At 35.7% G+C, this 115,343-nt stretch carries 94 protein-coding genes, 1 tRNA gene, 1 pseudogene and 2 riboswitches (1 of these 98 running past the window's edge); of the genes and pseudogenes, 25 read left to right on the top strand and 71 right to left on the bottom strand.

The genetic code is table 11. The annotated features are described in order from the left end of the window. Positions 1–211, bottom strand: the beginning of a protein-coding gene (locus EO244_RS12440; protein WP_129255002.1) for a ferritin-like domain-containing protein. It extends 245 nt beyond the left edge of the window; the window shows 211 of its 456 coding nt (coding positions 1–211); its start codon is at positions 209–211; the stop codon falls past the left edge of the window. Positions 212–424: 213 nt separating this feature from the next. Between EO244_RS12440 and EO244_RS12435 the strand changes: the two genes are divergently transcribed. From EO244_RS12435 to EO244_RS12420, 4 genes are all read left to right on the top strand, one after another. Further along, positions 425–1,327: a 1,4-dihydroxy-2-naphthoate polyprenyltransferase gene (locus EO244_RS12435; RefSeq protein WP_129255001.1), complete on the top strand. Its 903-nt coding sequence runs from the start codon at positions 425–427 to the stop codon at positions 1,325–1,327. Between the two features lie 21 nt (positions 1,328–1,348). Beyond that, a complete protein-coding gene (locus EO244_RS12430; protein WP_129255000.1) occupies positions 1,349–2,407 on the top strand; it encodes an o-succinylbenzoate synthase in 1,059 nt (352 codons plus the stop codon). Then, positions 2,388–3,461: an AMP-binding protein gene (locus EO244_RS12425; protein ID WP_129254999.1), complete on the top strand. Its 1,074-nt coding sequence runs from the start codon at positions 2,388–2,390 to the stop codon at positions 3,459–3,461. Before EO244_RS12430 ends, EO244_RS12425 begins: the two co-directional genes overlap by 20 nt. Before the next feature lie 238 nt (positions 3,462–3,699). Beyond that, positions 3,700–4,995, top strand: coding sequence for an OmpP1/FadL family transporter (locus EO244_RS12420; protein WP_129254998.1), 1,296 nt, complete (start codon positions 3,700–3,702; stop codon positions 4,993–4,995). 88 nt (positions 4,996–5,083) lie between these two features. On the opposite strand, the gene EO244_RS12415 is transcribed toward EO244_RS12420, so the two are convergent. Next, positions 5,084–5,677 (bottom strand): YceI family protein, encoded by a 594-nt coding sequence (locus EO244_RS12415; protein WP_129254997.1) that lies wholly within the window; start codon positions 5,675–5,677, stop codon positions 5,084–5,086. A 215-nt stretch (positions 5,678–5,892) separates the two neighbouring features. Here EO244_RS12415 and EO244_RS12410 point away from each other — a divergent pair. From EO244_RS12410 to EO244_RS12400, 3 genes are all read left to right on the top strand, one after another. After that, positions 5,893–5,966: transfer RNA gene (locus EO244_RS12410), tRNA-Arg, on the top strand. 177 nt (positions 5,967–6,143) lie between these two features. Further along, complete coding sequence (locus EO244_RS12405; RefSeq protein WP_129254996.1) at positions 6,144–6,701, top strand: 2'-5' RNA ligase family protein; 558 nt, start codon at positions 6,144–6,146, stop codon at positions 6,699–6,701. A 203-nt stretch (positions 6,702–6,904) separates the two neighbouring features. Then, positions 6,905–8,530: a S41 family peptidase gene (locus tag EO244_RS12400; protein WP_129254995.1), complete on the top strand. Its 1,626-nt coding sequence runs from the start codon at positions 6,905–6,907 to the stop codon at positions 8,528–8,530. Between the two features lie 255 nt (positions 8,531–8,785). Here EO244_RS12400 and EO244_RS12395 read toward each other — a convergent pair whose 3' ends face one another. Beyond that, positions 8,786–10,270, bottom strand: a complete 1,485-nt coding sequence (locus EO244_RS12395) for a Gfo/Idh/MocA family protein (RefSeq protein ID WP_129254994.1) — start codon at positions 10,268–10,270, stop codon at positions 8,786–8,788. A 418-nt stretch (positions 10,271–10,688) separates the two neighbouring features. Here EO244_RS12395 and EO244_RS12390 point away from each other — a divergent pair, with 418 nt between their 5' ends. After that, positions 10,689–11,729, top strand: coding sequence for an NAD(P)/FAD-dependent oxidoreductase (locus tag EO244_RS12390; protein ID WP_129254993.1), 1,041 nt, complete (start codon positions 10,689–10,691; stop codon positions 11,727–11,729). A gap of 72 nt (positions 11,730–11,801) precedes the next feature. Here the strand turns inward: EO244_RS12390 and EO244_RS12385 are convergent, their stop codons facing one another. Both EO244_RS12385 and EO244_RS12380 read right to left on the bottom strand, forming a co-directional pair. Next, on the bottom strand, positions 11,802–15,050 hold the full coding sequence (locus EO244_RS12385) for a S41 family peptidase (RefSeq protein WP_206734557.1): 3,249 nt from the start codon (positions 15,048–15,050) through the stop codon (positions 11,802–11,804). A gap of 147 nt (positions 15,051–15,197) precedes the next feature. Continuing rightward, complete coding sequence (locus tag EO244_RS12380; RefSeq protein ID WP_129254992.1) at positions 15,198–15,911, bottom strand: SDR family NAD(P)-dependent oxidoreductase; 714 nt, start codon at positions 15,909–15,911, stop codon at positions 15,198–15,200. 151 nt (positions 15,912–16,062) lie between these two features. Here EO244_RS12380 and EO244_RS12375 point away from each other — a divergent pair, with 151 nt between their 5' ends. Next, positions 16,063–16,650 (top strand): rubredoxin-like domain-containing protein, encoded by a 588-nt coding sequence (locus tag EO244_RS12375; RefSeq protein ID WP_129254991.1) that lies wholly within the window; start codon positions 16,063–16,065, stop codon positions 16,648–16,650. Positions 16,651–16,706: 56 nt separating this feature from the next. Here the strand turns inward: EO244_RS12375 and EO244_RS12370 are convergent, their stop codons facing one another. The 7 genes from EO244_RS12370 to EO244_RS12340 form a co-directional block, all read right to left on the bottom strand. After that, positions 16,707–17,168 (bottom strand): PaaI family thioesterase, encoded by a 462-nt coding sequence (locus EO244_RS12370; RefSeq protein WP_206734556.1) that lies wholly within the window; start codon positions 17,166–17,168, stop codon positions 16,707–16,709. 176 nt (positions 17,169–17,344) lie between these two features. After that, positions 17,345–18,160, bottom strand: a complete 816-nt coding sequence (locus EO244_RS12365; protein ID WP_129254989.1) for a ZIP family metal transporter — start codon at positions 18,158–18,160, stop codon at positions 17,345–17,347. Positions 18,161–18,439: 279 nt separating this feature from the next. Next, positions 18,440–20,278, bottom strand: a complete 1,839-nt coding sequence (locus tag EO244_RS12360; protein ID WP_129254988.1) for a sensor histidine kinase — start codon at positions 20,276–20,278, stop codon at positions 18,440–18,442. Positions 20,279–20,504: 226 nt separating this feature from the next. Beyond that, positions 20,505–21,140: a uracil-DNA glycosylase family protein gene (locus tag EO244_RS12355; RefSeq protein ID WP_129254987.1), complete on the bottom strand. Its 636-nt coding sequence runs from the start codon at positions 21,138–21,140 to the stop codon at positions 20,505–20,507. Between the two features lie 74 nt (positions 21,141–21,214). Next, the gene (locus EO244_RS12350; protein ID WP_129254986.1) at positions 21,215–22,069 is read right to left on the bottom strand and encodes a GNAT family N-acetyltransferase; all 855 of its coding nucleotides are present in this window, start codon (positions 22,067–22,069) and stop codon (positions 21,215–21,217) included. Between the two features lie 244 nt (positions 22,070–22,313). Next, positions 22,314–22,757 (bottom strand): DMT family transporter, encoded by a 444-nt coding sequence (locus EO244_RS12345; RefSeq protein ID WP_129254985.1) that lies wholly within the window; start codon positions 22,755–22,757, stop codon positions 22,314–22,316. A 180-nt stretch (positions 22,758–22,937) separates the two neighbouring features. Continuing rightward, positions 22,938–23,333, bottom strand: coding sequence for a hypothetical protein (locus tag EO244_RS12340; protein WP_129254984.1), 396 nt, complete (start codon positions 23,331–23,333; stop codon positions 22,938–22,940). Positions 23,334–23,723: 390 nt separating this feature from the next. On the opposite strand from EO244_RS12340, the gene EO244_RS12335 reads away from it, so the two are divergent. Then, positions 23,724–25,367 (top strand): AMP-binding protein, encoded by a 1,644-nt coding sequence (locus tag EO244_RS12335; protein WP_206734555.1) that lies wholly within the window; start codon positions 23,724–23,726, stop codon positions 25,365–25,367. 69 nt (positions 25,368–25,436) lie between these two features. On the opposite strand, the gene EO244_RS12330 is transcribed toward EO244_RS12335, so the two are convergent. The 10 genes from EO244_RS12330 to EO244_RS12285 form a co-directional block, all read right to left on the bottom strand. Then, positions 25,437–27,350: a S9 family peptidase gene (locus tag EO244_RS12330; protein ID WP_129254982.1), complete on the bottom strand. Its 1,914-nt coding sequence runs from the start codon at positions 27,348–27,350 to the stop codon at positions 25,437–25,439. 151 nt (positions 27,351–27,501) lie between these two features. Then, the gene (locus EO244_RS12325; RefSeq protein ID WP_241687982.1) at positions 27,502–27,954 is read right to left on the bottom strand and encodes a DsrE family protein; all 453 of its coding nucleotides are present in this window, start codon (positions 27,952–27,954) and stop codon (positions 27,502–27,504) included. A 37-nt stretch (positions 27,955–27,991) separates the two neighbouring features. Beyond that, on the bottom strand, positions 27,992–29,434 hold the full coding sequence (locus tag EO244_RS12320) for an NAD(P)(+) transhydrogenase (Re/Si-specific) subunit beta (protein WP_241687981.1): 1,443 nt from the start codon (positions 29,432–29,434) through the stop codon (positions 27,992–27,994). A gap of 6 nt (positions 29,435–29,440) precedes the next feature. After that, the gene (locus tag EO244_RS12315; RefSeq protein WP_129254981.1) at positions 29,441–29,755 is read right to left on the bottom strand and encodes an NAD(P) transhydrogenase subunit alpha; all 315 of its coding nucleotides are present in this window, start codon (positions 29,753–29,755) and stop codon (positions 29,441–29,443) included. Between the two features lie 10 nt (positions 29,756–29,765). Beyond that, positions 29,766–30,893: a Re/Si-specific NAD(P)(+) transhydrogenase subunit alpha gene (locus tag EO244_RS12310; protein ID WP_129254980.1), complete on the bottom strand. Its 1,128-nt coding sequence runs from the start codon at positions 30,891–30,893 to the stop codon at positions 29,766–29,768. Between the two features lie 358 nt (positions 30,894–31,251). Next, positions 31,252–32,889, bottom strand: a complete 1,638-nt coding sequence (locus EO244_RS12305; protein ID WP_129254979.1) for a dipeptidase — start codon at positions 32,887–32,889, stop codon at positions 31,252–31,254. Positions 32,890–33,063: 174 nt separating this feature from the next. Further along, positions 33,064–34,449, bottom strand: coding sequence for a cadherin-like domain-containing protein (locus EO244_RS12300; RefSeq protein WP_129254978.1), 1,386 nt, complete (start codon positions 34,447–34,449; stop codon positions 33,064–33,066). A gap of 12 nt (positions 34,450–34,461) precedes the next feature. Next, positions 34,462–36,489: a TonB-dependent receptor gene (locus tag EO244_RS12295; protein ID WP_129254977.1), complete on the bottom strand. Its 2,028-nt coding sequence runs from the start codon at positions 36,487–36,489 to the stop codon at positions 34,462–34,464. Positions 36,490–36,506: 17 nt separating this feature from the next. Further along, positions 36,507–36,711, bottom strand: a riboswitch (cobalamin riboswitch). 148 nt (positions 36,712–36,859) lie between these two features. Further along, the gene (locus EO244_RS12290) at positions 36,860–38,455 is read right to left on the bottom strand and encodes a hypothetical protein (RefSeq protein ID WP_129254976.1); all 1,596 of its coding nucleotides are present in this window, start codon (positions 38,453–38,455) and stop codon (positions 36,860–36,862) included. Between the two features lie 317 nt (positions 38,456–38,772). Further along, a complete protein-coding gene (locus EO244_RS12285) occupies positions 38,773–40,944 on the bottom strand; it encodes a TonB-dependent receptor plug domain-containing protein (protein WP_129254975.1) in 2,172 nt (723 codons plus the stop codon). 166 nt (positions 40,945–41,110) lie between these two features. Beyond that, a riboswitch (cobalamin riboswitch) is annotated at positions 41,111–41,315 on the bottom strand. A gap of 286 nt (positions 41,316–41,601) precedes the next feature. Between EO244_RS12285 and EO244_RS12280 the strand changes: the two genes are divergently transcribed. Beyond that, on the top strand, positions 41,602–42,990 hold the full coding sequence (locus EO244_RS12280; protein ID WP_129254974.1) for a metallophosphoesterase: 1,389 nt from the start codon (positions 41,602–41,604) through the stop codon (positions 42,988–42,990). 156 nt (positions 42,991–43,146) lie between these two features. Beyond that, the gene (locus tag EO244_RS12275; protein ID WP_129254973.1) at positions 43,147–43,761 is read left to right on the top strand and encodes a DNA-3-methyladenine glycosylase family protein; all 615 of its coding nucleotides are present in this window, start codon (positions 43,147–43,149) and stop codon (positions 43,759–43,761) included. Between the two features lie 71 nt (positions 43,762–43,832). On the opposite strand, the gene EO244_RS12270 is transcribed toward EO244_RS12275, so the two are convergent. From EO244_RS12270 to EO244_RS12255, 4 genes are all read right to left on the bottom strand, one after another. Further along, a complete protein-coding gene (locus EO244_RS12270; RefSeq protein WP_129254972.1) occupies positions 43,833–44,621 on the bottom strand; it encodes a PhzF family phenazine biosynthesis protein in 789 nt (262 codons plus the stop codon). Between the two features lie 11 nt (positions 44,622–44,632). Continuing rightward, positions 44,633–44,962 (bottom strand): 4a-hydroxytetrahydrobiopterin dehydratase, encoded by a 330-nt coding sequence (locus tag EO244_RS12265; RefSeq protein WP_129254971.1) that lies wholly within the window; start codon positions 44,960–44,962, stop codon positions 44,633–44,635. Then, complete coding sequence (locus EO244_RS12260) at positions 44,959–45,498, bottom strand: NADPH-dependent FMN reductase (RefSeq protein WP_129254970.1); 540 nt, start codon at positions 45,496–45,498, stop codon at positions 44,959–44,961. The genes EO244_RS12265 and EO244_RS12260 overlap by 4 nt, the downstream gene beginning before the upstream one ends. A gap of 127 nt (positions 45,499–45,625) precedes the next feature. Next, a complete protein-coding gene (locus EO244_RS12255) occupies positions 45,626–46,417 on the bottom strand; it encodes a hypothetical protein (RefSeq protein ID WP_129254969.1) in 792 nt (263 codons plus the stop codon). A gap of 333 nt (positions 46,418–46,750) precedes the next feature. Here EO244_RS12255 and EO244_RS12250 point away from each other — a divergent pair, with 333 nt between their 5' ends. The 3 genes from EO244_RS12250 (at position 46,751) to EO244_RS12240 (ending at position 50,385) form a co-directional block, all read left to right on the top strand. Next, on the top strand, positions 46,751–47,533 hold the full coding sequence (locus EO244_RS12250) for a polysaccharide biosynthesis/export family protein (protein WP_129254968.1): 783 nt from the start codon (positions 46,751–46,753) through the stop codon (positions 47,531–47,533). Positions 47,534–47,598: 65 nt separating this feature from the next. Beyond that, complete coding sequence (locus EO244_RS12245) at positions 47,599–49,977, top strand: GumC family protein (RefSeq protein WP_129254967.1); 2,379 nt, start codon at positions 47,599–47,601, stop codon at positions 49,975–49,977. A gap of 12 nt (positions 49,978–49,989) precedes the next feature. Beyond that, a complete protein-coding gene (locus tag EO244_RS12240) occupies positions 49,990–50,385 on the top strand; it encodes a BT0820 family HAD-type phosphatase (RefSeq protein WP_129254966.1) in 396 nt (131 codons plus the stop codon). Between the two features lie 353 nt (positions 50,386–50,738). On the opposite strand, the gene EO244_RS12235 is transcribed toward EO244_RS12240, so the two are convergent. From EO244_RS12235 to EO244_RS12175, 12 genes are all read right to left on the bottom strand, one after another. After that, positions 50,739–51,365 (bottom strand): hypothetical protein, encoded by a 627-nt coding sequence (locus EO244_RS12235; protein ID WP_129254965.1) that lies wholly within the window; start codon positions 51,363–51,365, stop codon positions 50,739–50,741. A gap of 369 nt (positions 51,366–51,734) precedes the next feature. Beyond that, positions 51,735–52,760, bottom strand: coding sequence for a UDP-glucose 4-epimerase GalE (gene galE / locus EO244_RS12230; RefSeq protein ID WP_129254964.1), 1,026 nt, complete (start codon positions 52,758–52,760; stop codon positions 51,735–51,737). 304 nt (positions 52,761–53,064) lie between these two features. After that, on the bottom strand, positions 53,065–54,447 hold the full coding sequence (gene rimK, locus EO244_RS12225) for a 30S ribosomal protein S6--L-glutamate ligase (RefSeq protein ID WP_241687980.1): 1,383 nt from the start codon (positions 54,445–54,447) through the stop codon (positions 53,065–53,067). Between the two features lie 501 nt (positions 54,448–54,948). Beyond that, entirely contained in the window at positions 54,949–56,076 is a 1,128-nt protein-coding gene (locus tag EO244_RS12220; RefSeq protein WP_129254962.1) for a DUF2971 domain-containing protein, read from the bottom strand. Positions 56,077–56,353: 277 nt separating this feature from the next. Then, positions 56,354–56,614, bottom strand: coding sequence for a DUF3781 domain-containing protein (locus EO244_RS12215; protein ID WP_129254961.1), 261 nt, complete (start codon positions 56,612–56,614; stop codon positions 56,354–56,356). Positions 56,615–56,835: 221 nt separating this feature from the next. Then, on the bottom strand, positions 56,836–57,825 hold the full coding sequence (locus EO244_RS12205) for a hypothetical protein (protein ID WP_129254960.1): 990 nt from the start codon (positions 57,823–57,825) through the stop codon (positions 56,836–56,838). A gap of 499 nt (positions 57,826–58,324) precedes the next feature. Next, entirely contained in the window at positions 58,325–58,933 is a 609-nt protein-coding gene (locus EO244_RS12200; RefSeq protein ID WP_129254959.1) for a hypothetical protein, read from the bottom strand. A gap of 162 nt (positions 58,934–59,095) precedes the next feature. Beyond that, positions 59,096–59,356 (bottom strand): DUF1543 domain-containing protein, encoded by a 261-nt coding sequence (locus EO244_RS12195; protein WP_129254958.1) that lies wholly within the window; start codon positions 59,354–59,356, stop codon positions 59,096–59,098. Between the two features lie 250 nt (positions 59,357–59,606). Further along, on the bottom strand, positions 59,607–59,816 hold the full coding sequence (locus EO244_RS12190) for a heavy-metal-associated domain-containing protein (RefSeq protein ID WP_129254957.1): 210 nt from the start codon (positions 59,814–59,816) through the stop codon (positions 59,607–59,609). Between the two features lie 11 nt (positions 59,817–59,827). Further along, positions 59,828–62,080 (bottom strand): heavy metal translocating P-type ATPase, encoded by a 2,253-nt coding sequence (locus EO244_RS12185; protein WP_129254956.1) that lies wholly within the window; start codon positions 62,078–62,080, stop codon positions 59,828–59,830. Positions 62,081–62,185: 105 nt separating this feature from the next. Continuing rightward, positions 62,186–62,746: a helix-turn-helix domain-containing protein gene (locus tag EO244_RS12180; RefSeq protein ID WP_129254955.1), complete on the bottom strand. Its 561-nt coding sequence runs from the start codon at positions 62,744–62,746 to the stop codon at positions 62,186–62,188. 140 nt (positions 62,747–62,886) lie between these two features. After that, entirely contained in the window at positions 62,887–63,255 is a 369-nt protein-coding gene (locus EO244_RS12175; protein WP_129254954.1) for a winged helix-turn-helix transcriptional regulator, read from the bottom strand. Positions 63,256–63,394: 139 nt separating this feature from the next. On the opposite strand from EO244_RS12175, the gene EO244_RS12170 reads away from it, so the two are divergent. The 4 genes from EO244_RS12170 to EO244_RS12155 all read left to right on the top strand — a co-directional run bounded on the left by EO244_RS12170 (position 63,395) and on the right by EO244_RS12155 (position 66,990). After that, positions 63,395–64,279 (top strand): SDR family oxidoreductase, encoded by an 885-nt coding sequence (locus tag EO244_RS12170; RefSeq protein WP_129254953.1) that lies wholly within the window; start codon positions 63,395–63,397, stop codon positions 64,277–64,279. A gap of 11 nt (positions 64,280–64,290) precedes the next feature. Beyond that, positions 64,291–64,716 carry a DoxX family protein gene (locus EO244_RS12165; protein ID WP_129254952.1) on the top strand — a complete coding sequence of 142 codons (426 nt, stop codon included), beginning with the start codon at positions 64,291–64,293 and terminating at the stop codon, positions 64,714–64,716. Between the two features lie 115 nt (positions 64,717–64,831). Beyond that, entirely contained in the window at positions 64,832–65,461 is a 630-nt protein-coding gene (locus EO244_RS12160) for a DsbA family protein (protein WP_206734554.1), read from the top strand. Between the two features lie 653 nt (positions 65,462–66,114). Then, positions 66,115–66,990 (top strand): YybH family protein, encoded by an 876-nt coding sequence (locus EO244_RS12155; RefSeq protein WP_129254951.1) that lies wholly within the window; start codon positions 66,115–66,117, stop codon positions 66,988–66,990. A gap of 274 nt (positions 66,991–67,264) precedes the next feature. Here the strand turns inward: EO244_RS12155 and EO244_RS12150 are convergent, their stop codons facing one another. The 17 genes from EO244_RS12150 to EO244_RS12070 form a co-directional block, all read right to left on the bottom strand. Beyond that, entirely contained in the window at positions 67,265–68,437 is a 1,173-nt protein-coding gene (locus EO244_RS12150) for a thioredoxin family protein (protein ID WP_129254950.1), read from the bottom strand. A gap of 143 nt (positions 68,438–68,580) precedes the next feature. Then, complete coding sequence (locus tag EO244_RS12145; protein ID WP_129254949.1) at positions 68,581–70,056, bottom strand: PKD-like family lipoprotein; 1,476 nt, start codon at positions 70,054–70,056, stop codon at positions 68,581–68,583. A gap of 98 nt (positions 70,057–70,154) precedes the next feature. Further along, on the bottom strand, positions 70,155–70,853 hold the full coding sequence (locus EO244_RS12140; protein ID WP_129254948.1) for a DUF4843 domain-containing protein: 699 nt from the start codon (positions 70,851–70,853) through the stop codon (positions 70,155–70,157). Positions 70,854–70,871: 18 nt separating this feature from the next. After that, the gene (locus EO244_RS12135; RefSeq protein WP_129254947.1) at positions 70,872–72,293 is read right to left on the bottom strand and encodes a RagB/SusD family nutrient uptake outer membrane protein; all 1,422 of its coding nucleotides are present in this window, start codon (positions 72,291–72,293) and stop codon (positions 70,872–70,874) included. Between the two features lie 11 nt (positions 72,294–72,304). Then, entirely contained in the window at positions 72,305–75,739 is a 3,435-nt protein-coding gene (locus tag EO244_RS12130; protein ID WP_129254946.1) for a SusC/RagA family TonB-linked outer membrane protein, read from the bottom strand. A 94-nt stretch (positions 75,740–75,833) separates the two neighbouring features. Further along, entirely contained in the window at positions 75,834–77,012 is a 1,179-nt protein-coding gene (locus EO244_RS12125; protein WP_129254945.1) for a FecR family protein, read from the bottom strand. A gap of 189 nt (positions 77,013–77,201) precedes the next feature. Continuing rightward, the gene (locus EO244_RS12120; RefSeq protein WP_129254944.1) at positions 77,202–77,813 is read right to left on the bottom strand and encodes an RNA polymerase sigma-70 factor; all 612 of its coding nucleotides are present in this window, start codon (positions 77,811–77,813) and stop codon (positions 77,202–77,204) included. A 203-nt stretch (positions 77,814–78,016) separates the two neighbouring features. After that, positions 78,017–79,228, bottom strand: a complete 1,212-nt coding sequence (locus EO244_RS12115) for a thioredoxin family protein (protein ID WP_129254943.1) — start codon at positions 79,226–79,228, stop codon at positions 78,017–78,019. Positions 79,229–79,279: 51 nt separating this feature from the next. Continuing rightward, complete coding sequence (locus EO244_RS12110) at positions 79,280–80,383, bottom strand: TlpA disulfide reductase family protein (RefSeq protein WP_129254942.1); 1,104 nt, start codon at positions 80,381–80,383, stop codon at positions 79,280–79,282. Positions 80,384–80,653: 270 nt separating this feature from the next. Beyond that, positions 80,654–82,099, bottom strand: coding sequence for a RagB/SusD family nutrient uptake outer membrane protein (locus EO244_RS12105; protein ID WP_129254941.1), 1,446 nt, complete (start codon positions 82,097–82,099; stop codon positions 80,654–80,656). A 12-nt stretch (positions 82,100–82,111) separates the two neighbouring features. Further along, on the bottom strand, positions 82,112–85,429 hold the full coding sequence (locus EO244_RS12100; protein ID WP_129254940.1) for a TonB-dependent receptor: 3,318 nt from the start codon (positions 85,427–85,429) through the stop codon (positions 82,112–82,114). A 129-nt stretch (positions 85,430–85,558) separates the two neighbouring features. Next, positions 85,559–86,749: a FecR family protein gene (locus EO244_RS12095; RefSeq protein WP_129254939.1), complete on the bottom strand. Its 1,191-nt coding sequence runs from the start codon at positions 86,747–86,749 to the stop codon at positions 85,559–85,561. A 160-nt stretch (positions 86,750–86,909) separates the two neighbouring features. Beyond that, complete coding sequence (locus EO244_RS12090) at positions 86,910–87,461, bottom strand: RNA polymerase sigma factor (protein WP_129254938.1); 552 nt, start codon at positions 87,459–87,461, stop codon at positions 86,910–86,912. Between the two features lie 223 nt (positions 87,462–87,684). Continuing rightward, positions 87,685–88,716: an L-threonine 3-dehydrogenase gene (gene tdh, locus EO244_RS12085; RefSeq protein WP_241687979.1), complete on the bottom strand. Its 1,032-nt coding sequence runs from the start codon at positions 88,714–88,716 to the stop codon at positions 87,685–87,687. A gap of 329 nt (positions 88,717–89,045) precedes the next feature. Beyond that, complete coding sequence (locus EO244_RS12080; RefSeq protein ID WP_129254937.1) at positions 89,046–90,215, bottom strand: thioredoxin family protein; 1,170 nt, start codon at positions 90,213–90,215, stop codon at positions 89,046–89,048. 372 nt (positions 90,216–90,587) lie between these two features. Next, complete coding sequence (locus EO244_RS12075) at positions 90,588–92,234, bottom strand: diflavin oxidoreductase (protein WP_129254936.1); 1,647 nt, start codon at positions 92,232–92,234, stop codon at positions 90,588–90,590. Between the two features lie 76 nt (positions 92,235–92,310). After that, positions 92,311–92,685 (bottom strand): VOC family protein, encoded by a 375-nt coding sequence (locus EO244_RS12070; RefSeq protein WP_129254935.1) that lies wholly within the window; start codon positions 92,683–92,685, stop codon positions 92,311–92,313. A 709-nt stretch (positions 92,686–93,394) separates the two neighbouring features. Between EO244_RS12070 and EO244_RS12065 the strand changes: the two genes are divergently transcribed. Beyond that, positions 93,395–94,453 (top strand): zinc metalloprotease, encoded by a 1,059-nt coding sequence (locus EO244_RS12065; protein WP_129254934.1) that lies wholly within the window; start codon positions 93,395–93,397, stop codon positions 94,451–94,453. 68 nt (positions 94,454–94,521) lie between these two features. On the opposite strand, the gene EO244_RS12060 is transcribed toward EO244_RS12065, so the two are convergent. The 5 genes from EO244_RS12060 to EO244_RS12040 all read right to left on the bottom strand — a co-directional run bounded on the left by EO244_RS12060 (position 94,522) and on the right by EO244_RS12040 (position 100,094). Next, positions 94,522–94,830: a heavy-metal-associated domain-containing protein gene (locus tag EO244_RS12060; RefSeq protein WP_206734553.1), complete on the bottom strand. Its 309-nt coding sequence runs from the start codon at positions 94,828–94,830 to the stop codon at positions 94,522–94,524. A 68-nt stretch (positions 94,831–94,898) separates the two neighbouring features. Continuing rightward, positions 94,899–97,118: a TonB-dependent receptor gene (locus tag EO244_RS12055; protein WP_129254933.1), complete on the bottom strand. Its 2,220-nt coding sequence runs from the start codon at positions 97,116–97,118 to the stop codon at positions 94,899–94,901. A gap of 147 nt (positions 97,119–97,265) precedes the next feature. Further along, positions 97,266–97,724 (bottom strand): hypothetical protein, encoded by a 459-nt coding sequence (locus EO244_RS12050; RefSeq protein ID WP_129254932.1) that lies wholly within the window; start codon positions 97,722–97,724, stop codon positions 97,266–97,268. 222 nt (positions 97,725–97,946) lie between these two features. Continuing rightward, positions 97,947–99,239 carry a spondin domain-containing protein gene (locus EO244_RS12045; RefSeq protein ID WP_129254931.1) on the bottom strand — a complete coding sequence of 431 codons (1,293 nt, stop codon included), beginning with the start codon at positions 99,237–99,239 and terminating at the stop codon, positions 97,947–97,949. Between the two features lie 186 nt (positions 99,240–99,425). Continuing rightward, positions 99,426–100,094, bottom strand: coding sequence for a Crp/Fnr family transcriptional regulator (locus EO244_RS12040; RefSeq protein ID WP_129254930.1), 669 nt, complete (start codon positions 100,092–100,094; stop codon positions 99,426–99,428). Positions 100,095–100,255: 161 nt separating this feature from the next. On the opposite strand from EO244_RS12040, the gene EO244_RS12035 reads away from it, so the two are divergent. Both EO244_RS12035 and EO244_RS12030 read left to right on the top strand, forming a co-directional pair. Next, positions 100,256–102,490, top strand: coding sequence for an alpha-L-rhamnosidase-related protein (locus EO244_RS12035; protein WP_129254929.1), 2,235 nt, complete (start codon positions 100,256–100,258; stop codon positions 102,488–102,490). Positions 102,491–102,511: 21 nt separating this feature from the next. Beyond that, positions 102,512–102,889, top strand: a complete 378-nt coding sequence (locus EO244_RS12030) for a VOC family protein (RefSeq protein WP_129254928.1) — start codon at positions 102,512–102,514, stop codon at positions 102,887–102,889. A gap of 42 nt (positions 102,890–102,931) precedes the next feature. Here the strand turns inward: EO244_RS12030 and EO244_RS12025 are convergent, their stop codons facing one another. Both EO244_RS12025 and EO244_RS12020 read right to left on the bottom strand, forming a co-directional pair. Continuing rightward, positions 102,932–104,101: an adenylate kinase gene (locus EO244_RS12025; protein WP_129254927.1), complete on the bottom strand. Its 1,170-nt coding sequence runs from the start codon at positions 104,099–104,101 to the stop codon at positions 102,932–102,934. Between the two features lie 166 nt (positions 104,102–104,267). Then, a complete protein-coding gene (locus EO244_RS12020) occupies positions 104,268–104,645 on the bottom strand; it encodes a DUF7670 domain-containing protein (protein WP_129254926.1) in 378 nt (125 codons plus the stop codon). Between the two features lie 247 nt (positions 104,646–104,892). On the opposite strand from EO244_RS12020, the gene EO244_RS12015 reads away from it, so the two are divergent. Further along, on the top strand, positions 104,893–105,294 hold the full coding sequence (locus EO244_RS12015) for a hypothetical protein (protein WP_129254925.1): 402 nt from the start codon (positions 104,893–104,895) through the stop codon (positions 105,292–105,294). Between the two features lie 42 nt (positions 105,295–105,336). Here the strand turns inward: EO244_RS12015 and EO244_RS12010 are convergent, their stop codons facing one another. Beyond that, positions 105,337–105,942, bottom strand: coding sequence for a trimeric intracellular cation channel family protein (locus tag EO244_RS12010; RefSeq protein WP_129254924.1), 606 nt, complete (start codon positions 105,940–105,942; stop codon positions 105,337–105,339). A 104-nt stretch (positions 105,943–106,046) separates the two neighbouring features. Next, positions 106,047–108,314 (bottom strand): NADP-dependent malic enzyme, encoded by a 2,268-nt coding sequence (locus tag EO244_RS17265; protein ID WP_129254923.1) that lies wholly within the window; start codon positions 108,312–108,314, stop codon positions 106,047–106,049. A 370-nt stretch (positions 108,315–108,684) separates the two neighbouring features. On the opposite strand from EO244_RS17265, the gene EO244_RS12000 reads away from it, so the two are divergent. Then, positions 108,685–109,314: a peroxiredoxin gene (locus EO244_RS12000; RefSeq protein ID WP_129254922.1), complete on the top strand. Its 630-nt coding sequence runs from the start codon at positions 108,685–108,687 to the stop codon at positions 109,312–109,314. Between the two features lie 174 nt (positions 109,315–109,488). Then, a complete protein-coding gene (locus tag EO244_RS11995; RefSeq protein ID WP_129254921.1) occupies positions 109,489–109,884 on the top strand; it encodes a desulfoferrodoxin family protein in 396 nt (131 codons plus the stop codon). Positions 109,885–110,035: 151 nt separating this feature from the next. On the opposite strand, the gene EO244_RS11990 is transcribed toward EO244_RS11995, so the two are convergent. From EO244_RS11990 to rfbA, 7 genes and pseudogenes are all read right to left on the bottom strand, one after another. Next, positions 110,036–110,389 carry a four helix bundle protein gene (locus EO244_RS11990; RefSeq protein WP_129254920.1) on the bottom strand — a complete coding sequence of 118 codons (354 nt, stop codon included), beginning with the start codon at positions 110,387–110,389 and terminating at the stop codon, positions 110,036–110,038. Positions 110,390–110,444: 55 nt separating this feature from the next. Beyond that, the gene (rfbB, locus tag EO244_RS11985; RefSeq protein WP_206734552.1) at positions 110,445–111,503 is read right to left on the bottom strand and encodes a dTDP-glucose 4,6-dehydratase; all 1,059 of its coding nucleotides are present in this window, start codon (positions 111,501–111,503) and stop codon (positions 110,445–110,447) included. Between the two features lie 133 nt (positions 111,504–111,636). Next, complete coding sequence (rfbD, locus tag EO244_RS11980) at positions 111,637–112,509, bottom strand: dTDP-4-dehydrorhamnose reductase (RefSeq protein ID WP_129254919.1); 873 nt, start codon at positions 112,507–112,509, stop codon at positions 111,637–111,639. 134 nt (positions 112,510–112,643) lie between these two features. Continuing rightward, positions 112,644–113,027: pseudogene (locus EO244_RS17115) on the bottom strand (GxxExxY protein). 50 nt (positions 113,028–113,077) lie between these two features. Continuing rightward, entirely contained in the window at positions 113,078–113,626 is a 549-nt protein-coding gene (rfbC, locus tag EO244_RS11970) for a dTDP-4-dehydrorhamnose 3,5-epimerase (protein ID WP_129254918.1), read from the bottom strand. A gap of 68 nt (positions 113,627–113,694) precedes the next feature. Continuing rightward, the gene (locus EO244_RS11965; protein WP_129254917.1) at positions 113,695–114,042 is read right to left on the bottom strand and encodes a four helix bundle protein; all 348 of its coding nucleotides are present in this window, start codon (positions 114,040–114,042) and stop codon (positions 113,695–113,697) included. A gap of 33 nt (positions 114,043–114,075) precedes the next feature. Further along, on the bottom strand, positions 114,076–114,957 hold the full coding sequence (rfbA, locus tag EO244_RS11960; RefSeq protein WP_129254916.1) for a glucose-1-phosphate thymidylyltransferase RfbA: 882 nt from the start codon (positions 114,955–114,957) through the stop codon (positions 114,076–114,078). Positions 114,958–115,343: the final 386 nt, after the last annotated feature.

Genomic DNA, 115,343 nt, shown 5'->3' with positions numbered 1-115,343 from the left:
GTATGCATTCTAAATCCAATAAAAAACCGATATCTTTCATGTTTTCTAATTGAAGCATACGAGCCGTTTTCTCAAGGGCTATACTTCGAAACAATTGTTTTACATTCTTCCTTTCCATTGTTTCGGCCAGTTCTGAATAAAATTGAATTTCATTCATCTCACTGTCAATCGCAAAGTCAATGATTTCTTTAAAATCTCTAAAAATTTTCATTGTAAATTATTTTTTTTTAATGTTAATCCTATTCAAACGAGAATGACCATTGTGTATAAAATAATTTGTGTATACGAAAAGTTACGAAATAATAAATCTTGGAACAAGAGCTTTTACACCAGACACTTAAGCTTTTCTTAAAAATTGATCTCAATAAAACTTAAGGCATTATTTTAAATTGGCTAAATTTGTGATTCAATAAATCACAGAACTATGAGTAAAACAAAAGCATGGATTCATGCCTTTAGGCTTAGAACACTTCCCTTAGCTCTATCCAGTATTATTCTGGGTAGTCTTATAGCGGCATCATATAATCAGTTCAATTCAATCATATTTATCCTGGCCATCACAACCACCCTTTTCCTGCAGATTCTTTCGAATTTAGCTAATGATCTGGGTGATTCAATTACAGGAGCTGATAATGCCAATCGTGTTGGCCCCGAAAGGGCTGTACAAAGCGGAGATATCAGTAAAAAGGAAATGAAAAATATGCTTTATATCTTCATAAGTCTTTCTTTAATAAGTGGTTCTTTTTTGATCTACGAAGCGGCTCAAATCATTAATCTACAAGAAGCTCTTATAATTTTTGCAATAGGTATTTTGGCAATTTTAGCCGCAATCAATTATACAATTGGCAAAAATCCATACGGATATATGGGCTTTGGCGATCTGTTTGTTTTCATCTTTTTTGGTTTGGTTGGTGTTCTAGGCTCCTATTTTCTGCATACTGGAAATCTTCACTGGGATATTTTCCTGCCTGCCAGCTCTATTGGTTTCTTAAGCACAGGTGTTCTCAACCTAAACAATATGAGGGACATCGAAAATGATGCCCAAACCGGAAAACGAACCTTAGTTGTAAAAATCGGCTCTAAAGCTGCCCGAAATTACCATCTTGTCATTCTTAGCCTGGCCATGCTGCTTGCTATCATCTATAGCATCGCGCATTACAAATCGATATTTCAATTTATCTATCTTCTGAGTTTCCCTCTTATTTTTTGTCATATGAACACAGTCATAAAAAATGATGAACCTCAGAAATTAGATCCTGAATTAAAAAAATTAGCAATATCTTGTTTCGTATTCAGTTTAACTTTTGGTATTGGAACTCTGTTGTAATCATATATTTATTCCCAAACGATGCTGGTATCCGACTTTCATTATTACCCTTTAGATTTCAAACGTCCAAGCGGCACATCCCGTGGCATTCTCACAAAAAAAGAAGCCTGGATTGTACGCATATGGGATGATAAAAATCCGAAAATTAAAGGGATTGGCGAATGTTCAATTATCAGGGGTTTAAGTCCTGATGACAGGGAAAACTACGCAGAAAAGATCCATGAAGTTTGCCAAAACATCAATCAGATAGAAAGCTATTTCAATGGAGAATTAATTGAATGGCCATCAATCTATTTTGGATTCGAAATGGCACTAAAAGATCTGTCAAACAACGGGGAACGGCTTTTGTTTGAATCAGATTTCACAAAAAATGAAGCCCAAATTCCAATAAATGGCTTGGTTTGGATGGGCGATAAAACTTACATGCAAAAACAGGTACAGGAAAAGATCAAAACTGGTTTCAATTGCATCAAACTAAAAATAGGAGCCATCAATTTTGATGAAGAACTCAGCATTATCAAATCAATCCGGGAACAATTCTCAGCTAAAGAAATTGAAATTCGCGTTGATGCCAATGGAGCCTTTCAGCCTGATGATGCCATAAATAAGCTGAAATCACTCGCAGAATTTGATATTCATTCTATAGAACAACCCATAAAAGCGGGCAACTGGGAGGCTATGGCAAAGCTTTGTCAGATAACGCCACTGCCTATTGCTCTGGATGAAGAATTAATCGGAGTTTACAGACTCGAAGACAAAATTGAATTAATACGACAAATACAACCTCAGTATATTATTTTAAAACCAAGTTTGGTGGGTGGTTTTAAAGGCAGTCAGGAATGGATTGATATTGCAGAAAAGAATGCAATTCCCTGGTGGGCCACCTCTGCCCTTGAATCTAATATAGGTTTAAATGCTATTGCACAATGGGTGTATACTCTCAATAATCCGATGCCGCAAGGTTTGGGGACAGGACAACTCTTCACCAACAATATTGAGTCGCCACTTGAAGTTAGCCAAGGCCACTTAATTTACAATCAATCAAAAAAATGGGATCTTAATGAACTGCTTGAAGCTTAATTTTAATCAACTCAACCGAACTCAGCTATTGGCTCTTTGTAACGAACAAATTCAAATTTGTAAAGCGCAATGGCAAAAGGATATTTATGCCTTTATCCTCGAGTGGTTTGATGAAAAGCTTCATGTACAAGCCCAAACTTCAGGATCAACCGGAGCGCCGAAACCAATCGATCTTGAAAAAGAAAAGATGATACAGTCTGCAAAAATGACGGGCGAATTCTTCAATTTTGAAAAAGGACAGACAGCACTTCTTTGTTTGTCTCCCCAATTTATTGCGGGGAAAATGATGCTTGTTCGTGCCATTATCTGGCAAATGCAACTGATCTGTATCGAGCCCGATGGACATCCTCTAAAAGAACTCAATCAGCCTATCGATTTTGCAGCAATGATTCCACTTCAGGTCCTAAACAGCATACATAATACAGATCAAATTCAACAAATAAAATCCATCTTAATTGGAGGCGGTGCAATTGATCAAAAATTAAACGAACAAATCCAAAAGCTCAACACACAATTTTATGCCAGCTTTGGAATGACCGAGACCCTTTCGCATATCGCAATAAAAACTTTAAACGGTTCTAACAAATCCAATACTTATAAAGCTCTGAAGGGGATTACATTGTCTGTAGACGAAAGAAATTGTCTTGAAATTGATGCTCCTAAACTGTTAAACAAAAGGATCACAACAAATGATATCGTAAAACTCATCTCCAATTCTGAATTTGAATGGATCGGAAGACATGACCATGTTATTAATTCAGGAGGACTAAAATTATTCCCCGAACAAATTGAAGAAAAGCTGATTCCTTTTATAGATGAGCCCTTCTTTCTTATTGGAATTCCAGATGAACACTTGGGCGAAAAAATGATTCTAATAATTGAATCAGAGAAGAAAAACGAAGAAGAAAAAAAGAAGATTCAGGCTAAAATAGATGCTTATTTAGAAAAATTTCAACGCCCACGCGATATTTTTTTCCTTTCAAAATTTGAACGTACTTTAACCAATAAGATTCAACGAAAAGCGAGTCTGACAAGACTTACAGAAAAGAATTAGTTGATCCAAATTAACAGTATTTTTTAGATCTGAAAATCCCTCTTATTTGTTCCAAATAAGTATTAGCCTGCTTTTTCAAAAAAATCAAACAACATTAACATTTGATAACTAATGTGTTACACTAAACCACATGAGTCTCTATATATACATATGTGATATATAACATATTTGCATAGGTTTATAGTTATTATTTTGCACATGTAATTGATAACAACAAATTTTCAAATAATATTGACCTATGAAAATGAAATCTAAATTTCTTATTTCAGCTTCCCTGCTTCTGGCTGGAATTATTTCAACACAATCAGCCAGCGCAACCGATGGCTATTTTAGCCTGGCTTACGGCACACAAAACAAAGGAATGGCTGGTGCTGGTATCGCCTGGTACAAAAACTCACTCATTAACGGCAACCCGGCTTCTTTAGTAAAACTCGGGAACCAGTATCAATTTGGAGTAAATATGTTTAACCCAAACCGTGAATACACTGTAACAGGGAATCCTTCTATGATGGATGGAACTTTTGGCCTAGCTCCAGGAACTGTTGAAAGTGACAGTAAAGTCTTTTTCATGCCTACTTTTGGTGCAAACTGGTTATTAAACGAAAAAAGCAGTTTCTCTATAGCTCTTTACGGTAATGGTGGTATGAATACAGATTATGCGCCTAAAAATGGTGTTGGAACATTCGGTATGCCAAATGCTGATACGGGTGTTGACTTGGGACAAATGTTCTTAAATTTAAGCTATGCTTACCAGGTAAGCGAAAAACATAGTTTTGGTGTCACAGCGATTGCAGCTTACCAATACTTTGAAGCTAAAGGCATAAGTTCATTTGGAATGATGTCAAGTGATGCTACAAAATTATCTGACAATGGTCATGATAATGCTTACGGTATTGGATTCAAATTGGGTTATTTAGGTCAATTATCTGAAAAACTAAGTGTTGGTGCAAGTTACCAGACTATGGTGTATATGAGTGAATTTGATGACTATGCCGGACTTTTCGCTGAGCAAGGTGATTTCAACATTCCATCAACCTGGACAGTTGGTTTAGCTTATCAAGCGAATGAAAACTGGGTATTTGCAGCTGATTTTAAGCGTATCAACTATACTGATATAGCATCAGTCTCAAACAGAATGTATCTACCACAACTAGCCAATGGTTCTCCAAATCCTCAATTCTCACCTCTGGGTACCGATAATGGTGCTGGTTTTGGATGGGAAGATATCAACGTTTACAAAATAGGTGCTGAATATTCAGGAATTGATACCTGGACCTTAAGAGCCGGTTATTCACATTGTGACGAACCCATTCAAAAATCAGAAGTTCTTTTTAATATCCTGGCTCCTGGAGTTATGTGCGATCACATCACTTTAGGTTGTTCAAAAGTGCTTAATGAAAAAGGAAATACCTTACACTTTGCTGCTGTATACGCTCCTGAATGTTCAGTAAAAGGTTCAAACAAGATGGATCCAGCTCAAACAATCGAAATTAAAATGAGTCAGATTGAATTAGAGATTGCTTATTCTTTCTAATCGATATTTAATTTGAGAAATTAATTCTCAATCCATAAAAAACGCCACATTCACATGTGGCGTTTTTTATACATCTCAGACTGAATATCTAAAACATCAAGTCAAACTTAAGTTCAAAGTCGTTATAAATGGTTCTATCACCCAAATTATCGAAGAATGAACCCGAACCATACTTAATACCAAACAGGGTACGATCAATTACCATCATACCGCTAACATGAAAAGAGTCGCCATGCTGATGAGAGTCAACTTCAAATTCCAAAGGTTTTGTAATCCCCTTGATACTGATCTCTCCTTTTACCAAGATTTTACCATTCTGTAATTTCTTACTATCCTTAACCATAAACTTTGATTCAGGAAAATTTACCACACCAAAAAAGTCATCAGACTTTAAATGCTTTTCAAGGTCACCACGGTATTTATCACTCGTAATATCAGTATTTTTAATACTGGTCATATCTATTACAAATTCTCCCCCCACAATTTTGGATCCTTCCATCTGTAAATTACCCGACTTAAATACCACTGTTCCATGATGCTCTCCTGTAACTTTTTTCCCTGTCCACTCAAGCTTGCTATCATTAATTTTTAAACTCATACTTTTTTGAGCATTCACATTGGTCGTTACAAATAAAGCACCCATTACAAATGCTAATCCTAATAGTACTCTTTTCGCTTTCATAGTATCTGAATTAATTATTTATATCCTTATTTAAACTAAATTTAAATATACCTCTATTTTAAAATATGAAAAAGTAATATTTGTTAAGCACTTGTTAATCTTTAATTAAGCATTCACATTAAACCATAAATAAAAGATTTTTTAAAAAACCTCTAAAAAAGCTTGTAATATAAATCTCAGAATGCCTATATTTGCAGGGTATTTGAGACAAAAACGGACGTGTAGCATAACTGGATAGTGCACCTCGTTACGGCCGAGGAGGTTGGGGGTTCGAATCCCTCCATGTTCACTTTAAGAAGAGATCTTTCATTAATTTGATTGATCTCTTTTTTATTACTCAAGATTTTGAGATGAGAACCTGAGCTTCGTAATACATTAATGAGTAAGAAGGATGCTGATATTAGAAATTGAAAAAAAATAACGAAATTTAATAGACCATATTTTCGCTAATTTCTGATCTAAGTATATGCCTAATCAACAACGAAATCTCTATTTCATTGCACTAGTGCCTCATAGTGCCCTTAGGGAACGAGTAGAGAATTTGAAAAAAGAAATGAAGGACAGCTTTAATGCCAAACACGCATTAAAATCACCAGCGCATATCACACTGCAAATGCCTTTTAGAAGCAGTACCCAGACGGAAACCAAACTAATTCAAACATTAGAGGAATTTGCAAGGCAACAAGATACTTTTGAAATCAACTTATCGGGTTTCGATTGTTTTGAGCCAAGAGTCATTTTTATAAAAATTTCTGACCACACTCCCATTCTATCTCTTCACGCGAAACTCATTCCTGATTTGGCTAATAAAATTGAGATCGGCGAAAAAGAAATCAGTCAAAACATTCATCCTCATATGACCATTGCCACAAGAGATTTAAGTACTCAAAACTTCAATAAAGCCTGGAGTAAGTTTAAGAACAGGGAATTTAAAGCCTCATTTCTGTGTAAAAGTCTATTCCTCCTAAAACATAATGGGAGTTTCTGGGATATTTATCAAGAGTTCCTCTTTAAGAAACAATAGTCTTTTTTTTAATATTTGATAATAAATCAAATGCACCATATCACACTTATAATCAACATGAAATATTTAAATAAACATTACAAGTAAATATTATCCCAAATTAAAATAGGGTAAACTTATCTGAACCCATCATTAATACTAAACACATTAATAATTCTTAGGTTAATGAATAAATCCCCAGACACTAACTCAAAAAATCCAAAATGAACAAAACTTTACTCGCTCTAATTTTTACTGTGATAGTATTTACAGGCTTTGCACAAAAAATATCGAAACAAAATCTGGAAAAAGACATCAAGCAAATGGCTAAAATTCTTGATGAAACTCATCCCGATCCATTTTCTGCTTATGGTAACAGAATTGAATTTTACAGAGAAGTCAATCATTTAATTACAGACCTTCCAGAAATGGGAATGGATACTCTGGAATTTTTCAAATATTTATCTCCCCTATTATCCAAGCTTGATGATGGACATACACAACTAAAGCCTACAAAATCTAAACTTTATAAACTAAAAGACTATATACTTCCTATTAAATTCAGCATTGCTGACGACTGTATTTTTGTGTCAGAAACCACTGAAGAATACAATAATCTTCTTGGCTATAAACTGACAAAAATAAACGGCGAAAGTGTGGAGGAATTCACAAAAAAATTAAAAAAAATAAAACCTCTTGAAAATAGATTTCACGAAACCTTGGTGGTGTCTGGTTACATCAAAAAATATGCCCTGATAAAAACTTATATCTCTGAAATTCAGTCAAAAATCAAATTTGAATTTAAAGATTCAGAAAATCAAAATCATCTCTGTGAACTAGAATACCTTAATCCCAAAGAAAAAGAGATAATTTGGATTAAAACCGACAAGCACAAAATATACAATGACTCAAAGATGATTGATTGGAAATTTGTTGATAAGGAAAAGAAAATAGCCTATCTGCAAATAGATCAAATGGCAACAAGAGAAGCCCTTGAACAATTCCCAGTAAAATCTCCTATTTTCCAAAGCTATGCAGATTACTGGTATAAAAAATTTGGCAAAGAGATGCCTGAAGTTAAACATGATATCTTAAAAAATATTCCATCCCTAACCGAAATGTCTTTTGAACTTTTAAAAGAGATGAAAAAGAATAATTCTAAGCACTTAGTCATAGATCTAAGAAAAAATGGAGGAGGAAATACCCAATGCTATCAACCCCTAATGTATATGATGTATGGCAACAAAATATTTAATGACACCGTAAGCCGTGAAGTGGTCACTAAAATTTCAAAACTTCTTTTAGACAGAAGTAAAACCACACTTGAGGAATATAATAAAAAAAATAAAAGCAATTACGAATTTGGAGACATGAAGTTTTGGTCCTCAAAAATTGCTCCAGAAAAACGGGATGAAGAAATATTGACATCAAAAAATTCCTTCTTCAACAATTTGAAAGAAGCAGAAACAAGCACTTATGAAATTGTTTCCGGACTAAATGAGAAACCCGTTTTTACACCAAAGGTTGTTATACTTGTATCACCAAACACTTTTAGTGCCGCCTACACCATGCTGTACAAGCTATTGCCCTACGGTGCTGTAACTGTTGGGGTCACACCTGGACAAGCAGGTAACACCTATATGGATGGCATTCGTTTTTCCCTAGATGAATCTGGTTTAAAAGGTGTAGTATCCAAATGCAGACAGGTTTACTTCCCCTATGATAAAGCCAAAGGGAAAGAGCTAACCCCTAACTACAAAATGCAATGGTCTGATTTCAAAAAATATAATTTTGACGCCAACGCAGAATTATTGTATACTTTAGATTTAATAAACTCCGGAGTTCTGTAAATAGCTTTCTTATGATTTTAATTGAGTGCTCTGCACGCACTTATAATTATCCCGAATAAAAACTAAAAAAATTACGTTCAAATCACAAAAACTCATCATATAAGTGGTGAGTTTTTTTCTTTACTTATGCATTAAGTTTAATTAACAAGAACTAAGACTTCTTCAAAACAAAAAAGCGAAAAACCCTATATCTTAAATTTGATAAAAATAAGATACAAAGCCCTTCGCCCTAAAAAAAATATATGTTTGTTGAGTTTAATGCACTTCCAGTTGGCCTTTTGAATCGGCCTTTTTAAGATTACGTACGCCTGTTGTTCCTCCTCCATTAAGAGTTAAATCAATTGGCTTATTGGTTTTCCATGCACCGCGTGTAAAGTCAGGAATCTCAATGGAATTCGATTTATTGGCAATAGACCACTCACTCAATGGAGTAATACAAGACCAGGCTGCAGCATCGTATACATCCATATCCATTGGTAAACCATTACGCAAACAGTCGATCAAACGCCAGTCCATTACGAAATCCATACCACCATGACCACCAACTTGTTTAGCCATTTCACCAACTCTACGGATAATCTCTGGTGTATACTTGTCTTCAAGCTCTTTGAATTTCGCATCATCAATCACATTGTGTCCGAAGGCAATATGCTGCTTCGGCCATTTTTGTGCAAAACACTTGGTTCCACTAAGCATATGAATTCGAGAATAAGGTCTTGGCGAACTGATATCATGCTGAATCATGATGGTGCGTCCTTTATTGGTACGGATCATTTGCATATCCATATTTCCTCTCATTTCCCAACCCACAAATTGCTTAAAAAACGGATCTTTTTCAGCCATTTCGGCAATACGATGTTTCAAAGTAAAATCCTCAGACATCATAGAGGTTAAATAATCCATTTTATCGCCACGATTAATATTCATAGCCTGACAAATTGGTCCCAAACCATGCGTTGGGTAAACATTGGCTTTACGTTTATTCTCGTGCAAACGCCACATTTTTGTGTAAGCTCCATCTGTCATTTTATTATCCTTTGGTTTATTGAAATGCCAATAATCCAAATCATGAATATAAGCCCCTTCACCATGAATTAAATCACCAAAAGCACCTTGCTGAGCCATACTAATGGTTAACATCTCAAAAAAATCGTAGCAACAATTTTCAAGAATAACACAGTGTTTTCGAGTACGCTCTGAGGTTTCCACCATCTGCCAGCATTCATCCATGGTTTTAGCAGTAGAAACCTCAACTGCCGCATGACTATCAGCTTCCATTGCTGCAATTGCAACTGGAACGTGCCATTCCCATGGTGTGGCAATATAGACCAAATCAACCAAGCCACTCTCACACAACTCTTTAAAACCTAAATCACCACCAACAAATTCCTTAGCTTTAGGTAATCCTGCATCTGAAAGAATTTTTTGCCCTCCATCAACTGCAGCTTGTCTGATATCACAAAGTGCCGTAACCTCAACGCCTTCGATATAAGTCATACGCTTTACAGCCCCTGAACCACGGTCGCCAATGCCTACGAATCCAACACGAACCGTATCGAGTTTTGGAGCTGCATAGCCACACATATTAAAACTCATAGATGGATTTCTTGAAGCTGCTGCTTTAATATAAGCCAGGTTACTTTCGTCTTTGGTGCTTGAGCAAGCTGCCATTGGCGCTGCTGCAAGCACCCCGGCTCCAAGAGCCAAATTGCCTAAAAATGATCTTCGGGTGGTTACCATAATTTTATATTTTAATCCTTTTATATTATTTATATAACTAGAAAAAACAGTAATTTCGTTTAAATAAGGCTTACAAATTCCAACAAACCTAAACTTATACTGTTTAATACATCTATATTACTAATTTTCTCCTTAAACATTGTATCAGGTTAAAAAATGATTTCCTTCTATAAAGATTAAGCTTTCATTAATCTTTCCCAATCACTTAACTTGATGCTCAAAGATATCCGCTAAAAGGATAAATAAAGGGTGACATTTTTTTCAAAAAGGATTAAAAAATGAGCAATAACAGCTTAAATTGTGTCATTTAAAGTTTATAAGCCTCTCCAATTCTCCATTCTAAATAAGCTTGTTGCAAATCAATCATTATTTTTCAAAATTCAGATTCCCTATATTTGAATAAACCAAGCACAAAAAAATGACCAAATATATTATTGTCGGCCAGGGTTTAGCAGGAACACTTTTGGCCTATCAAATGCATAAGCATAATATCCCGTTTAAAATCATTGTTGATCCCACACAAAAATCAGCATCAGAAGTTGCTGCAGGTCTCATCAACCCACTTGTCTTTAAACGTCTCACCAAAAGTTGGATGGTTGACATTCTTTTTCCAAAAATGTATGAAACCTATGCAGAAATTGAGGAGCTGCTTTCGATAAAATTCATCGAACAAAAAGAGATGATTAAACCCTTAGCGGAGCAAGATTTACCGATGTGGCAAAAAAGAATCGATCAGGGAAAAATGAATCATTATATCAATCGAATTGAAAAGGATTTAAAGTTAGAGGGTTTTAAACCTATCGAACATTATGGATCACTCATGCAAACAGGCTCATGTAATTTAAACATCATGATTCAAGCCATGCGCAACTTTCTTAGGCAACAGAATTATCTGATTAAGGATCACCTCAGAATTGAAGATGTGACATTTGGAGATAATATGGTGTATTGGAAAAATCTCTCGGCTGAAAAAATCATATTTTGCAGAGGGTATCAGGATGCTCAAAATGCACTTTTCCCAACAGATAGTTTTTACCTCACAAAAGGCGAATTAATCGAAATTGAAGCCAAGGCTTTGTGCCAAGACTATATTCTAAACAAAAATCTGTTTGTTTTACCCACAGGCAATCACCGTTTCAAGGTTGGAGCAACCTACCAATGGGATAATATTAATGAGGAAACCAGTGAAGAAGGGAAATCTGAATTGCTCACAAAGCTGAATAAACTTATTGACACAGACTATACGGTTCTCAACCATTGGGCTGGTGTCCGACCAACGGTAAAAGACAGGCGTCCCATTTTAGGCATACACCCTCAAAATAAAAACTTAGCCATTTTCAACGGACTGGGAACCAAAGGGGTGATGCTTGCCCCCTATTTCTCTGTACAAATGCTTAACTTATTAGAAGATCCGCAAGCCGAAATTGACGACAAAGTTAAACTCAATCGTTTCTTCTAAATCAGCCAATTTAAAAAGGCTGTTTCAAGATAAATCCTGAAACAGCCTTTCGTATTTTAATTTTAAGCAGAACTACTTCACGTCTTCCTCAACCCATTTCGATCGATTCGGATTAGCAGGTGCACTTATTTTCTTAGTTGGATTCTCTTTCAATTCCTTCAACAGCATTTCCACTGCTTTCTGAATAGAAGGATCAATTCCTTTAGCCACTTTATCGGGTTCGTCATAAACTTCAACGTCCGGATAAACACCAATACCTTCGATAATCCACTTCTGATTTTCATCGAAAATACCGAAACGAGGCACGGCGATATAACCACCGTCAACCAAACCAGCATTACCTGACATTCCAACCAAGCCACCCCAGGTTCGGGTTCCGATTAATTTTCCAAGACCTTTCTTTCTAAAATAGTAAGGGAAAGCATCTCCTCCCGAAGAAGAATAATGGTTAATCAACATGGCTTTAGGTCCGTCATGAGCAATACCTGGTGTTTGTGTTGGCTCCAATCCACGACGATGCCAGTACGAAAGCACATCTCGATCAAGCAAATCAGCCATATGGTCAGGAATAAATCCTCCACCGTTATAACGATCATCAATAATTAAGGCTTGTTTATCGTGATAAGCATACATCCCACGATGCAATTCACGATTCCCTTCTACAGCCGTATTAGGCACATGAATATAACCAATCTTTCCATCAGACAAACGGTCAACCATCTCACGACGTTCGTTCACCCAATTCAGATACAAAAGCTCCAATTCACTGGCTATAGGCTTAATTGTGTACGTTTTGGCTCCTTCGAAATTTGGTTTTGAATTCACAGTAATATCAACCATCTTATCAACCGTATTCTCAAGATATAAATAAGGATTCACATCCAAACTCAAATCATGCCCATTGATACTCAAAAGGTAGTCTCCTTCTTTCACGTTCACACCTTGTTCAGTTAATGGTGATTTGCGGTTTGGCGTCCAATTTTCGCCCTGATAGATCTTTGAGATGATATATTTACCAGCCTTAGTATCAGCTTTTAATTTAGCCCCCAATAAGCCGGTTTCAATTGGCTTCACTTTTTCAAAGTCGCCATAATTGTCATAAGCATGCCCCGTATTGGTTTCTGAAATAATCTCACCAATAATATAATCCAAATCCGCACGATGACTCACATAAGGCATCAAAAGATTGTAATTGGCTTTAATCTGATCCCAATCAACCCCTTGCATATTATCTACATAATAATAATCGCGGAAAATTCGCCAGCCATCGGTATAGATCTGATTCCATTCTTTCTTAGGATCAATCTTCATCTCCAAGCCATCCAAATTCAGCTGACCGTCTCCCACTTTCTGACCAGCATTCACATCGATAATACCATAAGTCGATCCGGAACGATACATGATTTTTTTGCCATTAGCCGAAAGAGAATAATCGGATACCTTATCCAAAATAATCTCATCCTTTTCCTTCTCAATGTCAAATCGATGCAAGCTTCCTTTATTGGAATATAGAATCCCGCCTTCAACAGCCGTTAGATCGTCATAATTTCCAGATGCCATTGGGAAAACAGAAATACGTTTTGAGATTCCCTCAAAATCAATCCCGACATTCAGCTTATCTTCTGTCTTCTTGTCTTTTTTAGGTTCTTCCTTTTTCACTTCTTCAACATCATTCTTCAATGCAAAAAGTTTAGCCCCATCTGCTTTTAGCGATAATGCAAAAATGCGTGTCGCCTTATTATACAGATAATTGAACTCGAAACTTGAGAAACTCAAATTAAAGTCACGATTCGACATAAAAAAGATGAATTGGCCATCAGCTGAGAAAACCGGAGCGTAATCGCTAAAAGTATCATCGGTCAATTGGTAATTCTTTCCGCTTGAAAGCTGGTAAACCCACACTGCAGACTGACCATTTTTACTCTCCTTTGAATAAGTAATCCATTCCGAATCAGGAGAAAAAGCATAATCGGTAATTTCATTGCGCTTAGCAATATCAACCACCTTCAGCTTTCCGCTTTCAATATCAAGATATTTCAGTTTCAGGTTTCGGTCAAAAAACAACAGGTATTTACTGTTGGCAGACCATTTCGCATCATACATCCAGGCAGAAGATCCTGATGTAATTTGTTTCGCTTTAGCCCCCTTTTTATTCTCAAGTAAATAGATTTCATACTCACCCGTCGCATCCGAATAATACGAAATGTATTTACCGTCAGGCGACCAAGTTGGTGAGGTTTCACGTACGCCTTGGGTTTGAGTCAGATTTATGCTTGGCCCATTTTTAGCCGGAACAGAAAAAATATCCCCTCTCGCATCAAATAAAGCCCTCTTTCCTGATGGCGAAACTGCTGAGCCTTGAATAAAGTCTTTCACATTCTTATAATAAGGCAGGATATTTGGATTATCGAAGTGAATATTAACAACTACACGCTCCTCTTTACCTGTCTCCAGATTCAACTTAAACAGCTGTCCTCCATTTTCGTAAACAATTTGTCCGTTTTCACCAGAAGGCCACATCACATCAAAGGTTTTATGATGTGTTATTTGAGTGATTGTTTTAGTTGGGATATCGTACTTATAGATATTCAACTTTAAGTCACGATCAGATGCAAAATAAATTGCATCCTTATACCAGGACGGAATCTGATCAGAACCCACAAATTTAGTGATCCGTTCCGATTGATCTTTCTCTAAATCGTAAATCCAAAGGTCAGCTGCACGTCCGCCCTTATATCGTTTCCAGGTACGAAACTCACGACTAATAGGGGCAAAACATATTTTACTGGCATCAGGCGAGTAAACACCCATCCCACCTTCAGGAATTTGTAAGGACTGTTCCAAACCGCCATTTAAACTCACCTTATAATAGGTTCCATTTCTTTCACCAAAGGGCGTCCGATTCATACGAACCAAGATGGATTGACTATCCGGAGTCCAGTCTAAAACCACATTATCAAAACCACCTCGAGGCGGCATCAAACCTACCGAATTGTAATAGGTCAACTGGCGAGGAGTACCTCCCTTAGCTGGCATGACGTAAACCTGTCGGCTACCCGAATATTCTCCGGAAAAGGCAATCCACTGCCCATCCGGTGATATTTTTGGAAACAATTCCATTCCCTTATGCGAAGTTAATCGAGTTGCGTCTCCCCCTTTTGCATCTACCGACCAAATATCGCCGGCATACACAAAGGCTATTAAGTCTTTATTCACATCGGGATATCGCATTAAGCGAACATCATTTTGCGCATTAACACTGCTTATCATCCCAATAAGGATGAGAAAAAAAGCAGTCAGCTTAAAATTCATTTTTTGCATTGTATTAATTGTGTTTGTGTTAGGTATTATCAGTTTGTGATTACTTACAGAATAGCATCAAAACTACAAAATCCTTTAACGTCTATGAAAAGAATATGATTAATTAACATTGGAAAAATTAATCTCTGAGGTAACTCCCATGTATTTTTACAACCTTTTAAGAAGCCAAGCTGGTATGAGCATCATGATAATGGCAACAATTTGCCAACGCTTTGTAACATATCCTGTATCCTTTCGTCTTTTAATTATGCTGTAAATTTGACGAGCTGCTTTTTCTTTTGTTGCAATCCAAAATTTCCTTTTTGTATCTGACAGGCCGGTATCAATAAAACCAGGACGAATATCCGTTATAAATATCGGTTTGCCCGATTGATGAGCTTTTTGTTTTAAGGCTTCCAAATATCTAATTTGGTAAGATTTTGCAGCATGATAAGCTGGGGCCACTCTGTACCCACGCAAGCCAGCTATCGAACTGATAGCCACAAAATGCCCCTTACCCTCGTTTTCAAAAAAACGATAAGTCCAATTGGCAATCTCAGTAAAAGCTAATACATTTAATTTATTGGCCTGATTTTCCTCTTGAAAACTGGGATTATGATTTAAATGCCCAATACCTGCACTAAAAATCAAGACATCTAATCCCCCGAGTGATTCGACCAATTCTTTGATTATCTCAGAGTTTCTATCTTTAGTACAATCAAAATACCTGAGTTCCAAACGCCCGGGATATTTTTTCTGTAATTCCTCCTCTCCATTTCGCTCTAAACCCGTTAAACCAACTTTATAATTGCGATCGATAAATAGTTCAGCAAGAGCCTTACCTATCCCCGAAGTTGCACCAATAATAATTACTTTCCTCATCCAAATCTCATTAAAAAACAATTAACTTCTAAATAATCTTAAGTCTTCTAAAGTTAAAGAATTCATAGCGACAAGTAAACCTCAAAACAGATAAAGTTCTATAATCAAACAATTTATCCTAACTTAAACCTATAAACAAACACATAATTTTATGAAAGAACTCGTTCGTTGTCGGCCCTGTGGCTTTGTCATGGAGAAGGATAAGTTGGGTGATGTGTGCCCTGCCTGTGGCTTACCCCACAAAGTATTTGAACCCTACCGGGAAAAAGTCTCTTTAAACCGATTGATGATACTTAACCTGGACTTACACCCCATTGCCATCCATCTCTCGCAAAGTTTTATGGTTCTGATTCCTCTTTTATTCCTCAAACAAATTCTCACACCGAATTTTTATTCTCAGGAGTCTGACATTATCATCGAATTCTGTATAAGCCTATTGCCTCTAAGTATGCTTTTGGCTTTTATCACAGGGATTATCGATGGTATTACCCGTTTCAAAAGCCTAAAACCGCCTTTACTTAGAAATAAACTCATCTTTGGTGGCTTAATCATCCTTGTGTCCATCACACTCTTCTTCATGAAAAATATGAACGATCAAAAAGGATTATTTCTGTTAATAAGTTCTTTGGGGCTGGCTTTTGCTATTAGTTTGGGATTAATCGGCAAGAAATTGCTCAATGTTATTTTACCGGGAAAGTTTCCGCAGAAAAAAGCAAAACCAAAACCATATAACGAGTAATAAAAAAGAGACCTTGCAGAACTGCAAGGTCTCGAAATTTTCAAATAAGGCTGTTCTTATTTTCCAAAATCATCAGGAACTTGAATAGCAATAACCTCACCTGTAACACAAACCTCGCCTTTTGATAACAAACGAATTTCAACCACTACTTTTTTTCCTTTCACTTCCTTTATGATTCCACGAATCTCAAGTGTACTGTCAATAGGAGTTGGTTTTTTATAACTAACCTGCAACGATCCTGTTACACAACGGGGAGCATTAAACCCTTCCAGTTGAATGCCTTTCTCTTTTGCAAGTGCCAAGGCTGCTGACCCCGTACCATGACAATCGATAAGTGAAGCCAACAAACCACCATATACCGAACCGGGAATTGCAGTATGATATGCTGAAGGTGTAAAACGGGTCAGAGTCTCTTCCCCATCCCAAGCTGTCTTCAGTTGATAGCCATGTTCATTTAAACGCCCACAACCATAACACTGCCCGAAATGATCGGGGTAGTAATCTTGTATACCTTTCATAATTTCAATTTTATCGGTTTATCTGATAATCAAAATGATACTTTTAAAATAGATAAATCTATCCAATCTATAAAATGAAGAGGCAAAAAAAAGACCTAATCGTATTTTATTACAATCAGGTCTGAAAATATAAATTCTAAGTAAGGCTTCAAATTATGAAACACAAACGATTCTTTTTATCCCAAAGCAACATCCAAAAACATCATTGTTGCAAAGCCTAGCATGGCTCCAATTGTAGATAAATCGGTCTCGTTTCCCGTTTGTGATTCCGGTATCAATTCCTCCACAACTACAAAAATCATGGCTCCTGCCGCAAACGACAGTGCATAGGGTAATAAAGGCGTTATTGTCAGTACCAAATACGCACCTACAACACCTGCAATAGGTTCTACAATACCCGAAAGCTGACCATAATTAAATGCTTTTAATCGTGAAAAACCCTCTCTCCGTAAAGGAATTGAAACGGCAGCTCCCTCCGGAAAATTCTGTAAGCCAATACCTATAGCCAAAACAATTGCTCCTGCGAGCATACCCGCATCAGGATTATTAGCTAAGGCGCCAAATGCAACACCTACAGCCAAACCTTCCGGAATATTATGCAAGGTGATAGCTAGCACAAGCAATACACTTCTTTGCCAGGTTGTTTTAATACCTTCTGCTTTATCTGTTGATAACCCCATGTGCAAGTGAGGTAAAATCTTATCTACCGCAAATAAAAAAGCTCCACCTGCTAAAAATCCGACCACTGCAGGCATCCATGGTGTATTCCCATTTGCTTCAGACATTTCAATAGCGGGTTTTAGCAAAGACCAAAAACTGGCTGCTATCATAACTCCGGCAGCAAAACCCAGCATCGAATTTAAAATTTTCTTATTAATCGATTTAAAGAAAAAAACCATTGCCGAACCTAATGCTGTTACAAACCAGGTAAAAAGCGTAGCTCCCAATGCTAACCATACCGGATTATATTCTAATAACCACTCTATTTCCATATTTATATATTATTCATTTTACAAAACAAAAATAAACGAATTTTCATTCATATAATAGAATGCTGTTAAATCCTCGAATTTTTCTATTAATCACAAGACTCAATTGCCAAAATTATATTAATTACAGATCTCTATTATAATTTCGACACAAACAGTATGGATACCTATTTTATAAACAAATGCCTTCAAATTTTATCATACTTATCTTTCAGGGCTAGGACTTTAAGGTGGAGTTTATGGTCGTTGGTGATTTCAAATACACATTTTCGATCAATAGGGCTATTTATTAAGGGGCTGAGGGATATCAAACCAAAAATCAGAACCCTTAGCTATTTCACTTTCAACACCAATTGAACCTTTGTGCTTCTCTATAAGTTCTCTACAAAGAATTAACCCCAGGCCAGTCCCTTTCTCATCATCTGTACCTAATGTACTTCTGTTTGAATCTAAATGGAACAGTTTATCAATGTTTTCAGCATCAATTCCAACACCATTATCGGAAATTGTGCAAAGTAGACGATGATTTTTAATTGATGCTGAAACTTTAACATCACCACCACTATTACTGTATTTCAAAGCATTGGTCACAATATTTCGAATGATGGTACTCAAAATATTTTTATCAGCTACAATCTTTAACTGATCAGAAACGAAATTATTCATCCGAATCTCTTTTTTATCGGCCTGAAGTTTAAGTAAGGCAAATATTTCATCAACTAAGTCTGATAAAAAGAAAGCTTCTGGTTTGTATTCAATTCCATTTATCTGAGATCTTGACCAATCCAATAAATTGATAAGAAAATCATAAGTATTCTTCAAAGTTGAATGAATTATTGTACTATACTCATTTATGTTCGAATTTTCCTCTTCTCTTACTTCACTCATCAACAAATTACTAAAACCCAACAAGGCATTAAAAGGACCTTTTAAATCGTGAGCAACAATCGAAAAAAACTTATCTTTTGTATCGTTATTTATTTTCAATAACTGCAGGGCCTGTTTTCTGGAAGTTTTAACCTTTGCAAGTTTCCATGATATTAAAAACAGACTTATGGAAATTATCACCAATAAAAGGGCAACATAAAAACGACGTTTATTTTGTTTGAAATAAAGAATCTCTGAAGGAACATAAGAAACAATTGTCCAATAATAGCTTTTTGAAAGCAATTGTGATTGATTAGACACAAATGTTTTTTCTGAACGATCACTTTTTAATCTCCCCATTAAGGGATAAATGGTTTGGAATGTAAATAAGCCATCCTTATTTTCAAACTGAGATGCCTCTTTGCTCACCATTTCGTTCCAAGCATCCTTATACTGATTTGAAAATTTTATATCTTTTCTATCCTCATACATAAAACCCCACTCATACTGAGCAGATTCCCCTTTCAGCCAATAACCTTCTGCATTCAACAACATTAGCTTATTGTTAATCATTAGGTCTGAATAGCTATCAAAGGCACTCAAGATAGTTTCCCCAAAGAAATTGAATAACAAAATCCCACGTTTTAAACCTTCCTGATCAAAAACCGGGGTTGCAACTCGGATCATGGGTTTGAGAGGCTGTTCTATCTGATTGTTCTCAATATTTAAATCAAGAGGTGAAATAAAAACCTCATTTTCATTTAATTTAATTGCCTCTTTAAAATAATAGCGGTTGCTTTTACTTTGCAAATTCTCTTTTGAAACAATAATCGGATTTCCTTGATTGTAATTTACCCGAATGAGCTCCATGCCATTTTCGTCCAATAAACGTACTTGATCGTATATTTTTTTATACTTAACAATATTAAGCATATCCTGGGATAGGTCCTCAAAAATATCAGGATTGGCATCGGCCAGAAATTCCTTTATGTGTGTCTCTGATTTAAGAATAAATAAATCATTGATAACGTGATTAATTTCTGATTCAACACTTTTAAACTTGGTGTCAACAAGACTCTTCTCAGCATTCCTGACCAACTTCAGTTCCATCTTTTCTTGTGTCCTCAAGATGAATATCGTCACAATTAAAATAATTGAAAAAACGGGAACAAAAACAAAGACTGTATTAAGAGCAGTTGCAAACCGGCTTTTATTAATACTATCAGAAAGATGTTTGCTGAATCTAGAGATCATATCGTATAGTGGATTAAGCTTGCAATATAATTTATTTTTTAAATCTCTACTAGAACTCGACTAGAATCTTCCCAATGAATTCAAACAAACTCTTTATTCTTTACTATGGTCAACTCTTTAAATTAAAACATTCATATCAAGAAAACTCTTGCCTAAAAAAGGCAGCTTACAGCTATATTAAGTTTTTACATCGATAGACCCAAACAAAACACACAACTCATATTCCTTATTCAAATTTTTCGCGATAATAATCAACTTTAAAATCATGAACAGGTCTGTTCGATTTTTCATACTCCTTCTTCTTTTCCAAATATATCTTCGATTTTGATAACCCTACATTAGAAGAACCCGAAGGAGAATATAAAATCGTCATTTTTATTTTCCGGCCAAATACCTCCTTATTAAGGATTAACTCTCGTTTAGCCCGAATCTCTTTTGTTATTTTAAGACCTAAAATATCAACATAAAAAAGCCGGAAAGCATTATTTTTGCCAAAGCCACTTGAAAAAAAGATTTCAGATATATTTGAATTCTTAATATCCCTTATTAACTGTCGATTAAGCTCAATAGGTAACAAATCGGAATCATTAGCCGTCGGTTTCTTTCTTTCACATTTTATAATTGTATCACTAACTGAAATCTTTCGACGTTTTAAAAATGCCAGAATTCCATTTAATGTAATCGGCTTTTTCAATTCATCGGGGAATGCTTCGCTAAGTATTGTCCAAATACTATTTACATTACCATAGAAAAAAGGAAGCTCAAATTCCTCATGATTATGGGGATGAATTGTACCTAGAATCAGTTTTTCACTATCCTTTGAAATTGGGTATTTGCTTAAATATTGATGTGAAGTTATCATCAGCTTAAAATTAGAATGATTAAAGACAATTTCACTCTAAATTCAACAATATATTACTAATCCAAATAATTGTATTAAAGACTTTTAATCATTTCAAATTGCTTCCCTCTCAGTAGAATGTGATTTGATTCAAAAAAATGTGTTATAGATTCACAGGCAATTTCGGTATTAATCGCTTTAATTGAAGAATGCTTATTAATCTTAAGCATTTCGCTTAACAGAGCAGTTCCAATTCCCTGTCTCCTGTAATCTTTGCTCACGGCAATTTGACTTATATCACCAGAAGTGGGTTCAAAAATACAATACCCAACTAGCCTATGATCATGATATGAACCAATGATTTTAAAATCACTAAGACTCCGTTTGATTGCTTCAAAACTATTTTGCCATGAAGGAACAAAATCCCAAAATTCAGTTGCCCCCTCTGCATTCTCCAAACTTGTTTCCTGTATATTGAATATATCAGACAACTTTTTATCAAGCAACTGAACTTCTGCGGTAGGCTGTACGAAATAGTTAAATTCTCTGCTAACAGTAAAACCCAGTTTTTTGTACACTGACACAGCATTCGTGTTGTGTTGCAAAACCTCGAGGAGATATTGCGATACACCTGCATTTTTTAAATATGGAATAGAATCAGTGAAAATTTTTGAAGCCATGCCTTTACCCCGAAATGCCTCTAATGTTCCTGTTCCTGTATCATAAGCCGTTTTACGAGCATTGAATTGCCCTATTCCATTTAAGGTAAATGAGACCAACTTATTATTCTCGAATGCCCCAAAGGAAAATTCCGGTGAATATCCCCTGCGTTTTAACATAGCACGCAATTCATCCTTATTTATCTGAACTTCATAACTCCCAAATGCTTCAGAAAATGCGGGAAATAAATGATCGAAACTTAACTTATCAAGAGATTCTATTCTTTCCATTTTATTATTAATTCATATATAACAAGTCTTTCAAATTTATGAAAATAATATTTCAAACAGTATCATACATTTGAATAAAGCCATATCATACATAAAATAGAATAATTCTATCTAACTCTAAAAAAGGAGATTATATCTGTGGATTTTTACTGACACAGAGCTTGACAGATAGAAAAGGAAGGATTTTTTTTTCTTAAGAAATAATTATTTTGCCATAAGCTAAGTCACCTAAAAACATTTATAATTAAAACTTATGAATGAAAAATATGCCGGCAAAAATTAGGAGGATACCCAAAATACGCCCCCAGTTAGCAGGTTGCACAGGGACACCAAATAAACCATAATGATCCAATATCATAGAGAAAATCAACTGACCTGCAACTATCAATCCAAAGCTCAAGGCTGCACCCAATCGGGGAACCAGAAAGATAATGGAACTGACATATATACAGCCCATCAGACCACCAATCCATGAATAGACAGGCGCCTCTTTTATAGCTTGCATGATGTTATTAGGGGTACGTGTCCCGATGATGACCATCAACAAGATAAAACCACCCACCATAAAATTGACCAGAGCAGCCATAAGTGGAGCTTTCAGAAAAGATCCCAATTTCGCATTAATACTCGCCTGAACGGGTAACAAACACCCCGCAACCAGGGCTAATATCATCAAAAAATATCTCATCGCTTATCTAAATTTGAATACAAACATACATATTTTCCATATCTAAAAATGGAATTATGCCCGACAGAAGAATTAAAATTTGGTTTTTCTATTCGCACATAAAAAAGACGCCCAAACTTTTAAGTTCAGACGTCAAAAACATACAGGGAAAATATATAATAAGGCTATTTTATTAAATTTCTAAAACCGAACATAGGTACTGGTAAAACAATCAATACACTCATCGTATAAAATCAGCTTGCCATCGCAGCGATCAAAGGATTGTTTTCGTCCATTTTCATAAACGATCATCAGTCTTTTGTCGCCAAAAATGATGGATTCTGCCTCCTCCAAATGATAAGTCATCTCAATTTCCAGCTTGTCATTGACGTATTGCTGATATGTATTAAGAGAAAAAATCAAAACGATTTCTTTACCAGTAGATTCAGGAGTGTCGGTTCTACCATCTATTCCTCCACTAGATTCGACCCACTTCCAACGGCTAACCAGTTCAGATACAACAAAATTGTCATCATTCTTATCTGAACATGATGAAAAGAAAGTCATCAGGATAAAAACTATAAATATCTTCTTCATTGGAAAGCATTTTAACTTTTAGACTACATAACTATAGACGAAAATAGATGAAATAGGTTGCGTTAAATAGCAAGAATTTTAGAGTTCTATTATTAATATGAAAAATAAAATAAGGAACAGTTGATTCTTAAGCAGCTAAAAAAAGCCCTATTTACAGATTTATTTCGATAATAAGATAAAAAGACGCCCCTTGACTAGGCCGACACAGAACACCATAAAAATAAACACATTACACACCCGAATTATGTTTTTTGAGGCTTATCCGTCTTTCCGGATAAAAGCAATGAATATAAAATAACAGGGTCTATCGAAAATTCGTTAAATTGCAGGCTGTGTATGTGTACATTCAGGCCTACCAAGCCACACAACACCTTTTAAAAACAAACCATAATGAAACCATATCATAACTTAACGTTTCCCGCACTTTTTTCGGAAACAGTTACAAAGTTTGGATCCTCAAATGCCATGGCACTTGTAGGTCAAACACCTATCACCTACAAGGAAGTCAATTCTAAAATACATGCTCTTATTGCTTTTTACGAAAAGCTGGGTATCAAAACAGGTGACAAAATTGCTATTCTAAGTAGTAATATGCCCAACTGGGGGATTACCTATTATGCAACCACTTTTATGGGAGCCGTTGTTGTTCCAATATTACCCGATTTTTCAGTCATGGAGATTGAAAACATCCTTAAACATTCCGAATCTAAGGCAATCGTTGTATCAAAAGCTCTATATGCAAAAATTAAGAACTTAGATATCGACAGCCTGGATTACACCATTGCAGTTGAAAACTTTGATTTGATTGAATCAAATCAAACGACTGCTCAGTATGATGATTCAGCGACACCTGATAAAAGCTATCAAGTTGCCGAAGATGACATGGCAGCTATCATTTATACATCAGGAACAACAGGCAGTTCAAAAGGTGTAATGCTTTCGCACAAAAATATTTGTTCTAATGCAACTAGTGCCAGACAGCTTCATCCTATCGATGAAAATGATCGCTTTCTATCCATCTTGCCCCTATCGCATACCTACGAAAACACTTTAGGTTTTATCATTCCTATGTTAGCAGGTTCCTGTATTTATTACTTAGGAAAAGCACCTGTTCCATCTTTGTTGATATCGGCTTTAAAAGAAGTCAAACCAACCATCATGTTTTCGGTACCTCTGATCATTGAAAAAATCTATAAAGGAAAGATTTTGCCAACTATCAACGGAAAAGCCATCACCCGAAACCTATATAAAATTCCTTTTTTCCGCAAAAGGCTAAATCTTATTGCAGGGAAAAAATTAATGGAAACCTTTGGTGGCAAACTAACCTTCTTTGGTATTGGAGGAGCAAAGTTGGGCGACAAGATCGAACAATTTTTACGTGAAGCCAAATTTCCTTATGCCATTGGATATGGCCTAACTGAAACCTCTCCTCTGCTTGCTGGTATTGGAGTTGCCAAAACCCAATACAGATCTACAGGCCCTGCTTTGGCTGGAGTTGAATTAAAAATCCATAAGCCTGACCCACACACTCAAATTGGAGAAGTTTGGGCCAAAGGCGATAATGTGATGATGGGCTACTTTAAAGACCCTGAAAAGACCAAAGAAGTCATGACTGAAGATGGCTGGTTTAAAACGGGAGACCTGGCAAGAATGGACAAAAACAATTACCTCTATATCGAGAGTCGTCTAAAAAATATGATTGTCGGAGCCAGCGGAGAAAACATTTATCCTGAAGAAATCGAATCGGTCATCAATAATTTCAAACATGTGGTTGAATCTGTTGTCGTCGAGAAAAAAGGAAAATTGGTTGCTATGGTTCACTTCAATTATGAAGAGTTGGAACAGCAATACAAAACACTTAAAAAAGATGTGGAAAACTACGTCGATCAACAAATTGATGAATTGATGAAAGAACTGCATCAATACGTAAACTCAAGAGTCAATAAATTCTCTCAGGTTCAAATGGTGGTTGCTCAAGTTGATCCTTTCCAAAAAACAGCAACACATAAAATCAAACGTTTTTTATACTACTAGAAAAATAAAAAACAACGGATATAAAAAATGCCCAAACCTTTAAGTTTGGGCATTTTCACTCTTATTTAACTAGTCCTGTTTTTCATTCATCAGGTGGGTATCCAAAAACTTTTCCATAGTGCGATAGAAATCAAATCGATTTTCCTGATTTCTAAAACCATGGCCTTCATTATCTTTTACCATATACTCCACATTAATCCCACGCGCTTTCATTGCGGCAACCATTTGGTCCGATTCTGCAAGATTAACCCTTGGATCATTGGCGCCCTGAGCAACAAATAAAGCCGCTTTAATTTTATCAGCGTGATAAACCGGTGATACCTTAGCTAACATGACACTATCTTTTACAGGATCACCAGCCATTTCGTATAGCATCTGACGGTAAGGCTCCCAATATGGAGGCAGACTATTCATGAAAGTAAACATATTGCTCACACCCACATAATCAACACCACATTTGTACAAGTCAGGTGTAAAAGCCAAACCTGCTAAAGTTGCATAGCCACCATAACTACCACCATAAATTGCAACACGATCTTTATCAGCATAGCCCTTATCAATTGCCCACTGTACTGCATCGGTGATATCATCCTGCATGCTCTGTCCCCACTGTTTGAATGAAGATTCCCAGAACTCACGACCATAGCCTGTAGAGCCTCTGAAATTCATCTGTAAAACTGCATAACCACGATTGGCCAGGAATTGAATCTCAGGATTAAATCCCCAATTATCTCTTGCCCATGGTCCCCCATGAGGATTAACTACCATAGGTAGGTTTTTAGCTTTAACACCAACTGGCAGTGTTAGATAACCGTGAATCGTTTTTCCATCCCGACTAGTGTATTGAATTGGTTTCATTGGAGCCATTTGAGATTCATTCATCCATGGACTCACTTCAGAAATTAATTTTAGTTCATCGGTATTTTTATCATAGATATAATAAGCACCCAAAGATCTGTCACTATAGGTTCGAATCAAAAACTTATCTTCATTGGTATTACTACTTGTAAAATAACAGTCATAATCAGGTAATTCTTTTTTTACACGATTATACATATCTTCACTTTCCTTATCAAAGAACTTGAAATTAACCATATCCGTTGTATAAATGGCCTTGGTAAGCACTTTACGTTTTTTCGAATATGACAGACTTTCAACATCTACCATTTCATTAGCAAATAAGCTCTCAGTCTCCTTTCCTGTTACAGGATCAAAAATGACGATCTCAGCCTTATCGCGTCCGATATTAGAGCTGGCATATAATTTTTTATTATCAAAAGTGAAAAACTGAGGCGACATGCTCTCTTTAAAACTGGTTGTAATAACCGGCTTAAATTTGTCCTTTTCAGTATCACGATAAAGCACAGTGGCATTTACCATATCGGTAATTGCTGTCGCAACACGTAGTTTGCCCTCATGATCAGTCATCCAACTGGTAATATTCCCTGGATTTTCATAAAGCATGGTCAACTCTCCCGTCACAATATTCAGACGATAAGGATCAAATGCCTGAGGATTTCTTTTATTCATAGAAATAATAATCTCATCGGGAATATCGTCCAAACGATCAATTATGCCTGTACGAACATTCTCAAAATCAGTAAAACAAACCAGATTCTCACCATCAATATCAACTCCATACAATTTAAAATTCTCATCACCTCCATTATCTTTCAAATACAGAATCCGATTATCGTTTGCCCAGAAATAGCCGGCAATATCACGATCTGTTTCAAAAGTAATTTGAACAGCCTCATCATTACCAATTTCCTGAACAAAAATATTCATCCGATCTTTGTATGGAGCTCGGTACGAAACCTTTGTACCTTCAGGCGAAATTTGATAAGAGGTCTTTTGAGGATTCTTAAAAAAGTCTTCCAAAGCAATTTTGGGAGGGCGTTCAACTTTTTTCTCTTTGGGTGTGCAAGCAAAAATACATATAGCTAACACGGGAATACACAAATGTGTGATGTTAATTTTCATAATGACTCTATTAGTGATTAGTAAATTATTGAAGCCTTAATTTACAACAATAATACTTATTAATCAATAAAAGGCTTATACAGAACACATAATCCTATTACAAACAAAAAAAAATCCCCGGAATCATTGACCCGGGGAGTTAAATTATTTATTAAAAAGTCACCACCTTCCGTTCTTTAATAAATTTCGTAAGATCCTGACCAGCATACTTTACCGTTATACCTAAATCTTGCAACTTATCGGCAACGCCATACTGATCGGCACAAGCCTTACAAGCCATTACATGTACACCAGCATCACGCATCTTATTCACATAATCTTGTAAATCCTTATCCTCAGAAAGCAGTTTCGATGATGGCCCCCAAACCAGAAGTGTAACATCATCCCACCATCCCTGTTTTCTGGCATTGTAGGTATACATAAATACCATTTTCATAGCCACATCCTTATCGCCACTTGTCCAAACTACAACCAACTTATCTGCTTCATTCATCTCTGTCTTATCTTTTAGGAAATCACTTTCAGTATCTGGCTCAGATGCCTTAAGTACAGGCATAGTCAAAAACAAGCTCAGTATAATACTTACAAATAACTTCTTTTTCATCTCGGTTTATTTTAATGATATGATTTTTAAATCTATTCTACAAACTCTTAATTTCATTCACCAAATTCTGCAAACTATCCTTAGCATTGCCAAAAAGTAAACGGGTTTTCTCACCAAAGAACAATTCATTCTCGATACCAGCATAACCTTTACCTCGCCCCCGTTTCATCACGATGATATTTTTGGCCTGATATGCATTGATAATAGGCATACCTGCAATTGGACTAGCAGGATCGTTAATGGCAGCCGGGTTAACCACATCATTAGCTCCAATAACCATCACCACATCGGTATTGGGCATATCCGGATTGATGTTATCCATTTCGACCAACTGATTATAAGGCACGTCAGCCTCGGCTAAAAGCACATTCATATGTCCCGGCATACGCCCTGCCACAGGATGAATAGCAAAACGAACATTAACCCCTTTTCCACTCAAAAGCTCTTCCAATTCATGACAAACATGCTGAGCCTGTGCAACCGCCAAGCCATAACCAGGAACAATTACCACTGATTTTGAATAGGAAAGTAAAATAGACGCATCACTCAAACTGATTTCCTTCATCACCCCCCCTTCGGTATTAGCAGCTGCAGCGCCATTAGCTCCAAAAGCTCCAATAATCACATTCATCAGGGAACGGTTCATAGCCTTACACATCAATAAAGTCAGAATTGTACCCGCAGCACCAACAAGAATACCACCCAAAATCATTGCCTGATTACTGTAGATGAAACCAGCCATAGCAGCCGCAATTCCCGTAAAACTATTCAATAGAGATATCACCACTGGCATATCTGCTCCGCCAATCGGCATCACAAACATCACGCCGTAGAATAAAGAAATACCCAATAATAAATAGATGGCCCAATTAAGTTGCTCGGGTGTTTGACCTGAAATCATGATATAAACTGAAAGAGCGACAACAGTCACCAACAGAAATAAGTTGACATAGGTCATCATTCCGGAAGTAATATCCTTCACCTTGCCGTCAAGCTTTCCATAGGCAATCATCGAACCACTAAAAGCGATACTACCAATAATTAAACCCAGAATCGTAACCAAAACAGATTCATAATTACCCATATCTGCATTGGGGAATTCGAGCAAAGCAACCAAAGCCGAAGCCGCACCACCCGTAGCATTAAAAAAGGACACCAATTGCGGCATAGCGGTCATTTTAACCCGTCGTGCTACCACCCAGCCAATAACTGAACCGATGGTCAATGCCGATAAAATAATCCAGACATTGGTCAATGCAATCCCGTTTCCACTGGCATCCCTATGCAAAAGCAAAGTGGTAAACATAGCCAAAACCATACCTGATCCCGCATAAAAATTACCCCGTCTGGCCGTTTCAGGATGAGACAGCAATTTCAATCCAAAAACAAAAAGCAAAGCTGAAATTAAATAACTCAGTTCGAGTATCGATTCCCCCAAAGTGAAATCAATCCCGTTTAAATTTCCTATAACTTGTTCCATATCATCCTATTTTTTCTTCTTTTTAAACATTTCCAACATGCGGTCTGTTACAACAAATCCACCTACAACATTCAGTGTCGCGAAAATAACAGCGAAAAAACCGAGTATAAGTTCCAGAGAGAGAGTTGATGTATCAGCATGACCAACCAAAATAATACCACCAATAATGATGACACCACTAATGGCATTGGCCCCCGACATGAGAGGTGTGTGAAGAACTGATGGGACATGAGAAATAACCTCAATCCCCACAAAAATGGATAGAGCAATGATAAAAATTGCCTCCTTATATGTGAAAAAGTATGCTAATATTTGTTCCATTTAGTCTGATTTATGATTCAACAACTGATTTGACACGCTCGTTTAAAATTTCGGACTGATGCGTAATGCAGGTTCCTTTAACGATGTCATCCTCAAAATTTAAGTTTAAATCACCCTCTTCGCTAATTAATAGCTGCAAGAAATTAAACACATTCTTTCCAAACATCTTACTGGCATCAATAGGCATTAAGGATGGGTATCCGGACTGTCCGATAATTTTAACTTCATTGTGAATAAGGGTCTCATTGTTTCGAGTCAATTCGCAATTTCCTCCTGTTGAAGCAGCCAAATCGATAATCACTGCACCTGGTCGCATGCGTTCAACAGCTTCGGTAGGAATTAAAAGCGGCGCCTTTCTTCCGGGAATCTGAGCCGTGCATATCACCACATCAGCTTTGGCTGCATGATCGTTAATGGCTTCTTGCTGTTTCTTTTTGAATTCATCCGTTTGTTCAACAGCATAACCTCCCGCTGCTGAATCGTCAATTGCCCCTTCAACCTCAACGAATCTAGCCCCAAGACTGTTCACCTCTTCTTTAACAGCTGCCCGAACATCAAAAGCTTCGACCTGAGCGCCTAACTTGCGTGCAATAGCGATGGCCTGCAAACCAGCAACTCCGGCTCCAAGAATCAGAACGGTAGCCGGACGAATGGTTCCTGCTGCTGTCATAAACATGGGAAAAAAATTGGGTAACTCATTGGCAGCCTCAAGCACAGCCTTATAACCGGCAACCGTGGCCATTGACGAAAGCACATCCATTGACTGAGCCCGGGTTGTTCTAGGTATCGAATCCATACTGAAACTGGTTACGCCATTCGCAAGGAATGCTTTTACCAAGTCGGTATTCCAAAGGGGGTTATACTGACTAATCCAAACCTGTTTGTCGTTCAATTGTCTGATAAGTTCGAGGCTCGGTTCACCAATCTGAACAAAAACCTCTGCCTTTTTTAAAAGTTCTGTTCGATCTAAAATACTTGCCCCAACATTCTCATAGGCTTCATTGGTTTGAAATGCAGATGCACCCGCATCTTTCTCTACGTAAACCTCAACTTTTGCTTGAACCAGCTTGGAGACAATTTCCGGTAAGAGAGCCACGCGTTGTTCTTCGCCTTGCTCTTTCAATAATCCTAAAATCATAGGCTTTGTTTATAGTTAATTCCAATTGATATTTTCACAGTAGAATCGCTTCATTTATAAAGCATTGTCCAATAAATATAGTTTATAATAGCCACAATTAAAATTACTCCTATGAACTTTTCACAAAACAATTTTCTAAAAAAGACTTTCTCTACCCTTATTGTACATTTTTAATCGATTCTTTATTTAGATTAAATCTAGATATAAAAATTAGAATACAAGAATAAATCCTCACCCATTATCATCTGAATAATAAAAATCCCTACATCTTGGTATTTTATCTTACTCAACAAATAAAAAAGGGACTTTCATTTGAAAGTCCCTTTTTTTATAAATTTTATCACTAAACCAATTACTATTAATAGTTACTGGGTTCAAGAGCTTTTTCTTTTTCCCAAACAGGTAGAATATGACCTGGTTTATCCTTCATCACTTTTTTAAGCCATTCTTGTGGATAACCAACGGTTTGAGCATTTCCATTTTCATCTTTTATATAGCCATCGTTATACTTGGTTATTAAATGTTCGGCTAATTCCGTCCACCTTTCTGCAACCATATCCAATTGATCATTAGAAAAATCGGAAAGAAAATCAGTAGCAAGTTTTGGATTAATCTTGTACAATTCTCCAGCGGCCTTATCCATTGCAGGAATATATGCAACGAATTTCTGCTCCAATTCTCGTTGTACTTTTTGAATATCCTGAATCATATCAGAATACCTCAAATCCGAAAAATTGGAAACAAAATTAAAGATCCACCAAGCTGAATCCCACGAAAATTTCTGTAGGCTACCTTGGCCCCATACCTTTGGAATTTCTTTAGTGCAACAATAGACAGGCGTGTAACAGGTATAATAAGTATCATCATAACCATACCAAAGAACCCCGCCAATTTCATTAGGCAGCCACGATCGGGACTGAGCAATAAAGGAAAAAGCTGTATTCCGGGTCGAGATAGGACGCTCCCAAACTGCCGTTTTTCCATCGACATCCAACACTAGCGGTCGGCAACGATTAGGACTCCCAAATGGGCCCGCTTCTATACCTTTAGTCATGTCAAAATCCGTTCCCTCATAATGATCTCTGATCAGATAGGAAACAGCCTCAACATTCAGTTTTGAGTCTGGTTTTATCCACAAAGGATAACGATCGGCCCCTTCAACACCACGATGGTAATCTGTTGAGAGTTTCAGGGAAGGTGCACATCTGTTGAACAGACTCCACACACGTGATTCGCAATATCTCAAATTTGAAGGATTAGAAGGATCATACGCCTCATTAAATCGAAATGGCTCACCGGATTCCGGATTGTAATAGCCTTTTTTGATAGCAAAGTCTATCACATTCTTTGAGTAAAGGCAATTTTCGGGGTCATCTAAGGGAAACTCTCCAATCCTTGATTTATTAGCATGTGCTGAAACATAGCCATCAGGGATTCGTCGGGCCACCCATATGGCACCTTTCCCTTTTTTACCAGTACCAATCATCTCAAGAATCCAAGCCTCGTTCGGATCGGCAATCGAAAAGGATTCCCCTTCACTCTTATAGCCATATTCCTCAGCAAGTGCAGTCAGAGTTTTCACCGCTTCCAGAGCTGTTTTTGATCGTTTAAGGGTCAGTTGCATCAAGGTCCAGTAATGCAGGAGATTTGAAGAATTAACCAACTCCGCTCTTCCTCCAAAGGTGGTTTCTCCTATAGAGACCTGATGTTCATTCATGTGCGGACCAACAATGGCATAGGTATGCAAAGCCTGTTTGATTTCTCCGAGTACATTGCCACTCCAATCTTTAATTTGAAGCATCTCACCTGGCTTGTAGTCAGCTGCCGGAACAACTCGTAAGCTAGGATGAAATTCGCCATCGCAGGTATAAACCACCATAACAGAACCATCTTTTGATGCCCCTTTGGTGACTATAAAATTTGTACAGGCAAAAACCTTCATAACAGTCGTCGCTTGAAAAAGTACAATTAAGAAAAATAAAAATGTTTTGTTCATAGGTTTATGATTGAGTTTGAGTTTATCAGATCTATTGGTTGTCATGATCTAAACCTTTCGAAATTATGAAAAGGACGCTAATAAACACATAACAAAAGTCATTAATGATTATAAAAAAAGGGCAAACATACGCTTGCCCTTTTCTAAAACTATTTAAATGTCTATTGACACTAATTATTTAACCTCCAAAAGCATTAGTGGAGAAATACCCGTTTCATACTCCTTAATCAAAGTACCATTTGTACTATAAGTCACAAGTTTTCCATTAGCAGTTGTACTTGGAGAAACAAAACAAAATACTTTATCATCACTGAAACCAACACCGTTTAAGCCTGAAATGCCTTCTACTAAATTTGTTGCCTCGAAGCTTTTAGTTGCTGTATCGAATACTGCAATAGCACCTGAAAGATTCCAGCTAGCATCATAAGCCGAAGTCATTACATATAACTTTGAGAAATCATCATTTGCCGACATGATATTCACATAGCTAGAGCTGATACCTTCTAATTTATATAATTCGTACGCATTAGTAGTCGTATTAATATAAGCTAAACCTTCTTCAGTTGAAGGATTGCTATAACTATCAATTTGGGAAACATAAAGATTATCCTTTTTATCTTTAATAAAATAACTTGATACAGCCTGAGTTTCAATATAGCTAATAGCTTCAGTATCCAGATCCATCACAGCAATGCTCTTTTTATAGTTAAGAGCTGCATATAATTTGCCATTCACAATAGCCAAACCTTCAGGTCCACCTTCAAGTGCAATTTTCTTTTCTACTTTTTTTGTATCAAGATTTACTTTTGCAATATAAGACAGTGTAATATCTTCCCAGATGTTACCTCCCCAACAAGAAACATATAGATAATTCCCATCTGCCACACAAAAGCGAGGTTTAATAATACCATCAGTAATACCATTTTGAGTTTGTTTAAATGTTACTTCATCTACCCAAAAAATCTGATCCAAATTATTTCCCATCATGAAAATTTTTCCGTCATAGTTGTAGGCATATTGCACATTGGAAACCATAGGAACAGTATTTACAGTTTCGTAATGTCTGTTCGTTAATAATTCTGAATTTTCCTCATACACAGAAATAGTTGATTTATCTCCAGAATAACTACCATAGTTTATTACATAACTTAAGCTTGAATAAATTGAAATAGAAAATTCTGATTCAGAAATTATATTTTCACCATCAGTTACTGTAAAAGTAAAACTATCTGAAGTTTCAAAACTGGAATCATGAATGTATTGAATTTGCTTATCATCAATATCCTTTTGCGAAAAAATTGTAATTGAAGTTTCAGTATCAGTTATTTTTACCAATTTACCATGTATAGGTGCTTTTGTAATAGTAAAGATAATCTCAGCAGGGTTTGATTCAGAGTCAGTAATTTTCAATTCTTCCTCAGTAATCAGTTTAGTTTCACCATTTTTTAGCATGATACCCTGATTAGTATCTAAAACAGGTATCTCATTAGTATCATCATTATTACATGAGATCAATAAAGTAGCCGCAAGGGCTAACATTGATAAGAATTTAATTTTCATTTCCCTTTTATTTTAATTGATATTATAAGTTAGACTTAATCGGTAATTAATTCCAGGCATAGCATATCCAAATGAAGACTGATAATCAGTGTTAAAAATATTATTAAGTATGCCTTTTATTTTAATTTTATTATTGTTATTTAATTTAAACTGGTGACCTACTGAAAAGTTGAGAAGAAAATAAGATGATAGAATTTTATCATTTTCTCCATTAGTATATTGCTTGTCCGTATACTTACAGTCTATTGAAATATCGGTATTCTTAAAAGATGTAATAGTATAAAAATTAGCCATATGTAATGGAACATATTCCAATTGTCGATCAACTGGAATGGTTGGATCTATTGATTTTTTTGGTTCTGTTGAGGTGTAGGAATAGTTGACACCTGACACAGTTTTCACCCCCCAAAGGGAGTAATTCCATTGTGTCATAAATTCAAAACCTTTGCTTTCTACTTCTTGTACATTTTTGGCATGCCAATCATCTTTTTTCTCACCTTCATTATTGATGAAAGATCCTTTTCGCCATAGAATCCACTCATCTACATTTAAGTAGAAAGTATTCAGTTGTATGTGTCCGAAAATGTCAGTAGTTGAATAATTCCATTTAAAGCCCAACTCATAATTCATGCCTTTTTCAGGATTTAAATTTGGATTCCCCTGGTCACCCCAAAAACGATCATTAAAAGTGGGTACACGATAACTTTTAGCAATATTTCCATTTATGTTTAGAGCATGAGTTTCTTTAGAGAATACGAGATATTTAAAACCAAAAGTTGGTGTAAAAGGAACAGTAAAATCTGTCACCAAACCTTGGCGTAAATTAATTGTAGCCGTTAGTTTACGATTTAGCTTGTGAAAATATGAGGCATAAAAATCAACTCTGTCTTCATATTCCAGATCGCCAGAATAAGTATAAACAGTAGGGTATATTCTGCTGGCTTTTGCACCGATTTTATAACTTATATTTTTATTTAGCTCATGCTCAACACATGCCTCTCCAATAATACGTTGCGTCTGAATGGTACCATCTGTATTTTTATTGTGAATACCATTATCATACACATAGCCCCCACTGATCTCATACTTAATGGCTTTTTTAGCGTTTTTATACGATGTCCACAACCTAATATTTTTATCTTCGTAAGGCTCTCTTAAATCAGGTTTATAATAATTCTCTTGCATATTTTGCTGAATCAGGTGCCAATCTTTCTCCAACCACAGGTTAAATATAAATGTCTCTTTCTCCGAAAACTTATAATTTATTTCTTGAATTAAGCCCTTGTTTTCAATGTTTGCATTTCTCTGTCTGTCTTCCTTCTGATAGATGCCTTTTTCAAAATCATACACAGCTGTGTTCGTGAATTTAAAATCATTGTCTTTTTTATAATAATAGAGACGAGTCACCGATTCAAATTTACCGTTACCTATGTGTATTTTTGTGCCATATAATTCTTCTCCAAAAGAGCCGTGAGCAACTCTAGCCTCTGCTTTTACACCTTTAGTCCAATTGTTTTTTAAACCAAGGTGAATGGCCCCGCCAATACTTCCCGAACCATTTACTGTACTGGCACTACCAAATTGAACCCCCACTTCATCGAACAAGTACATAGGGATATTACTCATATTTGACTCCCCAAGTGTTAGAGAGTTAAGGTTGATACCTCCAAAGTTCACACTTGTATGATTAGGAGAAGTACCACGTAAGCGTATGTTAGATGAAGCTCCTGCTCGTGATTTTAGAACAATAGGAAGGGTTCGTAATAATAACTGCTCTAAACTTCCATCGCGATTAGCGTCGAACTGAAGAGCAGAAATCGTTTCTATTTTTGCCCCGGATTGGTATTTTTTCAGCTTGCCATAACTCACCACCTCTTTTAAATGGATAGTATCAACTCCGACAGTTTGCCCCCAACTATATAAGCTTATAAAGCTACCTAACAGCACGAATAAAAATTTCAACTTCATCTTATATCTGATAAAGAAGAAAACACCAGGATAGACCAATAGAAATAAAGAATTCGATCGTCTTCCAAACATCTTCTCCGAATGTTTTGAAAATTAAGGTTGTATTGGCAGGTCTTCTGACTTACTCAACTTTTCCGGCCTTCCCATCCGCCTGGGCGAACAGTGGCATTGTGGTGAAAAAGCTTTTTTCTGAGCTTACAGCTACGGGAACAGCTCCGGACTTACACCGGATTCCCTTTTCATCTCCATCTGACAACAGTCAGATTCACGAGAACCAATTACGCTGCAAATGTATAAAAAAAACAAAAGACAAAGAGCTTTATATCTTATTTGGAATCTAATTCTAAACATACTGAGGTCAAAGAATAAAAAAACATATCATAAAAAAGACTGTTCCTTTTAAGAACAGTCCTTAATCCAATTTAAATAATATTTTACTGCATTATTTAACGGTCAAACCAAACTTAACATAACCAGTATTGTATATGGGCATACTACAAGCTTGATATGTAAATCTTTGATCTACTATAGGATTATAATAATAAATTTTTATACTTCCTAACGCATCTGAGCCCTCTTTTCTCACCGTAACAACTGTTTTACTTTCCTTAGTTGTATTTGTACTAGTTACCTCAGCTGAAATACCTTCAGAAACTTTCGCTTTTCCTACACCAACCTCTAGCTTATAATCTCCATTAAATTTACAAGTAAGTACATGTGAAAATTCATATGTCTTTGTACTTGTAATATTAACACTTTCATCTTCCTCAACAATATTAATATATCTATAAAGAGATTCTTCAGAAAGGTGCCATGAACCAAGTGAAATTTCATCAGCACCTAAATACACAGGTTTAGAAGTGAAGTTATTGGGGTCAATCTTATATGTATTTTTGGAATGTCTAAAAAAGGTTGAATGTTCATATGTGTGTGTTATATTAAAATTCCAAATCTCATTTGGTTTAAAAGGGACATATATAATTTGAGGATGTTGATTTTTAGATGTTATCACCTCAAATCTAAACTCATAAGCACCCTTAGTCCACATCCGATCCAAGAGTTCTTCACTACTTAAAGTTCTTTTCTCCTGGGAAGTTGTATAATCTTTAATTACTGGATCATCACTATTTGTCCCTGTACTTGTCTGATTCGCAACCCTAAAATATGTTTTTGGATTTATTTCAATAAAACTTAAATACTCTGAAACTGATCTATTTAAACTACCTGTTTGATTTAAAGGTGTTATTCCATAGTATACATAATCTCTTTGAAATGCTTTTTGATAAATACTTCCATCATCTTTATTAAAATAGTTATAAGCTTCAAGTGCTTTTCCCCCAACTATTGTAATATGAGAATCCACAGACTTTATTCTCGATTGATTTTGTAAACTACCATCAAAATTTGGAGATTTAAATGTTATAGATTTGTTCGCACCACTCTTAACATTCCCTGTTTCAGCTACAGGCGCAACAACCCTACTATTTTCATTCACTACAAATACATGAAAATCTGGAACATCTCCTTTTTGTAAGCTAAGTTCTTTCTTACCATTCAAGAAGAGTGTAGTTTCAGATTCTTGAGATACAACTACAGGTATTTCTTTATCTTCAGTATTTAAATTTTCTGAATTAATATTAAAAAACATAATCTCTGGAATCAAAATATTCAATAAAGGAATATTCGTCTCAATTTCTTCCATAATTTCTTCAGATGAATATGAGATTAAAATATCCTTGAAAGATCTCCCATTAATAATCTCATCTTTAATTAAAAAATAAAGAACATCATAATTTTTATCAAATTGTTTTAGAGATTCTGTTTTTAGAAATTCTCTAACATCTTTTCTTTCATATGTTGCCTTAGACAAGATCTTAGCAAAAGTCACCAAATTTTCCTCTTTGTCTTTAGCACTCAAAACATTTTTTGGGGTATTACTCTTTTTTAACACATTGACATTTTCATCAAAATAGTCATCATTAGAACATGAACTAAGAAGAATTCCTACCATTCCAAAAATTAAAACCAATTTCTTCATAAATCTTAAATTAATTATACAATTATTCAATTAATTATATCTACACCAAAAACTCAGAGTCAAGTAACTATTAGACCTACATATTTAATTTAAAATAATATTAAATCGAACTATGAACAAGCTATATATTTAACCTTAACCTGAAGAATCATAATGTATATTACAACAAATGTAATATGATGTTATGAAAATAATAAAATTTATGACTTAATTTTATGCTTTCTTAACATATATCTATGAAATAAATCTAAAATCAGTTACAAGAAATGCTTCTCCCATTACAATACAACCTTAAATGTAATAGACTAAAACCTTCTTTAAAATTTATAAATAAACTCCGCATTCACTAACCTTCCCGGCATATTGTAACCATCTTTCTCGGTATAATTTTCATCCAATAGATTCGAAACGGTTATTCCAACTGTATACTTCTCTTTAAAAGTATACGACGCCGAATAATCAAATACATAAGAAATCGGATGACGTAACAAAGCCTCATCAATCAATTCAGGACGAACCTCTTTACCATTAAAAACAATAGGTTTTTTTGAGACATTTGGCCAATTTGAATAGTCGGCTAAGTACATATAATTATCTTCGTAGCGGTGACCAATATAACGACCATTTAAGCAGGTCGTAAATCCTTTTAAATTATCGAACTCCAAACCAAACGAAGCAGTATTGTCTCTCACGTATCGCATACTCCCCTCGGCAGGCTTTCCATTCGACTCATATTTTAAGGTTGCATCAATTAAATGCGTATAATTTAAGTACAAACGTAAGGAATAATCGTAATCACTTAACGCGCCAAAGTCATAAGAAGCAAGCAACTCAATACCACTCATATTTGCCTTATCTGCATTAATATAAGTGTAAAATTCATCGCCACTTTTTTTAATCCCATCCGGATCGCGCAGTTCTTTAATTATTTTATTGGTGTGCCTTGTTTGAAAATAGGTAAAATCGATATTGATTCCATTTTGGAAATCCTTGTAACTCTCACCTATATCGAAAGTTTTACTTTTTTCTGCCTTCAAATTGGCATTCCCTCGTGTTGTTGTGCCAGAAGCAACTGTATAAAATCCGGCAACCTGAAAAGCATCGGGTGCTAAAAAAGCATCACCCCAGCTTGAGTGAATCGATATATGCTCACAAAGCTCATATTTCAATCCCAGATTTTTAGTAAAAATCTCATAGGTTTCGGAACTGGAAGCATTTCCTAAAAACTTATCCGCCTCTAAATCAAACTTAATAAAATCGCCTCGTCCACCGATTGAAGCATCCAGCTTACCATCAAGAAGTTTAAATTGGATTTGACCAAATACACCTGTTTTACGGTTGTTATAATCTGGTTTATAAGGAGCCTCAGCTGTCCCTTCTTTGGTATAATTAAGACTCTCATATTTGTCAGTTCTGTTATCAATCCCAAAAGCAAACGTATGCTCATCTATCTGGAAAGCATCATTCAACTGAAAACCATAATTTTTATAAATTTTCTCAAGATTACCGGAACCATCATTGCCAAGATCTATAGTCTCTGTATTTTCCTTTGAAAGGAAAGAAGATAAACGAAGCGAATGAATACCTGCTTTTCCTAAAACATCAAAACCTCCGGTATAGCGTTTAATATCTTTTGAATCCATCCCATAGGTATGCCAAAAATTACCCGGCGTTTCAACATTTAGAGCTTGATAAAAACTACTATTCAGATTAAGCTTCCAGTCTTCTGCAAACTTTATTCCCAAACGGGCATTCACATTATGCTTTTCGAATTGAGAATTCTCCATACGAGCACCATAGGTTGTAGCATCCAAAATTGTTTTGGCATAAGCTTCGTTGTATAAATTATGATTACCCACCTTGTAATCTTTATTTTGTTTGTGAAAAGTATATCCCAAATCAAAATCGAGTAATTCAGACAAAGAACCGCCAACATTTAAATTAACTTTCGAGTTTTGAAAACTACCATAAGCCAAAGAAGCCGAACCTCCCAACTTACCCGTTCTGCTTTTGCTCACAATATTCACCACACCTCCCATGGCATCAGAACCATATTGTGCTGAAAATGGACCTTTCAAAATCTCAACGCGTTCAACATTACTCAAATCGATACTAGCCAGATTCTCGGTTCCTGCCGGTTTACCATCAATTAAAATTAAAGCATATTTACTTTGTGTATCAGCAGAAAATCCCCTTATTCCAATTCCGGCATCAACACCCGGATATTGCAAAATATCAATTGAAGACGATCTTTTTAACAAACCTGCAACATCGGTTGCCGGAGAAGTCTTAATCATTCTAGGCGTAATCACATCTACCTTTTGAGGCAGGTTTTTAACCTTAGCATTCACACGTGAGGCATTAATCTGAACCTCGTTTAGATTTAAATGACGAACCGAAGTGGAATCTACCACAGGTTTATCATCAGCTTGAGATGCAAAATTCATAAATGAAAGCAATGCAAAAGCTGTTAAAAATGTTCTTTTCATGTTTGAGTTTAATAAAATGAAAAATGTTTTAACTAATGCAAAGCAAACAGGGAGCTAAAAGAAAATTTGACAACACGACACAAAGTATCCCTTATGGCAAAACAATCCTGAATATCTGTATTGAATCGATTTTCGTTCACTTGCTCTTTTTCCCGAAAGCAATGACTTGTATTAATCGCAAAGGCAGGTCTTCTGACTTGTTCTACTTTTTGAGGCCTTCCCATCCGTTTGAGGCGGACAGTGGCATAGGTCGTTCAAAAAGCTTTTTTAGAACTTACAGCTACGGGTATAGTTCCAGATTCTAACTGGATTCCCTTTTCATTTCAATCCTGAATAATGAGGACTGAAATACCAAATGCGGTGCAAATATAGATAAAAAAAAGACTTTGGAGCACAAACCTGATTAGAATACAAATCCGGAAGTCAAACCAAAGACTATCAATAAAATTAAGTTTCTACCAGAATATTAGAATCAAATTTCAGTTCTAAAATCAAGCTAATCTGAAGGTCTCAACAACAAATTATTCTATCCCCTGCAATAAATATTTAAGGTGAATAGTCTAAATAAAATAGATTTGTTATTCTTGCATATCGCTTTTATAAACAGCCCATTTATTAAAGAGACCAAACTCAAACAACCAACTAAAAAACCGACACATGTTAAAAACACTTTACAAAGGATTCATCTTGTCATACCTCTTAATCACAATCTCTTGCACAACAAATCAAAACTCATCTGATTTAATTCAAGCAATTGATAATCGCCAGACTGATAAAGCACTTCGAATAATCGATCAGCTTGACAATTTAAATGAGCAAGACTCACTAGGATTGAGTCCCATGCACTGGGCGGCCAAACGTGCTCTGCCACAAATCACAAAAGCTCTAATAAAAAAGGGCTGCAATCTGAATATAACTGATGTACATGGCTACACGCCTTTGAATTATGCCATAAAAGCCGATAATGCAGAAATCATAAATCTCATGCTAAAGAACCAGGCCGTTGTTTATAAAAACGGCTTATCAAATTTGAGCGATGGTCCTTTTGTTGATTGGACCGAGAAAGGACTCTATGCATATTATTTAAAACACGATTCGATTAGCAGCAAAAGCTTCCTATTAGGCAAATTCATAAATCAAAACACACGATATTTTAAAGGATGGAATGGAGACACCACAACTTACACCATTACCGATAATAAAATACCTGCATGGGAATTTAAAACTCAAGAACCCATATTTGTTTTAGGTGATATTCATGGTCAATATGATAGAATGGTCAAAAATCTGCAAGCCCACGGCGTGATAGACAAACACCTGAAATGGAGCTGGGGAAAGGGGCATCTTGTTTTTGTAGGCGATATTTTTGATAGAGGGAATAAGGTTACGGAAGCACTTTGGCTGATTTATAAATTGGAGCAGGAAGCAGACAAAACCGGAGGTAAAGTGCATATGAGTTTCGGAAACCACGAACTCATGGTGCTGAACAAGGACAACAGGTATATAGCCAATGATTACAAAAACCTGTGCAACAATCTGGGGCTGGAATACAATACACTATTTCATTCCAATTCGGTATTGGGCGAATGGCTTCGCTCAAAGAATTCGATGACCAAAATAAACGACATTCTCTTTGTGCATGGAGGAATTTCTCAAAAGCAAATTGATTCCGGCATGAGTACACAAGAAATCAATGAGTTGGTAAGGCAATATTTAATTTCGGGGAGTAGTCCAAAAAATCAGGACAAATTGAATCAAATTTTAAAAAGCTTTGGTCCCTTTTGGTATCGCGGCTATTTTATGGATCGCTCCCAATACAAAAAAATTACTGAACAGGAACTGATTTCTATTCTTGAGGCTCTTAAGGTTTCAAGAGTGGTCGTTGGTCATACCGAAAACGATGAACTAAGTGCATTGTACAACGGAAAAGTCATTGACGTTAACATACCCTTAGCTGAAGATTCTATTCCCAATCAAGCCCTTTTGATTAAGTATGGAAAATTCTTTCGTCTAACCGAAGATGGAAATAAAACCCTTTTAAACTAGATTTTCAACAAAAAAAACAGCCCTAATGCGACCATTCTTTGGGGCTGTTCTTATTCTAAATTACGAAGATTGAATTTCCCATATTGAAGTATTACAAATAAATAATATCTTTCACTTTTCATAGAATACGTAAAACTCATCAGACCGAAAATCAATATGGATTACTTTAAATACGGAGAAACAGAACTTGAATATCTAAAAAACAAATGCGAAAAAATGGCAGAGGCTATTGATCGCATAGGACTGATAAAAAGAAATGTTTTACCTCATCCTTTTCAGGCTCTTATTTCGAGTATCATCAGTCAACAAATTTCAACAAAAGCAGCTGTTACGGTTAAGGCCAGATTAAGCAATCTGATGGGTGAAATCAGTTCTGAGAACATACTTAAAACCAAGCATGAGGATATTCAGGCCTGTGGCATGAGCAACAGAAAAGTAAATTATATAAAAGGAATTGCAGAAGCAGCGCATTCAGGTTCTGTAGATTTTGAAAAACTACATGAACTGAGCAATGAAGAAATCATCGAAAAACTAACTGCTCTGAATGGTATTGGTGTTTGGACAGTCGAAATGCTCCTTATTTTTTCACTCTCGCGTCCTGATGTTCTAAGCTATGGTGATTTAGGGATTCGAAATGGTATGATGCATCTATACGGACTGGAGTCCCTTTCAAAAAAAGAATTTGAAATCTATCGACAAAAATTCTCACCATACAATACAGTCGCTTCACTCTACTTCTGGGCATTAGCAAAAGAAACTACAGAAAAATAGATAATACGAAAGCACAAAGTGATGATCGCATTGAAATTCCCTTTGTGCTTTTTACATATTACAAATCAATATCAAGAGGTCCACAAACTCCCAATCGAGTAGGTCTTGGCTCGTCCGCGCACCAAAATGCGATCACCCAAATCGACACAGAACAATTGTCCTCCCCGCTCCGATATTTGTTTAGCATTCATCTCCTTTTTATTCAGTTGCTCCGACCAAAAAGGGGTTAACGAACAATGAGCTGAGCCCGTTACCGGATCTTCCAAAATAGAAGCCTGAGGTGTGAAAAATCGGGATACAAAATCGCAATCATCTCCCTTAGCCGTTACAATAACGCCTCCCGGATCAAGATTAATTTGATCAAAAATCGGTCTGTCAATTTTAATATTTCGAATATCAGCCTCTGTATCGTAAACCAACACATAATCACGTGCTTTCAAAACCTGTTTGGGCTGAATATTTAAAGACGCTTCAATAATTTGTGGCAGTTCCGCTACATCAGGTTTTCTCCTTGGTAAGTCGAGTGTATAAAGTCCCTCTTCAGCTCTTACTTTCAGTTCGCCACTCAGACTTTCAAAAACAATTTCATCTTTGGGATATTTCAAAATGTCTTTCAAAACATGGGCGGTTGCCAATGTTGCATGTCCACACAAATCCATCTCAACATCGGGGGTGAACCAACGCAAATGCACTTTTTCTTCATTTATAATAAAAAACGCCGTTTCCGGCACAGCATTTTCTTTTGCTATTTTAAATAAAAGCTCATCAGGCAACCAACTCTTAAGAGGAACCACACAAGCCGGATTACCCGTAAAAAGCTCATCCGTAAAGGCATCTATCTGATAAAGATCTAATTTCATTCTCAGGTATATTAAGTTGTAATTGCATCAATCTTTGATGCAAAAATAAAGTCGTTTTCATGCAGCCCTTCAATTTTATGAGTCCAGATTGAAACCTCAACTTTTCCCCAGGTAAAATTAATATTAGGATGATGATTTTCTTCTTCAGCCAACACCCCAATTTGGTTAACAAAAGCTAAAGCCGATTTAAAATCAGGGAATGTAAATAATTTCAACAAATGATGCTGATCAACCACTTGCCAATTGTTAAGCTTAATTAGGTATTGATTGATCTCAATTTCGCCAAGAGGTGGAATCCCTCCCTGACAAGGTGTACACTTCTTTTTGGACAATTGGTTCATAACAATGCTTTTTCAAAACGATTCAATTGTTCTTTAAATTCTTTCAATAACTCAGCGTCTTTAATCCCCTCTTCGTTCGAGAAATTCTCATAAAAAGAGGGTAAGGAAAAACTTAAGATCGGTTTATTATTTGCACGTTCATACCTTGCAATCGCCATAGCCAATACTGATTTTCCCCCATAGCCTCCTGGCGAGGTTGCCATCAAAAACATGGGTTTGTCTCCCCACACATCCGATTCGATTCTGGATACCCAATCGTAAATATTCTTAAAAGCCGCAGAATAGGCTCCATTGTGTTCAGCAAAGGAAATCAAAATTCCATCCGCTTTTTGAATAAGAGCTTTAAATTGATGTGCCAAATCCGGGATACCAGTCGCCTCTTCCCTATCGGCACTATAAATTGCCATCTCAAAATCATTCAAATCCAATAAATCAAAATCGACATTCTTCAATTCTTTCGATGCATAGCCTGCCAGAATTCTATTGATGGATTTAGAGCTATTACTCGCTCCAAGGGATAATATTTTCTTCGTCATAAACAGTGTATTTAATTCATCAACAAAAAATTGATGATTCTCTTTTAAAGATAATTAAACACGATTAAAACAATCAGACTTATATCGAAAAATACGATCAGTTTAATTGATAAGCAGATAGAAAGGATTAATTCCACCATACTTTATTCTCATCTTCAACAGCTCTGCTGATCTCATCTTCCGAGAATTCCATAAAATCTAACACAGACCTGGTCTCATTCGTTTCGAAGTCTTTGGGAACTTTTATTAAAGTATTCAGATTTGAAAGGACATAAGTTTTCCAACCCCTGTCAATATATTCAAAATTGAATAAATAAACTTCCTTGTCGTAATGTTTAAACAAATTCTCTTTTTTAGAAGGAGGGATTCGAAGGCTCCATGAACAATATTTCGGCTCGCATTTGACGTAACTTTCCCATCGTCCCATAAACGAATTAAAGCCATCCTGTCCAAACCAGGCATTGTTCAATTTAAATCCATGAGGCGACTTATCAAACAGAGTTTTAAAATCGCCAGAAAATTGCCCGGTATGCTTTTGGTCCGGATTCTCGTTCAGGACATAGGTCCCATAAATAATTCCTTCGGAAAGATCAGGCTCATCACAATCCCGTCGTGCTTCATCAAGCAACATAATTTGATCAATGGTCATCGTCCCCTGAAAATCGCAAACATGATTATTCACTCTCGATTTTCCCTTTACATGATACTTAAAGTGTGATTCCGAATCTTTAGATATTTCAACAAAACGAATCTCTATTCGTTGATTATCATCCCCAATGGTTCCCTGAAAAGTTCTCTCATGCCATAATTGACAATAATCCGACTTTATATTCTCCTGAGTGGCCTCAGTATAACAGTCTTGTGCGAAAAGTGATAAGCTTAAACTTAAAAAGAATAAAGTTTGAAGAAAAGTTTTCATCATCTCAATATTAAATACATAGTCTATCAAATTTATGAAAATCAAGACTATAAACAAAAACAGCTATACAAGCATCATATAAAAGATTAAACTATTCAAATAGTTATGTACGTTAATAAATAACACACATAATAAAAAAACGCTGATTAGACTGTCAAAAATAGCCATTGATCAAGAATGTCGACATCCTAGTAAACATACTAGATATTGACCATTTAACATTTGATAATATTTATATTTTTGTATGCTGCAAAGGTCACTAGTAGAAAAACATCATTCCCTTATGATCAATGCAAACATATAGTAATAAATAACCCCATTTTAAATTCTTATATGAATCGTTTATTTTCAGTTTTTTTAATCCTTCTTTCTATAGCAACATTAGATTCTTGTAAAACCAGCAAAAATTTAGTTTACCTAAATAATACTACAGATCAGGAAATTCTTACCGATTTGCCCAAACAAACATCTATATATAAGATAAAAACAAACGATAATCTTTTTGTTGATATCCAATCAATGAGTCCTGAAATCAATGCCGTTTTTAACCCATCACAAGGATCTGGACCACAAAGTGGAACCCAGCAAAACTACGGACAATTATCTGGTCAATATTTAAATGGTTTTCTTGTAGATCAAAGAGGAAATATAAATTTACCTATTATTGGGCAAGTTCATCTTGCTGGGAAAAGTTTAGATGAAGCTCGTCAAATTGTTCAAGAGAAATCTGATGAATATATAAAAGATGCAACTGTAAAAATAAAATTATTAAGTTTTAAAATTACAGTTATGGGAGAAGTTAAAAACCCAGGTGTTTACTACAACTACAATAGCCACTTGACAGTGTTGGAAGGTATTAGTATGGCAAGTGGAATAACAGACTATGGCCGCATCAAAAAAGTGCTTGTTTTACGCCCCTTGGAACAAGGAAGCAAAACCTATCGATTAGACTTAACAAATAAAAACTTCCTTAAATCTGATGCCTTCTTTTTACAGCCCAATGATGTCGTTTATGTAGAACCTGACAAGTATAAAAATGTGAAACTAAATTCACCTATGTACTCTCTGTTTCTTTCAACGGTTTCAACATTGATACTGATTTTTAATGTACTCTAGATTCATAACATTTGCCTTAAGTCATAAATAAGTATCATTCCCTAAAATTGAAAAAACACTCAAGTATGCAATCAAATAATAACTTAAATATAACCAAGGAAGATGAAATTGATCTTAAAACCATTTTCTTTCGTTTACTATCAAAATGGCATTGGTTTGTTCTTTGTGGATCTTTAGGAATCCTTTTGGCTTTCTTTTTCAGTCGTTTTTCTCAACCTATTTATGACGTTAAAAGTGTCATGTTAGTTCAAGAAGAGTCTAACGGAATGGGAGTTGAAAACCTTTTTGAAGGAATGGACCTGGGGGCTAAAACCAACATTGAAAATCATATCGGAATCCTCAACTCATATAGTTTAAACCTTCAAACACTCGAAAACTTAAATTGGAGAACAACTTGGTATCAAAAAGGAACATTTAAAGATACTGATTTATACAAAAACACCCCATTTCGTGTAATTGAGAATAGTAAAAATAACCTAGCTGGCATTAAAATATCAATTTCTACAATTGACAACAAATCTTATCAAATAAAAGTAGATGACAAATTTGATGATGGCACTACAACTTATCCTATTGAATTCGAATCTACAGGACTGTACGGTTTACCTTTCAAAAATGATTTTTTTGATTTCACACTAGAAAAAACAAGCCCCCTTTTATCTTCTGAATACTATTTCGTTTTTAATGATTTCGAATTAATGGCCTTAGATTTCGTTGAAAAAACGAATGTAAGTCTTGTTGATAAAAATGCAGAATTAATCCAACTACAAATGCAAGGCAACACGCCTGCCCGGATTGTAGATTATTTAAATGAACTTTGCAATGTCTATATTCAATTTGGACTGAAGAAAAAAAATCAAATTTCCTTCAACACCGTCCGTTTTATTGATGCACAAATAGACGGTATAGTTGATTCTCTGAAAGTAGCAGGACAAAACTTTACAGATTTTCGCTCAAAGAAAAAATCTATTGACTTAAGTCATGAGGCCCAATTAATTTTGGAAAAAGTTGGCGAAATTGAAACGGAACAAGCAAGCCTTAGTTTTCAACTAGACTATTTTAAAAATCTTCTTAATTATATGGGAGATGCAGATAAAATGGAAAAAGTAGCTGCCCCATCTGTTGTTGGAATAGTAGATCCTGGTTTGAATTCACAAGTTGTAAAACTAGGCGAACTTTACAGCAAAAAATCGGCTTTATCCTATATAGCCAAAGAAAAAAACCCGAGTTTAATAATGCTCAATAACGAAATAAAAAATGTTATCAGTTCATTAGAAGAAAACTTAAGAAACCTTCTCTCTGCTGCAGAAACTCAAGACCGATTTCTGAAAAACAGAAAGGATCAAATTACAATGAGACTTGCAGGTTTACCAGAAACGGAACAAGAAATGGTAAACATTAAACGAAGATTTGATTTAAATAATGAACTCTATACATTTTTATTAAAAAAACGAGCAGAAGCAGCTATCACAACAGCTTCAAATATTCCTGATGCTCAAATCATTGATGTTGCAAGAGTTCGAACAGCAAAAAAAGTTGGTCCAAAAACACTTATGATCATTGTTATTGGATTAATGCTAGGTTTATTGCTCCCACTATTCATTATCTTAATGAAAGATGCTTTTAATGATAGCATTAAATCAAAAGAAGAGCTTGAAAGCTTAACCTCCTTACCTATAGTTGGCGAAATTGCACATAATAATTACAAAAATGAATTAGCTATTCTGGATCATCCTCGTTCAGGCCTTGCAGAATCATACAGAGGCCTAAGAACAAACCTTCAATACTTATTTAAAGGTCATACACAAAAGGTTATAGCTATCCACTCAATGATTCCGGGAGAAGGTAAAACTTTTACTTCTCTGAATATTGCAACCATCATTGCTATGGATAATAAAAAAGTTTTATTAGTTGGTTGCGACCTTCGTAAACCTCGATTACATCAAATTTTTAACACATCAAATTCTAATGGTCTATCAACCTATTTAATCAGACAACATAGTTTAAACGAAGTTACAAATACTACAAAAATTAAAAACCTTTATTTTGTCAACTCAGGTCCGATTCCTCCCAATCCTGCTGAGCTATTAGGTAACGTTGATTTCAAGGCTTTTATTAATGAGGCAAAAAAAGAATACGATTATATTATACTAGATAATGCACCAGTTACTCTTGTTACGGATGGAAAATTAACAGGTAAATCTGCAGATGCAAATCTATTTGTTCTTCGTCAAGGCTATAGCAAAAGAGATCAAATCAAATTCATAAATCAACAAGCTGAGAAAAACGAAATCGATCATGTAGGAATAATTTTGAACGATGCCATTCATAATGGTCATGGGAATTCATACGGAAGTTATGGTTATGGGAATGGCTATTATGATGAAGATCATGAAACTAAAAATTGGAAAACTAAATTAGTAAGCACTTTTTCTAGAAATTAAACATTTAAAATTATGATTATTGCCGTAGATTTTGATGGAACAATTGTAGAACAGAAATATCCTAAATTAGGTAAAGAAATTCCTTTTGCTACCAGCACTCTAAAAATGTTGCAAGAAAAAGGACACCAATTAATTCTTTGGACCTATAGGTCAGGAAAAAAATTGGATGATGCCATTGAATTTTGCCGATCAAAAGGACTTGAATTCTACGCCGTCAATAAAAATTACCCTGAGGAAGTTTTTGAAAGTCATATTAGTCGTAAAATAAAAGCAGACATGTATATCGATGATATGAATTTTGGTGGTTTACCTGATTGGGGAGAGATATATCAAAGAATAACAGATCCTAACAGGACTAATTCAAAAGAAAAAACACATAAGAAAGGTTTAGCACGAATATTTGGTTAGAGTTATCATATAAACTTCAAACAACAACTTCATTTTAACAATGGACAAATATTCTTGTAGCCACTATTTCACTAGGATATCAAATAGGAATTCAAGGGTTAGGCTAATAGCCTGACCCTTCCTTCAAATACAGTCAATAACTGTTTGGAATTACTCCCCAAATTTTGGACACAACAAGTCTATTCATCTCATCAAAATTTATATTTTCAAAGCTTAATTCAAGATTACTTTAATAGATTCACAGGCAGAAGCATTCTTCCAGTGCTTTAAAAAAATCGAAAGTCAATATCAACAAAATCTTCTTCATTTAATTTCAGACCATTCCACCCCATAAATTCATTGGGTATTAAATTTCAAAAATTAACCTCATTAGCAACCTGCAACTTCGTTCTTAATTTCTCAACCTGTTGATATAGCTTCTCTATAAGCTTTTCGTCAAGCAACCATTGTTCTGTGATGTAAATGCCTAATGTGGATTTGTTTTTCAATTCAGAAACGATATCCACATTAATGTGGTTAACACAAAGTTTAATTCTGGGATCCAAATCAAAAATCTCAAGGATTGCAGACTGCGTACTCTGACTGTAAAACAGTTTTCCTGCTGAACATTCATCATTTTCTTCAATATAAACCTTAGAATCAAACTGCTTCGACTGGGTCGTGAACTCACTCTTTTTAGAAAATGGATTCACCTTATCCAGAATATTTTTCTGACGAACCTGAATCCGTGTTGATGATGGAAATGCAATTGGAAAGAAGAAACCACTATACATGGCACTATCTCCTATACCTGCCATGTCGCAATAATTTACAAAATAAACTTCATCATCATCCGATCCGGATATTATCGCATGCTGCTTAACCAGATTGCGAGGATTTATTCCGCTTGCGATATAAGTCTCTTCCTTATAATCTATTTCTCTCCTTGTTCTTTTTGCGAAGACTTTCAGTTCTTCAATTGCTGTTTTATCTTCTTCCATTTCTCTTTCTATTAAAACATCTTACTTTCCTCTGTGTAAATAACTACGAAAATCTTCTTTTTCCCTGCATATAAGATCGTCTCCGGCTCAATCTGTCAGTCTTTTTTTTGGTCAAAAGGTAAACAAGTGGGCCAATTACAGGAGGTATAATGCCAATATTAGCCTAAAAACACCTTGGCTTTCTTTGATATTAGAAAAGGCATCAATAATTACATAAAGATGCAAGGCTAATACAGATAAGTAAATGAACATATTCATTTTTTAAAATTCACATAAATTTAATAAGATATTTTTATTATGATACCAACACAGCTAAATAAAAACGCCTGTCAAACAAATGACAGGCGTTGTAATTATCTATTATTAAGTTTACTTCTCACTAATATTCTTTTGCCATTTCCAGGCAGATAACAAAGTTTCGTCTAAAGAACTTTGTGCTTTCCAACCCAGTTCATCATTGGCATATGTTGTATCGGCATAAATCTGCTCAATATCACCAGCACGACGTGCTACAATCTTATGTGGTACTTTTTCTCCTGTTGCTCTTTCGAAGGATTCGATAATCTCCAATACTGAAACACCATTGCCGGTTCCCACATTAAAATACTCGCAATTAGCCTTGTTCTTACCGTTCAGCAAACGCTCAATGGCCACAACATGAGCTTTAGCCAAATCGACTACATGGATATAATCACGAATAGCCGAACCGTCAGGCGTGTTGTAATCATCTCCAAAAACACTCAATTCGGGACGAATACCAGCCACGGTTTGTGTTAAGAAAGGAATCAGATTATTAGGTACACCAAGAGGCAATTCGCCAATCTTTGCAGTTTCGTGTGCCCCAATTGGATTGAAATATCTCAAAGCAATTCCCTTCAAATCCGGACAAGCCTTCAGTGTATCACGAATAATATCTTCACAAATACTTTTCGTATTTCCGTATGGCGATTCTGCTTCTTTACGAGGTGTTTGCTCTGTTACGGGTAACTTATCCGGCTGCCCATAAACAGTACACGATGATGAGAAAACCAAATTAGGCACCTTGTATTCAATCATGCAAGCCATGATATTCATTAGTGAATTCAGGTTATTATTGTAATACATCAGTGGTTTCTCAACCGATTCGCCAACTGCTTTTGAAGCGGCAAAATGAATAATTGCCTCTAAGTCGGTATATTTTTGAAAGAAATCGTTGACCTTTTGTTTATCGGTCAAATCAAACTCCTCGAACTTAGGTTTCACTCCTGTGATTGCCTCAATCTGTTCCAAAACTTCAATCTTCGAATTCGAAAGATTATCTACAATAACCACATCGTAACCATTGTTTTGTAGTTCAACAACCGTATGCGATCCAATAAAACCGGTACCACCGGTAACAAGAATTTGTTTACTCATGTTTCATGTTTTTTTTGAGTTCTTTTTAAAACAGTGTTTAATTCCAGCTCTATTTATTTTCACCACACAATAGACCTCTTAAAACAGTAAGTCAAAGAAACAATATTTCTCTAAATTTTTCTTATAAAAATGGAATTCTTTCCAACATAAGTCTGATAAAATACACACCAAGAACATAAATAAACCTTATGTTTTAAATTTTAAAAGGATGTATTTGAGAGAACAAAATTTGAAGACTTTAATATCAAATTTCAAACGAAAGAAAGCTCAATTTTAAACTTAGAAAATTCGAACTATCTCACTCTTATTTAACAGCTAACTTTCTCTTTTGCTTCAAATCTTTCTCAATGGATTCGATCATAATACCTGCAATATTTTTATTTGAAGCCCCTTCTATACCTTCCAAACCTGGTGACGAATTAACTTCAAGTAACAAAGAACCATTTCGACCACGAATAATATCAACTCCGGCCACTTTTAAGTTCATGGTTTTTGCAGCTAAAACAGCAATTCTTTTTTCTTCCGGACTTATCTTAACCAACTGGGCAGTACCACCCATATGTATATTAGCTCTAAACTCTCCTGGTGCTGCAGTTCGCATGATACTTTCTACAACCTTACCATTGATTACAAAACACCGAATATCCTTACCATCAGCCTCTTTTATAAATTCCTGTACCAGGATATTTGTTCCCAGACTTTTAAATGCATTGATCAAACTCTCAGCAGCTTTTTTCGTTTCGGCCAACACGACCCCTTTTCCTTGAGTCCCTTCAAGTAACTTTACAATTAGAGGAGCTCCTCCAACCATTTTTATCAAATCATCAGTATCCAAAGGTGAATTGGCAAAACCAGTCGTTGGTATTGGTAAACCATTATTAATCAGCAATTGCAAAGAGTGTAATTTATCTCTTGATTGCGTAATTGATGCAGCTGTATTCAGCGTATAAACTCCCATCGCTTCAAAATGACGCGTTAATGCACAACCATAGAAGGTAATACTAGGTTTTATTCTTGGGATAATGGCATCAAAATCATCCAAAATTCGTCCACCTCGATAATGCATTTCAGGATTATTTCCATCCAATTTAATATAACAATCCTTAATGTTTAAAAACTCCATATGGTGCCCCCGCTCCTCACCAGCTTCAATAATCCTTCTGTTGCTATATAAATTGGGGTTACTAGCCAATAGACCAATTTTTAATCCAGATGGCTTGATGACATGAACCCTGTAATGTTCCTCCAAAACGCTGGGGGAAACCATTCCAAGTTGAAACGAAGCCTGAGGGTCAACCAATATCCGACCTGACATGGCTTGTCTACCCAAAAGCATCCGGTAGCCCATGGAATCCCTATTGGTTAAGGTTATTTCAATTGGCCAGCTTGCATCTGCAATAGATAAAACTGTTTTTATCACATAACGCACTTCTACCAATCCGCTCGAACTTTTTACCTTTCGTCTGTCCAACACAGGCGATTCACAATGAATAGTTGTCTTACCATCATTTTGTAATGGATGAACATCATATCGAACCCATGGAGTGCCATCTTTTTTAAAAGGAACTATATTTACGGCATGTAAAGCCGATGTTTTCGCTCCAGAATCGACTCTAACATTAATTATAGGAATATTTAATTTAGGCAAACCACACCACTCTTCACTACCGACGATTATTCTATCCATGCTCATATTCAATTTATTAAAACCTAATTTCACACCTATCAACAATATTCTTTAAATGCAAAGAAATGAAAAATAAACTGATAATTCCTAACTCAAAATAACTCAGACCCATTTTTTATTTCTCCCCTCAATAAGACAAGAGGTTGGCTTATTTCCCAACTTATAAAATCAAAGCTTATGCATGCTTAAACGTTGAGTTATTCTCCAATACATCTCCATCCCATGTCTTTATATTTAGAAAAAATCCACCCGCACCAATATCCAAATCTCCCCCAATACAAAACACAAAAAAAGCTGCATATTGAATCTACAGCTTGACAATATTTTTGAAATCATGTCATAAAAATGGGTCTCATATGGCATCATCCCCTATGCAGAAAGTTCCACAAATGGTATCATTCCCCATAAAAACAACAATTCTGTTAACGCTTAGGTCAACCTACTGAATATTAACTTCTCTGTTCTTCGAAACATATTGGGCAGTTCCCGCCACACGAACGCTTAGTTGTTAGATGTTGCCTTTTTTACTTTTAAATCTAGATTAGAGCTTTCAATTTGAAATTTAAGTCTAATGTCAATACTCGAATTAATCAGTTCAACATGATTATATTTTGCATCGGAGACTAACTGTTTTACCTTGTCCTTTGTGGATTCGGTACAACTGGGACCAAAGATAATTCCTTTTAACGCTAGAGGATTAAATTTGATATTTCTATCTATCGCCTCTTCAAATTGAAAGTTGATTATTTCTCTAACTTCATTTTCGAATTCATATTCTCTAGTTTTTGTGTACACAACATGCCCAATTTCAAGATGTCCTGTACCATCAAAAAAATATTTTTGAGGACTTTCAAAGTATCTCACCTTTTTCCCTTTAAACTTATAGTAATCGCTTTCTGATATTTCCGTATCAAAAATTAAACAGACCCCAGCATACCCACTCGCATATTGATCCCACATCAATTTATGATCATATTTTTCCGAAAAGCAGGTTATCCCAAGTTTTGTTATAACCCCGTTGAAATGATGATTCAATAAATCCATTCTAAACTGATTTACTGATGGTAACTGAAATGATTTTTCAAATTCAGGGATAGAAATAATCATATCTTCTTTAGGGCTATCTTGAATGTATTTGTTGTAATAGAAATAAATAATATTCTTTTGTGAAGCTTCCGTATCAATTTCAAATTTACAATCTGTAATATCTTTAAAACTTTCAGGTGAGTTGAACCATAATGTATTATTTATAAGAAGTTTTTCCAGATATTCATTTATTGAGTGGTATTTAAAAATATACCTATTAGAAGTTACTTCGGGAATAAAATAGTAATAGGTGAAATCTTTAATATCATTTAAAGTGAAATTTTCACCTACGAATTGCACGTCCCAAACAACTCTATATTTAATCTTCAAAACTAAATACCTATCAAAGTATTTTACATTAAATGTTTGTTTCGCAATTTTTAAAATATCATCATGATGCTCTGGAGCTGCATTTAAAACAAATTTTATGGAGTTTTCGTTTATTATTATTCCAATTTCTTTGACAACATTTTTACCAATCTCAGTTGAGAGAAGTTCATTTATAAAAAAGTTGCCTAATTGCTTTTGTAAATAAATTTTCATCTAGACTAATATTTAATATCTACGGCTATATTAAAGGTTCTGACTAACGGTGAAAATTAGTCTCTGGTTCTCAGTAATTTATACTTTTGTCGTTCACTCCAAAAATCAATGAATTTTTCCTTTATAGAGCGAATTGGCTACAACGGCTACGTATATGAAACGTTTGGCATTTCTAGGCACTTTCCTATCAAGTTACAACTACTTTTGATACGGGCTAAAATGCTTGATACCCCACTGACTGCCAAATGTTTTATTATACGATGTTTTATGCTGACGTTCATTCATTGATCTTATCAACAGTTATAAGCCTAAAAGTATTTGGATTTATGGTTAGTCTTATTTTATTCTCTGTATTGGTTACATAATAGTTTTTTCCTGTCTTGATGAAGAATCTTTCATTAGTCTTTTTTAATATTTCATCTATCAATGATTCAATCTGTTCTTTTGAGAAATCGGTCGCTAATTTCTTATTTACCCTTCCGTATACAAGTTCGGTATAGCACAAGTTCTCAATAATTTTTTGTTTGCTATCTGTCATTTCAGGTCAGATTTAGAGTACTTATTAATTCTAGTCTGTTATTCCCCGCTACCGCACGAATCTTTCGTGTGCTTACTACATCACCACAATTACACCATTCAAAACGCCTTTATCTCCTCTATAATCTCTTGCACTACTATATACATAGTCTTCGGGGTAAGAGACCAAACCTTCGAAAAACTGCTACCCCTTATGATATATAGCGTGTGTTAGCGAACCTTTCATTTTATTTCTTTTACAAATCCATATGTTGGAACTTGCGTTTTCCCATCAGGCATTTTACTAAATGCTTTGTAGAGAAGGTATTTTTTATCTTTGTCAAGACCTTTAAATATTTGACCAATTGATTGGTGAATTTTATCATTCTCTTCTTTTGTCAAAGTTGTATCTTTTAAGTCAATTTTTGTTAAATATTCTACCATATGGAAATATCCTTCTTGTGTTCTTAAAGGAAAAATATTGAGAATTTGCGGTTTAGATTCAATTGTACCAATTGTTAGTGGAAAAGTGTATTGACTCTTTACTTCAGCCATAATGGTTTTATAAAATTCTTTCATTTCATCTTCGTTCTGGTATTGCCAAAACTTATTGGCAGGGTGCGCTACTTGTGAACTTAGAAACATACTGTTAGCTGCATCAACCAAATGCTTCTTGTCATAATATATTTTTGCTTCAGCATAGAGCTGAGTAGCTGTTTTCCCAGCAATTATATATTGTCCAAATTGTAGTATGTTCAGCTTCCATCCGTCATGATATTTCCCATAAATATTGGTAATTGATAATTTATCAAGTTTATTCTCCGGAATGAGTATAGAAATAAACATTTCTTTATTGAGAGCCTCGTAATGAATTATATAATCATCTTGTCCACCTAAGCCAGACACAACAGTATTTCCTATTCCTGTTTTGGAATTTTTGACATGAAACTGATTTAGAAGATCATATTCTGTGGTCATAATTATTCCATTGACTTGTTTAATCAGGTCCTTAATGTTACTACCGCTTTTTTCCAATAGTTTATCAGACATAATGCTCTTCAATAGTGTTACATTATTTGTGGTTATGGCTTCTAAAACTATTTTGTCCAACGTCTCAATTTCATTTTTCAAACTTTGATCTATATTTTCGTCTTTCCAAGTTCCTGAAGTTCCAACATTACAACTTTGAAATCCTAAAGTTGCCAGAATAAATAAAATAAATAATTGTTTCATGTCTAATTTTGTTGTCTTTTAAATGGTGACTAAGGTTAATGTAAGATCAATACTGGTGTTACATCACATATTTATTTGTTTAATATAGCACTATTTCTCTCCTAATTATCCACACAAACTGAAGGACGTTTCATTTTTGCAAAGCAAAAACTCGTCCTGAATGTTAGGACTACAGAGGTATTTTAGTCTTACCAAATTTATCAAAATTAAAAAGCAAACAATAAATAAGGATGGGGTAAAATTCATAGCAAACATAAAATAGAACAGGTCTGCATAATTATGGCTGACAGTAGAGGAATTTGTTTGCATCAGGCAGCCTTATTTATGAAGTGGGTAATTTTAATATGCGGGGGTACATTGGAACATGGCGTGCGGTGAAATGAGAAACTAGAGATTTTAAAGAAAAGGAACGCGATGCAACCGACCGAAGAAAGTCCAACAAAGCATAATGCCTCCCCAAATGGAGAGGCATATGCACAGGACTACGGTCTAGCTTTTTCTAAATTAATGTCAATTTTAATTTATCTCTATCAATATAAAAATCCATTTCTTTTATTTCGGTGGGCGTTTGTGACAAACATTGTTCTTTTGAATGAACTTTCATTTTAACTTGAACAAGATGGTTACCATCATATTCTGTGGACTCTAATTTAATTCTATCCCCCAGGAATTTGGAATCTAAATGTTTAATCAGTCCACTTTTATTATTTAAATTGAACAAACCCATATAAGTGAAAATTCCAGAACCTTGATTTGAGACGCTAAAAGGTATTATCAAAAATGTTTCATTCCCTGAAGATTGATTCAATGCGACAATTTTTGTGTAATCAATATAGACTTCTCCTCTGACTTCACCTTTTGTGTAATCCCCTTTTACCAGATGTATCGTATCATTGCTTATTATTTGGGTCAGTTTGCAGTACGTATCTGTTTCAGGAATTTTAATCGTAAAATCATTGGACGTTTCGATGCTGAATAAATTCAACATGACAGTGGATTGATAGCTTTCTGTATTTTTTGGTGTCTTGACATTATTTTGGCATCCAGTTGTTGTAAAAAGGCCTAAAAGGACGATACAAAATATACGATTCATTTTTCTTCTCAACATTTTCTTAATCTATTGGTTTAATACTTAAAGAAAACGACTTATACATAAAACTTATTGTGCTAAAAAAACATCTATTTTGGGAATTAACACAAGCTGATTTTTGTGTTCATTGAATATCAATGACTAAAATCACCTCCCCAGCTATCCGATAATCTGTGTTTCCTATACTGAATATTCAGAATTAAGCTGAAAATCATCATCTTGACATTCCGTTTTCTCAAGCTTTATCTGATAACCGTCAACAATATTAAGTTGTTGTGTCCCATCGACATGTATATCATCTGCATTCCATTTTTTCCTGGCTAGTCTTCTTGCCTCTTCTTCATTTGCAGCAGCAACAAAAACAAGATGGTGATCTTCCATCAGGTGATTTTCGCGAATTTTACCACCGAGTAAAACTGCATAAAGATTAATATCTTTCATAATATCCTAATTTTAAATTTAAAAAGTAATTAATGGTACATCAAGACGAAGATTACCGCTTAAGCAATTGATAAGATGCAATGTCCTTTATATCTTCATATGACTTTCTTTGTTTACAAATATAGTGTGAACGATATCCAGGGAACGTGATTCTTGTCTTGATTTAAAGATTGTCAATTTATAAAAAGCAACAACATAAAAGCAATATGTATTGTTAAAAAACTACTAAATGTATGGCAAAGTCTGTCTGCTAAATTTGTTCAATTGTATAAGCTGCCTGATTTACAGCTTCAATAACAGAAGCCTGATTATCATCATCCAGTTCAACTTCCAGAATTTTATCCGGATTATCCGTATCAACTTTCCAAGTATTGATATTGTCTAATTCGTTTAAAAACGGACTTACAGATTTGACACAAGCACTACAATTAATATTCGTTTTGAATTTTACAGTTTTCATGATTTAACTATTTAGATGTTTGAACGTTTTTTTAATCTTAAACTATTTGTAAGCACAGAGATTGAACTCATCGACATGGCCGCTCCGGCAATCATCGGATTCAATAAAAACCCAAACACAGGATACAGAATACCTGCAGCAATCGGAATCGCTATGAGATTGTAAATAAATGCCCAGAATAAATTCTGTTTGATAGTACGCATAGTCGCTTTTGATAATTTAATTGCCTTTGAAATTTGCTTTAAGTCAGACTGCATTAATGTAATTCCGGCACTTTCCATTGCGATATCAGTACCATTTCCCATCGCGATACCAACATCTGATTGTGCCAAAGCATGAGAATCATTTATTCCATCTCCAGCCATGGCTACGACTTTTCCTTGCTCTTGCAATTCTTTCACAAAATGCCCCTTATCAGCAGGCATTACATTTGCTTTAAAATACTTGATGCCAGCTTTATCTGCAATTACAGCAGCCGTTTGTTTATTGTCACCCGTAAGCATATAAACCTCAATACCCATTTGCTGAACCTGTTGAATAGCTGAAGCTGTACTTTCTTTTATCTGATCGGCAACAGCAATAATGGCAACAACATTGGTTCCAACACTATAGTACACCACAGTTTTTGCTTCTTCGGTTAATCCTTTCGCTTTTTGAACCAGTTTTTCAGAAACACTGATATCATTAGCCTGCATTAATTTTTCATTTCCTACGCAGTATATTGTACCTTCTATTTCCGCTTTAGCCCCCATTCCGGTAATGCTTTCGAAAGATCCACTATCCCGGGTTAATCCATTTCCATCTTTCAAATGTTTCACTACTGCATCTGCAATGGGATGTTCGGATTGAGATTCTATTGCTAGCAGAATCTGTTCGAATTGCTTGGAATACTTACCTTCTTCCCAAATCAAATCTGTCACTCGAGGTTTGCCTTCTGTTATCGTTCCTGTTTTATCGAGTATAAGTGCATCTACCTTATATGCCGTTTCGAGTGCCTGTGCGTCTTTTATCAGAATACCTTGTTCTGCTCCTTTACCAATCCCAACCATTAAAGCTGTTGGAGTCGCTAATCCTAAAGCACAAGGGCAAGCAATAATCAAAACGGTTATGAATGTAAGTAATGCATAGGTCAAGGATGGATCAGGGCCATAGGTATACCAAATAATGAAAGTTAGTATAGCTACACCTATGACAATGGGGACAAATACACCTGCAAGCTTATCTGCCAGTTTTTGAATCGCTGGTTTACTTGATTGTGCTTGTTCGACCAAATGAATAATTTGCGACAGCAAGGTTTCATCACCTACTTTTTGGGCTAAAATTCTTAAGGACCCTTTTTGATTAATAGTACCCGCTATCACCTTATCGCCCTTAGTTTTGAAAACTGGAATAGGCTCCCCTGAAATCATACTCTCATCAATAAAGGATTCTCCTTTTTTCACCTTACCATCTACCGGTACTTTATCTCCGGGTTTAAGTATAATCAGATCTCCTTTTACTATTTCCTCATACTGAACAATTCGTTCTTCCCCGTTTCTAATAACACTTACCTGTTTGGGTGTTAATCCCATCAGTTTCTTTATTGCTGAAGAGGTCTTGCTTTTTGCCCGCTCTTCTAAAAACCTGCCTAATAATATCAGTGTAATAATAACAACTGCTGATTCAAAATACACATGAGGTGTAACACCGTGGCTTAAAAAGAAATTTGGATACAACGTATTAAAAACACTGAAGGTAAAGGCCACACCGGTACTTAAAGCAACCAGAGTATCCATATTGGCAGATAGATGGCGTAAGCGTTTCCATGCAACGACAAAAAACTCCAAACCACTCCAAAACAAAACGGGAACCGAGAGAGCCATCATGACCCAGTTTTCGAAAGGTATTTTACCCTTAAAAAACATTGCAATAATGAAAACAGGAACTGAAAATACAACGGAGAAAAGTAATTTTGACTTCAAGATATTGAGTCGTTTTTCTTCAATATCGTCAAAAGTGTCTTGTATGTCCTTTGCTTCCCCGATAAGAATATCATAACCAATATCTTTTGCTGATTGCTGTATGGTTTCTATCGAGACAATACTTTCATCATAGTCTATAGCTATTGATTGATTTGGAAAATTAACCGAAACCTGCACTATTCCATTTAATGATTTTAAATTCGATTCCAGGCTATGGGCACATGAGGCACAGGTCATACCTGACACTTTGTAATTTTCCCTGATGATGTCTGATTTGTGTTGAGTTTCTTTTTCTGTTTGCATGACTCTGTGTATAAAATTAACTTTCTACACAAAGTTCAGGATAAAGGGAAGGTAATCTGTTACATCATTCAGATTTAAAATTATATTATTTTGCCATCCTACAGATTAAAGAGAAGCTAAAGACTGATGCCCTGGTTTCCTCATCTTCTTAAACTCTGAAGGTGTCATACCTGTTTCTTTTTTAAATTGAGATGAAAGATGAGCACTGCTACTATAATCCAGTTGGAATGCAATTTCAGACAAAGTGAGTTCGTTATAAAAAAGTAATTCTTTAACTTTTTCAATTTTCTGTTTCAAGATATAACGTTCAATTGTAATTCCTTCAACCGATGAAAACAATTTACTTAATGAGGTATATTCATGATTGAGTTTTTCTGATAATAGTGTTGAGAAGTTTACTTTTAATGATTCCCGGCTATAATGAATCTGATTTACAATTAATGATTTGATTTCACTAATCAGCTTAGCGTTATTATCCTTCAGGATTTCAAAGCCATTTTTTAAAAGCTCTTGCTCAAGTTGCAGCTTTTGCGATTCACTAATATCAACAGAAGTATCTACTTCGCCTAGCTGAACAGACTTTATTTCAACCTTTAGTCCATTGAATATGTTCTGCACAGTTGTTATACAGCGCGGACAAACCATATTTTTTATATGCAATTTCATAGATCAACTTTTTTTCGTATACCTCAACAGATCCCGGTAATTTAGAACCGGCTCTTATTTTATCAGCGGTAAACAAGTCTAAATTTAAAATAAGTCTTATATAAGGATAATGAACCTGTTTAAACGCCTAATGATACGATTCAGGAAACATACTTTTCTCTGGATTCCTGAATCGTCTCCAAATTATTTTTTGCCCATTCGGAAAGTGCTTTTATATGGGGTAAGAGTGACTTCCCCAATTCAGTAATATTGTATTCTACACGGGGAGGCACTTCCGGAAAAATGATCCGATTAACTAAACCATCAGCTTCTAAACTTCTTAAAGTAACAGTCAGCATTTTTTGAGAAATATCTTCAATCTCTTTATTCAATTGATTAAATCTCATTTTTTCAGTGTCCCCTAATATTAATAAAATTAGAATAGACCATTTGTCTCCAATGCGATCAAGTACAGTTCTTACCGGACAATTTACATTATTCCAATTTTTTTTTCTTTTTTCTTCTTCCATAATCTTGTGATTTTCAACATTAATAACCTCAAACTCAGTTACAGTAGTTAAAAGTGCCTTCTTGTACATCAATACAAACTATTCTATATTCGCTTACTATTAGTTAGTAACAATACAAATGTAAGCAAATAATTAACACATGAAAAAATCAAGTCAAATATTAATTACCGGGGCTACGGGAAAACTAGGCAAAGAGGTTTTAGAACAACTTCTAACAAGAACTGACAAGTCCAACATAGTTGTTATGGTGAGAGAACAATCCCAAACAGATTTCTTCACCGAGAAAGGAATCGAAGTACGATTAGGAAACTATGATAATATTGATTCATTATCGGCAGCATTTGCTGGAATTGATAAATTATACTTCGTTTCAGGAAACGATATCAATGCCAGAACTCAACAGCATGAAAATGTTGTAAAAGCAGCAAAAGACGCCCAAGTGAAGCATGTCGTTTACACCAGTTTCATGAGAAAGAACAACACCGATTCTTCTCCAATTGCTGAGCTCCTAAAATCGCACATCCTTACAGAAGAATGGCTGCAGGAATCGGGAATGGATTATACCATATTAAAACATAATACTTATGCCGATATGCTGCCTGTTTTTTTAGGAGAGAAAGTAATAGAGTCTGGCCGTATTTTCTTTCCGGCAGGTGATGGAAAAGTGGCTTTTGTTACGCGAAAAGATATGGCTGAATTGGCCTCCGTTATTTTAACAAGTGACGAGTATAAAAATAAAATTTACGAGATTACCAATACGCAGGCCCTTTCGTTTAAAGAAATCGCTTCTTTTTTATCAGAACTAATTGGCAAAGATATTCGTTATGTTTCTCCAAGCAAGGAAGAATATACCCGCTCGCTTTCGGATGCTGGCGTGCCAGAACATTATATTGGAATGTTTGCTGCTTTTGCCGAAACGTTTAAACAAGGCGAATTGGACGAAACCAATACAGTCTTCCAGTCAATAACAGGACATAAGCCTTTGACTGTAACTGAGTTTTTAACCCATATTTATAATAAATAAACAACTTGATCATGAAAAGTATAAACACTGATTTAGGAATATTAATTCTTCGAATAACAGTAGGTGGCTTAATGATTTTTCACGGCGTAGCAAAGCTAGTACATGGGCACGGTTTTATTATTGCTGCACTATCTCAAAAAGGCTTGCCTGAAATCCTTTGGTTAGGTGTTCCTCTTGCAGAATTCATAGCACCAATTCTTATTATACTAGGACTATTTACGCGGGTCGCCTCTTCGCTGATTGTTTTCACAATGATCATGACCTTTTATCTTGTATTTGGGATGGATGGTTTTAAACTAAATGAATACGGAACTTTCGTAGCTGAACTTAACCTATTCTACATGTTTACTGCTATAGCAATTTACTTCACAGGCTCAGGACGATTCGCATTATCTGAAATACTTTTTAAAAACCAACTCAAACTAAAGAGCTTGTAAAAGTTATGTCTTCTTATTTCTACAGGTTTAGGATTACATAAAGAAAAAAACGATTGAAACAAAATCATCTATTCCGGAACAGGATAGTACTATTAATAAAATATCTCAACAAAAAATGGAAATCATATATATCATGGATCCGCTTTGCGGATGGTGTTATGGCAACAGTAAAACGCTGGAAAAACTGTGGGAAAAATACAATAACACCTATACTTTCACGGTTTTACCAGGCGGCATGTGGACAAAAGCCAATATCAGAACACAAAATACGGCAATGGTCAACTACTTTATGAAACATGATAAGCGTATTGAAGAGCTGACTGGAGTTAAATTTGGGATGCCTTATATCGATTTTATTCAGAAGAACGACGTTGAATTGAACAGCGAGATTCCATCAAGAGCTATTGTAACGATAAAAGATATGGCGCCGGAAAAAACAGTTCCATTTGCAATAGCCGTACAAAAAGCCCGATATTTCTACGGCAAAGATTTAAATCCGGACCAAACCTATATTGATATATGCCAGGAACTCGAAATTAATTCAGACCGCTTTATCGAAACGTTTCATTCTAAAGCAATAAAGCTGAACACGGAAAAAACGTTTCAGCAAGTTGCAGTACTGGCATCATCTTATCCAACACTATTATTAAAAAAAGACGGAATCTATAGCATACTTGAACAAGGGTATTTGCCCTTTGAAGAACTTGAGTTAAAGTTGCATCCCAATATTAAAACAAAATCATAACTAATTGAAACGATATCCGTTTCTGAGCTAGAGATCTAAATGCTTTTCATATCTGGGATTATGTTTCTTTATTTTTTTTGTTGTAAGTCCAAATCCCTTAGGTTAGCAAAACATGACTATGCAGACCTAAGGGAATCATCGACCCATATATTAATCTCATTATCAACATCAACAGAAAATTGTATATGCTTTACTTTAGCCAATAAAGCGAGAATCTCCATATTCTCTTCAATACAATCTTTAAGATTAAGCTTCTCTGGATAATATGGGATTGCATTTTCGTCATTTAATTTTATTCAAAAAGATTTTATATTCAGTATAAGATGGCTATAGTAATAATACGAAAAGCTTACTGTAAATAAGTGAGCTTTTAGTTTATTTTCTCTCAAATAAACAAGATTTACAGATTGTATTTTTCGCTTATAATGATACTATTGAACACTTCTATAATTAAAATTGTGGGATATAGGTTTTATTTAAAAGAATGAATCAGCTTATCTGTCATTAACAATGATGGACATTAGAAGGTCTTTCGACACACCTAAACCATACAAAATCAACATTCCCAGCATTTTATTGACTTCATCATATTAAGATCGTAACTTATATCGTCTTTAAAATCTTAAACAATAGTCAACTAAATCTTTTTTAAAATGAAAAAAACAGCGCTTTATTTCGGAATCTTTCTTGCGATCATAATGCTATCGGTCAGTTGTGTCCAACAGTCAGCAGATGTGAGTAAGGATATTGAAAAGGCAAACAAAGCCTTTATCGAGGCATTCAATCAGTCTAATCCTGATGCAGTCACAGCGTGCTACACAAGCAATGCCAAAATATTCCCGGCTAACAGCAAAATAATTGAAGGCCACGAAGCCATCAACAAGTATTGGTCAGTGGGAATGACAATGGGAATTAAAAAAGTCATTTTAGAAACCCTTTCGGCCATCGGTTATGGCAATATTGCGATAGAAGAAGGCTTGTATAAACTTTATGCTGACAATGATCAGCTTATTGACGAGGGGAAATACATTGTTACCTGGCGAAAAGAGAGTGCAAAATGGAAGATAGAACGAGATATCTGGAATACAAACTCACCTTCGGTTGCAACCAAATACAAAACCTGCGAAAATAACTTTATTGCTCAGCTTGCCGCCAGTATCAATTTTGCCAAATCAAAAAAAGTAAATCCTGTTGAATACGGTAAATATATTGGGAGCCTTCACGCTAATGGCTGGCAGCCTAAAGATAAAGATCATCTTAAATACTTTATGGACGGCTATAAGTGGAATATGAATTTATTTAAGAATTTCCGGATGGAAACCCTTGAACAATCAGACAGTATGGTTAAGGCCAAAACAAAAGCTGACTGGACACATTTATCAGCAGGAGAAAAATTCTATGGTGTTGATTCTGTAGAAATGAATGAATGGTTAAAAGCGGCCTGGACCGTTATTGCCGACCATCTGAATTTGGACTATAAACAGGAACAAGATGGTAATTGGATTGTGTTTACTGTCAGTAAAAAATAAATGAAAGCTCTTACAAATCCTTAAAAATGGGGCTGAGAAAAAATTTAACACGATCCCTCCAAATTTTTAGGCTTGGAGGGCTTGTATTTTCAGCAAATTAGTTGCCATTACATTTAACAAATAATTTTCATCATTCCTATTATTCTTGACTCTATTATCCAAAACTTTGCTATTGCATACCTAATCTAACCTATTGGATATGTGTACAAAGAAAGACTCTCTTTGTGAAATATTGTCAACAGTTTTACTAAATCATATTCGGTTATGAATAAAGTTATTTTATTTCTCCATTTAAATAGCTTACAGACCATAAGGTTTTCCTATCTTCTTCGGCAGCAAGTTCTATTGATTTTGCTGCAGCTTGTTTTGCCTCTTCACTTCGACCAGCTTTATGGAGCAACTGAGCATAGACATCTGTGTTGAAAAATTTGGTTTCCAACTCCACCGAACGCCTGATGATAGTGATCGCTTTGTTTAATAAATCTTCGCTTACCTTTTGTTGAGACATAACAACACCTACAGCATGCATGTACAAAATCATCCAACTGTTCATTTCATATTCTAATGCATAATCAACTGAAGCAACCATATACTTTTGCCGATCACCCGATTCTCTTACTTTTGTCAGCTCCATCCTTGCAAGAATTTTTCCACCCAAATAAGAGTCCAGTTCTAATATTTCCTTTTCTTTTAGAGCCAGTTCTTCCGGTGTTCCTTTGCGTGACACAACAGTTAACTCATTCGTCAGAACAGTTTCGATATACTGATCTACAGTTGCTTGATCTACTACAGCATAAAATTCTTTTTTGTTTTTCAAAATAAAACGAAAAACAGAACTAGAGCTGGTCTTAGCTACTGATGTAATCAAATTATAATCATCTGCATTAATCAATTCCTCTGGTTTACACTGATTAAAGATCTGTTCGGTAGCTTCTTTTGCATCGACTCCTGCTCTTGATGCTTGTGCAAGATACTTTCGAAGGAAAGTTAAACTGCGGTCACCATCTTCATAAAGTTGAGCAATTGCTTTCCAATTGTTTATTGAGTCCATAGCCAAGACAGCCGCGTCGATTATCTTTTTTGCCTTTCCTCCACCTACTACCCGATGTTGCATCCGCCCTTCGGAATCCAACCACAAAAGAGTTGGGAAAGCTTTAACCTGATATTTTTTTAATAAACTTTTCCCCTCATCCGATTCCATATCCATCTTCAGGTTTATAAAATGAGCATTGTAAAAACGACCAACCTCTTCTAAGGTGAAAATATCCTTGGCTAATCTTTTACAAGGGCCACACCAAGTTGTGTAACAATCCATGAAAACCATTTTGTTTTCCTGTTTTGCTTTTGCCAAAGCTTCGTCAAATGTTGCTTTTTCAAACTTGATTCCCTGGGAAAAAACACTACTACCATAAAATAGAATAAGGACTGATATAAGTATCTGTTTCATTTGTTATTTCTTTAGTATTACGCAGCGCGTATTAAAACAGGGCAAACCTATTTTTAAAATACATTTGCCCTGCCTATAAATTATTTGTATCGTAACTGTTTTAAATAAAGGCATAGCAAATAAAGCTATTATGCCTTTAGTGTTTAAATAGAATTCTTATACACAATATCAACTATTTTTCCACAAATGTTTTCATACGATTTAGTAACCTTACCAGTTCGATCTAAATAATATAAAGAAGCATTTTTATCGGAACCAGAATTATCATAAACTCCAACTTCAAGCCTTTCACCTTCAGAATCATATCCATGTTTAAAATACGATATTTGTGTTCCTGCCGGATATTCGTAAAACTTAACAGGCTTAGCTGTTACGTCATCGTAATTGTACCTGTAAATAACATTATCCTTTGTGAAAAATAGATATTTCTCGGTGTTCGAAGCTGAAAACAAGGTGTTTTCATCAACCAATTCAGGAGCTATAAATTCATTTTCAGATTTAAGATCATATACAATCATATATTTAGAATAATTAAAGCCATAATTACAGCCATATTCTGTTATTGTTGTTCCATTTAGGACATAAAATCTAGCCTTATCTTCAGACCATAAACTTCCTCCTGGTTCCGACATCATGTATAACATTTTTCCTGGCATCACAATCTTACGTCCTCCGGAAGAAAAATCTACATTGAATCCATAAAGACCAGAAGAGTACAGTTGTCCCGTTTCTACTCCATGTAAAATATTTAAACCTGCCTCACCAATATAGTCCACATCCTCCTCAAAATCGGGTAAATTATATTCAAAGTAAGGTCTGTATTTATCACCCATCATTAAATTCAAATAAAAATACCTGTTGTTAACAAGTGAATAAAAACCTGAGCCATCCGATTCCATGTACTGAAAATCGGCACCTTTCGGAATCTCACTATAAAAACAAGTTGATGCCGGATACAAATATTCAAACGTACTGAAATCAAATATTGCCCCATAATCAGGATATTGATCGGTGTAAATATTCAAAAGCTCATCTCGATTGGGATAAAAATGGCACATTTGTTTTGGTTTTCCAGCCAGAATTCTACCACCCGTTACAATTCCAAAAACATCTTCTACAATCTCCTCATTCTCTTTTATCAAACAGAGTTCTGAGTTATTTCCTTTTTGATGTAAAATAAAACTACCATAGCTATAGCTGTTTTTCACAGTCAAAAATGTTGATTCCTTAAAGACAACTCCTGTTCCTTTTGATGTAACCTCAAATACACACATCATCTTTTTAATAGGCACAGTAGCATCTGCTGTGAATTTTAAATCCTTATCTGTAGAGATATAAATCGTGTCATGCTTTATAACACCTATGTTTTTATCCAGATAGTAATCGATCAAATACCATTTGTAATCATAATCATCTTTATTAAAATCGGAATTCCCTATAGTTAGCTCAGGTGTAACCACAAGTTCCTCATCAAATTGATAAATACTATAGGCTTCATCAATCCCTTTTATTTCCTGCACATAGGCCAAGTTTTCATACTCATAATTTCCTTCATCCTTTAAGCAAGAAACCATAAAGAACGAAGCAATAATTATTACGATATATATTTTATTCTTCATTTGTTTATTTTTTAGTATCAAGTAATTATTTACTCCTTCAATAGTTTTAGTCTCACTATTGAAATTTCCAATTCCGAAATATTGGAGATATTCTTAAGTTAATTTGCCTCAAACAATAACCTCTTTCCATTCTCGTCATAGGTAGGATTTTCTTCAAACCAAATCTTGGTTTTTTTGACATAAACCAAAAGTTCTAAATTACTTTCCGGGCTCCATTCTTCATCTGTTATCCCTGAGATTTCAATAAATTTCCTGCATTTTAACGGATGATATGCACCTGCATGATTATTCACCCCTTGCCACTCCCAGAAATAAGGAGGTTCATTAAGGTTGTTCAAAATCTTAATCTTAAACTCCTGAGCGCCTTCTAACCCTACTTTAAAATCTTCAGATTCTTTAAGTCTAAGCGCCAATTCTGCAACCCTATCTTTAAGAGCATCTGTTTTTATGACATTTACAATCAAATACGATGTAAATGTGTTTCTATCAAATACATATTCCGGTTGCAATTTCTCAAAATCCATACCTTCTATAGCCGTGGTATTTGCTGTATCTATCTCTACTTGATAGTGCCTATCATAATCAACTTTCTGTCCAGTTAGAGTTAACCTAATCTTAACAGGATGCACCAATACATCATCGCTCAAAAACATAAAGTTAACTGAAGTACTATCCAAGCCTGGCATATTCAATGCACTATATTCTGTATTGTATAATAATTTATCGTTCTTTTCACATCCAATAAACTGAAGTACAACAATTAAAAAGAACAAGTATTGTAATCTATATTTATTCATAACAAGTGTATTTAATTATTACTTTCTTCCTCCAAATTGAATTTCATCTTTGGGAAGTGGGAAAATGTATTTTGATTCATCCATAACTACGGCTGCCCCTGAAAAATTTATCATCCTATCTAAGGCTAAACGTTTATACATGAAAAATGTCTGTCCTTCACTTAAAAATTCCCGATGATACTCTTTCTTTATCATTTCTAATAATTCAGCACTATTGGCTACATTTTCCACAACCGGAGAAACGCGTTCAGATTTTAATTTATTCAGATATGTTAAAGCTTCAGCGGTATTTGTTTCAGACAAACACTCTGCTGCAATTAGGTACATTTCTGATATTTTAATAAGGGGGACATTAGGATCAGAATATTTTGCAGCTTCTTCTTCTTTTTCCGGCCGTTCATATTTTGTCATAAAGTATCGATTAATCTCATAAATATCTTTCTTTTGAGTTAACCAGTATTTGAACCTAACATCATCACTCGTAAACATTTTTTCCACAGGTGAACTAATGAATAGTTGATCAGTTCCTTTAGGACTAAAATAATAATCCGAGTTGTCTTTCAACTTATAAGTATATATTGAAAAAATATGCTCATCGTTAAAAGCGTAATCTTTGTTGTTAATAATATCTCCGGGATTAATAAAAAAGTAGTGTCCTGAATCGATTACTTCCTTTGCATAGCTTAATGCCATCTCTTTATCACCTACATACAATGCAACCCTTGCTATCAATGCTTTTATGGCATACAAATTCATTCGGTTATGTCTGTCGATTAGAAATGGGTTTGAGGAATTGCTTTCTTTATCTTCCATTATAATTGGATCTATTCCCTCCAATAAAGTGATTGCTTTAGATAAATCAGCATTGATATGAGCAATTGTTTCTTTTGAACTCAATTGCTTAGACACTTCTTTAGAAAATATAGTTACATAAGGAATTCCTTCATAATCAGGATTTGAAACATATGGGGCATTAAACATTCGTAGCAAATCAAAATGAACATAAGCTCTTAAACCCAATGCTTCAGCATAAATCAAATTGTAATTGTCTTCTGCAAATGATTCCTTCGACATTAGTTCGATATGCTCAATTAAAGTATTACAATTTGCGATAACGTTATACATATCACCCCAAATCTGGTTAATACGTCCCTCTGGTAATTCCTGCACATAATCAAATTCAGCAAGATCGGTAAGTGAAGGACTAAACCTAACATTATAGTTTTGAGCCAAAATATCGAAAGTTCCCATAGTTAAATTACCTCCATAGACTCCTCTTGCCGACATTAAACTATACACTCCTACAAGTGCATCTTTAAAGCCAGCTTCTGATTCAAACATATCCTCTTCAACAACCTCTGACTCAGGCTTAATATCCAACCAATCAGAACAAGAAGTAAAAAGAAATAAAAAGCAGATTACTATATAAAATTTACTCATAATGCTACAAATTAAAAGTTTACTTTAAGTGAGAAACTGTATTTTCTTGCGAAAGGATAATAAATCCCTCGTTCTATTTCAACAGATGACAATCGGAACACATCAGTTAGATGTACACCTAATTTCACTCTGGATAGAGACATACTATTTGCTATACGGTCAGGTAACTGGTAGGATAAATTCAAGTTGGTAAGCGAAAGCGAATTGTCATCCTCTACAAATCGAGAACTTGCTCTTGTCTTCACCTTACTTATAATGTTTTTATAAGGAACATGATCTCCTGATCGAGCCCATCTTTGTTCTAAGACTCGTTTATCGGCATTCTCAAAAATATTTGCATTTTCAACCCGATCAATAACCGTTTGATTAAAAATCTGACCTCCCAATCGGTAGTTAAAGGTATAGTTCAAGCTAAATCCTTTATAATCGAAAGCTCCACCAAAAAAACCTTCAAATTTAGGTGTAGATTCTCCAACCACCACCAAATCTTCCGGACTCCATACATCTGTTAAACTTCCATCTTTTTTGATGAGAATTTCTTTTCCTGTAGTGGGATCAATCCCCATTGACTTTACAGCATATATCGCATTTAATGACTGTCCTTCCTTAAATTGCAAAACACTTTCTGTTGTTGTTCTATCATCGAGTGCTACATCATTGGTTGTATCATTATCACTATCCAATTCAATCTCTTTACGCATGTTCTCAATTACTTTATCGTTATATGCCTTTAAAGAGTTAGAGATTTTTTTAATGGTATTTTTGTTGTGACGAAGATTTGCAAAAAAGCTCAACATCATTCCATTTTCTTTGTTTCGAATAGGGAATGCTTGTACGCGTAGCTCATATCCTTCATTATCCACATCGCCCATGTTTGCATTAAAACTTCTAAATCCTAATGATGGAGCAACGGAAATATTCGTTAACAAATCATGTGTAGTATTCAAATAATAGTTTCCAACAACTTTAAGTCGTTCATCCAATAATCCAAACTCAACACCAAGATTTCGACTTAATGTACTTTGCCATTTTAAATCCTCATTTCCTAAAGATTTTAATACAGCCCCTGTTAGCAAACCATATCTTACATCACTTAGGTAATTGTATGTTGTTATGGCTTGATATGCATCAAAATTCTGATTTCCTGAGGTTCCCATATTGGCTGTTAATTTTAACGACGACAAAAAGAAATTATCTTTCATAAATTCCTCATTGTGCATATTCCAACCGGTACCAATAGACCAAAAAGGAGCTGTTTGCTGTAATTTTCCAAACTTTGAGGATCCATCAATACGACTTGAAGCATCAAACAAATATCTGTTGTCGTAGCTATAGTTAAAAGAAAGGAAAGAACCAGCCAACCTACTTTTCGAGTCATAACCTGTAGGCTTCGAATTAGGGCGAAATTGATTTGCAAAATTGATATGACTCAATTTATCATTCAAAAATCCAACGGCTGTATATCCCTCATTAAAATCCTGTTTGCTTTGAATTTCACCGCCAAGAACAGCATTGATTACATGATTGTTGAAATTCTTGAAATAGGAAAGAACCACATTTGCATCCAGATTCGTTGTTTTAGTATCTGAAATTGTATAAGAACCTCTTTGAAAAAAATCCTTTTCCTCAAAACCGATAAACTGAACAGATCCTGGCGAAACAAAAGATTCTGCATTAGCAAACTTTTTTGATATCGAAGCATTCCCTTTCAAACGCAATTCCGAAGTAATTTTCCAGTCCACAGATAAATTGTTTCTCACATCGATGTATTCGTTTCGATCAAAACTGTCAAAATTCTCTGCTTCGTAAAGAGGATTATATTGCTGAATCTGACTTCCTATTTCACCTTCACCAAGCTTAAATACCATATTTCCCTTATCATCAGTTGGTCTATAATATGGATTTAAGCGAACATATTGGCTAAAATTGCCATACGGACTGTTTTTAGCTTTTACATAAGTAACATCAAGCTTGTTTTTAAATACGATGTTCTTTGTGTTGTATTGTAAATAAATTCCGGTATTGTAACGATCTCTGCCAGAACCCTTCATTACACCAACGTTTTTGTTGTAACTCATTTCGAGTCCATATCGCATAAACTCATCTCCTCCCTCAAGGAAAAGTGAATGCATTTGCCCTACTGAAGTTTGCAAGGGTTTTGCTAACCAATATGTATCTACACCCGATTTTACTGCCAATAACCTCTTGTTGTAAAGAGCATCCAACTCCATTTGGTTCGCCATTCCTGTAAAATCTTTACTCCAAGTATCGTATACACCTGCCAATTTTTCTGCTTCAAGCTTCTCTTGTGCATTTAAAAGGTTGTAATCCGATAAGTCGGGTAAAGAAATATCTATACTTGAATTGTAGGTAACTTGCATTTTCCCGGCTAAAGGTTTCTTTGTTTCAATCACAACGACACCATTTGCCGCTCTTGATCCGTATATCGCTGTTGCCGAAGCATCTTTCAATATGGTAATGCTCGCGATACGATTTTTGTCGATATCAAAAACTTTTTGGGCGCTTACCTCGAATCCGTCTAAAATAAACGTAGGCATATTGGTATTTCCCTTTAGCTCTGTTTCTGATATTCCGGGAAAACTTGCTTGTCCCCTAATTTGAATGTTAGGCATGGAATTAGGGTCGGACCCCATTAAATCATTCTCAACAATTTTAAAAGAGGCATCAAAACTTTGAATCGCAGTAAAGACATCAACATTTCCAAGTTTTTCCAATTCTTCAGAACTTACAGCAACAGTTGTTCCCGTAAAACTCTCTTTGGCTTTATTAAAATAACCGGTAACAACCACTTCTCCAATCATCTCATTATCGGGATGCAATTGAATATCGAAATAATCCTTATTACTAACAGTTATTTCTTGTTCCTTGTAACCAATAGAAGAGATCGTAATGATCACCTTTTCAGCGTCTGGAATTTTAAGTGTAAACTCTCCATCAAAGTTGGTACTTACACCAATCGTGGTTCCTTTCACAACGATTGATGCTCCCGGAAGCGGCAGACCTTTTTCATCAATTACTTTTCCTTTGATTTCTTTTTCTTTTTTTTGAACTGAAATATCAGCAGATAATACTTTCTTTTTTATCAAGACATAGTCATCCACAATTTCATAGTTTAAAGATGCCTGACTACATATATTTTCCAAAGCATCCTTTAAACTGGTTTGTGAAAAATTAAGCTCAACAGTCAAATCGAGACTGACATCGCTTTCATTATACATAAAAAACACTCCTGTTTGAGACTTAAATTCCTTAAAAACCTCTCTAATTGCCATTTCACCAGTACTAACTCTAACTTGCTGTCCCAACATAACCGATGCTGTCAATTGCAAAGAGCTTACTAATACCAGAAAAACACTGATCTTCATAATACGTGCGATTTTACCAATGGTAGGTGATAAACACCTCCATTTCCTAATTTTTTTCATACATTTGGGTTTAGATTTCTTAATGCCATTGCGTCAACAATGGTTTTTAATTATCACTAACGGGAAATACGGCAAATATTTCCCGTTTTTTTGTTTATTGTCTTCCGACAATTATATACTTTCCTTTAATTGCAAAATCAACATCTGCAATACGCTCTATCATATTGAGAGCATATTCAAAGGAATTCTCTTTTTTAAATGCACCCGTAAAACGAATATGCTTGTATTCTTCACCACTAAAGAAAAATTCAACATCATACCATCTTCCTAATTGAGTCATAATATACTCGAGTTCAACATTCTCAAATTCATAAACACCACTCACCCACGAAGTATATAAGTTTGTATCCACTTCTTTGATCACAATTGGATCTTTCCCTCTTATAATTGTTGATTGATAACCTGGCTTTAAAATTTCGATTCGATTTAAATTATTGATCTGTACAGAACCTTCAATAAGCGTTGTAACAATAAAGTCCTGATCATCATAACCAGACACATTAAATTTGGTTCCTAAAACTTTCACCTTTGAATCATGTGTATGAACCACAAAAGAAGCATGTTGATTATGAGCCACTTCAAAATAAGCCTCTCCAGTCAGATAGACATCCCTTTTGTGACCATTAAACTTAACAGGGTATCGTAATTTGGTCTCGGCATTCAACCAAACTTTAGTTCCATCAGACAATGTTAAAGAATACTCCCCTCCTCTTGGCACGTCAATCGTATTGTAAAGTAATTCATTCTTTTCTGTTGGTTGAGAGAGATAGACGAGATTGTTAGCCGAATCTTTAGAAATCTGAGTTCCATCTTTCTCAGATAGCAATTGCTCACTAGCGTCTTTTAAATTTACCTTTATCCCATCAGCTAAAGTTAAAATCGCATCTTTACTTCCAGTTGGGGCAAATTCAGCAAAATTATAATCCTTTGAAAAATCAATTTTTTCAACCTGATTCATTAAAACAAGGGAGCTAACCAAGGCTATGATAAACAAAGCCGCGACATAAGGCAACCAAGCATACAATTTTCGGGGTTTCGCTTTTTGCTTTGTAATACTTGATGCTATATGATCCCAAGCCTTTTGCTTATCAACTTGATTATAAAAAGCAATTGAACGCCCTTTATAATACAAATTACAATAACAGTTAAACAGACTTATATTATCTTCTTTTTCCAAAAGAAAATCATCTAAGTCTTTTTTTTGTATATCAGACAATTCTCCTCTGAAATAGTCAATTGTCAAATTAATAATATCTTCCTCTTGTAATTTCATCCTATTAAAATTCGATCGTGTAAAACGTAATGAATCACACGCCTTTATTAATAGGATTGATAAAATATGAAATGGGTGACAAAAAAAATGAAAATAATATCAGCAATTTCTAAAAAAATCTTAGATAATGATATAATGAAAGTTACATCTGCAGATATAAATAGTGGGCAACTAATAAGAAAAAATTAGTTAATAGAAACAATCATATTCGCACAAATTGATAAAAGGCTTTATATCTGGATCATTTATTAAGCTAAGCATAATTAGAATAACAATATCCAATGAGTTTCGAAGCTGTTTCAATGCTCGTGCAAAGTGAGTTTTAATGGTATTAACAGAAACATCTAAATTTTCTGCAACTTCCTTATATTTCATGTTCTGAAAAATAATAGCCTCGAATACTATTCTGCTCTGTTCTGAAAGGTTTTCTAATTCCTGATAGAGTTTTATTTTCATTTGCTCTAAATCTTCAGGATCAAAAGAATCATCTATTAAGATATCAAACTCATCATCGATGGCGTCAATTTGATACCTATTATTCTTACGAATGTAATTCAGTGCATTGTTTTTTACAGATGTAAAAAGATAAGATTTCAAAGAGGTATTCAACTTCTCAACTCGTTTATTTTCCCAAAAACCAATAAAGATATCTTGAACCAAATCTTCAGCAAGATCAAAAGAATCAATATATTTTAAAGCGAACACGCATAGAGGAGAATAGTACATATCGAACATCTGGCGTAAACCAGACTCGTCGCCATTCCGTAACTTCTGTATAATTTTTTGCTCCTGATCATTCATAACGGGTGCTAAAAATAGAAAAGGATATTGATTTTACAAAACAACAAGAAGGTTCAAAATAATATTAATTCTTATTGTTACAACAAAATTAGGAAGAGATAAAACATTCTTTCAAAAGAAAAATGTTCCACTATGTTTAATACACATTATGGAACATTCTTATACACTAATAAGCAAACATTTAAAACAAAACGGAAGTCTCATCAATTAAATCTAGCCGATTTGTTCTTTTTATTTTTTTGATATTTAGGTTTCATTTTTAGCTCTGCTGGTCTTGAGGAGTATTCTTCTTTGCCATACTTTGGAGCTGTTTTTAAAAATTCAGGAATCTCCTTCCCTGTTTTAGCGACTCTCTCAGCCATCATTTCCAACGCTAAGGCGTAATCAAAATGAATTCTCACATCATCTCTCTTCACATCATTGTAAGCTATATAACGCAGGTATTCCACACATTTGTAAAACCACTCATCCGGATAATCTGAGCCATAACGCCTATTGAGCCTAACCATAAACTTCAGGCGATCAATCACCTTTTGTTTATCAAGTGTTCTATCTGCTATCAGTGCATCAAGCGATACAATAGCTTTTGAATAATCTTTCTCATAATAAATCTGATCAGAAATCTTCTTTAAACGCATATTAAAGGCTTTCCCTTCAAAATCGCACAATTGAGCCATAAAGTCCGCACTACAATAAGTTGTTTCTTTAGCCAATTTATTATCAACAACCTTTTTTCCAAACAAGTCGACAAATTGCGTATAATGATCAGACACTTCTTTTAAATAGGGATTATCGTATCCAGAGATACAATCCCTATACAGTTCCCATATTTTAGGATCCGTTAATTTTCCGCCATTCTTTACAACTTCATCAAAGCCTGAAATCACAGCATCTCTTTTATAAATTGATGCCATATACCTGACATAGGCAATCATAAATTCTTCGGATCGATTCCCATTATTGTACTCTGATAAAATATATTCAGATGTCATTTGAGGATTGAGTGCAGCTTTACCCAAGGCAATAAAATCTTCAGCAGACTTTCGACCGCCACTGCGATGAACCAGTTTTTCATTTTCAGGATTAATAAACGCATAAGTCGGGTATGATTGCACCACATATTGCTTTGCTAAAACTGCTCCATCATTGCTTTCAGCATCTATCTTCAGACAGATAAATTTATCGTTGTAGAAACTTCCGACTTCCGGTAAAATAAACACCTTTTTAGCCATATTAAAACAAGGGCCACACCATTGTGTATAAAAATCAATAAATATTATTTTATTTTCTTCCTTGGCCTTGGTTTTAGCCTCTTCCCAACTGCCATGAAAAAATTTGATTCCTTCTGTTGTTTCACCAAATGCATTGCTGCACAGTAAAAACAAGACCAGAACTGACACTATTTTTATCTTCATAATAAGTTCTTTTTAGTAAATGTTTTGATTTCAAAGGGAATACAACCTGTATCAAATTCCCAAAGCTTCCTCAACTTTGCTTTTTAAGGCTTCCCCATGCAAACCACTTGCAATAATCCGCCCCTGCTTATCGATTAAAACCGTAAATGGCACACCTCTCACAGCATATTGACTGACTAAAGGAGATTGCCATTTTTGAAAATCACAGACATGATTCCAGGTCAGATTATCCTTTTCAACCGCTTTTGCCCATCTCTCCTTGCTCGTATCGAGCGATACACCCAGAATTTCGAGTCCTTTTTCATGATAGGTCTGATAGAGCTTCACCATATTGGGATTCTCTTTTCGACAAGGGCCACACCAAGAGGCCCAAAAATCGATTAAAGTAATTTTCCCTTTAAAATCGGAGAGACTTATAAGTGCACCTTCCAATGATTCCATCTCGAAACCAGGTGCCTGCTGTCCGGGTGCAATGCGATTCAATTCCTCCACTCTGGTCTGAATAGCTTTATAAAGAGGATGCTGTGCATAGTCTTTTGCATAAGGCTTTAATCTGTTTTCCAGCTTCAACGCATCATTATCACTCGTATAATTCTCTTTGATTAAATACAACGAAAGTACAGGAAACTGATCCTCCTGAGTAAAGGATTTTACCAACTCCATCATATGCAATTCCAAGCGATTGATCTGCAGCTGACATTCTTTTTTTTCATCCTCATCTTTACCTTTAATTCGTCTCAATGCCAAAACCTTGCGATACAACACCTCTCTCTCGCTGGTATAACGATTCAATGCATTTTGCGTAGGTGTCCCCCTAACAACAGGCACCGTCAGATTTCGCCCATTAACCTTTGATTTGTAATCGATCTGCCCCGCTTCTAGAAAGAAATAACGAATAGGGTATTTGTAGCCTTCCACAACAATCTGACTCAATTGGGGTTGATTTCTCTTTCCCGAGAAAGAAAAAGTTCCCTGATTAATCTCAGTCGAGTCAATACAAACAAACTCTTTACCATTAAATTGTTTCAAATATGCCATCCCTTTGGAATACCCTTCGATATTTCCTTCCAAACGGAAAAAATTATCCGTATCGCCACAGGACAACAGAAACAGGGAGCATAGCACTATTAATACGTAGTTTTTTAATTTTTTCATCACACAAGTTCAAATGATTAGGTCTCAGAAATATAAAGCAGAAATTACCAATACTACATATACATTAACAAGCTGATCTTTCGAAATATCAGACCAAATGCTTCCTAATAAAGTATAGGATAAATACTTGTATAAACTCTGTTTTGGAATAAATAGTAAGAGGCTGTACCCTGTTTTTTAAGGCTGTTTATCTAAAAACTGACTTCAATACATCTTGAGTTCACAGGATACAGCCACTTTATTAACATCTTAAACTGATGCCATCAATAATTAATATCCGGGATTTTGGTCCACCGGGTTTCCATTGATTTCACTAGACGGTATGGGCAATATTCTAAAGTCCTCAATACGCTTACGATATTGTGCCTCAGCATCACTCCCTTTTGTAATTGCTTTGTCCAAAGCTTCTTTAAGAAGATCGTTTCTTTCCAACAACTTCTCTACACCAAAACGTCTCAAAGCAAAATATTCGTGTCCATTTTCGAAAGACATTTCAATTAACCATTCATTGCAAATAGCCGTTTCAATCTCCTCCTGAGTGGCATGTGGAACAGGATCTGCCCCTGCACGAGAACGGATTGCAGCAATGGGTGCATAAGCATCGTCATATGAACCACCATTGCGATATATAGCTTCAGCCTTTAACAAGTAAATTTCAGCTGTACGCATATAAATAATTGGTAAATCATTTGCTGAATTCACAAGTTTCTTAACAGTTGGATTTTTATAAACCTTACCTGCAAGCCCATAGCGGTAATCAACTTCTACCGTATCGCCAATTATGGCATTATATCTTGGATCGTTGCCTAAAAGAGTGATATAATTTGATGAAGGACCCCATTTCCCAGAACTAAAGGCTGTGATTCGACTTTCAAGATCAGGAATATCAGAAGCACCAAATACTCTTCCAAAAAGGATCTCGTTCGTACTTGACCAATCCGTAAAAACAGTTGCATAATCCGGAGCCAGAGCATTCTCGGTATGGGTTAATACTTCATCGGCCATATTAATACAATCGGAATAATTACCCATCTGAAACAAAACTCTGGTTTTATATGCCTGAGCAGCAACTTTGGATGCCTGTCCACAAGTCGAATAATCAGGGCAATTATCTATAGCTATATCCAATTCGTCGATTATCATCTGATAGGATTCAGCCACACTGGAGCGCTCTTTCTTTACATTGTCCAAGCCGGGTAGATCATTACGAATAATCAATCCCAGTTCACTATTGATGTCCCAATACTGGGTATAACGCAACATCAAGCGTTCATAAGCTACAGCCCTTAAAAAGTGTAATTCTCCAATAATTTCATCCTTACGATTTCCTTCAAAATCATTGATCCCTTCTATGGCATTCAATAAGAAATTTGAATTCTTTATCAATTCATAATCGTATCCCCAATCATAGTCACTTGTTCCAGACAACACTGGCCAGTATCGTTCGTAAAAATAAACAGCATTTCCTCTTGTCCACCAGTCGGGTTTTCTCATGGTTCCTGCTTTAAAACTTGCTGGAGCAGTTGTATAGATTGAATAATAGCCTTCTGATGGCAAATTGGAATAAACCCCAATCAATGCCAATTCTGCGGTTTTGGCATTGGTTATCGCTCCGTCTAAATCGGCCGCATAAGGGGGTAATTTATCTAATAAATCATCCGTTGAACATCCAAATATTAGGAGAGCAAACAGTAGTGTTAATATATATTTTTTCATCTGATTAGCTTTTTACAAATTCAACTTCAATCCAACTGAATAGGTTCTTATTCCGGGATAACTGGTTTCATAATTCCCCCCAAAATCTCCATAAGCATTAACTGTAGCCGGATCGGTACCAGGATAAGAGGTCAATGTGAATAAATTCGTTGCCGACACATAAACTTGCCCCTGAACTGAAAATTTCTTGATTTTAGGAAGATCGTATGAAATTCTTAGATCCTGTAATCTAAAATAAGATGCATCATATAAACTCATATTGGTTAATGCCGGAACGCCCTGTCCCAGATAGATGGCTGGTATTTTAGCATCCGTATTCTCCGGAGACCATCGATTATAAAGGTTATAATCAACAAGCCCTGCCAACTGACTTGGTACATTCTGTAAGGCTTTCCCATATTGTTTTAATCCGCCTATCTGAAATCCAAAATTGGCATTAAAAGAGAATCCCTTATAGGTAAGATTGGCAATAATACCTCCAAACAAATCGGGATCAGGATTACCAATAATCGTCCTGTCCTTAGTATCAACCTTACCATCCTTGTTAAGGTCGCTTAATTCAATATTTCCAGGATACAGATAACCATAATATGACGAGTGACCATTTTCTACAGCATTGGCATCCAGTTCATCTATACGGTCCTGATTTTGAATTATCCCATTATACTTATATCCAAAGAAAGATCCCATTGCATAACCTTCAGCCAAAACCTGAGAACCTGTTCCCTGTACAATCGCTCCACTTGAATTCTCCGTTGAGCCTTCTTCCTCTAATTTTCTGACTTCATTTTTATTGGTAGCCAGATTGATAGCCAAATCAAACTTCAGATCTTTTTGATCTATAATCTTAGCCTTAACATTAAATTCGAAGCCCTCGTTTCTAACGCTACCAATATTATAATACATGCTGTTTACAGACATACTTGAAGGAAAAGAGAAACTTCTGATTAAGTCGTCAGTATTTTTGATATAATAGCCTAAAGATCCTGTCAAACGATAATTGAATAAAGCGAAATCCAAACCGGCATCGTATAGAGTTGAAAGTTCCCACTGAATATCCTTGTTTCCAATCTGAGAATGCTCAATACCAGGTGCATCATTGTATTTGGTTGCTCGGTACAGATCTCTGTTGGAGTAACTTGATAAGTTCTGAATTCCTGTTTTTCCTGCGGAAACCTTAAGTTTTAAATCATTAATGACATCAACATCGCTTAAAAAGCTCTCCTTATTCATTCTCCAGGCAAGTGCTCCCGAAGGGAAGAAACCATAACGATTGTTCTTTCCAAACATGGAAGAACCATCGTAACGAGCCGTCACCGTTACCAGATACTTATCCTTAAACTTATAATTTAAACGACCAAAAGAAGAAAATAAGCCTTTACCTTCTTTTCCATCTGAAGATGAACCAAACTCTGTTCCGGCAGAAACATTGGTATAAATCTCATCCATGGCGAAACCATTCTTTGAGAGATATGCCCACTGACTTTCTGAGTCTTCATAAGAAACACCACCCACAAAGTCAATTGCATGAACCTCATTAAAGGTATTCACATAGCTCAAGGTATTATCGAACACAGTTCTATAGCCTCTGCTTTCTTCTTTACGCGCAGATGCCTCATTATAATAGCTTAAATAGCTGGGTTTAAATTGATAATTATAGTTCATGTACTGATTGACCGAGATACTCGACTTCAGTTTCAAACCTTTTAGAACCTCTAATTCTCCATACACACTACCCGAAATTCTGTAGTCATCAGAATTGTTTACAATCGTTGATTCGGCAACCGGGTTTATATCGTAAAAAGTAACCCCGTCTTCATCATAAACAGGCAAATCAGGACGATGCCCCTGCGCTGAAAACAGGGATGTTCCGGATTCACTTCTATCAGTATAAGACAAATTGATATTGGTTCCAATTTTAAACGTTGAACTCAAATCGATATCCAAATTCACCCGACTTGAATAACGAGTTAGATCGTCATTAACAACCATCCCTTTATGATCCAATACAGAACCTGAAACGAAATAAGAAATATTCTCACTTCCGCCACGAACGGATAAATCAAAATTTTGTCTTCTGGCTGTTTGTTTCACTTTATCAAACCAATCGGTATTGGCATCCCCCAGATATCCCCCTTCAGTATCCAAAATATCTTCAGCAGCACTGTTACCAGGGTCAACTTCTAAGGTTGCATTAGCCAAATCGGTTAAATAAGAACGAAATTGATCTCCATCAAGCATGGAGAAATTCTTGATTTGCGTATCAAAAGAAGCAATATAGTTGACATTAAACTTTGCTTTCTCATTTAGACGGCCTCTTTTGGTCGTAATCATCACTACACCATTGGCTGCACGGGAACCATAAATAGCCGATGCCGATGCATCCTTAAGCACATCTACCGAAGCGATATCTGAAGGAGGTATCGCATTTAAGATCTCAGCATCGTCAGTGGGTATCCCATCAATCACATACAAAGGTTCATTACTCCCTGAAAGAGACGTCGCTCCCCTAACTCTTACCCTTACAGATTCACCTGGCCGCCCTGTGTTACCACTAACCATTACACCTGCAGCCATATTTTGTAATAAAGAGGTTGAAGAGGGAACATTTTTCATTTCCAGATCCTTCTCTGAAATACGAGCCACTGAACCGGTAAAATCTCTTACAGCTGTTGTTCCATAACCAACCACGACCACTTCATCCATCATACCTTTGTCCTGCTTAAGCACAATTGTATATTGAGTTTTATCACCCAGTTTGATTTCTTGTGGAATCATACCGATAAATGAGACCACTAAAGTCTCAGCATTTTCGGGTATTTTCAAGGTAAATTCACCGTTGGTATTGGTTGCTGAACCAATTGTTGTGCCTTTTACAATCACAGAAACACCTGGTAAAGGAGAACCGGATTTGTCGGTCACCTTACCTCTAATTTCTTTTTTCTCTTGAACAGGTTTTTGAACAGATTTAAGTTCTTTTTTAGTAAAAACAACAAAGTCTTCAATAATTTCGTATTCAAAAGGAATTTGCTTACAAATCTCATTAAGAGCTGATTCCAAACTCACATTTTGCATATCAAGATCTACTCTGTACGAAGCATTCACATCTTCTTCATTATACATAAAGTAAGTTCCTGTTTGTTCCTTTAATTCACTCAAGACAGTTCTTAAAGAAGCCTCACCGATATTAATACTCACTTGCTGTCCCAACAGCACAGAAGCTGATAACTGGAAGGTAAAAGCGAAAAATAGAATCAAACTTAGCTTCATAACGAGCAGTGTTTTTCTTATGGCTGGTGATAAACACCGCCACTTCAGGTTTTTTTTCATAACTTTAGGGTCTAGATTTATACTTCCATTGACATCAAATCTCAATGGATGGTTAATAATTAAACAGGGAATGTGGCCGCATTTCCTGTTTTTTTTTCATTTTGCTGGTGGCCGCCAACAAAACATTATCTAATCAGTAGGTCGACCTACTATAATTTTATCATCTTTAATTGCAAATTTCACATTTGCCATCTTTTCTATCATATCAAGGGCAAAGTCTATCGATTTCTCTCTTTTTACTGCACCTGTAAATCGCAGTTGACGATACTGGTTTTCAACAAAAAAGAATTCCACACTGTACCATCGGCTTAACTGGTGGCAAATATCTTCAAGTGAATGATTTTTAAATTCAAACACACCTTTCGTCCAGGATGTATACAAATCGGTATTAACGGCTTGTATTTGAAAGACATTATCGCCTCTTTTTATGACAGCCTGAAATCCTGGCTTTAAAATTGTTTGTTCACCCAGAGAGCTCAGCTCAACACTGCCTTCAACCAAGGTGGTGGCAATCAATTCCTTATCATCGTAGGTCGAAACATTAAACTTTGTCCCCAGAACTTTCACTTTTGTATCGCGAACTTTTAATATAAAAGGCTGTTGGGGATTATGTGCCACTTCAAAATATCCCTCACCGGTCAACTCAACCTGACGTGTTTTACCAGTAAACTGCACCGGATATCTTAAAGAAGATTCAGAATTCAACCAGACCCGGGTTCCGTCAGCTAAGGTTAAATTATACTCACCTCCCCTGGGTATATCAATCCGATTGTAAATCAATTTTGTTTTACGAGACTGATGATTGGTATAAGTCAGGCTATTTGAAGAATCTTTTTTAATGCGTGTTCCATCAATTTCTGAAATGACTTTAGTGAGATTTTCTTCAAGTTTCAGTTTCTGACCTCCCTCAAGAGTTAGAATTGCTTTTTTAGTGCCAATGGTCGATACTTCAGCAAAATTGTAAATCTTATTGGAATCAAAATCGGAATTTACCTGATGAAGTACAAAATAACTCACCAAGGAAACAACCACAACTGCAGCAACCTGAGGCAACCATGTTTTTAGTTTTCTTAATTTAGTTTCCTTTTTAGGCTTCTTTAATGACTTGCTAATCTTTGTCCAGGCCTCTTCTGATTTTATTTGATCAAACTGACTAACAGCTTTACCTTCCTTTAATAAGGCCAGATACTTCGCAAATCGATGAGCGTGATCCGGATCTGCATCCAACCACTCACTCAATTCATTAATCCCCTCATCAGAAATAACTCTCTCCTGATAAGCGATAATTAATGAGATAATATGTTCTTCGGAAAATTTCATTTTTGCATGCTTTTACCCCTATAAGTGATAATCTTAAAAATGGGTGACAAAAAAAATGAACTATTTTCAATTTTCTTATAAAAGAAATAGATGACAGGCTAAAAATGAAACTTGTGTGGATGAGAATCTCTTAAAAAAGACAGTCGGGAATACACGTTATTTAGGGGAGCATAATCATTAAAAGGATATCCAATGAACTTCGTAATTGTTTCAAAGCTCTGGAATAATGCGTTTTAACTGTATTGAGAGATATATTTAATTCGGCCGCAACATCGGCATACTTCATTTTTTCAAAAACAATGCCTTCAAATACTTTTTTACACTGTTCTGGCAATTGTTCTATTTCGTGATAAAGCTTTTCCCTTCGATCTTCCAATTTATGAAACTCAAATTCATCTTCAATAATAATGTAAGCCTGATTATCAATTTCCTCAAAGCGAAACCTTCTATCTTGCTTAATTGCATTAATAGAATTGTTTTTAACGATACTAAACAAATAGGCTTTTATTGAACCTGTAAAATTGATTAACCTGTTTTTTTCCCATAAGGTAATAAAGGCTTCCTGAACAATATCTTCAGCCTTTTCGAAGGAATCGAAATACTTATAGGCAAAAATACAAAGGGACGAATAATACAAATCGAACATGAGGCGGAGACCTGATTCGTCCCCACTTTTAAATTTTCTGATGATATCTTGTTCCTGGCTGTCCATTTTCTGCCGATAAAAGTAAGAAAGCTATGCTAATATGCAAATCTCTTTATATTCAATCTAAATCAACCAAATACGAATCATCCCTCATTTACCATTAATTTACAGTCGCTTAAACCAATATATGGTTCATTAGAATTTATGCATATTTAAACTTTTAAATACGATCGATACAAAAAAACTCAGCATTTTGCTGAGTTTTTAAAATCATATATTAAAATTGGATTTAGTCCCAATTTAAGATAACTTTTCCACAATTACCTTCTTCCATAATATCAAAACCTTTTTGGAAATCTGCCGCATCGAATCGGTGAGAAATCATTGGAGAAAGATCCAAACCACTCATCAACATTTGTTCCATTTGGTACCATGTTTCGTACATTTCACGACCATAAATTCCTTTCAACTGAAGACCTTTGAAAATGATGTTACTCCAGTTTACCTGAGTTTGTGATGGTAAAATCCCTAGCAAAGAAATCTTACCCGAATTGTACATATGAGAAACCATATCGTTGAAAGCTGCAGGCGCACCCGAACATTCCAATCCTATATCAAAACCAATCATACCTAATTCCTTAATCACATCATCAAGGCTTTCTTCCATAGGATTCACAACGCGTGTCGCTCCCATTTTCTTAGCCAACTCAATTCTGTAAGGATTAGTTTCAGTTGCCACAACGTAACGCGCACCAGCAAATTTGGCAATGGCAACGGCCATAGAACCAATAAGACCAGCACCGGTAACAAGCACATCTTCACCAATTAGAGAAAAGGACAGAGCAGTATGAGTCGCATTTCCAAAAGGATCCATGATTGCCAACAATTCGTCCTCAATCTCATCGCTCATTTTCATCAGGTTCGATGCAGGAATAGCAGCGTACTCAGCAAAAATACCATCGATGTTTACACCAATACCTACTGTGTTTTCGCAAACGTGCTTACGACCTCTACGACAGTTTCTACAGTGTCCACAAGCAATATGACCTTCACCTGTTACACGATCACCAATTTTAAAGCCAGTTACACCAGCACCCATTTCAGCAACCTCACCCACATACTCATGACCGATAATCATTCCGGGTTTAATTGTATTTTGAGCCCATTCATCCCATTTGTAAATGTGTAAATCGGTACCGCAAATAGCAGTTTTTCTGATTTTTACAAGAACATCGTTAATGCCTACTTTAGGCATATCGACTTCTTCCATCCACAAGCCTTTCTCAGCTTTGGATTTTACTAGAGCCTTCATTTTAGCCATTGTCGTATTATTAAGTAAATCTGTGAGTTAAAGTGTTTTGTATTTAATTTAAAGACCTCAGAAAAGCCCTTTTATTATTTCCCGAAAATAATAAAAACAAAGCTAGAATATCAATATGTCAAAAAGAAATTAACGAAAGAAACAAAATAAATCAATATTGGCAATTAATACCCCAAGTTATCAAACAATTGCACAATAATCAGAATCCCTAATCAATTATAAATTTTTAAAACAAAAACTGCAGACATCTGGCTTATTGCTCCATGTCTGCAGTTTTAATCAAAAACCTCACCTATAAAGCAACAGCAAAGCCTTTGTGTTCACTTAAATTAGTTTTCACCCTTGAGGAATTTATCAGACCACAAGTCTTTCTTTTGATCCTGAGGAGCTAGTTTCACTGATTTTTCTGCTTGAACTTTCGCCTCCTTATTTTGTCCTGCTTTATTTAATAAAAAAGCGTAAGTATCAATATTTGCAAAATTGGCATTCAATTCTACAGAACGTTTAGCCATCTTAAGAGCTGTATCTATAAGCCCATTTCCCAAATCTTCTTTAACTTCTGCAATTGTCCAGGCATAACGATTTAAATTCTCTGAATTATCAAAATCATACTTCACTGCATAATCAGCCATTGCCTGGTAGAACTTTTTCTGGTCAGGATCTCTTCGAAGCATATTCATATCCAAAAATGCAACCACTTTGGCTCCTACTTCTTGGTCAAGAGCAATTAATTCTTTCTTCTTAAGATCAAGGGCTTCCATATCGCCTTTACGAGCCAATTGTCCCATTTCTCCAAGCATGGTATACTCTAAAAATTGGTCAACTTGCGCTTTATCAGCTACAGCATAAAATTTAGTCTTATTTTTCAACACAAAGTGAAAAACAGGATTTGATGTACTTTTAATTGTACTTGCAATTAAATCTGCATCTTTGGCATTGATTAAATCTTCAACTTTTTTGCTTGAAAAATAGCTATCAACAGCCTCTTTGGTATCGATACCCGCTTTTGCAGAAGTCAAGATATATTTTTGCATGAATTCCGAACTGCGATCTCCATTTTCATATTGCTTATTCAAAGCCGACCAATTGTTCTTAGTATCCAAAGCCAAGCTTGCAGTTGCTAATAATGAATTTGCATCACCAGCTCCCACCATCTTATGCTGAATATTGCCCTCGGCATCCAACCATAATAAAGTCGGGAAAGCAGCAACCTGATATTTTCCCATTAGAGGTTTACCTTCTTCCGATTCCATATCCATTTTCACATTTACGAAATTCTGATTAAAAAAATCACCCACTTCTTTTTGTGTGAAAATATTCTTTGCCAAATACTTACATGGACCACACCATGTGGTGTAACAATCCACAAACACGATTTTGTTTTCTTTCTTTGCTTTGGCTAAAGCCTCGTCAAAAGTACCATGTTCGAATTGAATCCCTTGTGAAAACACATTGCTACAGATTAATAATGCAGCAAACATTACGATTATTTTCTTCATCTAATTTTAATGTTAAAGGCATCATCCTTATTAGGTTGATTCCAATTGGGTTAGTATTTAATTATACGTTTATAGTAGAGACACCAATCAAAAGGTTTTGGGTGAAGGAACACTTCTTTTTTTAACATTCTTTATACATTTAAATAAAAAATCTTCACCGAACCAAGGATTAAAACAAAACATAAAAAAAACACCTCTCTATAAATAACAATTAAAATATTCTATATAATAATCGGATACAAGAACTTAATCCACAACCACATATTAAAACAAATGAATCCAGAACCTATAGGATCTGGATTTAAAAAAAAATGAAGTCAAAACTCATTCATCTAAGCTTGGATTATAAAATATTTGGTAGATCAATCTAAGTCAATACACATCCTCATGATAACGAGCTTCTTGTTGCAGACCATCGAAATATGCTAAAGCTTGTTCCTTATCCATTCCAAATTCAATCTGAAATAATTCAATCAGGTTTTCAGTCACTGCTTTTCCCATTGCAACAGCCCCACAGACGTAGATATGAGCCCCTTTCTCTAACCAGTTAATAATCTCTTTCCCCTTTTCCTTAATTCGATCCTGAACGTAAACTTTCTTTTCATCATCACGTGAAAAAGCCAAATCCAAACGTGTTAATAAACCTTCATTTTTAAAATTTTCAAGCTCTTTTTGATAGAGAAAATCGTGTTCTCTTTGTTTTTCACCAAAAATCAACCAATTCGTGCCAGATGCCCCTCTTGCTTTTCTTTCCTTCAAAAAAGACAAATAAGGCGCTATTCCAGTACCAGCCCCAATCATAATAACAGGAAGCTCATCTGCAGGAAGGCGAAATGCTTCATTAGGGATAAACTGTACTTTCAAACCAGACCCCAACTGCAAACCTTTATTTAGATATGAAGAACAAGCTCCAATACGATCGCGATTAACGGCAGAGTAATTAAACTGTTTCACCGTCAAGTGTACCTCATCGGGAGTTTCTTTTATACTGGATGAAATTGAATACAAGCGACGCTGAGCTTTACAAAGAATTTGGACAAAATCATCGGCTTCAATCTCACAAGGAAAATCCGTAATCAGATCGTAGACATCGGCATATTGCAAATAGCTATGCAATTCGGATTGATTCGCACACAAAGCTGCCAGTTTTTGATCCCCGCAATGTTCTAAATAGGCTCGAAGTACCTCTTCGGTTAAACAAGTCAGTTCCAGTTTAACTGCCAGTAACTCTTCGATACTTTTCTTCTTATCCTTATATTTGACTATAGTCTCGTGTGAATACCCCAATTTTATCATGATTCGAACCACCAAGGAATAAGGATTCTTTGGTTTTATACTTACGGTATCACCAGGTTGATAAGTAAAGTCAGGATGATCAGTTTGGAAAACCAAATGATTGATCTCACTTTCTGATTTCTCACCACTGACACGATATTTTTCCTTCAGCTTAAGTGTAAAAGTTGGCCCTAAAGCATGCTGACCAAATTGCAAAGCCACAGCATCACCGTTCACTCTATTCTGAAATTTATTTAATAAATCAGAAGCCCATCGTTCAGCCTTCGTTTTAAAGGCCAAATCACAAGTCGTAAGCTCAACGTAACGCGTGGCTCCCAGGATTCTCAATTGTTGATCAATATCCTTACCTGTTTGGCAGAAAAATTGATAACTCGAATCACCTAAAGCACATACAGAAAAATTCAAATTTGGTAATTGAGGAACCTTAGCTCCCATCAGAAATTTATAAAACTGCTGAGCCTGAGCTGGAGGATCCCCCTCGCCTCTCGTACTCACAACAATAAAGAGATACTTCTCATTCACCAAATTACTGACATCGTAATCAGACATGCTATAGACAGCAGGTTCCAATTCGTACTTGGCAAATTGTATTTTGATTTGTTCAGCTATAAAGGCAGAATTTCCCGATTTCCCACCATAAAGAATTGTAATGGGAGACGCAAAACTCTTAATATTTTGTATTGAAAAAGCCTGAGATTTAGGCTTAAGTATATATTGATTCATCTGGACCGAATTAATTTTCGGATAAAGATATCCTTAATTATTCGTATTTGGAATCAAACTAAATAAAAACAATGCATTATAACTTAAATTCAGGATTGTAAATTAGACCAATAATATTCCCCCAGAGATCATAAACACTCGCAACCATCAATTCTCCTCCTACATTAGTCGGTTTTTCGTGTTCTTTTGCACCTGATTCCAACATATTTGTATAAACCATATTGATATCATTCACTCCCCAATATGCAATAACGCCTTCACCTTTAGTGGCTTCGCCCTTATCTTCCGGAAGTAATCCCAATTCATAACCACCTATATTAAAGCCCACATAAAATGGTTCATCAAAATAAGGCTGCGTTTCAAAAACTTTTGAATACCAATCTTTTGCTTTAAGTAAATTTTCAACTTTATAAACCACTGTTCTCAATCCGAGTATCTCTTCTTTTTTCATAACACAAAATTTAATTTATGGATGTAGTATCACTGCATCATTAGACTACTGTCTAAATTTATAAAATTCAAAAATGCAATCAAACTTTACTGCATCTTATGTCATTAGAATTTCTTTATAAATCGACCTCAATAGAATTTCAATTTGCAATAACCGATTTAAAGACCCAAAACTCCTTTTACACTCATTTCCTAGACATTACATAAAGATAAAACACCTATTTAGAACCAAAAATACAGGAATATAAAACACAAGAACAACGAACAAACACCAAATATACTGTTTAGTAAAGCCTTAAGTAAAATGATTTCACCAGACAAATCAATTATGATTACCTAACAAAAAAGTAAAATCAGCAAAATCATTTATCAATCAAAAAACACCATTCATAAACGATAAATAAACACTTATGAAATAAAAAAATTAACAGTATAAAACAGCCTGAAAATATTTCAATTGATCTCTTGACTATTCTAATTATTCCTTAAAATTTGTTTTAAACTTTTTTAACATTCAAAAAAAAATCAAAAAAAATCAAAATTCACGCATGGGTTATAAACAGTACAACACAGAAAAAAATATATGAGAAATATCATGTTTTACCTATAGGAAATGAACCTGCCTATTTATTTTTATAAAAAACAATCCCTATATTCGACCGAATTTTAATAAACCCAAATTTAAATTTTAACCCCAAAACAAATTATTTATGAAAAGAATTTTTCTTTCAGTAGCATGTTTGGCTCTAGTTTTAGGATCATGTCAAAACAATGCGAATGAAATTAAACCCGACCAACAAGAAGTTACTGTAGATATGAGTGATTTCTATGTTTACACAAGTGATGATAACACTACAAAATCAGGACATATTCATGGTCCTCAGTGTGGTAGTATGAAAGTATTAAACCGCCAACTAAAAGAAAACCCTAGCTTAGAAAACCGTATGTATAATATTGAAAAACATACGAGAAAGTTAATTGCAGCTAAAAGCGCAACAAATGCAAGCTCGAAGAAACCAGGTGGTGGTGGAACAACAGGACCAATTCCTTATCAAGGAAGTATTACAATTCCTGTTATCGTAAATATTCTAGAGGATGCTAACCATCCTGTTACTCAGGCTCATATTAATTCTCAAATTGCAATCTTAAATGAGGATTATAATGATATGAACCCTGCTACAGGTGGAGTACCTAGTGAATTCAACAATGCTGTAGCAAATGTTGACATTACATTTGTATTAGCAGGTGTAAACAGAAAAGCTTCAACTAGAACATCTTGGGGAACCAATGACGAAATGAAACATTCAAACCTAGGTGGTATGGATGCAGTTGATCCTGCTCGCAACTTGAACTTATGGGTTTGTGAAATTGGTGGTGGTATCTTGGGATATGCTCAATTTCCTGGTGGTGAATTAGACACTGACGGTGTTGTTATTGGTAGCGATTACTTTGGTGAAAATGCTGCTGGTGGTCAATATGGTCATGGTAGAACAGCAACTCACGAAGTAGGTCACTGGTTGAACCTTCGCCACATCTGGGGTGATGGTGGTTGCAGACAAGATGACTTTGTAACTGATACTCCAAGTTCTGACCGTGCTAACTACGGTTGTCCAGCTTATCCAACAGTTCACTGTAGAACTAATGACATGACAATGAACTACATGGATTATGTAGATGATAATTGCATGTATATGTTCACTAACGGACAGAACGATAGAATGAGAGCTATCTTTGGAACAGGTGGAGCAAGAGAAACATTTGTACAGTAAGCTCTATTGATTTATTAAAATTCAACTAAAGGCGCCTTTATGGCGCCTTTTTTTGTTTAATACTATTACTATGCTTCAGTCACTTTAAATTGCAATTTCTCAATTGCTTTTTTAAGAATTTCTTTAGTCGTTGATTTGGTTTTGTATTGAAGTGTTACTTTTTGATTTTTAAAATCAATTTGCAAATCTTTAACACCCTTCTCAAATGGAATGTTCTTTTCAATTTTCTTAACACAGCCCTGACAATCCATTTCAACATTAAAAACAACTGTTTCAATCTTCTTCACTTCTTGTTTCTGAGCAAAAGCAGCTGTTGTCATTAGAATGATTACAATGGCCAAAGTAGCCTTCTTTAAATTCTGAATTAGGTTTTTCATTATTATTTGTATTTTGCCAAGAAATGACTCTCTTGAGCTATTATATAATTAAGGTTCACAAAATAAAACTACTCAATAGTCAAACGCAACCCCAGATAAAACTTACGTTCCTGAATAGGTCCCCAAACCATGGAGGCATCAAAATTTTCGCCAAAAGGCTGATCTGCGGCAATTACTGGGTGCTTTTGTGTGTAATTTCCTAAATTCTCAACACCCGCGTAGACTTCCCAAATTCGAAATCGCCTGGTTATTTGTGCATTAAGCATCGTATAAGCCGGTGATTCCTCTCTTCTCTGGTATTCAACAGGATTGCTTGCCGTTGATGGGATACGCATATCGCCATTAAACTGGGCAGTAAAATCAAATTGCCAAATATTCATATTTGTAGAATACGAAAGATTCACCAATCCCTTATATCGATTCACATAAGGGACTTTCTGCAATTCATTGTTAATATCTGCCTTCACATCAGAGAAACGAATAGCTGTCGTCATATCCAATCGATTAAGTGGCTCGAACTTTAATTCAAACTGAAAATTATTGGCATAAGACTGTCCTTCAAGATTGTAAAAATTTACCTGATGAGCGTTTTGATCCACATCAACAATCACTTGGTTGTTAAATTCAGTTCGATAAAAATCAGCTGATGCTGTAAAATCCTGTCCCCATAGACTAAAGTATTGCGTCAAACTCAAACCATAATTCCACGCTGATTCTTGCTTCAGGTCGGAAGCAAGATTAAATGCTCTGTTTGATGCCAACAAAAAACTATTTTCAGCAATCGCATTAGCGGTGCGACGCCCGCTACCTGCTGCTATACGTAAAGTCGATTTCTCAGCAAATTGATATCTAAAGTGTAGACGAGGTGTCATAAAACCACCATAAACTGAATTGTAATCGTATCTTAATCCGGCCTGCAAAGTGATTTCATCAGATGGCAACCAAGTGTATTCGGCATATGCTCCTGCAATTTTTTCATGTCGGTCAGTCCCTATAACCTTATCCCCGTACAATTTATCATCAAAATCGTTGTAAATAAAAGATAATCCAGCCGTATATTTATGAGTTAGATTTCCAATATATGATTGAAACAATAAATTGGCATATAAATACTTCTGGTTTGCATCGTAATTTCTCAAACCATAAAACGACTTTTGCTCATGAGATGAAAAGTTTGTAATCAACGCGACACTTCGATCATCATTCTTAGGAAAGATATAGCCAATTTTAGCAAACGCCTCATAACGACGTGTGTCGATATTGATACGATAAGCATTATTGATATCATTTATCTTCGTCTCATCATAACCTTTCTGCCCACCTATTCTTTGTTCATCGATAAACTTGACACCAAACTGTGTAATCCAATACTTATTCGGTTTCCAATACCATCGGTTCACAAAATTATACTGACGCACCATAGGATCATCAAGAAAATTATCATGATTGTGATCAATTTCCCGCATGTTATCTTGTCCATGTGCCAAAATCGAAGTGGACAACTTATCGCTAAATTTAAGCCCTGTAATCATATTTCCCTCTGACATTCCCATACTGTTCCCATAAGCATTCAGATAAAGCTTAGGCGCATTTTGAGGTTTTTGATACTCAATATTGATTTGCCCCGTTATCGATTCAAAACCATTTACGACCGAACCAACGCCTTTAGAAACCTGTATGGATTCCATCCAGGGACCAGGCACATAAACCATTCCATAAACCGATGCCAAACCTTTAAAATTGGGATTCTTCTCAGTCATCATTTCAATATATTTACCTGTAAGTCCAAGTAGTTTAATCGATTTGGCACCAGTGGCTGCATCGGCATATGATACATCGACAGAAGCATTGGTTTCGAAACTTTCTGCCAGATTACAGCAAGCCGCCTTACAGAGTTCTGCTCCAGTAATACTTTGTGACTGTATCGGATTTTCTCTATCGAGGATGGTTCCCGCTTTCCGTTTCGAAACCACCACTTCATCCAACTCAATATTGGGTGATAATTCGATTATAAGCTCTTTGCCTTTAAAATTTTTCACTTCTATTTCACGTGTCTCGTATCCCACGAACTGTACAATCAGGATTCCTGATTTAGGCGATTCGTTTAAACTAAATCGGCCATCGGCATCACTAGAGGTCCCCTGTGTTGTATTCTTCCAAAATACTGATGCACCCGGAAGGGGCACTTTTTCTTCATTTGATAATTTTTCAACAATTCTTCCTTCAAAGTTTCGAGCAATTGAAAACAAAGGAAGTAATGAGAGGAATAGTATTAATATTCGCTTCATATTACAATCTTATTTAATTCGATATGATAGGCTAGAACACAATTATAGTATTCCAACCTACACTTAAATCGACTTGTGTGAGTTAAGGTTATTTCAGCTCATATAAAAAGATCTTTTATAAGCTGTTATTGAAAGAAAATGAAGGAATCAACAACGGTAACAGGATAATAAATCCTGTGTTATTTCCGGAGGGTCAACAATGTTTTTAAGATAATCAATTCTATCGCCTTTGCTCAAATCATTGATACGATGAAGCTGCAAACAGGTAGATTGAAACAAGTCAAGACTCGAAATCAAAGGTGATTTCACAACTTGCTTAATTAATGTCTGAGGGTTATTCTTTAGGTAAATCAATTCCAAAGTACAACAAGGTACCTCAGCATAATGAGCTTGCGAAGAATCACTATGAAAAGAAATAAGATGTGGGCGAGAATCTGCTTCGCAAACGTGCATCTCATCACCACATTTATCTAAGTCATAAATGAGATGATAATCTTCCTGATGACAAGAGAAACAAGAATGTTTCAACAAATTCAAACCACAAAATCCTGCCAGGTAAAACACCAAGAGGAAAATTGAAACTGTATTTCGAAATTGTTTTTTCATTAAATACTTATCATCATTTTAAGAGTGTGAACAAACTTGACTTGCTCTCTTTCTAAAGACCCTCAAAAATAGATCATCAGTGAATTTGAAATGTTATTTATCTGTTAATATTTGTTAAGAGCATAAATTCTTTTGAGTCCTTTCTTAATCCTTCGATAAAAACAATAAAAAGGGGAGCCCTATGAATGGCTCCCCAACTAATTCAAATTAAACTCAGAAAGTCTAATTGAAACTAATGGTTACTTTTACTAATTGTTCTACCGATGGCAAAACAAATTCGTTATCAACTTCCATCACAGCTTTTGTTTCAGTTATGCCTGTATTTGCAGCTGCTTGACGGGGAGCCTGGTTATTACCAGCACCTGGATACTCATTCACTTCGGTACCTGCATCCCAAATTTTAAGCATACCCGTTACATCACCAGTCTGAGCAATACCATTTTTAAATAAGGCTATTCCCCAATCATCAAAAGCGAAGAATAAATCGTTTGATTGTCCTAACATGGAGGCGATATTCAAATAGTCACCCTCCTGTGCTTCGAAGCTAAACTCATAATATTCACCCGGGAATATAGATGCTCCTGCACTCTTCCCATTGGGTATTGAATAGACGCCATGTGATTGTACATACATTGCTCCACTTAAACTAGCATCCAAATCTGCAGGATTTCCATCTTCGGCCAGAGCTTCTAAACCCGCTCCTGAATCAATCTTCCCTTCTTCAAATAAAGGATAGCCTCCTGTACTAATTGCAAAAATACCGGGTGCAATAGGCGTTACATAACCACTCATATCGGCTAAATAAGTTGCCATTTCTGCATTTGTTCCATCTTCAGCTAGACCTTCCAAACCATTGGCTGCAGCAGAATTCACCGTAAATAATGGCATTCCGTCATTATGAACCACCCAGACACCAGGTGCTAAAGGCGATTTAAAGGCATACATATCAGATAAATTTGTAATTGTCACCGTAAATTCTGTGCCTCCATCATGTGCCAGCTCAGCTTTTATAACTTCAGATACGGGTGGGTATGTATACCCATCATTCACATCAGCAACCAATTTTACTGTACCATTTTCAGTCGCTCCCGTATTTGGCCCTGACTGACGTGGCGCCTGGTCGGATCCTATTCCCGGCATTTGATTAACTTCAGTACCTGCATCCCAAAGCATTAAATCAGAACTGACATCTCCAACAACAGCATCACCATTAGAATCATACAAAGCTATTCCATCATCACCAAAAGCATAAAACAAATCATTGGTTTGCGCTAACATGGTTGCCAGTGAAAGTCTGGCTCCTTTTCCGGCATTAAAACTAAAAGAATAGGTCGCTCCCGGTCCAATGCCATCTGTCGTTCCCGAATTAAAAAAGGCTTTCCCCATTTGAATATTCTCAATCTTTACGGTAAAAGTCCCCTTTTCAACGGGTGTCATCATTTTGTCGTCATCATCATCATTACATCCCGAAAGAAGTAAAATGCTGACCATTGTAGCATAAATTAATTTTTTCATAGTCCTAAATTTTTAAGTTTCAATTATGAATTTAATTATCAGGACCTATGGCTAAAGTCCTTATTCAAAAGTAGAATATCGACTTCCCTTAAAATGTAAGCTGCATCACATTTGCCCATTTTTTTCAAAAAAAAGAGCCGCAATTATTACAATTACAGCTCTTGTTGGTACCCTTAATAAACCCATCTAGAGTCTATCAAAATTGAGTATCTGTATTTCCTTTCTGGAATAATCAATTATACCTTCATGTTTCAACTCGTTGAACAAACGTGTGACTGTTTCCCTTTTTGTTCCAATTAAATCGGCAAAATCCTTTTGGGTGTAAAAATGTGTTAGACGTATCATATCACCTCTTTTCACGCCATCTTCTTCTGCCAATTCCTTTATAAATTCACACAAACGTGTTCTGACATCCTGAAACAAAAGGGATTCAAACCGACGTTCCATCTTTTTAATTCGAAAACCTATTAATTTATAAATTGATAAACCAAACTTCTCGTTTTCACGCATCAATTTATACATATTGGGTAAATCCATCGGACAAAGCAGAGTTGGCTCTGTACAAGCCATAGCATAGTCAATCCTTTGGTCCGAACCCAAAATTGCTTTTTCACCAAATATTTCACCTTTTCCTAAAATTGCCTTCACAACCTCATCACCATTTTCATTATAAGACACAATCTTCACTTTTCCCTTACTGATCATAAATATCTTTTGAGAGGGATCACCAGGAAAATAAATAAAGTCACCACTTTTATAAGTCTGAAAATGAGACTGTTCGTGTTCTTGTAACTTGTGAGGACATAGAATATGATATAAGTTCACATGTTCAAAACACCAAATATTGTCTTTCATCGTTTTGTCTCAATTTTGATTACCTTAATTTAATACATTTTTGATTGAATACACATATTTTCATCTTTCCCGAATCAGTATAAGCATAGTTATTCAGGCTTTTACACAATTTTTTTGTTCACCATTTTCAACTATCTTTAAACTTAAACCAAAACTTAACTATGAAACAACACATTTCATTCATACAATACTTTAGTTTAGTTATTTGTTTTGTTTTGATTTCTAGTTGTGATTTTACTCAGATCAATCTGTTTCATTCAAAAGAATACAAAGTATTTCCCGATGCGGTTAAGCAAGGTCATTATTTTGCCAAGGCCTTAAGTTCCACACATCTTATTTCGAATTATCCTACTGACAGTACAAAGTCAATCAAGGATACGCTCCACTGGCGTCTCTCAAAAGATATTTCGCATTACCCAAAATTTGAATCCGATTTTCAGATACTAAATGCCCTGTATAACTTGTCTCTCGAAGAATTGGAACTGAATATCAATCAGGATAGCTTATTCGATACCGGAGAAAAGTGGAAAGGCGTTTGGACACGAGACATCAGTTACAGTGTCATTTTAGCCTTAGCCATTACCAATCCTGAAATATCAAAAAAAAGCCTGATGCACAAAGTGAAAAATGGCAGAATTATTCAGGATACCGGAACCGGTGGCTCCTGGCCTGTTAGTTCGGACAGAATGATCTGGTCTACCGCAGCTTGGGAAATCTATCTCAGCACAGGTGATAAACAATGGCTCAAAAAAGCTTATACAATCATAAAAAGATCAACTGAAGACGATCTCAATGTCGTTTGGGATTATCATGAACATCTGTTTAGGGGTGAATCCTCTTTTCTCGATTGGCGTGAGCAAAGCTATCCAAACTGGATGGATGCCAAAGATATCTACAGTGCATTTTCCTTAAGCACTCAGGCTGTACATTATCAAAACCTGGTCGTACTCTCAAAGATGAGCAAAGTTCTCAATCGCGATAGTCAAAAATACCAGCACATATCCGAAGCACTTAAAAAAAGTATTAACGAAAAATTCTGGCTCAAAGATAAAAAGTACTATGCCCAGTTTAAATACAATGCATATTCTCCACGACTTTCTGAGCGAATGGAATATTTGGGACAAAGCCTTTGCATTCTCTTTGATATTGCCAATGATGAACAGAAAGAGCAGATTATAAACAATACCATCCAATTACCCTTTGGTGTGCCTTGTTTTTACCCTCAAATACCCAATATACCACCCTATCACAACAATAGTATTTGGCCATTTGTACAGGCCTATTGGAATTGGGCCTCAACTCAAACCGATAATGATGAATCGGTAAACCATGGTCTGGCAGCTTTAATCCGATCATCAGCCCTATTCCTCACCAACAAGGAAAACATGGTCGCTGAAACTGGCGACTTTAAAGGAACTGCTATAAATTCAGATCGCCAGCTTTGGAGTATTGCGGGGTCCTTATCAAGTATTTACAGAGTTTTGTTTGGCTTAAACTTTCAGGAGGATCAGCTAAAAATCAGCCCTTATATTCCTCGGGAATTTAAAGGCGAACTCAATTTAAAAAATCTAAAGTATCGAAATTCAACGCTGGATATTAAGGTGCTGGGCTTTGGGAATAAAATCAATTCATTCATGATTGATAGCTTCCCTTTAAATGAAAATGCCATCTCAGGCATGCTAAAAGGTCACCATTATATTGTTATAGAGATGAACAATAGCCTTTCTTACAAATCGAAAATAAAAGTAAAGGACAATGCCTATTCTCCTGAAACGCCCAAAGTAAACCTGATTGATTCGAATTTGACTTGGCAACACAATGAAGATATCAGAACATACCGAATTTATCGTAATGGTGAGTTCATTCACGAGACTAGCGACACGAATTTTCAAATCTCAGGCACAAACACCAATTGTATCTATCAGGTTGAAAGCATTGATAAAAACAGATACAAATCGTTCTTAAGTTCACCAATTCGTGTCTATTCCGAAAAAGATAGCCAACAAATAGAGGCCGAATGGTTTACCACTCTAAAAAAACAATACGTCACGCTCGATAATAAAAAACATCCCAATTTTATTTTTAAGATTAAAGTAAAAGAAAAGGGAAGCTATTTTATCGATTTTAAGTACGCCAATGGTAATGGATCCACAACCAGCAACAATCAGTGTGCTACACGCAGTTTATGGGTCTCGAATGACTATTTGGGCACAGTTGTATTCCCTCAGCGGGGTAAAAACGATTGGACCAACTGGGGTTACACCAATGCCATCAAAATCAATTTGGAGAAAGGAACCAACGACCTGAGTTTAAAAATGGAAACATTTAACAAGAATAGAAATATCAAAAACATTTCGGCTTTGATTGATCAAATTAGAATCGTAAAAGCGGACTAACAAATGACTTTGCATTTTAATATGAACAGAAAAGAACAGGAACAGCCTTGGGTAACTGAAAAATGGGGTTGGAAATACCATCATCTGGGAATTCCAACGACCAATGTGATGCCTGATGAACGATATTTACCACAATTCAAATTTTATGTCTCTGGTTTTCCCGAAAGCCCGTTTGGTATAGAGTGGATGCGATTCGAAGATGACAGCCCTATGCATGAACTAATCAAAACCGTTCCCCATTTAGCCTTCGAGGTTGAAAATTTGGATGAGGAACTTAACAAGCATGCATTCGAAATATTAACCGCACCCAACTCCCCCATGGATCAGGTTAGAGTGGCCATGATAAAACACAATGGAGCTCCCATAGAACTCATCGAATTTCGACAAAAAAAATCCTGACTCTTATGAATCAGGATTTTATATATTAGATGCAATTGATGCTTATCGAATTGTCTTAAAGGCTTCGCTTACAGACTGAGACAGATCCTCAAAAATAGCTTCCTCAGTGCCAACACCGTTTACAACCTGATGTTTATTCTGCTTGGAATAATACTCACTTACCTTGGAACTGCGTTTTTCATATTGTTCCAATCGGTGAATAATAATATCAGTATCGGCATCATAGGCTCTACGACTGAATGTTTTACCACGTGCAGCCAAACGTTTAATCGATTCCAGAGTTGAAACTTCAAGTTCAAGAGCCGTCGTGATAGTTGATTGCATTTTTCTTAATAACCCATCAAGAATATAGGCTTGAACAATGGTACGTGGAAATCCTTTAAAGATAAAACCATTGGCATCAGAGTGCGTTTTGATCTGACGCTCGATCAACTTAATTGCAATCTCGTCCGGAACGATATCTCCTTTTTCGATATACTCCTTGGCACTCATCCCCATTTCAGTTCCCTTCTTAATCTCCTGACGCATTAAATGACCCGTTGAAATATAAACCAAATTGAATTTCTTAGCCAACATGCGTCCTTGAGTTCCTTTACCCGAACCCGGAGGGCCCAAAAGAACCATATTCATCCATGAACGTTCAAGAGTTTGATCGACAACAGCTGTTAAACGTCCAAAAATCTCATCAATATCTCCCATTCCATCAATTGGGTGATAGATCTCCTTCTCCTTATAAAATTCAGCAACTGGTGAGGTCTTAGTCTCGTACTCCTTCAATCGGACATTAATCACGTCTTCAGTATCATCCGAACGATTTTCGGTTTCTGCACGTTTAAGGAGACGATTTTTCAAATTTTCGTGAGGGACTTCCAAACTCAACATACAGTCAAGTTTCGTATTCAATTTAAGCAATAAACCTTCCAGAATATAAGCCTGAACTGTTGTACGTGGGAAACCATCAAATAAAAATCCTTTAACATCATTATTTGCAGTAATTCTCTCTTCAATAATCTGAACGATAATTTCATCAGGAACCAGCCCCCCTTGTTTAATGATATCCTTAGCCTGAAGACCAAGCTCAGTACCTTCTGCAATTTCTGCTCTTAAAATATCACCAGTAGAGATGTAAGCTAAATTATATTTTTCAACCAGCATTTTTGATTGAGTTCCCTTACCAGCTCCTGGAGGGCCGAATAATGCTATATTTAACATGCGTATATATTAATGAGTGTTTGTAGTATTAATGAAATCAAAATTAGAAAAAAAAGAGAAGCCTTCATATAATTTCTTGATTTTATATGAAATGACACATCCCTGCTTAACCCCTTATTTTCAAACAGATCAGCTTAAGCAGATTCAAAAAAGTGACATTTCAGACTTACCTAAACAAATATCGAGGTGAAAATTGCCCTTTAAAAACTCTCATTCCATAACGAAAAAACCAGGACAAGAGATGCAATAAACCAATCAGGAAAAAAATGGGATAAATAGGATTAGTCCAAAACGTATGATTGATGATAGAAAAATAAGAATAGGCTACAATTAATATCAAACCACCCAGCAACTCAAACCTCCAAACAAGAACTAAGGCAAACATCATCAGCATATGTGAATAAAAAAGTTTCATCAAATGCGGATTCATTTTGGAAGGATCGTCAATACCAAATTCAATGGCAAACCATGCAAAAAAGAGGAATAGAAAAATCCCCAAGAGACGTGCTAACCAACGAAAAATTATGGTGAAAAGATTCTGCATTATTTTAAATTAAGAGACTGGTTGCGATCTTTCCCAAATATAGATGAATAATTAAAATTTTAAAAGTATATGATCTGCTTATTATTAATAATAATTAAACAAGTCAAATAAAAAGACAATTTTAAATGCGCCTTAAAGGATTGAATCCTAATTATTATTGACTTTCTGCTTTTTTCGCCTTATCTTTTTTATAGAATTATAAATAAACAGCAGCAAACTATTATTTGAAATCTAAAAATAGGGCCTTATGAAAGCAAATTACATCTGTCCACACTGTCGAAGCTTTTTAAATGTTGGCGATAAAATTATTATTGCTGCAAAAAACAGTAAAAAAGAAAGAGGTATTCTTCTTTTTAGTATGGAACTGGGCGATTATACCGTACTGAAACACCCCTCGTTTGATATTGAAATTGGTGAAAAGGTAAATATGTATTGTCCTTTATGCAAGACAAACCTCAAAAAACATAAGATTCACGATAACCTTTTTGGTATTATTATGCAGGATGAGGAAGACAAGGAAATGCAAATCTTGTTTTCGGGAACCTATGGCGAAAAATGCACCTATCGTATCACAGATAAAGATGTTGAGTCCTTTGGTAAAGATGCCGGCAAATACATCGACTTAGATAATCTCATATCAATGAGTTAAGCATAAAAAAAAAACGAGCTCCCAGGGGCTCGTTTTTTATTCTCAGTATTTCAGTACAGGCAAACTCAACTTGTAACGAATACAAATCAATCTGAAAACTATAATGCAGATGACAGTCACAAAAAGATTGACTGTTGGATCAACTTGCAAATATTTCAAAAACAAAAATAGTAGACCTCCCACAATACAGGCTATGGCATAAATCTCTTTACGAAAGATTAAGGGAATATCATTACACAAGGTGTCTCGAATAACTCCACCCATCACAGCAGAAAACAAACCCATAATGATTGCCAATATGGGGTGAATCGACAAGGACAATGCTTTCTCTATTCCAATGATTGTAAATACGCCAATTCCAATGGTATCGAAAAGAAAGAGTGTACGCTTCAACTGCATAATCATATCCTTAAACAAGAAAGTGGCAATCACACCAAGGGTAATAACCAACAGATAATTCAAATCAGAAATCCATGCCACAGGAAAGTTTCCCAGGATCAGATCACGTAAGGTTCCTCCACCAATTGCCGTTACAAAACCCGTGAAAAAAGCACCAAACAAATCGAGTTTCTTATTGGCTGCCGAAAGTGTTCCGGAAATTGCAAAAACAAATGTTCCAATTAAATCGAGGGCATAAATTACAGACATAACAACAGTTTCTGATTTAAAAATAAGCCTCCTAATTAAATCAGGAGGCTGTTATACTAATTATTTTAAAGAATTAATCATCGAAGCAGGCTTCGAAAATCATCTTATTTTTCTTCTTGTGCATCAACAACTGCAATCGCAGTCATATTAATCAATTCACGAACGGTACAACCCATCGGCACCACGTGAAAAGGCTTAGCTGTACCCAGAATAATTGGTCCGATATTTTCTGAATCACCAAGGTCCTGCATCAATTTGTAAGCAATATTTCCTGAACTTAAGTTAGGGAAAATAAGTGTATTCACATCTTTTCCTTTTAGCTTATTGAAAGGGAAATTCGCATCACGAAGATTCTTATCCATTGCAAAATTCAGTAACATCTCACCATCAACAGCTAATTCCGGATGATTTTTATGAAGTGACTCAATTGCATTGTGCACGCGTTTTGGACTCCCTTTTTTAACAGCGCCAAAATTCGAATAAGAAAGCATGGCCATCACAGGCTCCTGATTGAATTTCTTCACCGCACGGGCTGTAATCAATGTGGTATCGATCAATGATTCAGATGTTTGCTCAGAATTCACTGTTGTATCCGCAAAGAAAAGAGGTCCTTTCTTGGTCATCACAATATTCATTCCCACAAGCGTTTTCATTCCCTCTTCTTTACCAATTACTTTTTCAGCAATATGCAGGGTTTCAAAATAACGGGTTGCATAACCAGAGATAAAGGCATCTGCCTCGCCCACTTCAACCATGGTTGCTGCAAAATAGTTTCGATCGAACATCTTCTCAACCGCCTCTTTGTGCACAAGACCTTTACGTCCAAGTTTCGCACAAAGCACATCTGCATAACGTGTTCTTCTTGCGCGTTCGGCTTCAGAACGAATATCAATAATTTCTGCCCCTTCAAGGTTAAGATCATTTTCTTCAACCAAACGGTTGATATTGTCAAGATTACCTAACAAAATAGGTTTTGCAATCCCCTCGTGAAGTGCAATTTGAGCTGCTTTAAGAATATTGAAGTTATTTGCCTCAGGGAATACAACACGTTTAGGTGCTTTTTTCGCCTTATTAAAGATGGTACGTAACAGTTCATTCTCGGTACCCAATCTCATTTTCAATTCTTCAGCATAAACATCCCAATCCATATCCGTTTTGCGAGCAACTCCTGAATCAACAGCAGCTTTAGCAACAGCTACAGCCACACGCGAAACCAAACGAGGGTCCATTGCTTTTGGAATAATATAGTGCTTACCAAAAGTGATATTAGCCTCATCGTATGCCGCATGCACTGACTCAGGAACAGGCTCTTTGGCTAACTCAGCAATAGCGTGAACCGAAGCAATTTTCATTTCTTCATTAATCGCTGTTGCTCTAACATCTAATGCTCCACGGAAAATATAAGGGAATCCCAGTACATTATTAATTTGATTCGGATAATCCGAACGGCCGGTAGCCACCACAACATCATCACGAACTTCCATAGCCTCATCATAATCAATCTCAGGATCTGGATTGGCTAAAGCGAAAACAACCGGATTTGGAGCCATAGAAGCCACCATCTCTTTTGACATAGCACCTCCAACCGAAAGTCCTAAAAACACATCACATCCAACCACAGCCTCAGCTAAAGTTGTTAGATCTCGTTGAGTGATAAATTGCTTTTTCTGCTCATTCAAATCTGTACGCTTCGTGTTGATCACCCCACGGCTATCACACATCACAACATTTTCGGGTTTTACGCCCAGAGAAATATAAAGTTTTGTACAAGAAACAGCAGCTGCACCAGCCCCATTTACAACAACCTTTACATCCTCAATTTTCTTATTACCCAGCTCAAGAGCATTTAATAAACCTGCTGCTGAGATAATAGCCGTACCATGCTGATCATCGTGCATCACCGGAATATCCAATTCAGCTTTTAATCTCTCCTCAATTTCAAAACACTCAGGTGCTTTGATATCTTCCAGGTTAATACCACCAAAAGTTGGGGCAATCGCTTTTACAGTTTCAATAAATTTATCTACATCTGTAGCATCCACTTCAATATCGAATACATCGATATCTGAAAATATTTTAAATAAAAGGCCCTTCCCTTCCATAACAGGCTTACCCGCCAATGCGCCTATGTCTCCAAGGCCCAAAACAGCCGTACCATTTGAGATTACGGCAACCAGGTTTCCTTTTCCTGTATAACGATAAGCGTCTTCAGGATTTTTCTCAATTTCAAGACAGGGCTCCGCAACTCCCGGGCTATATGCCAACGATAGATCACGTTGCGTCCTGTAGGGTTTTGTAGGAATCACCTCAATTTTCCCGGGGCGTCCTTCTGAATGATAATTTAATGCGTCAGTTGACTTTTGTTTAGACATAACTGTTTGGTTGTTGTTTTTGCTCAATATATGAGCTTTTTTAAGTTTGGAAATAGTCCTTCGAAGAGCCTTAGTATTCAGTAAACGACTGCTTTATGTCTAAAGCAATCACTAAAGCTAAGCCTTTCAAAGATTTTGCAAATCTAAGTATAAATCAGGAAAGATAGTTTCCCTTTTAGGAATGATTTCACTAACTTAAGAACTTCATGATTTGCTTGTTCTCATTATCACAGAAATATGTACCAAGTATTATATTTCTCGATATAGGCATAAAGATTATTGATTAATATAATTTGGCTGTTAGACTCTCCCGATATACATTTGTAATCGTAAATAATAACAGAATAATAAATCTTAAAATCTAAATACAATGCAATCATTAATCGGAAAAAAAGCACCAGCATTTACAGCTAATGCTGTATTAAACGGAAATCAAATTACTGAAGGTTTCTCATTGGAACAATTTGTAGGAAAAAAAGAAGTTGTTTTCTTTTTCTACCCACTTGACTTTACTTTTGTTTGTCCAACAGAGCTTATTGCTTTTCAGGATAAACTTGAAGAATTTGAAAAGCGTAATGTTGCTGTTGTAGGTTGTTCAGTTGATTCTGAATTTTCTCATTTCGCATGGTTAAACACCGAAAGAAACAAAGGTGGAATTAAAGGTGTGACTTACCCATTGGTAGCCGACCTTTCGAAAACTATTGCTGAAAACTTTGGCGTATTAGCTTCAGACTACGATTACGATGAAGAAGGTAATGCAATTTCAACGGGTGCTCCTGTAGCTTACCGCGGACTTTTCCTTATCGACAAAAACGGTGTTGTTCGTCACTCTGTAATCAACGATCTTCCATTGGGAAGAAGTGTAGATGAAGCCATTCGTATGGTTGACGCTTTACAGCATTTCGAAGAATTTGGTGAAGTTTGTCCTGCCAACTGGAGTAAGGGGGAAAAAGCGATGGAAGCCACACAAGAAAGTGTTTCGGAATACCTAAGCAAATAAAGAATTCCATTAATTTTACAACAGAATTGTACGATCTTATGTATCGTCACATTATAAAAACTTAATCAAAAAAATATTTCTTAGAGATACATTCTTATTCGGTTCTTTAATGATCAGACATAATTTTCTCAGAATCATTGGGGTGTATCTCTAAGTAACAAAAAAAACAAAACTATGAAGATTAACAGATATCAGGATATTACAACAATTGAGGGAGAAGCTAAAAAAGATTATATCGATCGTCACTCAGCATTTCTACACTGTGAAGACTCAGCCAAAGCAGGTGAAAAATTTACAGTAAAAGTAAAAGTTGGTGATGCTTATCCACATCCTGATGATTTCGATCATTATATTGCCTGGGTTCAACTTTGGGATGGTGAAAACATGTTAGCACAAGCAAACTTCACTGCCGGTGCACTTGGTAGCACCCCAAATCAAGCTGAAGTTGATTTCTATATTGTTCCTAATAAGAAAATGAAATTAACTGCTGCAGCTTTCTGTACAAAGCACGGTCTTTGGCATTCAGATGAAAAAATTGTTGAAGTTGAAAAAGTTGCTGTAGAAGCCTAATCTACAAAATCAGAATATAAAATTAGCCCAACTGTATTTAATTACGGTTGGGCTATTTTTATCTTAAGTCTAAAGATCTTAAAGGTCTTAAAGGTCTTAAAGGTCTTAAAGGTCTTAAAGGTCTTAAAGGTCAAAATAAAAAAAATGAATCTTACTTACGAAGGTATTTCATTAAATTGCTAATGCTTCCAGATAAAAAGCAACATCTGTTTCGCAGATTTTCTGCTTCGATAACAGTAATATATTTTAGATCTTCAGCTAAATAAAGCATACTTCTAACTTCACCGCATGAAGCTTTTGCAATGTCCAAGAAACGTTTAAATTCAGTATCAGAGTTTCGTTCAAAACCTTCCGCAATATTATTCATTATAGATATAGAGGCACGTTGAATTTGATCTTTAAAACCATAGTCCTTATTGGTATTCAGAAATTCATATACCAACCTGACTAAAAGACGTGACTCTTGCCAAACTTTTAAATCCTCAAACTTTTCAACTTTTGCCATCTCATCAATATTAGACTATTTGACTTTTCTGACCTTTACAACTTTTAGACCGGATCTACTTATACATATCCTCATAATATTTCTGATACGCTCCTGAAGTGACATTCTCTAACCATTCACTATTTTCAAGGTACCATTTTACGGTCTTCTCAATGCCTTCTTCAAATTGAAGCGAAGGCTCCCATCCCAATTCGTCCTTAAGTTTGGTCGAGTCGATGGCATAACGCAAATCGTGTCCGGCACGATCGGTCACATAAGTGATTAGTTTTTCAGACGCTCCCTCTTCTCTTCCCAATAATCGATCAACCGTTTTGATCATCACCTTAATCAGATCAATATTTTTCCACTCATTAAATCCACCAATATTATAGGTCTCCCCAACTTTCCCTTTGTGAAAAATAAGGTCAATGGCACGGGCATGATCCTCGACATACAACCAGTCGCGCACATTCTCACCTTTTCCATAAACCGGAAGTGGCTTATTGTTGCAAATGTTGTTAATAAACAATGGTATTAATTTTTCAGGAAACTGATACGAACCATAATTATTCGAACAATTAGAAATCACGGTTGGCAAGCCAAAGGTATCCTGAAACGATCTTACAAAGTGATCAGATGACGCTTTTGAGGCAGAATAGGGCGAGTGTGGATCGTAGGCCGTTTCTTCTGTAAAAAAGCCATCTTCTCCAAGAGATCCATAGACCTCATCGGTAGAAACATGATAGAATAATTTATCATCGAAATTCCCGTCCCAGGCAAACTTGGCAGCTTGTAGAAGGCTTAAAGTCCCCATCACATTGGTTTGAGCAAAAGAGAACGGATCTTTAATAGAACGATCAACATGTGACTCTGCAGCCAGATGAATGACGCCATCAATCTGATAATCCAGAAAGACCTTCTGCACCTTTTCAAAATCACAGATATCACACTTCACGAATTCATAATTCGTTTTGTCTTCAATATCCTTCAAATTAGCCAAATTTCCGGCATAGGTCAGCACATCCATATTGACGATCCGATAGTCGGGATATTTATTGACTAACAAACGTACAAGATGGGATCCAATAAAACCAGCACCACCAGTTATCAAGATATTTCTCTTTATATCAATCATATTTTAAACTTTTATTGCAAAATTTTCGAAAGAGCGAAGATGCGATTAATAACCATTTAACTCTTGAAGCATTCCTATTTGTCCAATTCTAATTCCTCTTTATATGATACAAATCGCTTCCATCTCTATGCACCTAATCGCCCATTCGCCCTATACACTCTTTTAAAGCATCTCGCCAGTATGAAATCTCGATTCCAAAATCGGCTTTAATCTTTTCTTTATTTAAAACAGAATATGCTGGTCGTCTGGCTGCTGTTGGGTAATCTTTCGACTCAATAGGCTTCACCTTGCAATCCAGTTCCGCCAACTCCATTATCGCTTGTGCAAAATCGTACCAGGAGGCTGTCCCCTCATTGGAATAATGATACAGTTTTCCTTTACTGTCAATACGCCCTGGCTGACTTATAATCTTTAAACAAACCTGAGCCAGATCTCTCGCGTAGGTCGGTGTCCCAATCTGATCGAAAACAACCGATAAACTCTCTCGTTCCTGTCCCAATCGCAACATGGTCTTCACAAAGTTATTCCCAAAGGACGAATACATCCAAGATGTTCGGATAATAATCGAATTCGAAGGTGAATACATGATCTCCATTTCCCCCGCCCGCTTGGTCTTGCCATAAGCACTCAAAGGGCAAACCGGCATTCTTTCGGTATAAGGACGATTGACCGTACCATCAAAAACGTAATCTGTAGAAATATGAATCAGTTTGAGCTGATACCTTTGAGCGACTGCTGCCAGATGCCCCACAGCCTTAGCATTCACCAAGCCTGCAAGCCCCGCATCCTGCTCTGCTTTATCCACCGCCGTATAGCCTGCACAATTGATAATGCCCGTAAAGCCAGCATCTTTCACAAATTCATTCAACTGAACTTGATTGCAAATATCCAGGTCCGAAGAATGGGTGAACACAAAATCCAGGTCAGGATAATTTGAGCTGATTGCTTTTATTTCTGATCCGAGTTGGCCTGTAGATCCGGTAACGAGTATTTTATTTGATGACATAGTTTCGACTAATTAAAAGTATAGAACGGTTATTCCTCATACGTATTGCATACGTATAATAAAAGTGTGAAAAATTCAACCAGATTCACTAAAAAACAACCACTAATTAACACTAAAATCCACTAATTATTAGTCTAAAAAACGACTCTCTTATACTCTAAACTACGTGAACCAAAGTTAATGAGTAAACCAACTTTCTTATCAGTGGCTTTCATGTAATTCATAATTTGTGCCATATGATTATCATCAAGTGATTTCACAGCTTTCAACTCAAGGATGATCTCATTATAACACAAAAAATCAGCATAATACTTTTTATCCAATATAAAACCTTTATAATTAATTTATATTTGACATTCCCTTAAATAATCTATATCAGCTTTCACAAACTCGATTTCTAAGGCTTCCTGATATACACCTTCCAAGAATCCTGAACCTAACTCTCTATGAACAATCATACAAAGACCAACAATATCATAACACTCTTGCTTGAAAATATGATTTTGATCAGATTTCATTCTTCAAAAATTAGTGGGAATTAGAGATAATTAGTGGTTAAAAATAAGTTTTAGAACGGATGTTCAATTTCTACCAAAGCCTTCAGATTTTTGTCTTTCTCAGATAATTGAACATCTTCGGGGCTTACTCCCCAATCAATATTAATTTCTATGTCATTCCAGGCGATACCGGAATCGTAATCAGGGGCATAATATTGATCCACTTTATAGGCAATTGTAGCTGTTTCGCTCAAAACAAGGAAACCATGAGCAAAACCTTTAGGAATAAAAACCTGTTTCTTATTATCCCCACTTAAAACTACCGATAGGTGCTGCTTATAAGTCGGGGAATCCTGACGGAGATCTACAGCCACGTCTAATACCTCTCCTTCGATACAACGCAACAATTTCGACTGTGTATAGGGTGGCCTTTGAAAATGTAAACCTCTTAATACGCCTTTTGATGATTTCGACTCATTATCCTGTATAAAATTGATCTTCCCAATATGCTCTTCGAATTCTTTCTGATTAAAAGATTCAAAAAAATAGCCTCTATCATCCCCAAAGATCTTGGGTTCGATAATGAAGACATCGGGTATATTTGTTTTTATAAATTGCATAGTTTATTTCATAAACAAGGTTAAAATGATATAAGGATAAAGGTTAAAGTAAAAACAAGGGTAAAGGTTTATCTATTTTTTGAGCTTTTAGCATAAATCGAGCCTAGAATCTTCATTAATTCTTTAGATTCAGATTCCAAACTTATCCAACTAGCATTCTCCTCAGAAATTTCAATAATTATCCTTATCCAATAATTAGTTTCACGCATTTCCTTTAATGATATGCCTACTTTATTAGAAAAGTCAGCCTTGGAGACTCCTGCTTGTGCTTCCTCATAATTAGCGCCAACAGATGTAGAAGCTTTCAATAGCTGATAAGATATCACTTGATACTCTCTTGACTTCGGTAAACTTCTTACCTCCTTGATTGTATCAACAGAAAATTGAAATAAGCGCTTCTGTAAATCATTTTCCATTTTTTAACCTTTTGCCTTTAACCTTTCTTTCCTTTATACTTTCTCCTTTAAAACTTTTAATAAATACTCGCCATAACCACTCTTACTTAAAGGCTCTGCTAGTTTTTTAACTTGTTCGGCTGTAATGTAGCCCATCTTGTAGGCAATCTCTTCCAAACAAGCAATTTTTAGACCCTGTCTTGTTTCCACGGTTTCGATAAACTGACTGGCATCCAATAGTGATTTGTGTGTGCCCGTATCCAACCAGGCATAGCCACGTCCCATCAGCTCCACTTTCAGTTTGCCTTTATCCAGATAGTGCTGATTCACCGAAGTGATTTCCAACTCGCCACGTTCAGAAGGTTTCATTGCTTTGGCTATTTGTACCACATCGTTCGTATAAAAATACAAACCAATCACCGCATAATTTGATAGGGGATTCTCGGGCTTTTCAATAATCGAAGTCACATTCCCCTCAGCATCAAAGCCTGCAACGCCATAACGCTCGGGATCGTTCACATAGTATCCAAAAACGGTTGAATTTCCATCTTGTTCTACATTCTGTCGCGCTTGAGCCAATAACTGTGTAAAGCCCTGACCGTAAAAGATGTTATCGCCCAAAACCATACAAACCGAATCATCCCCAATAAAGTCATCCCCTATAATAAAAGCTTGTGCCAAACCATCCGGACTGGGCTGCTCCTTATAAGACAGTTTCAATCCCAAATCTTCTCCCGTTCCCAATAGTTTGATGAAATTAGGCAAACCTTCAGGCGTTGATATGATTAATATTTCCTGAATACCTGCCAGCATTAAAACCGAGAGCGGGTAATAGATCATGGGTTTATCGTAAATGGGCAGAAGCTGTTTCGACACCCCTTTGGTAATGGGATACAAACGTGTTCCTGATCCACCTGCTAGTATGATTCCTTTCATGCTTAGAGTATTAGATGATAACTGTATTTTTCTTTTTTATACTAATCGATACAAGCTATCTAATATTTTTTTTATGTAATTACAAATATAGGGAAATTCAAGGATAAAGGAAGAAAAGAATAAAGTTGAAAGAAAATTCTGTTGTAGCTTATCAGTTTTCCTAAATGCGTATCAACCTAAAATGCTCTACACAAAAATATAAAGTAACATACTATTTCTCCTCCTGGTTCCTGAGCGGAGTCGAAGGAAAGGAGGAGTATGAAGTTGCTACATTTATACGGACAGTGAGTTAAGATATAGAATATTAATAATTTATATCTTAGATTATGGAAAAAGAAAGACGAAAATTTAGTAGAGAGTTTAAATTGAATGCTGTTGAGTTAAGT

This window comes from Ancylomarina salipaludis, from assembly GCF_004122035.1.
Lineage (GTDB): Bacteria > Bacteroidota > Bacteroidia > Bacteroidales > Marinifilaceae > Ancylomarina > Ancylomarina salipaludis.
This window is presented reverse-complemented; position numbering and strand designations above follow the sequence as displayed.

Bases quoted from the DNA above. Each gene is read 5' to 3' on its own strand.
- EO244_RS12435 (WP_129255001.1), top strand. From the start codon at position 425: ATGAGTAAAACAAAAGCATGGATTCATGCCTTTAGGCTTAGAACACTT.
- EO244_RS12430 (WP_129255000.1), top strand. From the start codon at position 1,349: ATGCTGGTATCCGACTTTCATTATTACCCTTTAGATTTCAAACGTCCA.
- EO244_RS12425 (WP_129254999.1), top strand. From the start codon at position 2,388: ATGAACTGCTTGAAGCTTAATTTTAATCAACTCAACCGAACTCAGCTA.
- EO244_RS12420 (WP_129254998.1), top strand. From the start codon at position 3,700: ATGAAAATGAAATCTAAATTTCTTATTTCAGCTTCCCTGCTTCTGGCT.
- EO244_RS12415 (WP_129254997.1), bottom strand. From the start codon at position 5,677: ATGAAAGCGAAAAGAGTACTATTAGGATTAGCATTTGTAATGGGTGCT.
- EO244_RS12405 (WP_129254996.1), top strand. From the start codon at position 6,144: ATGCCTAATCAACAACGAAATCTCTATTTCATTGCACTAGTGCCTCAT.
- EO244_RS12400 (WP_129254995.1), top strand. From the start codon at position 6,905: ATGAACAAAACTTTACTCGCTCTAATTTTTACTGTGATAGTATTTACA.
- EO244_RS12395 (WP_129254994.1), bottom strand. From the start codon at position 10,270: ATGGTAACCACCCGAAGATCATTTTTAGGCAATTTGGCTCTTGGAGCC.
- EO244_RS12390 (WP_129254993.1), top strand. From the start codon at position 10,689: ATGACCAAATATATTATTGTCGGCCAGGGTTTAGCAGGAACACTTTTG.
- EO244_RS12385 (WP_206734557.1), bottom strand. From the start codon at position 15,050: ATGCAAAAAATGAATTTTAAGCTGACTGCTTTTTTTCTCATCCTTATT.
- EO244_RS12380 (WP_129254992.1), bottom strand. From the start codon at position 15,911: ATGAGGAAAGTAATTATTATTGGTGCAACTTCGGGGATAGGTAAGGCT.
- EO244_RS12375 (WP_129254991.1), top strand. From the start codon at position 16,063: ATGAAAGAACTCGTTCGTTGTCGGCCCTGTGGCTTTGTCATGGAGAAG.
- EO244_RS12370 (WP_206734556.1), bottom strand. From the start codon at position 17,168: ATGAAAGGTATACAAGATTACTACCCCGATCATTTCGGGCAGTGTTAT.
- EO244_RS12365 (WP_129254989.1), bottom strand. From the start codon at position 18,160: ATGGAAATAGAGTGGTTATTAGAATATAATCCGGTATGGTTAGCATTG.
- EO244_RS12360 (WP_129254988.1), bottom strand. From the start codon at position 20,278: ATGATCTCTAGATTCAGCAAACATCTTTCTGATAGTATTAATAAAAGC.
- EO244_RS12355 (WP_129254987.1), bottom strand. From the start codon at position 21,140: ATGATAACTTCACATCAATATTTAAGCAAATACCCAATTTCAAAGGAT.
- EO244_RS12350 (WP_129254986.1), bottom strand. From the start codon at position 22,069: ATGGAAAGAATAGAATCTCTTGATAAGTTAAGTTTCGATCATTTATTT.
- EO244_RS12345 (WP_129254985.1), bottom strand. From the start codon at position 22,757: ATGAGATATTTTTTGATGATATTAGCCCTGGTTGCGGGGTGTTTGTTA.
- EO244_RS12340 (WP_129254984.1), bottom strand. From the start codon at position 23,333: ATGAAGAAGATATTTATAGTTTTTATCCTGATGACTTTCTTTTCATCA.
- EO244_RS12335 (WP_206734555.1), top strand. From the start codon at position 23,724: ATGAAACCATATCATAACTTAACGTTTCCCGCACTTTTTTCGGAAACA.
- EO244_RS12330 (WP_129254982.1), bottom strand. From the start codon at position 27,350: ATGAAAATTAACATCACACATTTGTGTATTCCCGTGTTAGCTATATGT.
- EO244_RS12325 (WP_241687982.1), bottom strand. From the start codon at position 27,954: ATGAAAAAGAAGTTATTTGTAAGTATTATACTGAGCTTGTTTTTGACT.
- EO244_RS12320 (WP_241687981.1), bottom strand. From the start codon at position 29,434: ATGGAACAAGTTATAGGAAATTTAAACGGGATTGATTTCACTTTGGGG.
- EO244_RS12315 (WP_129254981.1), bottom strand. From the start codon at position 29,755: ATGGAACAAATATTAGCATACTTTTTCACATATAAGGAGGCAATTTTT.
- EO244_RS12310 (WP_129254980.1), bottom strand. From the start codon at position 30,893: ATGATTTTAGGATTATTGAAAGAGCAAGGCGAAGAACAACGCGTGGCT.
- EO244_RS12305 (WP_129254979.1), bottom strand. From the start codon at position 32,889: ATGAACAAAACATTTTTATTTTTCTTAATTGTACTTTTTCAAGCGACG.
- EO244_RS12300 (WP_129254978.1), bottom strand. From the start codon at position 34,449: ATGAAAATTAAATTCTTATCAATGTTAGCCCTTGCGGCTACTTTATTG.
- EO244_RS12295 (WP_129254977.1), bottom strand. From the start codon at position 36,489: ATGTTTGGAAGACGATCGAATTCTTTATTTCTATTGGTCTATCCTGGT.
- EO244_RS12290 (WP_129254976.1), bottom strand. From the start codon at position 38,455: ATGAAGAAATTGGTTTTAATTTTTGGAATGGTAGGAATTCTTCTTAGT.
- EO244_RS12285 (WP_129254975.1), bottom strand. From the start codon at position 40,944: ATGAAAAGAACATTTTTAACAGCTTTTGCATTGCTTTCATTTATGAAT.
- EO244_RS12280 (WP_129254974.1), top strand. From the start codon at position 41,602: ATGTTAAAAACACTTTACAAAGGATTCATCTTGTCATACCTCTTAATC.
- EO244_RS12275 (WP_129254973.1), top strand. From the start codon at position 43,147: ATGGATTACTTTAAATACGGAGAAACAGAACTTGAATATCTAAAAAAC.
- EO244_RS12270 (WP_129254972.1), bottom strand. From the start codon at position 44,621: ATGAAATTAGATCTTTATCAGATAGATGCCTTTACGGATGAGCTTTTT.
- EO244_RS12265 (WP_129254971.1), bottom strand. From the start codon at position 44,962: ATGAACCAATTGTCCAAAAAGAAGTGTACACCTTGTCAGGGAGGGATT.
- EO244_RS12260 (WP_129254970.1), bottom strand. From the start codon at position 45,498: ATGACGAAGAAAATATTATCCCTTGGAGCGAGTAATAGCTCTAAATCC.
- EO244_RS12255 (WP_129254969.1), bottom strand. From the start codon at position 46,417: ATGAAAACTTTTCTTCAAACTTTATTCTTTTTAAGTTTAAGCTTATCA.
- EO244_RS12250 (WP_129254968.1), top strand. From the start codon at position 46,751: ATGAATCGTTTATTTTCAGTTTTTTTAATCCTTCTTTCTATAGCAACA.
- EO244_RS12245 (WP_129254967.1), top strand. From the start codon at position 47,599: ATGCAATCAAATAATAACTTAAATATAACCAAGGAAGATGAAATTGAT.
- EO244_RS12240 (WP_129254966.1), top strand. From the start codon at position 49,990: ATGATTATTGCCGTAGATTTTGATGGAACAATTGTAGAACAGAAATAT.
- EO244_RS12235 (WP_129254965.1), bottom strand. From the start codon at position 51,365: ATGGAAGAAGATAAAACAGCAATTGAAGAACTGAAAGTCTTCGCAAAA.
- galE (WP_129254964.1), bottom strand. From the start codon at position 52,760: ATGAGTAAACAAATTCTTGTTACCGGTGGTACCGGTTTTATTGGATCG.
- rimK (WP_241687980.1), bottom strand. From the start codon at position 54,447: ATGGATAGAATAATCGTCGGTAGTGAAGAGTGGTGTGGTTTGCCTAAA.
- EO244_RS12220 (WP_129254962.1), bottom strand. From the start codon at position 56,076: ATGAAAATTTATTTACAAAAGCAATTAGGCAACTTTTTTATAAATGAA.
- EO244_RS12215 (WP_129254961.1), bottom strand. From the start codon at position 56,614: ATGACAGATAGCAAACAAAAAATTATTGAGAACTTGTGCTATACCGAA.
- EO244_RS12205 (WP_129254960.1), bottom strand. From the start codon at position 57,825: ATGAAACAATTATTTATTTTATTTATTCTGGCAACTTTAGGATTTCAA.
- EO244_RS12200 (WP_129254959.1), bottom strand. From the start codon at position 58,933: ATGTTGAGAAGAAAAATGAATCGTATATTTTGTATCGTCCTTTTAGGC.
- EO244_RS12195 (WP_129254958.1), bottom strand. From the start codon at position 59,356: ATGAAAGATATTAATCTTTATGCAGTTTTACTCGGTGGTAAAATTCGC.
- EO244_RS12190 (WP_129254957.1), bottom strand. From the start codon at position 59,816: ATGAAAACTGTAAAATTCAAAACGAATATTAATTGTAGTGCTTGTGTC.
- EO244_RS12185 (WP_129254956.1), bottom strand. From the start codon at position 62,080: ATGCAAACAGAAAAAGAAACTCAACACAAATCAGACATCATCAGGGAA.
- EO244_RS12180 (WP_129254955.1), bottom strand. From the start codon at position 62,746: ATGAAATTGCATATAAAAAATATGGTTTGTCCGCGCTGTATAACAACT.
- EO244_RS12175 (WP_129254954.1), bottom strand. From the start codon at position 63,255: ATGGAAGAAGAAAAAAGAAAAAAAAATTGGAATAATGTAAATTGTCCG.
- EO244_RS12170 (WP_129254953.1), top strand. From the start codon at position 63,395: ATGAAAAAATCAAGTCAAATATTAATTACCGGGGCTACGGGAAAACTA.
- EO244_RS12165 (WP_129254952.1), top strand. From the start codon at position 64,291: ATGAAAAGTATAAACACTGATTTAGGAATATTAATTCTTCGAATAACA.
- EO244_RS12160 (WP_206734554.1), top strand. From the start codon at position 64,832: ATGGAAATCATATATATCATGGATCCGCTTTGCGGATGGTGTTATGGC.
- EO244_RS12155 (WP_129254951.1), top strand. From the start codon at position 66,115: ATGAAAAAAACAGCGCTTTATTTCGGAATCTTTCTTGCGATCATAATG.
- EO244_RS12150 (WP_129254950.1), bottom strand. From the start codon at position 68,437: ATGAAACAGATACTTATATCAGTCCTTATTCTATTTTATGGTAGTAGT.
- EO244_RS12145 (WP_129254949.1), bottom strand. From the start codon at position 70,056: ATGAAGAATAAAATATATATCGTAATAATTATTGCTTCGTTCTTTATG.
- EO244_RS12140 (WP_129254948.1), bottom strand. From the start codon at position 70,853: ATGAATAAATATAGATTACAATACTTGTTCTTTTTAATTGTTGTACTT.
- EO244_RS12135 (WP_129254947.1), bottom strand. From the start codon at position 72,293: ATGAGTAAATTTTATATAGTAATCTGCTTTTTATTTCTTTTTACTTCT.
- EO244_RS12130 (WP_129254946.1), bottom strand. From the start codon at position 75,739: ATGAAAAAAATTAGGAAATGGAGGTGTTTATCACCTACCATTGGTAAA.
- EO244_RS12125 (WP_129254945.1), bottom strand. From the start codon at position 77,012: ATGAAATTACAAGAGGAAGATATTATTAATTTGACAATTGACTATTTC.
- EO244_RS12120 (WP_129254944.1), bottom strand. From the start codon at position 77,813: ATGAATGATCAGGAGCAAAAAATTATACAGAAGTTACGGAATGGCGAC.
- EO244_RS12115 (WP_129254943.1), bottom strand. From the start codon at position 79,228: ATGAAGATAAAAATAGTGTCAGTTCTGGTCTTGTTTTTACTGTGCAGC.
- EO244_RS12110 (WP_129254942.1), bottom strand. From the start codon at position 80,383: ATGAAAAAATTAAAAAACTACGTATTAATAGTGCTATGCTCCCTGTTT.
- EO244_RS12105 (WP_129254941.1), bottom strand. From the start codon at position 82,099: ATGAAAAAATATATATTAACACTACTGTTTGCTCTCCTAATATTTGGA.
- EO244_RS12100 (WP_129254940.1), bottom strand. From the start codon at position 85,429: ATGAAAAAAAACCTGAAGTGGCGGTGTTTATCACCAGCCATAAGAAAA.
- EO244_RS12095 (WP_129254939.1), bottom strand. From the start codon at position 86,749: ATGAAATTTTCCGAAGAACATATTATCTCATTAATTATCGCTTATCAG.
- EO244_RS12090 (WP_129254938.1), bottom strand. From the start codon at position 87,461: ATGGACAGCCAGGAACAAGATATCATCAGAAAATTTAAAAGTGGGGAC.
- tdh (WP_241687979.1), bottom strand. From the start codon at position 88,716: ATGGCTAAAATGAAGGCTCTAGTAAAATCCAAAGCTGAGAAAGGCTTG.
- EO244_RS12080 (WP_129254937.1), bottom strand. From the start codon at position 90,215: ATGAAGAAAATAATCGTAATGTTTGCTGCATTATTAATCTGTAGCAAT.
- EO244_RS12075 (WP_129254936.1), bottom strand. From the start codon at position 92,234: ATGAATCAATATATACTTAAGCCTAAATCTCAGGCTTTTTCAATACAA.
- EO244_RS12070 (WP_129254935.1), bottom strand. From the start codon at position 92,685: ATGAAAAAAGAAGAGATACTCGGATTGAGAACAGTGGTTTATAAAGTT.
- EO244_RS12065 (WP_129254934.1), top strand. From the start codon at position 93,395: ATGAAAAGAATTTTTCTTTCAGTAGCATGTTTGGCTCTAGTTTTAGGA.
- EO244_RS12060 (WP_206734553.1), bottom strand. From the start codon at position 94,830: ATGAAAAACCTAATTCAGAATTTAAAGAAGGCTACTTTGGCCATTGTA.
- EO244_RS12055 (WP_129254933.1), bottom strand. From the start codon at position 97,118: ATGAAGCGAATATTAATACTATTCCTCTCATTACTTCCTTTGTTTTCA.
- EO244_RS12050 (WP_129254932.1), bottom strand. From the start codon at position 97,724: ATGAAAAAACAATTTCGAAATACAGTTTCAATTTTCCTCTTGGTGTTT.
- EO244_RS12045 (WP_129254931.1), bottom strand. From the start codon at position 99,239: ATGAAAAAATTAATTTATGCTACAATGGTCAGCATTTTACTTCTTTCG.
- EO244_RS12040 (WP_129254930.1), bottom strand. From the start codon at position 100,094: ATGAAAGACAATATTTGGTGTTTTGAACATGTGAACTTATATCATATT.
- EO244_RS12035 (WP_129254929.1), top strand. From the start codon at position 100,256: ATGAAACAACACATTTCATTCATACAATACTTTAGTTTAGTTATTTGT.
- EO244_RS12030 (WP_129254928.1), top strand. From the start codon at position 102,512: ATGAACAGAAAAGAACAGGAACAGCCTTGGGTAACTGAAAAATGGGGT.
- EO244_RS12025 (WP_129254927.1), bottom strand. From the start codon at position 104,101: ATGTTAAATATAGCATTATTCGGCCCTCCAGGAGCTGGTAAGGGAACT.
- EO244_RS12020 (WP_129254926.1), bottom strand. From the start codon at position 104,645: ATGCAGAATCTTTTCACCATAATTTTTCGTTGGTTAGCACGTCTCTTG.
- EO244_RS12015 (WP_129254925.1), top strand. From the start codon at position 104,893: ATGAAAGCAAATTACATCTGTCCACACTGTCGAAGCTTTTTAAATGTT.
- EO244_RS12010 (WP_129254924.1), bottom strand. From the start codon at position 105,942: ATGTCTGTAATTTATGCCCTCGATTTAATTGGAACATTTGTTTTTGCA.
- EO244_RS17265 (WP_129254923.1), bottom strand. From the start codon at position 108,314: ATGTCTAAACAAAAGTCAACTGACGCATTAAATTATCATTCAGAAGGA.
- EO244_RS12000 (WP_129254922.1), top strand. From the start codon at position 108,685: ATGCAATCATTAATCGGAAAAAAAGCACCAGCATTTACAGCTAATGCT.
- EO244_RS11995 (WP_129254921.1), top strand. From the start codon at position 109,489: ATGAAGATTAACAGATATCAGGATATTACAACAATTGAGGGAGAAGCT.
- EO244_RS11990 (WP_129254920.1), bottom strand. From the start codon at position 110,389: ATGGCAAAAGTTGAAAAGTTTGAGGATTTAAAAGTTTGGCAAGAGTCA.
- rfbB (WP_206734552.1), bottom strand. From the start codon at position 111,503: ATGATTGATATAAAGAGAAATATCTTGATAACTGGTGGTGCTGGTTTT.
- rfbD (WP_129254919.1), bottom strand. From the start codon at position 112,509: ATGTCATCAAATAAAATACTCGTTACCGGATCTACAGGCCAACTCGGA.
- rfbC (WP_129254918.1), bottom strand. From the start codon at position 113,626: ATGCAATTTATAAAAACAAATATACCCGATGTCTTCATTATCGAACCC.
- EO244_RS11965 (WP_129254917.1), bottom strand. From the start codon at position 114,042: ATGGAAAATGATTTACAGAAGCGCTTATTTCAATTTTCTGTTGATACA.
- rfbA (WP_129254916.1), bottom strand. From the start codon at position 114,957: ATGAAAGGAATCATACTAGCAGGTGGATCAGGAACACGTTTGTATCCC.